This is a genomic window from Williamsia sp. z34 (genome assembly GCF_059553395.1).
The window spans coordinates 1-112,378 of sequence record NZ_JCANWW010000003.1 but is presented as its reverse complement, the minus strand read 5'-3'; the positions used below and the strand labels follow the sequence as shown (position 1 = coordinate 112,378).

General features: G+C 64.8%; 110 protein-coding genes and 2 pseudogenes (1 of these 112 cut by a window edge). 55 read left to right on the top strand and 57 right to left on the bottom strand.

The features are described 5' to 3' along the window. A protein-coding gene (locus AC51GT_RS09190; RefSeq protein WP_496328561.1) for an FUSC family protein crosses the window boundary here: on the bottom strand, positions 1-2,036 show its 5' portion. It extends 142 nt beyond the left edge of the window; only the first 2,036 of its 2,178 coding nucleotides appear in the window; it begins with the start codon at positions 2,034-2,036; its stop codon lies beyond the left edge, outside the window. A gap of 158 nt (positions 2,037-2,194) precedes the next feature. On the opposite strand from AC51GT_RS09190, the gene AC51GT_RS09185 reads away from it, so the two are divergent. Further along, complete coding sequence (locus AC51GT_RS09185; protein ID WP_496324205.1) at positions 2,195-2,404, top strand: dodecin; 210 nt, start codon at positions 2,195-2,197, stop codon at positions 2,402-2,404. 30 nt (positions 2,405-2,434) lie between these two features. Here the strand turns inward: AC51GT_RS09185 and AC51GT_RS09180 are convergent, their stop codons facing one another. The 3 genes from AC51GT_RS09180 to AC51GT_RS09170 all read right to left on the bottom strand — a co-directional run bounded on the left by AC51GT_RS09180 (position 2,435) and on the right by AC51GT_RS09170 (position 6,666). Continuing rightward, the gene (locus AC51GT_RS09180; protein ID WP_496328560.1) at positions 2,435-3,958 is read right to left on the bottom strand and encodes a SulP family inorganic anion transporter; all 1,524 of its coding nucleotides are present in this window, start codon (positions 3,956-3,958) and stop codon (positions 2,435-2,437) included. A gap of 159 nt (positions 3,959-4,117) precedes the next feature. Continuing rightward, complete coding sequence (locus AC51GT_RS09175; RefSeq protein WP_496328559.1) at positions 4,118-5,596, bottom strand: amidohydrolase; 1,479 nt, start codon at positions 5,594-5,596, stop codon at positions 4,118-4,120. A 101-nt stretch (positions 5,597-5,697) separates the two neighbouring features. Beyond that, positions 5,698-6,666 carry a helix-turn-helix transcriptional regulator gene (locus AC51GT_RS09170; RefSeq protein ID WP_496328558.1) on the bottom strand — a complete coding sequence of 323 codons (969 nt, stop codon included), beginning with the start codon at positions 6,664-6,666 and terminating at the stop codon, positions 5,698-5,700. Between the two features lie 98 nt (positions 6,667-6,764). Here AC51GT_RS09170 and AC51GT_RS09165 point away from each other — a divergent pair, with 98 nt between their 5' ends. The 4 genes from AC51GT_RS09165 to AC51GT_RS09150 all read left to right on the top strand — a co-directional run bounded on the left by AC51GT_RS09165 (position 6,765) and on the right by AC51GT_RS09150 (position 10,869). Next, positions 6,765-7,190, top strand: a complete 426-nt coding sequence (locus tag AC51GT_RS09165) for a VOC family protein (RefSeq protein WP_496324201.1) — start codon at positions 6,765-6,767, stop codon at positions 7,188-7,190. 42 nt (positions 7,191-7,232) lie between these two features. Beyond that, positions 7,233-8,756, top strand: coding sequence for an acyl-CoA synthetase (locus AC51GT_RS09160; RefSeq protein WP_496328557.1), 1,524 nt, complete (start codon positions 7,233-7,235; stop codon positions 8,754-8,756). A 179-nt stretch (positions 8,757-8,935) separates the two neighbouring features. Continuing rightward, positions 8,936-10,216, top strand: a complete 1,281-nt coding sequence (locus AC51GT_RS09155) for an HNH endonuclease signature motif containing protein (protein ID WP_496328556.1) — start codon at positions 8,936-8,938, stop codon at positions 10,214-10,216. A gap of 167 nt (positions 10,217-10,383) precedes the next feature. Beyond that, the gene (locus AC51GT_RS09150; protein WP_496328555.1) at positions 10,384-10,869 is read left to right on the top strand and encodes a PPOX class F420-dependent oxidoreductase; all 486 of its coding nucleotides are present in this window, start codon (positions 10,384-10,386) and stop codon (positions 10,867-10,869) included. On the opposite strand, the gene AC51GT_RS09145 is transcribed toward AC51GT_RS09150, so the two are convergent. From AC51GT_RS09145 to AC51GT_RS09135, 3 genes are all read right to left on the bottom strand, one after another. Next, a complete protein-coding gene (locus tag AC51GT_RS09145; RefSeq protein ID WP_496328554.1) occupies positions 10,857-11,612 on the bottom strand; it encodes a DUF429 domain-containing protein in 756 nt (251 codons plus the stop codon). The two genes, AC51GT_RS09150 and AC51GT_RS09145, sit on opposite strands and share 13 nt — an antisense overlap. Before the next feature lie 5 nt (positions 11,613-11,617). After that, complete coding sequence (locus AC51GT_RS09140) at positions 11,618-12,007, bottom strand: carboxymuconolactone decarboxylase family protein (protein ID WP_496324197.1); 390 nt, start codon at positions 12,005-12,007, stop codon at positions 11,618-11,620. A 72-nt stretch (positions 12,008-12,079) separates the two neighbouring features. Beyond that, positions 12,080-13,324 carry a citrate synthase gene (locus AC51GT_RS09135; protein ID WP_496328553.1) on the bottom strand — a complete coding sequence of 415 codons (1,245 nt, stop codon included), beginning with the start codon at positions 13,322-13,324 and terminating at the stop codon, positions 12,080-12,082. A gap of 100 nt (positions 13,325-13,424) precedes the next feature. Here AC51GT_RS09135 and AC51GT_RS09130 point away from each other — a divergent pair, with 100 nt between their 5' ends. Further along, complete coding sequence (locus tag AC51GT_RS09130) at positions 13,425-14,549, top strand: citrate/2-methylcitrate synthase (protein WP_496328552.1); 1,125 nt, start codon at positions 13,425-13,427, stop codon at positions 14,547-14,549. Positions 14,550-14,639: 90 nt separating this feature from the next. Here the strand turns inward: AC51GT_RS09130 and AC51GT_RS09125 are convergent, their stop codons facing one another. The 3 genes from AC51GT_RS09125 to AC51GT_RS09115 form a co-directional block, all read right to left on the bottom strand. After that, positions 14,640-15,071: a DoxX family protein gene (locus AC51GT_RS09125; RefSeq protein ID WP_496324194.1), complete on the bottom strand. Its 432-nt coding sequence runs from the start codon at positions 15,069-15,071 to the stop codon at positions 14,640-14,642. 159 nt (positions 15,072-15,230) lie between these two features. Beyond that, entirely contained in the window at positions 15,231-16,190 is a 960-nt protein-coding gene (locus AC51GT_RS09120) for an esterase/lipase family protein (protein ID WP_496328551.1), read from the bottom strand. A 113-nt stretch (positions 16,191-16,303) separates the two neighbouring features. Continuing rightward, entirely contained in the window at positions 16,304-16,681 is a 378-nt protein-coding gene (locus tag AC51GT_RS09115; protein ID WP_496324192.1) for a winged helix-turn-helix transcriptional regulator, read from the bottom strand. Positions 16,682-16,792: 111 nt separating this feature from the next. Here AC51GT_RS09115 and AC51GT_RS09110 point away from each other — a divergent pair, with 111 nt between their 5' ends. After that, positions 16,793-17,653, top strand: a complete 861-nt coding sequence (locus AC51GT_RS09110; RefSeq protein ID WP_496328550.1) for an SDR family oxidoreductase — start codon at positions 16,793-16,795, stop codon at positions 17,651-17,653. 83 nt (positions 17,654-17,736) lie between these two features. Next, the gene (locus AC51GT_RS09105) at positions 17,737-18,384 is read left to right on the top strand and encodes a dihydrofolate reductase family protein (RefSeq protein ID WP_496328549.1); all 648 of its coding nucleotides are present in this window, start codon (positions 17,737-17,739) and stop codon (positions 18,382-18,384) included. A gap of 28 nt (positions 18,385-18,412) precedes the next feature. Here the strand turns inward: AC51GT_RS09105 and AC51GT_RS09100 are convergent, their stop codons facing one another. After that, the gene (locus AC51GT_RS09100) at positions 18,413-19,156 is read right to left on the bottom strand and encodes an SWIM zinc finger family protein (protein ID WP_496328548.1); all 744 of its coding nucleotides are present in this window, start codon (positions 19,154-19,156) and stop codon (positions 18,413-18,415) included. Beyond that, positions 19,153-22,053, bottom strand: coding sequence for a DEAD/DEAH box helicase (locus AC51GT_RS09095; protein WP_496328547.1), 2,901 nt, complete (start codon positions 22,051-22,053; stop codon positions 19,153-19,155). Before AC51GT_RS09095 ends, AC51GT_RS09100 begins: the two co-directional genes overlap by 4 nt. A 109-nt stretch (positions 22,054-22,162) precedes the next feature. Between AC51GT_RS09095 and AC51GT_RS09090 the strand changes: the two genes are divergently transcribed. Both AC51GT_RS09090 and AC51GT_RS09085 read left to right on the top strand, forming a co-directional pair. Next, positions 22,163-22,915: an isocitrate lyase/PEP mutase family protein gene (locus AC51GT_RS09090; protein ID WP_496324187.1), complete on the top strand. Its 753-nt coding sequence runs from the start codon at positions 22,163-22,165 to the stop codon at positions 22,913-22,915. Positions 22,916-23,029: 114 nt separating this feature from the next. Then, positions 23,030-24,748 carry a cation:proton antiporter gene (locus AC51GT_RS09085; RefSeq protein ID WP_496324186.1) on the top strand — a complete coding sequence of 573 codons (1,719 nt, stop codon included), beginning with the start codon at positions 23,030-23,032 and terminating at the stop codon, positions 24,746-24,748. A gap of 7 nt (positions 24,749-24,755) precedes the next feature. Here the strand turns inward: AC51GT_RS09085 and AC51GT_RS09080 are convergent, their stop codons facing one another. From AC51GT_RS09080 to rnhA, 3 genes are all read right to left on the bottom strand, one after another. After that, complete coding sequence (locus AC51GT_RS09080) at positions 24,756-25,862, bottom strand: PQQ-dependent sugar dehydrogenase (protein ID WP_496328546.1); 1,107 nt, start codon at positions 25,860-25,862, stop codon at positions 24,756-24,758. A gap of 84 nt (positions 25,863-25,946) precedes the next feature. Continuing rightward, positions 25,947-26,870 (bottom strand): D-isomer specific 2-hydroxyacid dehydrogenase family protein, encoded by a 924-nt coding sequence (locus AC51GT_RS09075; RefSeq protein WP_496328545.1) that lies wholly within the window; start codon positions 26,868-26,870, stop codon positions 25,947-25,949. Beyond that, entirely contained in the window at positions 26,867-27,313 is a 447-nt protein-coding gene (rnhA, locus tag AC51GT_RS09070; protein WP_496324183.1) for a ribonuclease HI, read from the bottom strand. Before rnhA ends, AC51GT_RS09075 begins: the two co-directional genes overlap by 4 nt. A 70-nt stretch (positions 27,314-27,383) precedes the next feature. On the opposite strand from rnhA, the gene AC51GT_RS09065 reads away from it, so the two are divergent. After that, entirely contained in the window at positions 27,384-28,403 is a 1,020-nt protein-coding gene (locus tag AC51GT_RS09065; RefSeq protein ID WP_496328544.1) for a nitronate monooxygenase, read from the top strand. Here AC51GT_RS09065 and AC51GT_RS09060 read toward each other — a convergent pair whose 3' ends face one another. The 3 genes from AC51GT_RS09060 to AC51GT_RS09050 form a co-directional block, all read right to left on the bottom strand. Continuing rightward, positions 28,404-28,553: a hypothetical protein gene (locus AC51GT_RS09060; protein WP_482136344.1), complete on the bottom strand. Its 150-nt coding sequence runs from the start codon at positions 28,551-28,553 to the stop codon at positions 28,404-28,406. It lies immediately after the preceding gene. 59 nt (positions 28,554-28,612) lie between these two features. Further along, positions 28,613-29,155 (bottom strand): HutD family protein, encoded by a 543-nt coding sequence (locus AC51GT_RS09055; protein WP_496324181.1) that lies wholly within the window; start codon positions 29,153-29,155, stop codon positions 28,613-28,615. Between the two features lie 71 nt (positions 29,156-29,226). Further along, a complete protein-coding gene (locus AC51GT_RS09050) occupies positions 29,227-29,931 on the bottom strand; it encodes an NUDIX hydrolase (RefSeq protein ID WP_496328543.1) in 705 nt (234 codons plus the stop codon). Between the two features lie 105 nt (positions 29,932-30,036). On the opposite strand from AC51GT_RS09050, the gene AC51GT_RS09045 reads away from it, so the two are divergent. The 5 genes from AC51GT_RS09045 to AC51GT_RS09025 all read left to right on the top strand — a co-directional run bounded on the left by AC51GT_RS09045 (position 30,037) and on the right by AC51GT_RS09025 (position 35,659). Continuing rightward, positions 30,037-31,038 carry an SPFH domain-containing protein gene (locus tag AC51GT_RS09045; RefSeq protein WP_496328542.1) on the top strand — a complete coding sequence of 334 codons (1,002 nt, stop codon included), beginning with the start codon at positions 30,037-30,039 and terminating at the stop codon, positions 31,036-31,038. A gap of 27 nt (positions 31,039-31,065) precedes the next feature. Continuing rightward, the gene (locus AC51GT_RS09040) at positions 31,066-31,950 is read left to right on the top strand and encodes a diacylglycerol kinase catalytic domain-containing protein (RefSeq protein WP_496328541.1); all 885 of its coding nucleotides are present in this window, start codon (positions 31,066-31,068) and stop codon (positions 31,948-31,950) included. Between the two features lie 417 nt (positions 31,951-32,367). After that, a complete protein-coding gene (locus AC51GT_RS09035) occupies positions 32,368-33,093 on the top strand; it encodes a GAF and ANTAR domain-containing protein (protein ID WP_496328540.1) in 726 nt (241 codons plus the stop codon). 293 nt (positions 33,094-33,386) lie between these two features. Further along, on the top strand, positions 33,387-34,904 hold the full coding sequence (locus AC51GT_RS09030; RefSeq protein ID WP_496328539.1) for a mannitol dehydrogenase family protein: 1,518 nt from the start codon (positions 33,387-33,389) through the stop codon (positions 34,902-34,904). Further along, on the top strand, positions 34,901-35,659 hold the full coding sequence (locus AC51GT_RS09025) for an HAD family hydrolase (RefSeq protein ID WP_496328538.1): 759 nt from the start codon (positions 34,901-34,903) through the stop codon (positions 35,657-35,659). The genes AC51GT_RS09030 and AC51GT_RS09025 overlap by 4 nt, the downstream gene beginning before the upstream one ends. Positions 35,660-35,724: 65 nt before the next feature. Here the strand turns inward: AC51GT_RS09025 and AC51GT_RS09020 are convergent, their stop codons facing one another. The 4 genes from AC51GT_RS09020 to AC51GT_RS09005 all read right to left on the bottom strand — a co-directional run bounded on the left by AC51GT_RS09020 (position 35,725) and on the right by AC51GT_RS09005 (position 40,330). Continuing rightward, a complete protein-coding gene (locus AC51GT_RS09020; RefSeq protein ID WP_496328537.1) occupies positions 35,725-36,090 on the bottom strand; it encodes a hypothetical protein in 366 nt (121 codons plus the stop codon). A gap of 131 nt (positions 36,091-36,221) precedes the next feature. Then, on the bottom strand, positions 36,222-37,121 hold the full coding sequence (locus tag AC51GT_RS09015) for a manganese catalase (protein ID WP_496324173.1): 900 nt from the start codon (positions 37,119-37,121) through the stop codon (positions 36,222-36,224). A 616-nt stretch (positions 37,122-37,737) separates the two neighbouring features. Then, positions 37,738-38,187 carry a DUF4383 domain-containing protein gene (locus tag AC51GT_RS09010; RefSeq protein WP_496328536.1) on the bottom strand — a complete coding sequence of 150 codons (450 nt, stop codon included), beginning with the start codon at positions 38,185-38,187 and terminating at the stop codon, positions 37,738-37,740. Between the two features lie 598 nt (positions 38,188-38,785). Next, the gene (locus AC51GT_RS09005) at positions 38,786-40,330 is read right to left on the bottom strand and encodes an ANTAR domain-containing protein (protein WP_496328535.1); all 1,545 of its coding nucleotides are present in this window, start codon (positions 40,328-40,330) and stop codon (positions 38,786-38,788) included. 129 nt (positions 40,331-40,459) lie between these two features. Here AC51GT_RS09005 and AC51GT_RS09000 point away from each other — a divergent pair, with 129 nt between their 5' ends. Further along, positions 40,460-41,434, top strand: coding sequence for a chemotaxis protein CheB (locus tag AC51GT_RS09000; RefSeq protein ID WP_496328534.1), 975 nt, complete (start codon positions 40,460-40,462; stop codon positions 41,432-41,434). Positions 41,435-41,594: 160 nt separating this feature from the next. Then, positions 41,595-43,460 (top strand): CheR family methyltransferase, encoded by a 1,866-nt coding sequence (locus AC51GT_RS08995; RefSeq protein WP_496328533.1) that lies wholly within the window; start codon positions 41,595-41,597, stop codon positions 43,458-43,460. Positions 43,461-43,468: 8 nt separating this feature from the next. Here AC51GT_RS08995 and AC51GT_RS08990 read toward each other — a convergent pair whose 3' ends face one another. Then, positions 43,469-44,236 carry an STAS domain-containing protein gene (locus tag AC51GT_RS08990; protein WP_496324168.1) on the bottom strand — a complete coding sequence of 256 codons (768 nt, stop codon included), beginning with the start codon at positions 44,234-44,236 and terminating at the stop codon, positions 43,469-43,471. 277 nt (positions 44,237-44,513) lie between these two features. Here AC51GT_RS08990 and AC51GT_RS08985 point away from each other — a divergent pair, with 277 nt between their 5' ends. Beyond that, positions 44,514-44,939: a hypothetical protein gene (locus tag AC51GT_RS08985; protein ID WP_496328532.1), complete on the top strand. Its 426-nt coding sequence runs from the start codon at positions 44,514-44,516 to the stop codon at positions 44,937-44,939. Positions 44,940-45,005: 66 nt separating this feature from the next. On the opposite strand, the gene AC51GT_RS08980 is transcribed toward AC51GT_RS08985, so the two are convergent. Further along, positions 45,006-45,986, bottom strand: coding sequence for a bile acid:sodium symporter (locus tag AC51GT_RS08980; protein ID WP_496328531.1), 981 nt, complete (start codon positions 45,984-45,986; stop codon positions 45,006-45,008). A 233-nt stretch (positions 45,987-46,219) separates the two neighbouring features. On the opposite strand from AC51GT_RS08980, the gene AC51GT_RS08975 reads away from it, so the two are divergent. Further along, complete coding sequence (locus tag AC51GT_RS08975) at positions 46,220-46,462, top strand: DUF3263 domain-containing protein (RefSeq protein ID WP_496324166.1); 243 nt, start codon at positions 46,220-46,222, stop codon at positions 46,460-46,462. Between the two features lie 34 nt (positions 46,463-46,496). Here AC51GT_RS08975 and AC51GT_RS08970 read toward each other — a convergent pair whose 3' ends face one another. Then, positions 46,497-47,645: an acyl-CoA dehydrogenase family protein gene (locus AC51GT_RS08970; RefSeq protein ID WP_496324165.1), complete on the bottom strand. Its 1,149-nt coding sequence runs from the start codon at positions 47,643-47,645 to the stop codon at positions 46,497-46,499. Positions 47,646-47,837: 192 nt separating this feature from the next. On the opposite strand from AC51GT_RS08970, the gene AC51GT_RS08965 reads away from it, so the two are divergent. Then, positions 47,838-48,719 carry a sulfurtransferase gene (locus AC51GT_RS08965; protein WP_496324164.1) on the top strand — a complete coding sequence of 294 codons (882 nt, stop codon included), beginning with the start codon at positions 47,838-47,840 and terminating at the stop codon, positions 48,717-48,719. 32 nt (positions 48,720-48,751) lie between these two features. Here AC51GT_RS08965 and AC51GT_RS08960 read toward each other — a convergent pair whose 3' ends face one another. Further along, on the bottom strand, positions 48,752-49,648 hold the full coding sequence (locus tag AC51GT_RS08960; protein WP_496328530.1) for a universal stress protein: 897 nt from the start codon (positions 49,646-49,648) through the stop codon (positions 48,752-48,754). A gap of 169 nt (positions 49,649-49,817) precedes the next feature. On the opposite strand from AC51GT_RS08960, the gene AC51GT_RS08955 reads away from it, so the two are divergent. Together AC51GT_RS08955 and AC51GT_RS08950 are read left to right on the top strand one after the other, a co-directional pair. Next, positions 49,818-50,672 carry a helix-turn-helix transcriptional regulator gene (locus AC51GT_RS08955; protein ID WP_496328529.1) on the top strand — a complete coding sequence of 285 codons (855 nt, stop codon included), beginning with the start codon at positions 49,818-49,820 and terminating at the stop codon, positions 50,670-50,672. A 127-nt stretch (positions 50,673-50,799) separates the two neighbouring features. Beyond that, the gene (locus AC51GT_RS08950; RefSeq protein WP_496328528.1) at positions 50,800-51,522 is read left to right on the top strand and encodes an SDR family oxidoreductase; all 723 of its coding nucleotides are present in this window, start codon (positions 50,800-50,802) and stop codon (positions 51,520-51,522) included. Positions 51,523-51,675: 153 nt separating this feature from the next. On the opposite strand, the gene AC51GT_RS08945 is transcribed toward AC51GT_RS08950, so the two are convergent. From AC51GT_RS08945 to AC51GT_RS08920, 6 genes are all read right to left on the bottom strand, one after another. After that, a complete protein-coding gene (locus AC51GT_RS08945; RefSeq protein ID WP_496328527.1) occupies positions 51,676-52,956 on the bottom strand; it encodes an HNH endonuclease signature motif containing protein in 1,281 nt (426 codons plus the stop codon). A 555-nt stretch (positions 52,957-53,511) separates the two neighbouring features. Next, complete coding sequence (locus AC51GT_RS08940; RefSeq protein WP_496328526.1) at positions 53,512-55,104, bottom strand: SulP family inorganic anion transporter; 1,593 nt, start codon at positions 55,102-55,104, stop codon at positions 53,512-53,514. 14 nt (positions 55,105-55,118) lie between these two features. Beyond that, a complete protein-coding gene (locus tag AC51GT_RS08935) occupies positions 55,119-55,832 on the bottom strand; it encodes a cysteine hydrolase family protein (RefSeq protein ID WP_496328525.1) in 714 nt (237 codons plus the stop codon). Next, positions 55,829-57,262 carry an allophanate hydrolase gene (locus AC51GT_RS08930; protein WP_496328524.1) on the bottom strand — a complete coding sequence of 478 codons (1,434 nt, stop codon included), beginning with the start codon at positions 57,260-57,262 and terminating at the stop codon, positions 55,829-55,831. Before AC51GT_RS08930 ends, AC51GT_RS08935 begins: the two co-directional genes overlap by 4 nt. 56 nt (positions 57,263-57,318) lie before the next feature. After that, a complete protein-coding gene (locus tag AC51GT_RS08925; protein ID WP_496324156.1) occupies positions 57,319-57,999 on the bottom strand; it encodes a GntR family transcriptional regulator in 681 nt (226 codons plus the stop codon). A 105-nt stretch (positions 58,000-58,104) separates the two neighbouring features. Next, positions 58,105-58,254 carry a hypothetical protein gene (locus AC51GT_RS08920; protein WP_496324155.1) on the bottom strand — a complete coding sequence of 50 codons (150 nt, stop codon included), beginning with the start codon at positions 58,252-58,254 and terminating at the stop codon, positions 58,105-58,107. A gap of 137 nt (positions 58,255-58,391) precedes the next feature. On the opposite strand from AC51GT_RS08920, the gene AC51GT_RS08915 reads away from it, so the two are divergent. Next, on the top strand, positions 58,392-58,790 hold the full coding sequence (locus AC51GT_RS08915; protein WP_496328523.1) for a nuclear transport factor 2 family protein: 399 nt from the start codon (positions 58,392-58,394) through the stop codon (positions 58,788-58,790). Here AC51GT_RS08915 and AC51GT_RS08910 read toward each other — a convergent pair. Further along, complete coding sequence (locus tag AC51GT_RS08910; RefSeq protein WP_496328522.1) at positions 58,787-59,548, bottom strand: SDR family NAD(P)-dependent oxidoreductase; 762 nt, start codon at positions 59,546-59,548, stop codon at positions 58,787-58,789. The genes AC51GT_RS08915 and AC51GT_RS08910 overlap by 4 nt on opposite strands. 105 nt (positions 59,549-59,653) lie before the next feature. On the opposite strand from AC51GT_RS08910, the gene AC51GT_RS08905 reads away from it, so the two are divergent. Both AC51GT_RS08905 and AC51GT_RS08900 read left to right on the top strand, forming a co-directional pair. Next, positions 59,654-60,436 carry a helix-turn-helix domain-containing protein gene (locus tag AC51GT_RS08905; protein WP_496328817.1) on the top strand — a complete coding sequence of 261 codons (783 nt, stop codon included), beginning with the start codon at positions 59,654-59,656 and terminating at the stop codon, positions 60,434-60,436. Between the two features lie 78 nt (positions 60,437-60,514). Continuing rightward, positions 60,515-60,883, top strand: a complete 369-nt coding sequence (locus AC51GT_RS08900) for a DUF427 domain-containing protein (protein WP_496324151.1) — start codon at positions 60,515-60,517, stop codon at positions 60,881-60,883. 96 nt (positions 60,884-60,979) lie between these two features. On the opposite strand, the gene AC51GT_RS08895 is transcribed toward AC51GT_RS08900, so the two are convergent. The 9 genes from AC51GT_RS08895 to AC51GT_RS08855 form a co-directional block, all read right to left on the bottom strand. Further along, positions 60,980-61,939 (bottom strand): alpha/beta hydrolase, encoded by a 960-nt coding sequence (locus AC51GT_RS08895; RefSeq protein WP_496328521.1) that lies wholly within the window; start codon positions 61,937-61,939, stop codon positions 60,980-60,982. Positions 61,940-62,174: 235 nt separating this feature from the next. Beyond that, positions 62,175-63,773, bottom strand: a complete 1,599-nt coding sequence (locus AC51GT_RS08890) for an MDR family MFS transporter (RefSeq protein ID WP_496328520.1) — start codon at positions 63,771-63,773, stop codon at positions 62,175-62,177. Next, complete coding sequence (locus AC51GT_RS08885; RefSeq protein WP_496328519.1) at positions 63,774-64,412, bottom strand: TetR/AcrR family transcriptional regulator; 639 nt, start codon at positions 64,410-64,412, stop codon at positions 63,774-63,776. 152 nt (positions 64,413-64,564) lie between these two features. After that, positions 64,565-66,442, bottom strand: coding sequence for a propionyl-CoA synthetase (locus AC51GT_RS08880; RefSeq protein ID WP_496328518.1), 1,878 nt, complete (start codon positions 66,440-66,442; stop codon positions 64,565-64,567). Positions 66,443-66,463: 21 nt separating this feature from the next. After that, positions 66,464-67,342, bottom strand: a complete 879-nt coding sequence (locus AC51GT_RS08875) for a metal ABC transporter permease (RefSeq protein ID WP_496324146.1) — start codon at positions 67,340-67,342, stop codon at positions 66,464-66,466. After that, positions 67,339-68,139: a metal ABC transporter ATP-binding protein gene (locus AC51GT_RS08870; RefSeq protein ID WP_496328517.1), complete on the bottom strand. Its 801-nt coding sequence runs from the start codon at positions 68,137-68,139 to the stop codon at positions 67,339-67,341. Before AC51GT_RS08870 ends, AC51GT_RS08875 begins: the two co-directional genes overlap by 4 nt. Next, a complete protein-coding gene (locus tag AC51GT_RS08865) occupies positions 68,136-69,065 on the bottom strand; it encodes a metal ABC transporter substrate-binding protein (RefSeq protein WP_496328516.1) in 930 nt (309 codons plus the stop codon). The genes AC51GT_RS08870 and AC51GT_RS08865 overlap by 4 nt, the downstream gene beginning before the upstream one ends. A 93-nt stretch (positions 69,066-69,158) precedes the next feature. Then, positions 69,159-69,956: an alpha/beta fold hydrolase gene (locus AC51GT_RS08860; RefSeq protein ID WP_496328515.1), complete on the bottom strand. Its 798-nt coding sequence runs from the start codon at positions 69,954-69,956 to the stop codon at positions 69,159-69,161. Then, positions 69,953-70,882 carry a LysR family transcriptional regulator gene (locus AC51GT_RS08855; protein ID WP_496328514.1) on the bottom strand — a complete coding sequence of 310 codons (930 nt, stop codon included), beginning with the start codon at positions 70,880-70,882 and terminating at the stop codon, positions 69,953-69,955. Before AC51GT_RS08855 ends, AC51GT_RS08860 begins: the two co-directional genes overlap by 4 nt. Positions 70,883-70,965: 83 nt before the next feature. On the opposite strand from AC51GT_RS08855, the gene AC51GT_RS08850 reads away from it, so the two are divergent. Continuing rightward, complete coding sequence (locus AC51GT_RS08850) at positions 70,966-72,093, top strand: TDT family transporter (RefSeq protein WP_496328513.1); 1,128 nt, start codon at positions 70,966-70,968, stop codon at positions 72,091-72,093. Here AC51GT_RS08850 and nadB read toward each other — a convergent pair. From nadB to AC51GT_RS08835, 3 genes are all read right to left on the bottom strand, one after another. After that, the gene (nadB, locus tag AC51GT_RS08845) at positions 72,002-73,519 is read right to left on the bottom strand and encodes an L-aspartate oxidase (RefSeq protein ID WP_496328512.1); all 1,518 of its coding nucleotides are present in this window, start codon (positions 73,517-73,519) and stop codon (positions 72,002-72,004) included. The genes AC51GT_RS08850 and nadB overlap by 92 nt on opposite strands. A gap of 38 nt (positions 73,520-73,557) precedes the next feature. Then, positions 73,558-74,034, bottom strand: coding sequence for a winged helix-turn-helix transcriptional regulator (locus tag AC51GT_RS08840; protein WP_496328511.1), 477 nt, complete (start codon positions 74,032-74,034; stop codon positions 73,558-73,560). A 64-nt stretch (positions 74,035-74,098) separates the two neighbouring features. Continuing rightward, positions 74,099-74,458, bottom strand: coding sequence for a VOC family protein (locus AC51GT_RS08835; RefSeq protein ID WP_496328510.1), 360 nt, complete (start codon positions 74,456-74,458; stop codon positions 74,099-74,101). A 79-nt stretch (positions 74,459-74,537) separates the two neighbouring features. On the opposite strand from AC51GT_RS08835, the gene AC51GT_RS08830 reads away from it, so the two are divergent. The 4 genes from AC51GT_RS08830 (at position 74,538) to AC51GT_RS08815 (ending at position 77,909) form a co-directional block, all read left to right on the top strand. Beyond that, on the top strand, positions 74,538-75,242 hold the full coding sequence (locus AC51GT_RS08830; RefSeq protein WP_496324137.1) for a hypothetical protein: 705 nt from the start codon (positions 74,538-74,540) through the stop codon (positions 75,240-75,242). Positions 75,243-75,338: 96 nt separating this feature from the next. After that, positions 75,339-75,461, top strand: a complete 123-nt coding sequence (locus tag AC51GT_RS08825; protein ID WP_496324136.1) for a hypothetical protein — start codon at positions 75,339-75,341, stop codon at positions 75,459-75,461. A gap of 14 nt (positions 75,462-75,475) precedes the next feature. Continuing rightward, positions 75,476-75,679: a heavy-metal-associated domain-containing protein gene (locus AC51GT_RS08820; protein ID WP_496328509.1), complete on the top strand. Its 204-nt coding sequence runs from the start codon at positions 75,476-75,478 to the stop codon at positions 75,677-75,679. Positions 75,680-75,683: 4 nt separating this feature from the next. Continuing rightward, complete coding sequence (locus tag AC51GT_RS08815; protein ID WP_496328508.1) at positions 75,684-77,909, top strand: heavy metal translocating P-type ATPase; 2,226 nt, start codon at positions 75,684-75,686, stop codon at positions 77,907-77,909. A gap of 34 nt (positions 77,910-77,943) precedes the next feature. On the opposite strand, the gene aqpZ is transcribed toward AC51GT_RS08815, so the two are convergent. Beyond that, positions 77,944-78,726: an aquaporin Z gene (gene aqpZ, locus AC51GT_RS08810; RefSeq protein WP_496324133.1), complete on the bottom strand. Its 783-nt coding sequence runs from the start codon at positions 78,724-78,726 to the stop codon at positions 77,944-77,946. 221 nt (positions 78,727-78,947) lie between these two features. Here aqpZ and AC51GT_RS08805 point away from each other — a divergent pair, with 221 nt between their 5' ends. Together AC51GT_RS08805 and AC51GT_RS08800 are read left to right on the top strand one after the other, a co-directional pair. Beyond that, a complete protein-coding gene (locus AC51GT_RS08805) occupies positions 78,948-79,922 on the top strand; it encodes a pirin family protein (protein ID WP_496328507.1) in 975 nt (324 codons plus the stop codon). A gap of 37 nt (positions 79,923-79,959) precedes the next feature. Then, on the top strand, positions 79,960-80,328 hold the full coding sequence (locus tag AC51GT_RS08800; RefSeq protein ID WP_496328506.1) for a GNAT family N-acetyltransferase: 369 nt from the start codon (positions 79,960-79,962) through the stop codon (positions 80,326-80,328). A 7-nt stretch (positions 80,329-80,335) separates the two neighbouring features. Here the strand turns inward: AC51GT_RS08800 and AC51GT_RS08795 are convergent, their stop codons facing one another. Both AC51GT_RS08795 and AC51GT_RS08790 read right to left on the bottom strand, forming a co-directional pair. After that, positions 80,336-80,662, bottom strand: a complete 327-nt coding sequence (locus AC51GT_RS08795; protein ID WP_496324130.1) for an AzlD domain-containing protein — start codon at positions 80,660-80,662, stop codon at positions 80,336-80,338. Then, positions 80,659-81,351, bottom strand: coding sequence for an AzlC family ABC transporter permease (locus tag AC51GT_RS08790; protein WP_496324129.1), 693 nt, complete (start codon positions 81,349-81,351; stop codon positions 80,659-80,661). The genes AC51GT_RS08795 and AC51GT_RS08790 overlap by 4 nt, the downstream gene beginning before the upstream one ends. A gap of 118 nt (positions 81,352-81,469) precedes the next feature. Here AC51GT_RS08790 and AC51GT_RS08785 point away from each other — a divergent pair, with 118 nt between their 5' ends. Together AC51GT_RS08785 and AC51GT_RS08780 are read left to right on the top strand one after the other, a co-directional pair. Next, complete coding sequence (locus AC51GT_RS08785; protein ID WP_496324128.1) at positions 81,470-82,021, top strand: helix-turn-helix domain-containing protein; 552 nt, start codon at positions 81,470-81,472, stop codon at positions 82,019-82,021. Positions 82,022-82,164: 143 nt separating this feature from the next. Further along, a complete protein-coding gene (locus AC51GT_RS08780; protein WP_496328505.1) occupies positions 82,165-83,616 on the top strand; it encodes an FAD-binding protein in 1,452 nt (483 codons plus the stop codon). A 10-nt stretch (positions 83,617-83,626) separates the two neighbouring features. On the opposite strand, the gene AC51GT_RS08775 is transcribed toward AC51GT_RS08780, so the two are convergent. Continuing rightward, on the bottom strand, positions 83,627-84,031 hold the full coding sequence (locus AC51GT_RS08775; RefSeq protein ID WP_496324126.1) for a GtrA family protein: 405 nt from the start codon (positions 84,029-84,031) through the stop codon (positions 83,627-83,629). A gap of 282 nt (positions 84,032-84,313) precedes the next feature. Continuing rightward, entirely contained in the window at positions 84,314-84,997 is a 684-nt protein-coding gene (locus tag AC51GT_RS08770) for a fasciclin domain-containing protein (protein WP_496324125.1), read from the bottom strand. 228 nt (positions 84,998-85,225) lie between these two features. Between AC51GT_RS08770 and AC51GT_RS08765 the strand changes: the two genes are divergently transcribed. From AC51GT_RS08765 to AC51GT_RS08740, 6 genes are all read left to right on the top strand, one after another. Then, on the top strand, positions 85,226-86,758 hold the full coding sequence (locus AC51GT_RS08765) for a molybdopterin-dependent oxidoreductase (protein WP_496324124.1): 1,533 nt from the start codon (positions 85,226-85,228) through the stop codon (positions 86,756-86,758). Positions 86,759-86,784: 26 nt separating this feature from the next. Beyond that, on the top strand, positions 86,785-87,366 hold the full coding sequence (gene sigK, locus AC51GT_RS08760) for an ECF RNA polymerase sigma factor SigK (protein ID WP_496328816.1): 582 nt from the start codon (positions 86,785-86,787) through the stop codon (positions 87,364-87,366). Then, complete coding sequence (locus tag AC51GT_RS08755; RefSeq protein ID WP_496328504.1) at positions 87,359-88,141, top strand: anti-sigma factor; 783 nt, start codon at positions 87,359-87,361, stop codon at positions 88,139-88,141. The genes sigK and AC51GT_RS08755 overlap by 8 nt, the downstream gene beginning before the upstream one ends. A 255-nt stretch (positions 88,142-88,396) precedes the next feature. Further along, positions 88,397-89,509 carry a Re/Si-specific NAD(P)(+) transhydrogenase subunit alpha gene (locus tag AC51GT_RS08750; protein ID WP_496328503.1) on the top strand — a complete coding sequence of 371 codons (1,113 nt, stop codon included), beginning with the start codon at positions 88,397-88,399 and terminating at the stop codon, positions 89,507-89,509. A gap of 1 nt (position 89,510) precedes the next feature. Continuing rightward, complete coding sequence (locus AC51GT_RS08745) at positions 89,511-89,834, top strand: NAD(P) transhydrogenase subunit alpha part 2 (protein WP_496328502.1); 324 nt, start codon at positions 89,511-89,513, stop codon at positions 89,832-89,834. Then, positions 89,831-91,273 (top strand): NAD(P)(+) transhydrogenase (Re/Si-specific) subunit beta, encoded by a 1,443-nt coding sequence (locus AC51GT_RS08740; protein ID WP_496328501.1) that lies wholly within the window; start codon positions 89,831-89,833, stop codon positions 91,271-91,273. The genes AC51GT_RS08745 and AC51GT_RS08740 overlap by 4 nt, the downstream gene beginning before the upstream one ends. An 88-nt stretch (positions 91,274-91,361) precedes the next feature. Here AC51GT_RS08740 and AC51GT_RS08735 read toward each other — a convergent pair whose 3' ends face one another. Genes AC51GT_RS08735 through AC51GT_RS08725 form a run of 3 tightly spaced genes read right to left on the bottom strand, consistent with a single transcriptional unit; the run spans position 91,362 to position 92,643 of the window. Continuing rightward, complete coding sequence (locus AC51GT_RS08735; protein ID WP_496328500.1) at positions 91,362-91,904, bottom strand: hypothetical protein; 543 nt, start codon at positions 91,902-91,904, stop codon at positions 91,362-91,364. Between the two features lie 36 nt (positions 91,905-91,940). Next, positions 91,941-92,426 (bottom strand): GreA/GreB family elongation factor, encoded by a 486-nt coding sequence (locus tag AC51GT_RS08730; protein ID WP_496327455.1) that lies wholly within the window; start codon positions 92,424-92,426, stop codon positions 91,941-91,943. Positions 92,427-92,439: 13 nt separating this feature from the next. Continuing rightward, positions 92,440-92,643: a hypothetical protein gene (locus tag AC51GT_RS08725; protein ID WP_496327456.1), complete on the bottom strand. Its 204-nt coding sequence runs from the start codon at positions 92,641-92,643 to the stop codon at positions 92,440-92,442. Positions 92,644-93,094: 451 nt separating this feature from the next. Between AC51GT_RS08725 and AC51GT_RS08720 the strand changes: the two genes are divergently transcribed. The 3 genes from AC51GT_RS08720 to AC51GT_RS08710 all read left to right on the top strand — a co-directional run bounded on the left by AC51GT_RS08720 (position 93,095) and on the right by AC51GT_RS08710 (position 94,735). Then, complete coding sequence (locus tag AC51GT_RS08720) at positions 93,095-93,262, top strand: hypothetical protein (protein WP_496328499.1); 168 nt, start codon at positions 93,095-93,097, stop codon at positions 93,260-93,262. Next, positions 93,255-93,653 (top strand): hypothetical protein, encoded by a 399-nt coding sequence (locus AC51GT_RS08715; RefSeq protein ID WP_496328498.1) that lies wholly within the window; start codon positions 93,255-93,257, stop codon positions 93,651-93,653. Before AC51GT_RS08720 ends, AC51GT_RS08715 begins: the two co-directional genes overlap by 8 nt. Before the next feature lie 170 nt (positions 93,654-93,823). Then, positions 93,824-94,735, top strand: a complete 912-nt coding sequence (locus AC51GT_RS08710; RefSeq protein WP_496328497.1) for a YdcF family protein — start codon at positions 93,824-93,826, stop codon at positions 94,733-94,735. A 34-nt stretch (positions 94,736-94,769) separates the two neighbouring features. On the opposite strand, the gene AC51GT_RS08705 is transcribed toward AC51GT_RS08710, so the two are convergent. Both AC51GT_RS08705 and AC51GT_RS08700 read right to left on the bottom strand, forming a co-directional pair. Continuing rightward, positions 94,770-95,522 (bottom strand): metallophosphoesterase, encoded by a 753-nt coding sequence (locus tag AC51GT_RS08705; protein ID WP_496327459.1) that lies wholly within the window; start codon positions 95,520-95,522, stop codon positions 94,770-94,772. A 121-nt stretch (positions 95,523-95,643) separates the two neighbouring features. After that, the gene (locus AC51GT_RS08700) at positions 95,644-97,986 is read right to left on the bottom strand and encodes an ATP-dependent DNA ligase (protein ID WP_496327460.1); all 2,343 of its coding nucleotides are present in this window, start codon (positions 97,984-97,986) and stop codon (positions 95,644-95,646) included. Between the two features lie 62 nt (positions 97,987-98,048). Between AC51GT_RS08700 and ku the strand changes: the two genes are divergently transcribed. The 6 genes and pseudogenes from ku (at position 98,049) to AC51GT_RS08670 (ending at position 105,122) form a co-directional block, all read left to right on the top strand. Then, entirely contained in the window at positions 98,049-98,984 is a 936-nt protein-coding gene (ku, locus tag AC51GT_RS08695; RefSeq protein WP_496327461.1) for a non-homologous end joining protein Ku, read from the top strand. Between the two features lie 86 nt (positions 98,985-99,070). Beyond that, a pseudogene (locus tag AC51GT_RS08690) lies at positions 99,071-100,207 on the top strand (ABC transporter ATP-binding protein); the annotation flags it as partial. 291 nt (positions 100,208-100,498) lie between these two features. Further along, positions 100,499-100,885, top strand: a pseudogene (locus AC51GT_RS08685) (ATP-binding cassette domain-containing protein); the annotation flags it as partial. A 39-nt stretch (positions 100,886-100,924) separates the two neighbouring features. Then, positions 100,925-101,869 (top strand): energy-coupling factor transporter transmembrane component T family protein, encoded by a 945-nt coding sequence (locus tag AC51GT_RS08680; protein ID WP_496328815.1) that lies wholly within the window; start codon positions 100,925-100,927, stop codon positions 101,867-101,869. Positions 101,870-101,930: 61 nt separating this feature from the next. Then, positions 101,931-103,436, top strand: a complete 1,506-nt coding sequence (locus AC51GT_RS08675) for a flavin-containing monooxygenase (protein ID WP_496328496.1) — start codon at positions 101,931-101,933, stop codon at positions 103,434-103,436. A gap of 78 nt (positions 103,437-103,514) precedes the next feature. After that, the gene (locus tag AC51GT_RS08670; protein ID WP_496328495.1) at positions 103,515-105,122 is read left to right on the top strand and encodes an FMN-binding glutamate synthase family protein; all 1,608 of its coding nucleotides are present in this window, start codon (positions 103,515-103,517) and stop codon (positions 105,120-105,122) included. Between the two features lie 30 nt (positions 105,123-105,152). Here AC51GT_RS08670 and AC51GT_RS08665 read toward each other — a convergent pair whose 3' ends face one another. After that, entirely contained in the window at positions 105,153-106,040 is an 888-nt protein-coding gene (locus AC51GT_RS08665) for an enoyl-CoA hydratase/isomerase family protein (protein ID WP_496328814.1), read from the bottom strand. A 272-nt stretch (positions 106,041-106,312) separates the two neighbouring features. Between AC51GT_RS08665 and AC51GT_RS08660 the strand changes: the two genes are divergently transcribed. Beyond that, the gene (locus tag AC51GT_RS08660) at positions 106,313-107,392 is read left to right on the top strand and encodes a ferritin-like domain-containing protein (RefSeq protein ID WP_496328494.1); all 1,080 of its coding nucleotides are present in this window, start codon (positions 106,313-106,315) and stop codon (positions 107,390-107,392) included. Positions 107,393-107,516: 124 nt separating this feature from the next. After that, positions 107,517-108,893 (top strand): MFS transporter, encoded by a 1,377-nt coding sequence (locus tag AC51GT_RS08655; protein WP_496327466.1) that lies wholly within the window; start codon positions 107,517-107,519, stop codon positions 108,891-108,893. On the opposite strand, the gene AC51GT_RS08650 is transcribed toward AC51GT_RS08655, so the two are convergent. Continuing rightward, on the bottom strand, positions 108,831-109,739 hold the full coding sequence (locus AC51GT_RS08650; RefSeq protein WP_496328493.1) for a LysR family transcriptional regulator ArgP: 909 nt from the start codon (positions 109,737-109,739) through the stop codon (positions 108,831-108,833). The two genes, AC51GT_RS08655 and AC51GT_RS08650, sit on opposite strands and share 63 nt — an antisense overlap. A 93-nt stretch (positions 109,740-109,832) precedes the next feature. Here AC51GT_RS08650 and AC51GT_RS08645 point away from each other — a divergent pair, with 93 nt between their 5' ends. The 3 genes from AC51GT_RS08645 (at position 109,833) to AC51GT_RS08635 (ending at position 112,358) form a co-directional block, all read left to right on the top strand. After that, positions 109,833-110,432 (top strand): LysE/ArgO family amino acid transporter, encoded by a 600-nt coding sequence (locus AC51GT_RS08645; protein ID WP_496328813.1) that lies wholly within the window; start codon positions 109,833-109,835, stop codon positions 110,430-110,432. A gap of 105 nt (positions 110,433-110,537) precedes the next feature. After that, positions 110,538-111,005 carry a DUF4334 domain-containing protein gene (locus tag AC51GT_RS08640; RefSeq protein ID WP_496328492.1) on the top strand — a complete coding sequence of 156 codons (468 nt, stop codon included), beginning with the start codon at positions 110,538-110,540 and terminating at the stop codon, positions 111,003-111,005. A 297-nt stretch (positions 111,006-111,302) separates the two neighbouring features. Then, positions 111,303-112,358 (top strand): IS110 family RNA-guided transposase, encoded by a 1,056-nt coding sequence (locus AC51GT_RS08635; RefSeq protein WP_496323328.1) that lies wholly within the window; start codon positions 111,303-111,305, stop codon positions 112,356-112,358. The last annotated feature ends 20 nt before the right edge of the window (positions 112,359-112,378 follow it).

The window sequence follows — 112,378 nt, the reverse complement described above, 5'->3', positions numbered from 1 at the left end:
TTCGGATGGTCCGTGGGTTGCGTGCCAGCCGGCTCACTGTCAGTGGTGTCGACGGTGAGCCGGGCGGCCTGGATGTCGATGACCGTGCAGAGGTTCGGCGCGGTTGCGTTCGGGTGTGGGGTCGGGGTGAGGTCGGCAATCGAATCGGCGACGATGCGCAGCCGGATGGATCGTCCCAGTGCGCCCACCATCGGTGTGCGGCGTTCTGCGGCTGCGCCTGCTTCTGAAAGATATTGCCGCGCTGCATCATCAGAAGCGCGATAGGCCACCTGGCTTTCCATGCGCAGCTCGGTCACAGCGGTTTCGGTGACGCTGGTCGAGCCGGTGGTCATCCTGGTCGTGGCAGCCCTGAGGTAGCGGGCGTGGACGGCCATGGAGTAGTTGATGGTGGCGCGGGCCGCCTCCGCGACGCCACGCGGCCACATCACGATCCCGGCGACGACGGCTACGGCGCAGCCGATTGCGACGTCTTCGACCCTGACCAGTCCGATCTTCCAGCCGCTGGGACCGAGCACGTTGAAGAGGGTCAGGATGAACACCGTGAATGCTGCCTGTCCGGCGGCGAAAGAGATCACCTTGGGGATGTACGCGGCGCCGAACACCGCGATCGGCAACACCGCCCATAGGGCGATCTCATTGGTGCCGATGGCGATGATGATGAGTGCTCCGACAAGAAATCCGACCGCGGTGCCGACCACCGACCGAAGCACATTCGAACCCGTTGCCAGGGCGCTGGTGCGCAGTACCGACAGCGCACCGAGAACGACCCAGAATCCATGCTGTACGGGCAGTATCTGCACGAGGGCAACGGCGGCGGCGAGACCGACACCGGTGCGCAACGCATTTCGTGCGATCACCGAGTTCTCGATCAAGGTCGCGGACACCGAGACCCGGGTCGCCTCATACTCGGAGAGCACCGAATCCGCCGCCCCGGTGGGTGGTAGCTCTCGTCCGAGAATCTTCTGCAGCATCGGTCGCGCGTCGGCTGCCGACGCCCACGCCACGGTACGGCCGATCAGTGCGATGGTGCTGCAGCTGGTGTGGATTTCGAGCAGTCTCAGGCCGTCCGCCTCGGCGTCGGCGTCACTGGGATCGGTGCGGATGAGGTCCAGGTTCGGGCCGAAACTGTTGTGTATCAACGACCGCAGGTGCTCGGCGGCGTTGTCGAGTGCATTGCGATCGACCGATCTGACCTCTCGGGCGTCGGCCGCGAGTATGTCGGCCGCGCGCTGCAGTACTGTCACCGACGGTCCACGCAGGTCATCGGGCAGCTGCACATTGCGCCGGGCCACCTGGGTCGTCAGCCATTCGAGGTCGTCCACCACCCTGATGATGGCCCGGCTTCCTGCGGATAGGCCGGCAGGCCGCGCGTTGGAGCTCAGGTACGTGTGCCGCAACCGGTCCATCAGTGCGATGACGTCGACGGTGGCCGGCTTCGTTGCGGTGGTGTCGGAACTCGGCGTCATGTACTCCGCCAAACCACTGCACACGGCTTGCGCACGGGTGCGCAGTTCGTTGTGGTGGCGCGGCGGTAGCAGGAACAGGGCAGCCGGAACGCTCAATGCGAGGGCAATGGTCCAGCCCAGCAACCGATCTCCCAGCGGCCCCTCGGGGGACGCCACCGGAACGACATAGAGCAGCAGTGCCGATCGCTGCCCGGCCGAGAAACTGGAGCCGAGGATCGCGGCGAATGACACGATCACGCCCACCACCAGCATCGACCCGGTGGCCAGCCATCCCGGCTGACCGAGCACCGTGGCCAAACTGATGAAGGCATAGCCCACCACGGCCAGCCCGCAGTAGCTCGCGGCCCGTCGGCTTCGATTGCCCGGGAAGTCGGCGAGGATGAGGAGCGCAACCGAACCGAAGATCGCGAACAGAGGTGTCTGCGGGCCCCCGTGGTGTACTGCGAACGCCGCAGCTATCGGAACAACCAGTGCCGGTCGGATCGCGCGTCGTAACGCGTCGAAATCAGGATCACGCTTACCGACGGCAGCAACGAACCTCTCGCGGAGCCGGCGGACGGGCATGCCCATTTTCGCATCCTAGCCGGGTGCCCGAGCGGCCGAGGGAAACTGATCACAGCCGATGTCCCGCGAACGGCCCCGCCGTGGCGCTCGATCAGTACCGTTGGCAGTGCGAGGGATTGACGCCATCGAACGAGTTTCACCCACCGACCAATCGAGGACCGCGAATGAGTGAGAATGTCTATCGAGTCACGGAGATCGTCGGAACATCGATGACGAGTTCCGACGACGCCATCAAGAAGGCGATCGCGAGGGCGAACAAATCGCTGCGCAATGTCGACTGGTTCGAGGTGATCGAGACCCGTGGTCACGTGGAAAACGGTGAAATCGCCCATTTTCAAGTGACTTTGAAAGTCGGGTTCAAGATCGAGGACTGAAGAACCCGGTCGAGCATGCGGAAGTCGGCGTCAGTGTCCGGCGCCGAGATTTCCGGAAAGACGTTCGAGGCGCTCGAGACTCGATCCGGTGAGCCCGACGATGGTGGCTTGCTTCCCGCGGTCGCGATACTTCCGCAAGATGGCGTCGAGGGCGGCAACCGTCGAGGCGTCCCAGACGTCGGCCGCGGTGAGATCGATGACGACGGTGTCGGGGTCGCCGGCGTAGTCGAACCGGTACACGAGATCGTTGCTGGAAGCGAAGAACAGCTGGCCGGTGATGCGATACCGCCGGACCTCCACACCGTCGTCGGTGGTCTCCGTGGTCGCCTCGACCCCGGTCAGATGCGCCACCCGGCGGGCGAACAGAACCATCGCCGTCAGCACTCCCAGGACCACACCGATTGCCAGGTTGCTGGTGGCGACGGTGGCCACGACAGTCACCAGCATCACGAGGGTTTCTCCGAACGGCATCAACCGCAGTGTGCGGGGGCGAATGCTGTGCCAGTCGAACGTGCCGACGGACACCATGATCATCACCGCCACCAGCGCGGCCATCGGGATGACGCCCACGATGTCGCCGAGCACGACGACGAGGATCAACAGGAAGACACCGGCCAGGAACGTCGACAACCGGGTGCGGGCCCCCGACTGTTTGACGTTGATCATCGTCTGGCCGATCATCGCGCAACCGCCCATGCCACCGAAGAATCCGGTGACGATGTTCGCCACGCCCTGACCCCAGCTCTCGCGGGTCTTGTCCGAGTGGGTGTCGGTGATGTCATCGACGAGTTTGGCGGTCATCAACGACTCCATCAACCCGACCAGGGCCATGCCCAGCGCGTATGGCGCGATGACCGACAACGTATGCCACGTCCACGGAACGTCGGGGAGCAGGAGCGACGGCAGGGAGTCAGGCAGGGCACCTTCATCTTCGACTGTCGGGACGTCCCAACCGGTTGACGTCACGAGCACCGTCAGAAGGACGATGGCGACGAGGGGGGACGGGATCACCGAGGTCAGGCGCGGTAGGAAGACGATGATCGCCAAACCCACGGCAACCAGCGGGTACACCAGCGGGGGGATGTCGTCGCCGAACAACTGCGGAAGCTGCGCGCTGAAGATCAGGATGGCCAGCGCGTTCACGAAACCGGTCATCACACTGCGCGGGATGAAGCGCATCAACTTGGCGATGCCGATCAGGCTCAGCACGATCTGCAGCAGACCGGCGAGGATGACGGTGGCCAGGAGGTAGTCGAGGCCGTACTCGTCGACGACCGGTGCCACGACCAGCGCCACCGCACCGGTGGCGGCCGAGATCATCGCGGGCCGGCCACCGACCACCGCGATGGTGACGGCCATCGTGAACGAGGCGAACAACCCGACCCGTGGGTCGACGCCGGCGATGATCGAGAAGGAGATCGCCTCGGGTATCAACGCCAGGGCGACCACCAGACCGGCCAGGATCTCTTTGCGCAGCTGCACCGGGGAGCGGAGCAGTGAGCGGACCGTTGCCGGTGGCGTCTGCGAATGGGCTGTCTTCACTGCGCTGGGCACGGGAGTTCACTTTCTGGTCTTCATCGCCTGGTCCTACGGCGCTTGGTCACACGGCGCGACTCCGCGATTGTCACCCGAGGTCAGCGCCTTCGGGACTGTAGGAACGTACCGAGCCGGCCGGTGCGCTGCCAACTCAGAGCGCCCGTGACCTGAGGCACGTCACATCGCCAGATGGGTGATCCGGCCCGCGGTGATCGTTGCCGCGATGCCGAGATCCCGCAGTATCTGCGCCGCCTGCGCGGTGGTGGTGGCCGGTTGCAGCGGGTCCTCGTCGAGCAGCACGATGTCACCCCGGCTGCCCGTGGTGATGGTGGACTGACCGTCGGTGCTGGCCGCCAGCGCTTCTGCGGGTGTGAGTGATTCGGAAGGATTCCAGGGGTCCTGGCCCTCGAGACCGCGATGTACCGCCGCCGCCATGGCCAGCCGCGGATCGAGGACCGAGACCGGGGCGTCGGATCCCAGGACGAGGGCGACGCCACCGTCGAGCATCGACCGCAGGGCAAAACAGCGATCAGCGCGGTCGGGCCAGCAGCGGAGGGCGACGTCGCGGTCGTCGAGGAGGTGCGCGGGCTGCACGCTCGCCCGGACTCCCAGTGTCCTCATCCGGGGGATGTCGCTGAAGCGGATCAACTGCGCGTGCTCGATACCACCGCGAGCGCCGGTGGCCTCGAAAGCGCTCAGCGCCTGGTCCACCGCGGCGTCGCCGATGGCGTGCAGGGCGATGCGGAGTCCGCCGGCAGTGCCTCGGGCCAACAGCTCGGTCAATTCGGCGCTGTCGTAAAACTGTTGTCCGCGCGGATGTTCGAGCTCATCAGCATCGGCGTAGGGCTGGCAACAGTGCGCGGTCCGGGTGTTGAGGGAACCGTCGGAGAAGATCTTCAACGGACCCATGGTCAGCAGGTCCGAACCCTCCATCAACCGATCTCCGGTCCGAAATCCGGCGGCGAGGACCTCGTCGAGGGTGGTGGCGTACGTGACGGGCTGCACCCGCACCCGATCGGTCCCGGCCGCGAAACGTTGTGGCCATTCGCGATGCCCGGCCGTCATCTCGAAGTCGACGATGCCCACCACGCCGCGACCGGCAGCTTCATCGACCGCCGCACGGACAAGCGATTCGACGTCGTTCGAGGCCGCCGACAACTGCGCGAGCGCGGGTTGCAGGGCGAACCACTCGGCCTCGCACAGCTGGGTGTCACGCGGTGGAATTCCCAGCAGTGCAAGCGCTTTGCTGTTGAGCCAGCCGGCGTGAACGTCGCCGCTGGACAGGATCACCGGATGGTGTCCGCTCACGGCGTCGAGCTCGGCGACGGTGGGCTGCGTGGGCCACAGCGCCGTCCGGAAACCGTAACCGAGGAGTGCACGGCCCTGCCACGGTCCGGGTAGTGCTTCGACGTGGTCGGCGATGATCCGGGTGACGTCGGCCGCGCAGGTGGCGGCGGAGACGTCGATCCTCGCTCGGGTCTGCGCCCACATCGACATGTGTACGTGCTGATCCCACAGCCCCGGAATCGCCCACCGGCCATCGGCGTCGACAACGACGTCGTCGCGCCCGGGGCGCAATCCGGGTGCGACCTCGGTGACCACGCCGTCGGTGATCCTGATGTCAACGGGCGAGTCGGTCGCCACGGGCGTGCGCACCGGCACTAGTCGTGCGCGCCGGATGAAAGTCGAAGAGGCCACGAGAGATCACTTTCCAGTAGGAGCATCCGCGGCGCAATGTGGGCTCGGACTCCGTGGTGTCATTCCGCGGCTGCCGCGTACCGGCGTGCCAGCCGCGCACAGGCGTCCGCGAGTTCCGGTGGACCGACAACCCGGAAATCGGCGTCGAATCGGCCGATCCCGGCAGCCAGCGCGGTCCACGACCACGAGCCGATCTGCAGGCGGCAACGATCCGGGCCGAGATCCTCGACGGTCCCGTCCTCGACGAAGGGCGACACCGCGGTCGCCGGGGCGTCGAGGAGTATCTCGCCTTGGCAGGGCCAGGAATTCGCGTTGCCTGATCCCTTGAAGCGGGCCGCGACAAACGCACCCACATCACCCCCGGGTATATCCCGTGGCCGGAAGCGCGGGCCGGTCGGAACGCGGGGTGTCATCCGGTCGATGCGGAACGTCCGCCAGGTGCCGCGGTCGAGATCCCACGCGACCAGATACCACCGCCCGTCGTGACTGACGAGGTGATGGGGCTCGGCCCTTCGTGGTGGCACGAGGTCGCCGCCCGGTTTCTGATCGCTCTGGTAGTCGAACCGCAGGACCTCCCCGGCGCTCACGGCGGCACCGACCGCCAGGAGGGTGTCCGTATCCAGCGGAACGGCCGGCCCGCCGGCCGTTCGGGGGACCGCGGTGACCTCGAGGGTGTCGATGCGCCCCCGTAGTCGGGCCGGCATGACCTGGCGGACGGTGGCCAGGGCCCGCGCTGTCGCTTCTTCCATGCCCGGCGAGGTGGCGGACTGCAGCGTGAGTGCGATGGCGACGGCCTGTTCGTCGTCGAACAGCAACGGCGGGAGTTCGGATCCGGCGCCCAGTCGGTAGCCGCCGGCGGGGCCTTTGATCGCGTCGATGCGGTAGCCCATCTCCCGCAGACTCTCGATATCACGGCGCATCGTCCGGTTGCTGACCCGTAACCGCTCGGTGAGCTGCGGCCCCGCCCACACCCGCCGGGTCTGAAGGAGTGACAGCAGCGACAGGAGTCGAGCCGAGGTTTCCGCCATGGGAATCATCCTGCCGGAAGTAGTGGCCGCTATCTGTCCGCTACTGGCGTGAGTCTGGTGATCGTCAATCGCAGAGCGCACCAACCAAGGAGCAACAAATGTCGATCACGGTCACCAACCACCTGAACTTTCGCGGCGACGCCAAGGCGGCCCTGGAGTTCTACCAGGGCGCATTCGGCGGAGAACTCACCGCGATCAGCTACTCGGACGCCCACAACGTGCAGGAACCGGCGGAGGCCGATCAGATCATGTGGGGCCAGGTGCAGGCGGGCAACGGCTTTCATGTGATGGCCTACGACGTGCCGTCCGCCGTGCCCTACGACGCCGGGGTGAACGCGCATTTCGTGTCCGTACGCGGCCGGGATGCCGAGGAGATCACCACCTACTGGAAGGAGCTCTCCGCGGGGGCGAAGACCATCGTCGATCTGGGCCCGGCGGCGTGGGCTCCGCTGTACGGAATGCTCGTGGACAAGTTCGGCGTCACCTGGGTTCTCGACGTGGCGGTCGACCGTCCCGGCCAGTGAAATCTGCGCCGCCAATACTTGGACGTCCTATAAAGTCGGGGCATGATCGCCAACCCCCGTTTCAGTACCGTTGATGGAGTGCTGCGCCGGACCGCAGCGCGGTTCCCCGACCGGACCGCGCTGCGATTCGCCGACCGCGCCTGGACATACGCCGAGCTCGACAATGCGGTGACCAGGGCTGCGGGTCACCTGCGGTCACTCGGCCTGAACTCCGGCGATCGGGTGGCGGCCTATGGCACCAACTCGGATGCCTATGTCATCGCCTTCCTCGCCTGCGCCCGCGGCGGACTGGTTCACGTGCCGGTGAACTACGCGCTCAAAGAAGGTGAGTTGTCGTATCTCATCGGCCAATCGGGCAGCCGTGCGGTCCTGGTGGATCCGGCGCTGCGCGAGAACCTGACGCCCGTCGTCGACGCCCTCGACATCGCGCAGGTCATCACGCTGCGCGACGAGGACGGTTCACTTCTCGAGCACAGCACGGACGGGGATCTGCCGGAGATTGATTGGGAGGTCGCCGACTCCGATCTCGTGCAGCTTCTCTACACGTCAGGCACCACGTCAAAGCCCAAGGGCGCAATGATGACCCACGGTGCGATGGTCCACGAATACGTGTCGTCGGTGATCGCACTCGACTTCGATCAGTCCGACAACCCGCTCATCGCGATGCCGCTGTACCACTCGGCGGGCATGCACGTGTTCATGCTCCCGCTGCTGTCGGTCGGGGCGACGATCAGTCTGATGGAGACACCGGACATTCCGGAGATCCTGCGCCGCATCGAAGCCGAGAAGATCGGATCGCTGTTCCTCGCGCCGACCGTGTGGGTGCCACTGGCCGGGCATCCCGACCTCGACACCCGCGATCTTTCGTCGTTGCGCAAGGCCCAGTACGGGGCCTCGATCATGCCGGTCACCGTGCTGAACCGTCTGCGTGAGCGATACCCGGACATCAAGTTCTACAACTGTTTCGGGCAATCCGAGATCGGACCGCTCGCTGCGGTCCTGGGACCCGACGACCATGCCGATCGGCCCGCGTCCTGCGGCAAGGCGGTGTTCTTCGTGGAGACGCGGGTTGTCGACGCGGACGGCAATGATGTTCCCGACGGCACCGCCGGAGAGGTGCTCTACCGTTCACCTCAACTGTGCCAAGGTTATTGGGAGAATCCAGAAGCCACCGAAGAGGCGTTCCGCGGCGGCTGGTTCCACTCCGGTGACCTCGTCACCCGGGACGAGCAGGGCTTCCTCACCGTGGTCGACCGCATCAAGGACGTCATCAACACCGGCGGGATCCTGGTGGCCTCACGCGAGGTCGAAGATGCGATCTATACCCATCCCGGCGTCGCCGAGGTCGCGGTGGTCGGCACCCCCGACGAGAAGTGGATCGAGGCGATCACCGCCGTGGTGGTGTTGCGCCCCGATGCCGGCGAGGTGCCGCCCGAGGTGTTGATCGCTCATGTGAAGGATCAGATCGCGCCGTTCAAGGTGCCGAAACGTGTTGTCATCGTGGACGAACTCCCGCGTAACCAGAGTGGCAAGCTGCTCAAGCGCGAGTTGCGGGCGGGTCTGTAGGCGGGCTCTCGGTCCAATGTGTTTCATTGCGGCCTCGAAAAGTTCCCGCGACTTTGCTGTCGGACCCCCGCGATATGCTTCAGGGCTTTTCTTACTGAGCAAACGAAAAAGATTGTGGGACAACAAGATCAACCTCTAGAACACTTGTGCGAATGGAATTCGGCGAGTAATATTGGGCCATGGACTTCGGGGGAATGTTCGCCAGAATCTCAGATCTGGCAGGGGATGCAGCTCTGGTCGCCGGTGATGATGCGCAGGTTTCATCACACACGGTGGCGGTTATACGACTCAATCACGTTGTGGAACAGATACTTTTCCGGCTGGTCGGCGAAGTCGACAAGCGTGGGTTGGCGCAGAAGAAAGGTGCGGGGTCCACAGCCAAGCTGTTACGGGACGCCGGTATGGCACCGACAGTGGCACACCGGTATGTGCGAGTAGGTAAGGCGCTCAGTGAGATTCCGTCGATTGCTGGTTATGGAATCGACGGACAACTATCCGGTGAGCATGTGGATGCGATTGTGAAGGGCCTCCATCACATTGAACGTCGCAATCCAGACCTCCCCGATGCTGACCGATCTGACTGTGAGCGCGGACTACTGACCGAGGCGTTGATGGGCACACCTGCGGCGGTATCGGTGCGGGCACGGCATATGGCGTTGGTGTTATCGCCGCCCGACAAAGAAATCCCCGACGCGGAAAACCACGACCTGAACGAGTTGTCATTCGGGACCGGTGATGACGGCCGCACCCGCGGCACCCTGGATCTGGATAGTCTGCTCGGCGAGAAGCTGGCGGTGGCACTCGATCCACTGTGCACACCAGTGCCTGAACCCGACGGCTCGCCGGATCCACGGAGCACAGGCCAGATCCGGGCTGATGCGCTGGAACGATTGCTGGATTCGTATTTTGATCAGGAAGACCGACCCACCCGGGGCGGGTCGAAACCACATGTCACGGTGACCGTCTCACCCGAACATCTACAACACTTGCAGCTGCGCAGCATCCCGGGTGCCACACCGCCGGCCATGGCGCCGAAGTTCGAATGGACCGGACCAGCCTCAGCACCCACAGCGCAGATGGTGGCGTGTGATTCGGTGATCACCAAAATCCTGCTCGACAACAACTCGGTGCCACTCGATGTCGGCCGCGACCAACGCACCGTCACTCCAGCGATCCGCAAAGCGTTGATCGCCCGCGATCAAGGTTGTGCATTCCCGGGCTGCGGCTGCGCCGCGGTCTATACAGATGCCCATCACATCGACTTCTGGCGCAACGGCGGCACCACCAGCCTGACCAACATGGTGCTGCTCTGCCGGCGACACCACCGCTACATCCACCATCAGGGCTGGACGGTGCTCATCGGCCACGACGGGCATCCCTGGTTCCTCGCACCCGGCAGCGCCACCGAACTGCGGTCTCATGCCCGCCGCACCCTGACTTCCGACCTCACCGCCGCATAAGACCGCGAGAGACTGAACCGCAAGACTGAGCAACACAGCACAACCTGTGTCCTGCAGGATCCTTGACAATTTCACAGTGTGAGCCGCCGGTGCGACTGGACGGTGCCACCTCGATCTCAGACGTTGACGTGAGGTCAGGTTGGCGCGAAAGTCAGTACTCTGGGTGAATGGCCAGAACCATTGCAACCAACAACCACGTAGCGCTTGCTGAACTGCTCGACTTCGTTCGTCCGAGACACAAGATGCTGCTCAGTACGGTTCGTGCAGACGGAACGCCGCAGTTGTCGCCGGTCAGCGGTGGCGTCGATCCGCAGGGCCGCATCGTCATTGCCACCTATCCGGGACGGGCGAAGACGAAGAACATCAAACGGAATCCGGCGGTCAGCGTCTGTGTGTTGTCGGACGAGTGGAATGCGGCGTGGGTGCAGGTCGACGGCACGGCCGAGGTGCTGGACATGCCGGAGGCCGAGGACGCGCTGGTCGACTACTTCCGCAGCATCGCCGGTGAACATTCGGACTGGGACGAATACCGCGCCGCGATGAGGTTGCAGAACAAATCGCTCATCCGGATCACACCTACGCGGTGGGGTCCGGTGGCCACCGGCGGATTCCCCGCTGACATCGCCACGAAACTGGACGCTCAGGACGGTTGAGTGGCCAGCGCCGCGAGTGGCGCGCGCGGCACATGGATCCAGCCCTCACGCTCGGCGATGGCCGCATGCTCGGCATCGGGCAACACGGTCAGGCCGAGGGCTGCGGCCCGGGCGATGAGTGCGGTGATCACCGCGTCGAAAACGTCATCGCTGGTGGTGCACAGCGTTCGATAAGGACCCAGGTCCAGCCATGGCGCCTGGGTTTCGAGCCCCTCGACCAAGGCGGCAAGCGTCTCGAGTTGCGGGCGGCCCTTGTATCGGTTGTGGCGCAATTCCCAGATCTTCAGTGCCGCAGCGGGATAGGCTTCCACGGCGGTGCCGTTGATTCGGCTCGCATCGAAGTCCGGGCCATCGAGTTGTGCGAGCAGCCGAACCGCGCGTAGTGCCACGTAGGCGATGCGATCGGCGGAGACGCTCAGTGGGATCAAACCTGTTGTGGCGCGAACCCATTCGTCGGTTCTCCTGGCGACAAACCGGGTCACGCCGGGTTCGGCGAACAGTGATCGTTGTCGAGGGACATCCCCGCTGTGATGGGCGGACACCACGTCGACAAACGCATCGGGCCAGCCGAACGGGGCATCGATACCCACCTTGTCGGCTACGGGTACGGCCGTGAGGATGTCCGCGTCGGTGACCGGCATTTGTACGGCGGTGAGAACTGCTCCGCCACCGGACCACTCGAGAGTCGCCATCGCCGTCCGAACCGGTTGGGACGCAAGGTCGATTCCCAGTGTCCGCATCATCCGGCTCAGTCGTCGGGTGTGGCGTCGAATACTTCCTGGACCACGGCCATTGCCGACAACGCGGCCGGTGCGCCGCAGTATCCGCTGCAATGGATGACGGCCTCAGTGATCTCGGTGCGGGACAGCCCGTTCTTCAATCCGCCGCGGACGTGGCCGGCCAGCTCGCCGTGCGCTCGCAGTGCGGTGAGCAGTCCGATGTTCAGCAGGCTGCGGTCGCGCCGTTCGAGTCCGGGCCGAGACCAGATGCCGCCCCAGACGAGGTCGGTGACCGCGCTCTGGATCGCCTCGGATTCGGTGCCCTCGGTACGGGCCAGGGCGCGGTCGACGTACTCGTCACCCATCACCTCCCGGCGGATCTGCATGCCCGGTTCGAAACGGGAGTTCTCGGTGGTCATGGTGCTCCTTGCCGGGTCGATCTTTCAAGGTCGAACGGGTGCTCGCGCAGCCAATCCTGCCATGCCGGCGCCTCACGGCCGGATGCCCACGTAGACGCCCTCGGGGCGGAATCGCAGTCGTGGTTCGTTGTACTCCTCGAGCGCGTGCGCCACCCACCCGGCGATCCGGGCCAGGGCGAAGATCGTCTCGGCGGCGTCCGGTGCCATGTCATAGCGCAGAGCCAGTGCGCCCAGTGCCATGTCGGAGTTCATGAATCCGGCACCCGATACGGCCAGCATCGGTCGCAGCTCGGCGATGGTGGGCATGACCTTGCGGTTTCCGCCTGGTGCCGACTCGAGTGCGGTCAGCAGGGTCTCCCCGCGCGGGTCCTGCTCGCGGTAGACCACGTGGCCGCAGCCGGGAACGGTGCCCGATGCCTGCAGTTCCATCGACAGGGCCGTGGCCGCGTCGGCGGTGGCTGCCCGGAGGAACCGGTGGGCCAGCGTGGCGGCTCCGCCGTGCAACGACCCGTCGAGGGCGCCGAGACCCGAGGTGATCACCGAATAGATGCTGGCGCGGGAACTGGCGGCCACCCGGGCGGCCACGGTACTCGAGGTCAGGTCGTGGTCGGCGAGCAACACCAGGGCCATGTTCAGCAGCCGAACCCGCGCTCGGGTGGCCGCGATGGTGGTCAGTCTCGGCCAGAGCCGTGCCGCCAGGGAGTCGTCGATCGGCGGTGTGTCCGTCAATGGCGGGAGCGCGGCAATGCTGTTGGCCAGGATGGCGGCCGCACGTGCGCAGACCGCGTCCGTCGAGATCTGATGGCGTAGCGCATCCCGTGAACCGAGTACGTCGATGACCAGTTTGACGGTGTCGACACCGCGGCCGGTCGGAGTCTGCAACGCGGATATCTGGCGGAAAACCTTGGCGGGCAGGAGCTTCGCGTCCCAGTCAATGTTGTGGTCCCACAGCAGTTCCGCGACGGCCTCGAATCTGGTGTTGTCCGCGAGCATGGCCGCATCCCGGCCCCGGTAGTACAACCGATCGTTGTCGAGAAGTGTTATCTGCGTGCGTATCCGCTCGACGACTCCGGCGGGTGGACGGGTGGCGGACCGGCGGGCGACCGCGTCGACCTCGGCGACGGCGAACACACTCCCACGGACACCGTCGATGCGGGCACTGGTCAAGGTGCCGCGACTGGCGTAGGCGTAGACCGTCTGCGTCTTGACGCCGAGGATGCGGGCCACCTGCACGGTGGTCAGATAGTCGCGGCCGTCGTGACGCAATGGGGTGGGCCAGCGTCGGCGATGTCCGGTGCGCCGGGATTCGGCAGTCATCGTCGGGACCTCCATGTTGATTCGATCAACATTGACACAGATCAATATCGAGCCGAATGTTGCTGTACCAGAAGAACACAAAAGACGATCGGAGGCATCGATGTCCGTCATTGTTGCGCCACCCGGATTGAGTAATGTCGTCGTGACCGACACCCGCGTCGGAGATGTCCGTGGTGACGAGGGCTTTTATCAGTATCGGCAGTACTCGGCCATCGAACTGGCTCGAACCAAATCGTTCGAAGAGGTTTGGTACCTGTTTGTCCATGGCCGGCTTCCGGATTCGTCCGAACTCGCTGAGTTTGTGGTGCTCACCCGATCATTGCGGGCAATACCGGACGAGTTGGGGTCGCTGTTGCGGACCGTTGCACTTGCCGGCACCGAGCGTCAACTCCTCGCCGGGCTCCGGACGGTGCTCTCTGCGCTTGCCGCGACACACCAGATCGCGCCGCTGTGGGACAGCGGTCCCGACCAGCGCATCGCCGACTCGCTGGTGGTCACGGCGGTGACGCCCACGATTCTGGCGGCCCTGTACCGGATTCGGTCCGGTGAGGATCCCGTCGAACCGCGCGGTGATCTGTCGGTGTCGCAGAACTGGTTGTACAGCCTGACCGGTGTGGAGCCGACGCCCAGCGCTGCCCGCGCGGTGGAGCAGTACATGATCGCGACCATCGACCACGGTTTCAATGCGTCGACCTTCACCGGCCGGGTGATCGCTTCCACCGGCGCCGATGTGATCTCGGCCGTGTGCGGTGCGATCGGCGCATTCTCCGGACCGCTACACGGCGGGGCGCCCGATCGTGCGCTCGACGCGCTGGACGAAATCCGCGAGATGGGTGACGCAACAGACTGGGCCCGAACCCAACTCGCGCACCGCAGTCGCATCATGGGTTTCGGACACGCCGTCTACCGGACGGTCGATCCACGGTCGGAGATGTTGCGGGACATCGCGTTGTCGCTCGGTGGTCCGCTGGTCGATTTTGCGGTCCAGGTCGAAAAAGATGTGGTCGCGGTGCTGGCCGATGCGTACCCCGACCGGAACCTCTACGCGAATGTGGAGTTCTATGCCGGGGTCGTGATGGACCGCTGCGGTGTGCCCAGGGAGATGTTCACCCCCACGTTTGCCGTCAGCCGGGTCGTCGGCTGGTGTGCGAATATCCTCGAGCAGGCGCAGGACCGGAAGATCATCCGCCCCATCGCCCGCTATGTCGGGCCCCCGGTCGCCTGACCCGTCGACCGTGCCGAAATCGCCGTCGACCGTGCCGAAATCGCAGGCGCTGTCGCTCAGCGCTGCGATAGTCGGCGGTCGAACGAACGGTCATCGTGGGGTGAAGGGCATGACCGAGCGAACGGTACTGCTACGCAACCAGAGTCCTGCCCAGATGACGACTCCGACGCCAATGGGAACGAAGGCCCCCGCGGCAAACTCTTCCTCGGACACCATCAGCGCGGTGACGGCGCCACCGAGGTAACCGGTCAGCAGAACCGCGCCGAGGATCGAAGTCCTCGGAAATAGGTACAGCGCAACGCATCCGAGCAGGACGAGGCCCATTGTCGTGGCGTCGCCATCGGTGAATCCGAGGTCGTAGGTTGCTTCTTTGACGCTTTCGGGCATCGTCAGGTGCGATACGGCGTCGAAAAGCAGGAGCGCGGAGGCGACTCCGGTGATGACCCAACCGGCGATCTGGGCCCGGCGGCCGGGTGAGGATGTGTTGGGCGTTGCGGTGGTGGGACGCGCGCTGGTGGTCATGGCTACTCCTGGGTTGGTGGGTCGTTGCTAGTGAGACCACCGACGTCGGAAGAAGTAATCGAAATGAGTGAATCGCCTGCTCAGGAGGGTAACTTCGGCACGCTCGACGGTCGTTTCGGCACGCTCGACGGTCGGTTCGGCACGCTCGACGGCGTGGGGTCAGGAGGAGCCGGTGAACGGGGCGGCGAACCAGCAGCCGACGGGTTGCTGGTTCGCCGGGTCGAGCGCGTTGAGGACAAAGGTGGCGGCACGGCGTGACCCGGCGATGCCGGCGTGTTCGGAGTAATCTTGCGAACAACCGTCCTGCACAACGATGTTGGTCGAATTGGCGGCAACGAGGTTTCCGCTTGTGTACGGCACCACCAGTTCGTCGTACCGCGTCATGATGTTGGTGTAGGTGACGTCTGGATCGAGGATGCCGCCGGCCTGGAGTGTGCGCATCATGTCTGAACCCTTGACCATCTGCAGGCAGGCGCCACACAGCGCGCCGATGGTGATCTCCTGAAACCATTCGAGCCCAAGCAATTTGATGTACATGTCCAATTCACTTGCGGCTGCAACGGTGGTCCCGTTCCAGAGCGGGGCCAACGAGACGTATTTGTCGACCTTGCCGGCGCCGCCGAGGAACTTGAGCCAATACGTCGGCATCAGGGTGCCCTGGGAGTGCCCCACGATGTCGATCTTCTCGGCACCGGTCGCCGACAGCACGCGGTCGACGAAGGTGGCCAGCTCGGCGGCGCTGTCCTCGATCCGGTCGAGCCCACCGATGGCGCTGAGCGGCCACGGCACCCCCGCAAGGTTTCCGTAGTTGAGCGCGAATACGCAGTAACCGTTGTTGGCGAGCAGCGGTACGTACGTGCCCCAGTTCGTCTGGGCTCCGCCGCCGGTGCCGTGGACCAGCACGACCGGCCGCGGGTGTTCGGGCGAGGGTTTGCAGTTCCAGTCGTTGCTGCCGGGCAGCGATCCGCCGGGGTTCGCGAACTCCTCGGGGATGCCCGAAAAGAAGTTGTAGGTCACCGGAAGTGGGTCCTGAGCGGCGGCGGGCCCGGATCCGAGCCCGGTGAAGAGCGCGACCATGGCGGCGATGAACATGACCCCGACAACGCGTGCGTACCGCATTCCGACCCCCGCAGGTCAATACATACCGGTTGTTGGGATGAAAGTAGCCCCAGGTTCGTCGTCGGGGAGGGTGTTTTCGGCTCTGATCACAACCCGTGATCGGATCGAGTTGTTCAGCGCCGGTCGTAGTCCCGTTGTGCTTCGAGGACCGTGGGCATGTTCACCTGAACCAGGTCGATGAGCCCCTGCAGTTGGTCGGCGATCTTGCGTCCGAGCGGGGTGAGGTTGTACTCGACCTTGGGCGGAATCGCTTCGAGCACAGTCCGGGTCAGCATCCCGTCGCGCTCGAGGTTCTGTAGCGTCTGCGACAACATCTTTTCGCTGACACCGTCAACGCGTCGTCGCAGCGCGTTGAATCGATAGTTGCCCTCACGTAGCGCGATCAGCACGAGGGTGCCCCAGCGTCCGGTGACGGTCTGCACCGTCTCTCGCGAACTGCAGTCGCGCGCGAACACGTCTGACTCGAGCGAGCGGTTGCCTATTTCGGTCACCCCTCCACGATAACGCACCACTGACCTGGTCGCTTACGGTTCCTATGGCACTAACTATTAGTTAGTGCATACTGGGTGCGAAAGGGGTACGCCGACGAAATGGAGCAGAACATGACCACAGCAGTAACCGGAGCAACGGGGCACCTGGGGGCCCACGTGATCGCTGAACTCCTCGAACGCGGTGTCGCACCGTCCGAGATCGTGGCCGTTGTGCGCAACGCCGGCAAGGCGGCAGACCTCGCGGCCAAGGGTGTGCAGGTGCGGGTTGCCGATTACTCGGATCCGGCCGCACTTCGGGCGGCGTTCGACGGGGTCGACAAGCTGCTACTGATCTCCGGGTCCGAGGTCGGACAGCGGATCGCGCAGCACACCAATGTGATCGAGGCCGCCGAACTCGCCGGGGTACAGCTGATCGCCTATACGAGCATCCTCAAGGCCGATACCAGCGGGACTGCGATGGCACCAGAACACCTGGCCACCGAACAGCGGTTGTCCGCATCGTCGGTGCCGTCGGTCTTCCTGCGCAACGGTTGGTATTGGGAGAACTACTATGCCGCGATTCCCCAGGCCATCGAGTTCGGCAAGCTCTTCGGCGCCGCCGGAGAAGGCCGGGTCGCGGCCGCCACCCGCACCGACTACGCCGCTGCCGCTGCCGCTGTGATCACGTCCGACGAGGATCAGACCGGCAAGATCTACGAACTGGGCGGCAGCGACCGCATCACCTACGCAGAGTTTGCCCAGGTCATCAGTGACGTGTCGGGCAAGCCCGTCGAATATCAGGACCTGTCCGAGGCCGACTACGCTGCCATGTTGGTCGGTGCCGGGATACCCGAGCAGTACGTGGCGATCATCGCCGGCTCGGACGCGGCCATCGCACGCGGTGAACTCGACACCGAATCCGGTGATCTGCAGGCGCTGATCGGCCGTCCGTCCACGCCGGTTGCCGACGCGATCAGACCGGCCCTCGGTTAGTTTCCCGGAACCCGATGAATTCGGTCGGCACCCACGGTCTGTCTTGTGTACGGTTCGCACAGACAGATGAGAGGTCGACGAATATGTCGCAGCTGGTCCGGGTTCAGAACTTCGGCGTGTCCTTGGACGGAATAGGCGCAGGTGAGAACCAGAGCGTCGATCAGCCATTCGGCGACGGTGTCGACCCCAGGGATCTGCACGCGTGGGCCATTGCCACCGCCGGTTTTCCCGGTCGCACCGACCTCGGGGGTACTCGTGGCCTCGACGACTACCTGGTACGTGACTTCGAGCGCAACATCGGCGCCGAGATCATGGGACGCAACAAGTTCGGACCGCAGCGGGGGCCGTGGGAGGACCACGAATGGCAAGGATGGTGGGGCGATACGCCGCCCTTCGGTACCCCGGTGTTCGTTCTGACCCATCACGAGCGTCCGTCGTTCACGCTGGCCGACACCACCTTTCACTTCATCGATGCATCGCCGGCCGAAGCCTTGGCTGAGGCCAAGGCGGCTGCGGACGGCAAGGACGTCCGCATCGGGGGTGGGGTGAGCACCGTCCGCGAGTTCCTCGACGCCGATCTCATCGACACGATGCACGTCGCGGTCTCACCGATCACGATCGGGCAGGGCCTGCGCCTGTGGGACGGCCCGCAAGAACTCGAGGACCGGTTCTTCATCGAATCCGTGCCCAGCGCAAGCGGAGTGACCCACCATCTGCTGTGGCGCCGATAGGCCCATCTGTTCTGGCGCCGGCCGGCGATCAGCGCACGATGCGCGCGTACAGTTCGGCCAGCTCGTCGACGGCCTGGGCCACATCCATGGCCGCCGCCCCTGACCGGCGCAGCGCCGCCGACAGCTCGGTGGTGTCGAGTTCGGACAGCACGTCGATCTGGGGTGGATGTGGCAACGCGGGCATCTGCCTGCCGTCGCCGTAGAAGTCGACCTCGGTCATCGCCGGCGCCGGTTGCGCACTCTCGGCGTCGTCGGCGGGATCATCACGCAGGTGTGCCAGCAGCAGAGCCAGGTCGGAGCCCATCACGGTGAGCAGCGTGGATGGTTCCTTGTCGATGGCCGCGGCCAGTTCGTAGCTCACGGCCAGCAGGTGGATACAGCGATCGGCCGGATCCGGACAGTTGCAATCTACGCGGATGTCGGACGCCTCGGTCGGGATCACCAGTGAGCCAAGGGTTTCGGGTTGCCGCCCGCGCGTGACCGCGACCAGGTCGTCGGTCTTGCCTTGTGCGCGCAGCAATGACAGGACGGTGGCGGGATCTGCCGGTCCGGTGGTGATCGTCACCTCGAACGGGTCGAGCTGGCTACCCTGGACCAATGCCTTCACCTGGCCCGATCGCACCACCAGATCGATGACCACCCGATCACGAAAGTAGGTACGGGCCTTCGTGATCTTGCGTGCCTCGGCAGTTGATTCCACGGTCAGCAGGAAGGCTTTGGACCACGGCGTCAAGCCATAACCACGCTGCGGGGGTTTGGGGGACCGGCTCATTCGCCCACCGCCTCATCGCTCAGCCGCATCAGGTCGTAGAGCTCGTCGTCCGCGGTGTTCGCGAGCCAACTCTCGCCGGTGGACACGGTCAGCTCGGACAGTTCGCGCTTGTCGGCGATGAGTTGGTCGATCCGTTCTTCCAGAGTGCCGACACACACGAACTTGCGCACCTCCACCCGACGCTGTTGACCGATCCGGTAGACGCGATCGGTGGCCTGGTTCTCGACCGCAGGATTCCACCAACGGTCCAGATGCACAACATGATTGGCCGAAGTGAGGTTCAGTCCGGTGCCGCCTGCCTTCAGCGACGCCAGCATGATGGCGGGGCCGTCAGGGTCGGAGAACTCCGCGACCATGGTGTCGCGCGCGGTTCGGCTCAGGCCGCCGTGCAGGAACGAGAACTGTTGGCCGATCCGGTCGGAGAGCCAGGGCTGCAACATCGTCCCGAACGCGGTGAACTGCGTGAACACCAGCGCTCGCTCGCCGTCGGCGACGATGTTCTCGAGGATGTCCGCCAGCAATTCGATCTTGCCGGAACGATGCTCGTTGCGCCGCATGATCGGCGAACCGTCGCCGAGATAGTGGGCTGGATGATTGCAGATCTGCTTGAGCCGGGTCAGTGCCGCGAACACCGTTCTACGACGCTCACTACCGGCCTCCTTGGTCTCGCCTCTGCCCAGCGCTTCCATCAGATCGTCGATGACTGCGCGATACAGCCCGGCCTGTTCGATGGTGAGGTTGGCGCGGACCGTCAGTTCGGCCTTCTCCGGCAGATCGGAGATCACCGTCGGATCCGATTTGACCCGTCGCAGGATGAACGGGGACGTGACGGCGTTCAACCGCTGTACCGCGCGCGGATCACGCTCGCGTTCAATGGCTTCAGCGTATCTGGCCTTGAACATCGAGGCCGTTCCGAGTAGTCCGGGATTGACCAGGTCGATCACCGACCGCAGATCTTCGAGCCGGTTCTCGACCGGGGTACCGGTCAATGCGATGCGATGGCGGGCCTGGATCGAACGCACGGCCTTGGATTGGGCGGTGGCGACATTCTTGATGTGCTGCGCCTCGTCCACCACCAGTCGGTCCCAGGTGTTGGCACTGAGCAACTTTCGATCGCGGGAGGCGATGGCGAACGTGGTGATGACGACATCGGCGGCCAGCGCAGCAGCGGCGAATGGCGCCCCGGTCAGCCGCCCCGGCCCGTGATGGATCAGCACCGACAACTGTGGGGCGAACCGGGCGATTTCCCGTTCCCAGTTGCCGACCACCGACATCGGGCAGATCAGCAGCGTTGTGGCCGGCTGATCTGCCGGGGCGTCAGCGGCCTCACGTTCGCCGCAGATCAACGCCAGGACCTGAATTGTCTTGCCCAGACCCATGTCGTCGGCGAGTACCGCCCCGATACCCAAGGAGCTCAGATGCCGCAGCCATTCCATGCCGCGCTGTTGATACGGCCGGAGTTCGGCGCGCAATGTCTCCGGTGGCGCGAGGAGCGGTGGTGCCATGCGGCCGCGGCGTTTGATCTCGTCGAGCCACGACAAGCCCTCGACCCGGCTGACCGGAACCGGAAGCTTGTCGTCGCCGTCGGTCACGAGGCCGAACAGCTCGCCCATGTCGGCCGGCTGACCCGATTCGGCCAGCGCCTTCTGGGCCTGGATGAAGGCCGCGGTACGAGACAACGCGGCGTTGTCGGCCCGTATCCACTTGCCCCGGACCTTGACGAGGTCGCCTTTCTGGCGGGCCAGGGCGTCCAGCTCGGCAGCGTTCAGCACGTCCTCACCGAGCGCCAATTGCCATTGGAAGTTGCGGATCTCGTCGAACCCGACCACCACTGATCGCTGCGGTGTGCCACCCTCCTGCTTGCCCCGCAAAGTCAGCGTCGGACGGACATGTGCGATGGAACGGGGCAGCAGCACTTCGTATCCGGCGTCGGCGAGTGCTGCGACCCCGGTGTCGAGGAGTTCGAGGACGACATCGGTGGTCAGCAGGAAATCGAGTGAATAGTCGTCGTGGCGAGCGGCCTTCAGGGTCGGGAAAGCCCGGACCGCGCCGGCGACCTCGGTGGTGACCTGATCGATCTCGTGGGCGTCGAGCCGGCGCAGCTCCACGGGTTCGTCGGGGCGGTCGACGGTCCGGCGGCAGACCTGCAGGCGCCACCGCGTCGGGTCGCCCTCGGTCTCCTCATCACCTTCGTCGGGTTCGTTCAGGCGCAACACCAGGGCGGATTCACCGAGCCGCAATCCGTCGGCCCACTGCGCCCACGCCGACGCCGCGGCCGTCGCCTTGTCCGCGGACATCGGCGGTGCGTCGACATCGGGTAAGAGGGTCCGGACGAATGAGGATCGAACGGCGTCGGCTTTGATGTTCCGGCAACTGGTGCGGCACAGGTGGTCGGTCATCTCACCGCAGAAGTCCATGATCGCGTCGGTGTCACCGTTGGCGAGGATCACCGGTGGTGCAGCGGCGATCGCCGTCGACAACCAGGTGCGCCAGGTGGTGGTGGCCAGTGGTGCCCACCGGACAGTCCATTCGCCGGCCACCCGGTGTACTGCCGGCGTGACCGAACCCGACCGGACGAATCGCTCGGTCGAATCCAGCAGGTAGCGGTAGTAGCGCAGTTCGCCGCCGACGATGTCGTCGGGTTTGATGGCCTCGAGCAGCTCACCCGCGGCCGCTGGTCCGAGCGTCACCGAGGCGACATCGCGCCGTTCATCGGCGCCGGGCCCGGACACCGTGATGGTGCGCCGCAGGGACCGGCCGCCGACAACCGCGTCGAGCGCGGGTGGCAAACCGTCGGGCACATGCTCGGTGCATGGCTGCCCTTCGGCGTCGGTGAACCACAGCGACAGTCCGACCCCGCCGCGCCATAACGCGTGGGCCGCCGCTGTCTGAGTCACCCGTCCATGGTGGCACGCTTGTCGGACAGCCCCGCCATCGAGCGATCCCGCACCGGCTGATCCGCCAAGCCCCGGAATGTCGAGGACAACCGGCGTAGTTGTAGAGGGCATGACGGAACTCGCAAGCAAGGCCGCAACTCTGCTCGAACTCCATCAGCCCGGAAATCCGGTGATCCTGCCGACGGTGTGGGACGCGTGGTCGGCCAACCTCGCCGTCTCCGCGGGTTTCACCGCGCTGACCGTGGGGAGCCATCCGGTGTCGGATTCGATCGGTAAACCCGACAACGAGGGCATCACGTTCACCGAGCTGACCACCCGCATCAAACAGATCACCGACGCGGTCGACGTGCCGATCTCGGTGGACATCGAAGCCGGGTACGGAGAGGACCCCAAACGGCTGATCGACGGACTGCTCGCCGCCGGCGCGGTGGGACTCAACATCGAGGACACCGTCCACAGCGAGGGCGGTCGCCTGCGGGAGGCGCAGGAACACGCCGACTTCGTCGGGGCACTGCGCGCCGCATCCGACGCCACCGACGTCCATGTGGTGATCAATGCGCGCACCGACCTGTTCCTCAAACAGGTCGGAGACGAGGCCGACCGGGTGGACCGGGCGATCGCTCGCCTGAAACTGGCCGCTGACGCCGGGGCCGACGTGCTGTATCCGGTGGGATTTCACGAAGATGCGGTGCAGAAACGGCTGGTCGACGAGCTGCCGCTGCCGGTGAACGCCATCGGGCATCCGGTGAACAACAACAAGGCCGCGTTCGCTGCGCTCGGTGTCGCCCGGGTCAGCTTCGGCCCCCTGTTCCAGATGGTCCTGGCCGTCCGGGCCGACGAAGTCCTCGCCCCCTGGAAGTGATTCGGCCCGGCTGATTCCGCCGAGCGGGCCGAACCGACCGTTGACCGTGCCGAAGCTGCACAGCTTCGGCACGGTCGACGGCGATAAAGGCACGGTCGACGGCAAGGTGTGGATGTGGAACTGACACTGGTCTGCGTACTGGCAGTCATCGCGATCGTGGGCGTGGCGGTGTTCTCGGGACGGCTCGGTGTCGCGGCGCCGTTGTTGCTGGTCATCGCGGGTGTGGGGCTCAGTTTCTTGCCTGGGGTGCCGGACGTGGAGATACCACCGGAACTCATCTTGGCGGGTGTACTGCCGCCGTTGCTCTATTCCGCGGCGGTCAACATGCCGGCCCAAGATTTTCGACGGAACTTCAAGCCGATCACCGCGCTCGCGGTCCTGCTCGTTGTAGTCACCACGCTGGGAACGGGCTGGTTCTTCCACGCGCTGATCCCTGACCTGGGGTGGCCCGCGGCCTTTGCGCTCGGAGCGGTGATCAGCCCGACCGACGCCGTCGCAGCGACCTCGATCGGTAAGAAGCTCGGGCTGCCCTCCCGCGTGGTCGCGGTCCTCGAAGGGGAGGGACTGGTCAACGACGCCTCGGCACTGGTCTTGCTGCGGTCCGCGGTCGCCGCGCTCGGCGGTTCGGTATCGCTCTGGGGTGTGGCCGGCGACTTCGTGTTCGCTGTCGTCGTCGCCGTGGCGATCGGTTTGGTCGTCGGTTATGTCAACGTCCGGGTCCGCGGTCTGCTCGACGACCCGGTCCTGACCACCGCCATCTCGCTGGTCGTGCCGTTCATCGCCTACCTGCCCGCCGAGGAGGCCGGGGCCTCGGGTGTGCTGTCCGTCGTGGTCGCGGGTCTGGTGACCGGGCATCAGGCCTCCCAGCATCTGGGGGCCCAGGACCGGATCGCGGAGGCGATCAACTGGCGGACCCTTGCGTTCCTCCTCGAGGGCGCGGTGTTCCTGTTGATGGGACTCGAGCTCAAGAAATCGATCGACGATGTCCGGGAGAGCTCCTTCAGCACCTGGCATGCGGTCGGGCTCGGACTGCTGGCCGCAGCCATCGTGATCCTGCTGCGGATCGTCTTCGTCGCACCGATGGTCGCGCTGTTGCGCCGCGACACCCGACGGGCCCACGAGTCGATCCCGCGTCTGGGCAAGCTGCGGGCCAGGCTCGACGCCCGCGAGCCCGACGACGTACTCACCGAACGACGGCTCCGCCACCTGCAGACCCGGATGACGAGGGCGTCGGCCGACCTCGCCTTCAAACTCAACGAGACCCTCGGCTGGCGCGGCGGTGTGGTGCTCGGCTGGGCGGGCATGCGCGGCGCCATCACCGTGGCTGCCGCACAGACACTGCCGTCGGACACCCCGCACCGACCCCAGCTGATCCTGATCGCCTTTGTGGTGGCCGCGACAACGCTTCTGCTGCAGGGGTTCACACTGCCTGCGGTGATCCGGATGGCGAAGGTCGCACCCGACGATCAAGGCCGTTTGCGTGGCGAATACGAGCAGCTGGTCGCGGAATTGAGGGAGGCCGCAGTCGAGGCATTGCACGACCCCGCAGTGGTCGGCACCGGTCAGACCAGGGTGCCCGAGGCCGTCATCGAGATGGTCCGCAGCGACAGCATCGTCGGACGCGGACGCATACAGAGCGATACCGAGGTCGAACAACACGGACGCGCGGAGTACTTCCGGGTTCGGATGGCGGTGCTCGCCGCCGAACGAAACGCGCTGCTCCGGGTCCGCAAGCTGGGGGTGTTCAGTTCGCAGGCGCTGACCCACGCGCAACACCTGCTCGACCTCGAAGAGGCCCGGCTCGAACAACTCAACATCGACGAGTCGGAATAGCCCGGGCTCAACCGATCACGACGCGCTTGAGCCGATCGTCGCCGGGTCGCGGGATGCCGCGGCCGTCGGTGTTGTTGGTGAGAAACCACAGCGAGCCGTCCGGTGCCACGGCCACATCGCGGAGCCGGCCGAACTCGTCGATGTACCACTCGGCGGCAGTGGTGGGTTCGGCAACCGGAATCGCGCGCAGCCGTTCACCTTTCAGGTTGGCCACGTAGATGGTGTCGCCGGCGATCGTCATACCGCTGGGGCTGGCGTCGTCGGGTCGCCACTGTTGAACGGGATTGATATAGCCGTTGTCGGCCGCATCGCCGATGCCCTCGACCTGCGGCCAGCCGTAATTGCCGCCGGGGCGAATGATGTTGAGCTCGTCCCAGGCATCCTGGCCGTATTCGACCGAGAACATGGTGCCGTCGTCGGACCAGGCCAGTCCCTGCACATTTCGATGACCCAGCGACCAGACCGGACTTCCTGCGGTCGGGTTGTCCGCGGGGACGGTGCCGTCGGGGTTCAGTCGCAGGATCTTGCCCGCCAGGCTCGACGGGTCCTGCGCATTCGGCCGGTCCTGTGCGTCGCCGGTGGTGATGTAGAGCATGTCGTCCGGACCGAACGCGATGCGTCCGCCGTTGTGGGTACGTCCACCGGGGATCCCGACGATGACGTCGGCGGGTTCGCCGAGCCCCAGACCGCCCGCGGACCCGGTCAGTGGGTACTTCACCACGCGGTTGTCGCCGTCGTTGCCGGTGAAATAGACGTACAGGTCGCTGTCGTGGACCGCGAGCCCGAGCAGGCCGCCCTCACCGGCCGGTGCGACGTCGCGGACCGCCCCGACCACGCGGGTGCCGTCGCCGACGATCTCGAGGATGTTGCCGGTGTCGCGCTCGCTGATCAGCGCAGCGCCCTGGGTGAACACGATCGACCACGGCGCATCGAGGCCGGTCACGATGTCTTCGGGTGTGCCCGGGGCCACCGAGAGTCCGACGTCCACGGAGGTCGGGGCGGGCGTCTGCGGCGATGGTCCCGAAGTCTGGGTGGTATTCGAGGCCTCGCTGCTGCACGACGCAATCAACGTCGCCCCGGCGAGGGACAGGAGTACTCGGAGCTGAAAGCGCACGACGGTCTCCCCACGGTGGGTTCGCTGTTGTCCGGTTCACGCTACGTGCCGGGTCGGTCCCGCACGCGCCGAACCGTGCAGCGGTCAGTAACTGGCGTTCGGATCGACCGACGCCAGCATGTTGTCGCCACCGGCCGCGAACCGCCGCAGGTTCTCGGCCACCCAGGGCGCCAGGGTCCGGGTCAGGCCCGACGACGGATTCGCCACGTGCGGGGTGATGATCACGTTCGGCAGATCCCACAGCGGATGGTCGACGGCGGGCGGTTCCGGATCCGTCACGTCGAGGGCCGCGCCGGCGATCTCACCGGCGTTCAGCGCGGTGTACAGCGCAGCTTCGTCGACGAGAGGTCCGCGCGCGACGTTGACGATCCAGGCATGCGACGGCAGCGCCGCGAGGGTGTCCGCGTTGATCATGTGCCGCGTCTCGTCGGTGGCGGGTGCGGCCAGGACGACGTGATCACACCGCGACCACACCTCGCCGCGACGGCTCGACGGCAGCGTGTCGATCGCCCCGTCGACCGGCCGCCCGGAATGGTTGACGGCCAGCACATCTGCGCCGCAGGCCCGAAGACGCGGGATCAGCGACCGGGCGATCCCACCGGCGCCGATGATGGCCACCGTGGACCCGTGCAGCGAACGGACCGCGGTGTCGATCGCCTGTTTGTCCCAGTGGCGTTGCACCGCAACATTGATTTGCCGGAGCCCCGCCAACAGCAGTGCCAGGGCATGTTCGGCGACATTCTCGGCATAGAAACCCGACGCGTTGGTCCAGATGCGTTTGTCGTCGAGAAGCCCTGCGTTCAAGAACGATTCGATCCCCGCGAGCCGGAGCTGAACCCACTCGATGTGGTCCGGCAGAGGCGACGGGAAACCCTCGACGTTGCCGGTCCACACCAGGGCGCGGGCATCGGCGAGGTCGACGATCTCCCCGCCGGCCGAGGTGATCGCCTCGGCCAGGAAGCGATCGTGGTCGGGGATCAGGGCAACCGGAACAGGTGAGGTACTCATTGTCCTTCTTTCAGCTTGCGGGCAGCGCTGGTGGCGAGTTCGTCCGCGATCTCGTTGTAGTGGTCGCCGGAATGTCCTTTGACCCACCTCCATTCGACCTGGTGCCGGGCACATTGCGCGATCAGTTCACGCCACAACTCACTGTTCTTCACCGGCTTCTTGTCCTTGGTCAGCCAACCGTTGGCCTGCCAGCCCGACGCCCACTTCATGATTCCGTTGCGGACGTAAGTGCTGTCGGTGTACAGAATCACCGTCGAGGGTTTCTTGACGGCCTCGAGCCCCTTGATGGCTGCGGTCAGTTCCATCTTGTTGTTGGTGGTGTCGGGCTCGGCGCCGGAGATCTGCTTCTCGTGTTCCTTGTACCGCAGGACGGCACCCCATCCACCCGGCCCGGGATTGCCGAGGCAGGCGCCGTCGGTAGAGATCTCGACGGGTGTGGTCATGGTGTGATCGTCTCTGACATGGCAGAAAGGCTACCGTCGGCGTAGCACCGATTAACGCAGGAGGTTGGCCGTGGCAGTGTTCGACGTTCGCGCTCTCGAAGTGCCCGTCGTGGGGGCTCCGATGGCCGGTGGTCCGAGTACTCCGCAGCTGGCGGCGGCGGTCACCGAGGCGGGTGGACTCGGGTTCCTGGCCGGGGCGTTGCTGTCGGCGGACAGACTCGCCGACGACATCGCGGTGGCCCGCTCACTGACATCGGGTCCGCTCGGGGTGAACCTGTTCGTGCCACAGCCGGACGTCGGGAAGCCCGCGGAGATCGCCGCCTATGCGGAGGAACTCGGGGCGTTGGCCCGGCACTTCGGCGTCGACCTCGGGGAACCGAGATATACCGATGACGACTTCGCACAGAAGGTCGAAATGCTCCTCGACCTGCGGCCCGAGGTGGTCTCGTTCACGTTCGGATGTGCCGATGCCGGCGACATCGAGCGGTTCGGAGGCGTCGGGGTCGCCACGCTCGGGACGGTGACGACCCAGGCCGAGGCGAAGGAGGCCGTCGCCCGGGGTGTCGATGGTCTGGTGGCGCAGGGTCCCGCCGCCGGCGGTCATCGCGGCACCTTCGACCCATTGGCCCGGCCGTCCACCGATTCGCTGGAGACCCTGGTGGTCGCGGCGTGTGCGGTCAGCGATGTGGTGGTCGCGGCCGGTGGGATCAGCACGCCGGAGGCGGTCACGACGATGCTCGGCCTCGGTGCGGTCGCCGCGCAGGTGGGCACCGCATTGCTGCTCAGCGACGAAGCCGGGACAAACCCGGTGTCCCGGGCCGCGCTCACCGATCCGCAGTTCACCGCAACCGCCGTGACCCGCGCTTTCTCCGGGCGTTACGCTCGCGGCCTACGCAATCGGTTCATGCAGAACCATGATCAGACCGCGCCCCTGGCGTATCCCCAGATCCATTATCTGACGGGACCTCTGCGGAAGGCCGCGGTCGCCGCGGGCGATCCACACGCGACCAATCATTGGGCGGGCACCGGTTTCCGGCAGACCCGTCCGGGTTCGGCCGCCGACATCGTCGCAGCTCTGGCCGGTCGTTGACTATTGCCCGTCGATCGAGCCCGCGGTTCCGCCGAGGGCGTGGCCGCGGTTGATCTCGTGGCCGTGCTCGCCGGCTTCGTAGACCGCGGCCTGTTTGCGCAGTTCCTCGGTCTCGCCGATGGGTTCTGCATCTTCGAAGGGGAACGTCATCAAGACCTCGCTCGGATTGGTATCTGACCGGTGCCTCCACGGTACGTCCCCGGCCGGGTTCAGCGTGGCGTGATCTCGATCAGGATGGCCGTACCGTCCACCGACAGGGCCTGTTCACTGTGGTGGATGAGGAGGCAGTCGTCCGGGTATGCGATGAGGTCGTCCGCGGAGATGCTTCCCGAGATGACGAACGTTCCGGTGATGACGTCGGGATCGGTGGTGAACGGCCGTCGGCCGTGGCCGGGCAGTGATGTCACGGAGATGTCGGTGGAGTTGTGCCGCGCCATCACGTTCAGCGCCCGGGTGTGCCCGTGCGGAAGGCACTGCGGCGCGGTGTCGTCGGCGAACCGATAGGGTTTGAGCGGTTCGACCTCTACGGTCGAACCCGAAAAGTCCAGCACCACACCGTGTTCGCCGATGATGGTGAAGATGCGGTCGAATCCGTCGAACGCCGAGAAGGCGGACGGGGCCGCCGGCAGGTCGGCGACGCTGATGCGCCAGATGGGTGCACCTGAAGCGTCGGCCAGGAGTGCGATCTCCTCCGTGATCCCGGCTCCGTTCTCCCAGGGAACCTGGACGCGATCGGTTGACTGAACGAGCATGATTGCCATTGGGGGATACCGGCTTTCTGGTGGTCGGGGTGTGGAGGCGCAGGACTCGTGGCCTCTCCGCGTCAGGTGGGACGCAGCAGTGGTGGGTGGAGCAGGGCGGCGCCGCCGACGGTGTACAGCGCGGCGGGGCGACCGCCGTCGCGGCCGGTCATGGCCCCGGTCGGCCGGACGAAATCCGGGGCGCCGGTCACCTTGCGGTGGAAATTGCGGGGATCCAGCGTTCGGCCCCAGACGGTTTCGTACACCCGGCGCAGTTCGGCGACGGTGAACTCGGGCTCACAGAATGTCGCGGCCAGCGGCGTGTACTCCAGTTTCGATCGGGCACGTTCGACGCCGTCGGCCAGGATCTCGTTGTGGTCGAACGCCAATGACGTTGAACGGCCGGATGTTCCGAGGACGGTTTCGACCGGGTGCAGGGCTGCGGTGGCAGCGTCGGATCCGGCCACCGGAACCGGCGTCCGCGGAGTCAGAGCCAGATATGCGGTGCTGATGACCCGGCCCCGGGGATCGCGACCGGGGCGACCGTAGGTGGCCAGCTGTTCGAGGTGGACGCCGCTGCGCCCCACGCCTGTTTCCTCGAGTAGTTCCCGGTAGGCGGCGTCGGGTAGGTCTTCGTCGTCGTGGACGAATCCGCCGGGTAACGCCCACTCGCCCAGGTGCGGTTCGATGCCGCGGCGGACCAGCAATGCGCACAACTGACCCTCGTGGATGGTCAGCACCACGAGATCGACCGAGGCCGCGGCGTTCAACCAGAAATCGGAAGCCATGGCCCCACTGTAATCGTCATCTTGACGATTAGTGCCGACCAGGATTATCGTCACTTTGACGACAACAACCGAGGTCGTCGAGAACGACAAGAGGAAGGCCGGGTCATGGCTGACATCAAGAAGGCAATGTTCCTGCGGCACATGAGGTGCGCGCCGAACATGTACATCGAGCACACGGCCAAGGCGAAGCTGGTGCACTCGGGCCTGGCCCAGGCGTTTTGGTTCCGGCCGCTGAACGCGTCGGTCAGCGAGGTCCCGGTCGATGACCAGCAGCTCCCCCTGTTGTTCCACGCCCGAACCGTCGACTTCCAGGACCTGACCGTCCAGGCCACCGTCACCTACCGGATCGTCGACCCGCACACCGCGGCCGGCCGGATCGACTTCGGGATCGATCCCGACGAAGGGGTGTGGCGGGCCAGGCCACTGGATCAGCTGGCCGGTCTGCTCACCGAATCGGCACAGCAGCACGCTCTTGACCTGTTGGCGGGCACCCCGCTGCGGCAGGCGCTGGCCGACGGCGTGACGCCGGTGCGGGAACGGGTTGCGGCCGGGTTGCTCGCCGACCGACGACTGGCCGAGACCGGCCTGGAGGTGGTCGATGTCCGGGTGGTTGCGCTGCGGTCGGAGGCGGAGATGGAACGGGCGTTGCAGACCCCGCTGCGCGAACAGGTGCAGCAGGAAGCCGACCGGGCCACCTATGAACGACGTGCGGTGGCGGTCGAACGGGAACGGACGATCACCGAGAACGAGCTGCAGAGCCAGATCGAACTGGCGCGCCGCGAGGAACAGCTGCTCGACCAGCAGGGACGTAATGCGCGGAAGCGGTCGACGGAGGAGGTCGCCGCAGAGAAGATCCGAGCGGAGGCGGACGCGCAGCGTCAGGAACTGCTGGCGCAGACCCAGGCCGAGGCCACCCGGGTGGTCGGGATGGCGCAGGCCGAGGTGGATGCGGCAGCACTGACGCCGTATCGCGACCTGGACCAGGCCATCGTGCTGGGGCTGGCCCTGAAGGAACTGGCCGCGAACCTGCCGGAGATCGGGACGTTGAACCTGACGCCCGATGTGCTGACTCAGGTGCTCGGCCGGCTTGCCGCCGAACGCAATTGACACCACCGACCCGAAAGGACATCGACGATGGCACTGGCACCACGGGCGGTGGTCGTATACCGCCGCACCGAACTCGACGAATTGCTCGCCACACACGGAACTCGTGGCCAGGCCGCGTTCTTCCTGAAGTCCCGTGGACGCCACATCACCGGAGTGCAGGCCCGCCACGATGCGGTCGAGCGGGCCCGCACCCGGGTCGACGCGGCGATTCCGATGGATTGGCGCCGCGGTCAGGTCGAGCGAAGCGACCTGAGCCGCTTCGTCTTCGGTGAGGAGGATGTGGTGGTGGTGGTCGGGCAGGACGGGTTGGTGGCCAACGTCGCAAAGTACCTCGACGGTCAACCGGTGGTCGGGGTGAATGCCGAACCGGCCATGAACCCCGGTGTGCTGGTGAATCATCGGGCCCAGGACGTCGAGGAACTGCTGGGCCGGCCGGAGGCATTCGACCGGGTCACCCGGTGCACGATGGTCGAGGCCGAACTCGACGATGGGCAGGTGCTGCGGGCACTGAACGAGATCTACATCGGACACCCCTCGCACCAGTCGGCCCGCTACCGCATCGACGTCGGTACGGCCCGGGAACGCCAGTCGTCTTCCGGGGTGCTGGTGGGCACCGGGACCGGTGCCACGGGATGGTGTCAATCGGTCTGGCTCGAACGCCGCAGCCGGCTGGTTCTGCCGACGCGTCCGGCCCCGGAACTCTGCTGGTTCGTTCGTGAGGCCTGGCCGTCACCGGCCACCGGCACGGACCTCACCGAGGGGTTGCTCGATGACGGTGACGAACTCGGGATCATCGCCGAATCCGATCTGGTGATATTCGGTGACGGCATCGAATCCGATGCCCTGACGGTCTCCTGGGGGCAGCGGGTCACGGTGCGCCGGGCACGGACGTCGCTGCGGCTGGTGAATTGATCGTCGACTTCGCGGGTGCTCGATGGCTCTCTCTCGACGCGTCTCACGCAAAGCGGCAAACCACGACACTGCGGTTGACCGCTTGACCATGTGCTTGCCTCGTTTCACCGAACGGGACAGTCGCCGCGTGCTGGGGTAAGGTACCGAGTAAGGGTTCGAAACCAGGAGCCCGTCTGAGCGTTCGCTCCAGGCACCGCGATCTTCGATTATTTTCGGAGAAGATGTCGCATGTCTTCAGAACCGGTGGCCGTGAATGCCACGTCAACACTCGTCCATCGAGTTTCCCGTCTTTACTTCTGCAGCGGCGGTTCGGTTTTCTCCTTTCGTGCATGTTTCAGGTTTTGCGTTCAACCGGGTCAAAAGGCCGTGTAAAAACTGCGTGCCGACATATGTCAGAAAAGTTGAAGGGCTCAAGTAATGAGCACAAGTAATGTCGAAGTCTGCAAATTGCTCGCAACCACCGCTCTAGAGATCAGTGAACAGTTACCGGATTCGCCGATCAGCGCGCTCGATGAACTCATCTCGAGATCAGTTCAGCACCTTCCTGAGGTGGACTACGCCGGGGTCGTAGTGATCGAGCGCAGCGAATATGCTGCCACGCTGACAGCCACCCACGAGTATCCGCGAATTTTGGATGCGCTGCAGCAAAAACACCGTGTGGGCCCCGCTTTTGCGGTGGCGAACGGGCGCGAAGATTATTACATCAGCGATTTGGGCGCTGAGCGGCGGTGGCCCTCGTTTTGTGCCGACGCGCTCGTGCAGACACCGATTCGGTCGATCGCCTCGTTCCGATTGCTCACCACCCGGGACACCGTCGGTGCTCTGACCCTGTACGCCGACGCTGTCGGCGGCTTCGATCAGCACACTCTCGATCTGGGATACATCTTTGCCACCCATGTGTCGAGCGTGTGGGGTGCGGTGCAACGCGGTGAACAGTTTCGCCTCGCCCTAGCGCACCGCGACACCATTGGACAGGCCAAAGGCATGATCATGGAACGCTTCGACGTCAACGCCGATCAGGCCTTCGATTTGCTTCGGAAATTGTCTCAGCACAACAACATTCGGCTCTATGACATCGCTTGCAAACTCATCGAGATCGACCATCCGACCAGTCCTGTCCGTACGGCCGAGTCGAACGCCTGAGTGCGCGTTGTCGACCCATTGAGGTTCTCCCCGAGACAGTAGTGGACACCGAGGTGGCGCGATAATCGGTTCCGTTCGGAGGATCTTCACCTGTCGCCGGCCGAGCAGGCCTCCGTCGAGGCCGCTTGCGAACGCGCGTGATCCAGTGCAGCCTTTGTGATCTGACCCACGCTCTGGTTTGGACCCGCGACGAACCGGTTACATCCACGAAAGCGTTGAAGATTAGCGCCCCGTTCACGCGGGGGGTTTGTTCACGCGTCCCCCCAGCATCTGTCTCAACCTGGGGGAGTCTCATGCCCAAAGCAATGCATTTGCTGTCCGCACCCGTTGTCGAACTGACGAACTCAGCTCTCCGAGAGCGCAACAATGCAGTTGCGCTGCCGACCTACACCCGAAGCGACCTCGTGCCATCAATAGTGCACATCGGCGTCGGAGGGTTCCACCGAGCTCATCAAGCGGTGTATCTCGATGAGTTGGCCAGTCGTGGGATCAGCTTGGACTGGGGAATCGTGGGCGCCGGGCTGCACGGAAGAAGCATGAAAGATGCTCTGGCACCGCAGGAGTGGCTCTACACGGTGGTAGAGCGTGGCGCTGACCATGAGCAGGCCAGGGTTGTCGGGTCGATGATCGACTACGTCTACGCTCCGGAAGAGTCACGCAAGCTGCGCGACCGGCTTGCCGATCCCCGTGTACGAATCGTCAGTCTCACCATCACCGGAAACGGGTACCATCTTGATGCGCAAACCGGTGACCTGGACGACAGGTGCCCCGAAGTCATGGGCGATCTCCGCGGTCCGGAACACTTCACCACAGCGATCGCCTATCTGGTTGACGCACTCGATCGCCGCCGCCGCGCGGGAACGCCGCCGTTCACGGTGTTGTCCTGTGACAACATCCCAGACAATGGTTCGGCAGCACGCACAGCTGTGGTCTGCTTCGCGGAGCTGAGAGACCCTGCGCTTGCTGTCTGGATCGCGCGGAACGTGTCGTTTCCGTCCACGATGGTCGATCGCATCACGCCGAAGAGCGCACCGGCTGACAAAGCGATGGTGGAGCGGAATTTCGGGATCGTCGATCGGTGGCCTGTCTTGGCAGAGCCGTTCTCCCAGTGGGTGATCGAGGATGACTTCTGTAACGGCAGGCCGCCTCTGGAAGAGGTGGGTGTCGAGTTCGTCTCCGACGTTTCACCCCACAAACTCGCCAAGACTCGGCTGTTGAACGGAACTCACTGCGCTCTCGGGGTTGTTGGCGCTCTGCTTGGTCATGAGACCACCGACCAGGCGATGAATGACTACCTTGTCAGTGGCTACATCGAGCAGCTACTTCGGATCGAGCTCTCGCCGTTGATTCCCGCTGTCGACGGTTTGGACTTGGACGAGTACTGCGGCACTTTGATGACACGACTCGCGAATCCGAAGATCGGCGACCGCCTTTCGCGATTGCGAGCGCGCGGTTCCACGAAGTTTCCCTCGTATCTCCTTCCGTCGCTGCAGGAGGCCCGCGCAAGGAATTGTCCAAGCGGGCTCCTCATTGTTGCCGTCGCCGCCTGGATGCGGAGTCTGCGGGGCACAGATCTACAGGGGAGAACCTTGGAGATCGAAGACGCGCGCGCTGACGAGTTGCGCTCGCTGGCACCGGCCGGAAGCGATCCGAGGTTGCTCCTGGGGATGAAGGACGTCTTCGGATCGCTCGGAAACGATGTGGCGTTGGTCGAAGACCTCGAGGCCACCATCGAAGCGATTGACCACCACGGACTCCGCAGCGTGCTCCGACGCTCGGCATACCGATACGAGACAGGCGCGTCAGCATGAGTGCAGTGGCAGAGGAATTGATTATTTTCGCCGATTTCGACGTCGCGGCGATCGAAACACTGCTGTGTGACGCCGACGGGAATCTTTTCCCGTCGGAGGAGCCGGCATTCGACGCATCGACCGAGGTCACCAACGATATGTTGGCTTCGTATGGTGTGGTCAGGCGGTATACCTCCACCGAGCTCCGTCTTGCCACGACGGGCAAGAACTTTCGGAGTACGGCACGGGAGCTGTTGAAAGCCGGCGGAGTGGACGCACCGGCAACCGACGATCTCGAGAACTGGGTCCGTATCGAGCGCACCAAGGTCACCGAGCACCTCGCAAAGACGCTGCGCCCGGATGCTGATGTCCGCGAACCGCTGCGGCAGCTCGGTGTGCACTATGGATTGGCTGCGGTGAGCTCAAGTGCCTCGGTACGCCTGGATGCGTGCTTTGAAGCCGCTGAACTCGATCAGCTGTTCCCCTCTGGAGTTCGCTTCAGCGCCGAAGACTCGCTCCCACGGCCGGTGAGCAAACCCGATCCGGCGATCTACAGACATGCAGCCGCAGTTCTCGGAATCGAAGGGCCACAAGGGCTCGCGATCGAAGATTCGATCCCCGGCGCACTGTCAGCCGTGGGTGCGGGATTCGCCACCGTCGGCAACATCATGTTCGTTCCTGAGTCCGAGCGGGAAGAACGGATCGGTGAGCTGCGAGAGGCAGGAGTCAGCGCCGTCATCAACTCGTGGGACCAATTGCTGCGCTATCTGACGTAGGGAAACCCATCGAGTACGTCGATGGGCGCTGCCTGCGCTATCCCGTCTGCTCCCATCGCAACGGATCAGACCGTGCCCACAATCTGAACCGCAGCGCGCAGGGCGCGACGTTCTCGAGTCCATGCCATCCTGCCCGCGGGCGTCACCGCGTAACCACCCCGATCAGTGCAGTGGTTCGGGCGCACGAGACCTTCCATCGCCAGCTCCGTCAAGACCTTGTCGATATCGCTGCGGTGCACACAATATCCACGGGCGACGAGTTCATCGAATATCTGCTCGCGAGTGATCTCGACGTCGACCGGGTGAGTGAGAGTATGCAAGCGCACAACGATCAGATCATATTCATACATGAATGCCTCCCGGGCACACGCGGCATTTGGCTCGATTGATGCTGGGTCTGTGAGGACGGCGAACCAGCAGTGGTCGTCCACGTGATTACCTCGGCGACTGGAGTGGCCACGTCAACCATCGCGATCATCGCGCACTTGGTGAGGTCGTTGGGTCTCGGTTCAGGAGGTGGGCCGGTGGCGGCGGTGTCAACCGCCGCCACCGAAATCTGCACTCAGTCGATGGCGTCTTTGATCTTGCCCATCACGCCCTTTTCGGTACCGAGCGCCGGGCTGGCCGGGGCGCCTTTGGAGCCGTCATAGGTCGCGAACAGCTTGGGGTCGGGCGCCGGCGCTGATGCCTTGTCTCCCAATGGGACAGGGTCGGCGTTGAAGCCCATCTGATGTATTCCGTCCGGAGCCAGACGATTGGCCCAGCCGCCGGTGGCGGCGAACTCACCATCGGACAGATGCCACAGATCAGTGGCGTGTTCCGAATACTCTTCATCGAGCAACGAGTCTGCGACGATGACGTTTTCCAGGCCGTCGGCCTGCAGTTCCTCGATCGCCGCGAGCCACAGATTCTGATGATGGGTATCGCGGGCGAGGTTGAACTTCAGCATTGCCTTGACGCCCGGGTCATCGGTCATGTTGTACAGGCGGGCGGTCTGAACGCGACTCTGGGCTTCAGCGGCCACGTTGGAGCGGAAGTCGGCCAACAGGTTACCGCTGGCCTGCACGTAGCGGCCATTCCACGGGACCCCATTGCTGTCTGCGGGAAGCGCTGCACCGCCGGCGATGATCGCCTGCTGAGGATCCATCCCGCCGAGCACTGCGGCAACCACCGGATCGCCTGCCGCTGCTTTGGCCGTGTCGGTGGCCGGGGCGCCTTCGAGCAGACGCGCAATCATGACCGTCAACATTTCGACATGACCCATCTCCTCGGTGGCGATGTCCATGATCATGTCTTTGTACTTGCCCTCGATCCGGCAATTCCATCCCTGGAACAGGTACTGCATGGTCACCGTCATCTCGCCGGCTGCGCCACCGACAAGTTCCTGGAGTTTACGGGCATATACCGGGTCGGGCTTTTCCGGCTTTACATCGAATTGCATGTAATCGGTGTGCTTGAACATGATGGCTCCATTCGAATTGATCTATTTGGAGGTGATCGATCTGTCTGGGATACCCGCACATCTGGAGGCACCGATGGGACGCAACAGAGACGTGGCGTCGTCACAGACGGCACATCTCCGCTCGCACACAGCACCGCGCCACAAGGAGTCCAGGGCGCCCCATCGGGGACGGTGCTTCAAAGGGATTCCCCCACCTATACGCACTTCAAACATGCACTGCCTGTCTCCATGACCATGGATAGTCCCGGTGGTGGCCAGGTTGAGGTCCTCACCGGTGCCATCCGAGCCAAGACATCGCCGGGCTGCACCACATCGCGTGACGCAGTCGGTGCACGAGCGGGACCAGTTCGAAAGAGATGAAAGTACTTGTCCCACCATGTATCCGGCGATGTCCGCGGATAAGAGGCTAGGTTGCCATGTCGACGATGATCGCCTCGGCAGATGAGTGCCACATGAACTCGGCTGGAGAGTGGACGCAGGGATGGACGCACACGCCGGACATAGAAGTGCGCCGACCTGGGACATCCCAACCATGTTCTGCGGCAACCCGTTCGGCGTCTGTGCGGCCGGACCAGCTGGTCATACCCATCGAACCGGTGGGTAGTGCGTTGTCAATTCACACTGTCCGGTCGATGGTCGCGGTTCGGCGTCCCAGGATCAGGCCCAGAGCGATCATGCCCACTCCCAGGCCGAAGTGCAGCCAATCATCGGCCGAGTTCACCGGGATGAAATTGGCGCCGGAGTCCTTGTCGATGACCAATCCGTATATCCACAGCACGAGGTAGATCGCCCCGCCGACCAGCAGGTACAGGCGGGCGCCCGACGCGGTTCGAGCCAAGATGAGCCCCACGACACCGAAGACCAGGTGTACCAAGTTGTGCAGGATCGATACGTGGAAGATCCCCAGGAGTTTGGCCGTGGAGTGATGTCCCGCGAAGTCGAGAGTGTCGTAATCGGTTGTGATTCCCGGGATGAAACCGAGGATCCCGACCACCACGAACACTGCAGCCACGACGAGCGCGGCGAGCTCAACTGCGGTACGGGACGTTCGTCGAGTAACGGTCATGATTTTGCCTTTCAGAGACTGAACCACCGACAGCGGACGGCCCCCGGGTATCGCATACCGGGGGACCCATCTCGCGCAACGTTGCCTTCTGAACGTTGAAAAACATCAATACTGTTGTTGTGCCAACGATCTGGTCGTCGGATGATCCGACCGGAACAGGCACTCCCGGGAGAGCGCCGATCGCGGCGGGTCCGGGGTAGCGCCCGCATATCTGGAGGCGCCGAGGCTGGTGGGAGAGATGTGGTGTCATCAAAAACGAGACATCCCCCTCGCACACAACACCGCACACCGGAGAGTCCAGCCGCGGACTCCATCGGGTTACGGTGCTGCAGGGGTGAGTCCCCCGCCGACAAACACTTCAAACGTGCATTTGCCGGCGACGGTCGCCATCCGTAGCCACCGTCCTTGGATCGGCGACGGCACACACCTCGCCATGGTCGCGATCGCCCTGTTTTCGGGCGGGATGGCACCCGCGGGGTGCCCTGTGGGTCCGCGGCCTCGGGAGTGTCGGCACACTTTTGACCATGTGGCGGTGCACTTTCCAGATCGCGACGTGGGCATGGTCGGCGACGTTGTGATCACGCCATATCGGCGTCTACTACTCCGGCTGTTGGCCGCGGCGTGCCCGGGCTCGGCCGGCTGCCTCCTCGACGAGGGTGTGGGCGACGTCGTTGAGTTTGCGGTTCTCGTGCTGGCTGATGGTGCGCAGGGCGTGGAACGCTTCGGCGGAGGTGTAGCCGCTGCGGGCGATCAGGATCCCGATTGCATGATCAATGGTCGCGCGGTTGGTCAGTGCCGTTTCGAGGCGCTGGGTCAGCAGTACTGCGGTGTCAAGAGCCCTGGCGTTCGCCGCCGCCACCGCCGCCGGCACCGCGAACAGCTCACCGAGCTGCGCCGAACGCTCGTCGAATGCATCTTCGAGATAGGCGTACACGTTCAGTGCGCCGATGACTCCGGCCGGGGTGACCAGGGGCAGCGCCAGCACACTGTGCACACCGAGGTCGCCCACCCGCGTGGCGAACGCGGGCCAGCGTGATTCTTTGTGCAGCGCCCCGGACCGGACCGTGGCGCCGGAGGTGGCCGCGGTGATGCAGGGCCCCTCCCCGAGGCTGTATTGAATGCTGTCGACCGCACGCACGAAGTCGGCGCTGGCCACCACGGTGTCGGGTCGGTCTTGCTGCAGCAAACTCACCCCGACGCCATCGGCACCTGGGATGGCCTTGACGCCGTACTCGGCGACCGCGGTCAGGGCTTGGGTCAACGTCAACGCGCCGGTACTGAGCTGGGAAAGTCCGGACACCGCCTCGGCCAGATCATCATCTTCATCGACAATGATCTGTTCCTGCGGGGTCAGCGCCATCACGGGTTCGTGGCTGTCCGAGGGGGGCGCCGGCGATGGTGTGGTGGGGGCATCAGTGGTCCGGTGGGCGGGGGGATCGGCGTCGATGAGTCGTTGCGCGACCTCGGCCAATGCGATGTTGGTGTCTTGAGACAGCTTGCGCAGCATGGTGAACGCCTGGACCGCGTCGACGTCATAGCGTTCCATGATGCGGCCTTTGGCCTGTCCGATGATGTCGCGAGAGGCCAGTGCACTGCGGAATTGCTCGCTACGGCGGGACCCGGACAGGGCGATCGCGGCGTGGGTGGCGAGGTTGATCGCGAGGTTTTCGTTTGTGGCATCGAAAGCGTCTGGTGTGTTGGCGTAGAGGTTTAGCGCGCCGAGTTCCAGGCCGTCGATGTAGAGCTGAATCGCCAGCGACGACCTGATCGGCGTCTCAGCTGTCACCGCCGCTGTCAGTGTGCGCCAACGGCTTTCGGAGGTCATGTCGTCTATGCGGATGGTGTTGGCGGTCCAGATCGCTTCGAAACACGGGCCGTCGCCCAGTGTGTGTTGCAGCGCGTCGAAGTGCTCGGCGGCAGGGTCGGTGGCCGCGGTGGACTGTAGATGGATTTTCTTGTTGCGTTTGCGTACCAGGGTGACACTGGCGTAGTCGACCGCGGGGACCAGGTCCACGACGCCCGAGGTCATCTCTTCGAGTACCTGTGCAGGGTCCGGCGCTCCGACGATGGGTGGGCCATGGACGGCGCGGGCCAGCTGCGCGATGTGCCCGTTTATGCCTGCTTCGTTCTTGATCTCGCTCACGGCACCCCTATCGTCAGCCCCGAACAGTTGACCTTGTCCACTTTTTCACACCCCGGTGCCGGTGCCTCGATTGAACACCGCACGGTTGGGGTAAGTACCAGTGTGTCAGTTGCCGAGCGTTCCCCTGTCGTGGCCATCGGTGCATCCGCCGGCGGCGTCGAAGCGTTGATCAATGTCGTCGCGCATCTCCCCGCCGACCTCCCGCACGCAATTCTGGTCAGTTTGCACATGCCACCGGGCGGGCGCAGTGAACTCGCCCGGATCTTGAACCGCTCGGGTCCGTTACCGGCGATATCCGCCGAGCACGGACAGGCCCTCATGCCGGGCACCATTTTCACCGCCCGCCCCGACCACCATCTACTCCTCGACGAGGGACGCGTGCTCCTCACCGATGGGCCCACAGAGAACAGGCACAGGCCTTCGATCAACGCCCTGTTCCGGTCGGTGGCATTGCACGCCGGAACCCGGGCAACCGGCGTGCTCTTGTCGGGGGTGGGTGATGATGGCGTCGACGGCCTCCTCGCGATCGCCGCCCGTGGGGGTGTCACGGCCGCGCAACACCCCGACGACGCCGTCTACCCGACCCTGCCGTCGCATGCCATTGCTGCCCTTCGCCTCGACCATGTGGTTCCCGCGGCTGCTGTCGGCGACGTCTTGGCCGCAGAACGAAGCCGTCCCCGGCAGGTTGATCCGGATGCCCTCTATGACGACACACGCCTCGAACTGGAGAACCGGATCGCTATGGGAAGTCGCTACGACCACCGTCCCTCGACCACCGAACTCGGCTCACATTCGGGGTATGTCTGCCCGGACTGCGGGGGCTCGCTGATCGAGATGAGCCACACTCACAATTATCGATGCCGCATCGGGCATGCCTGGACCGGGCAAGCCCTACTCGATGCGCAAGACGGCGAGCTCGACACCGCTTTGTCGATGGCGCTGCGCACCCTGCACGAACGCATCAGTCTCGCCGAAGCCCTGGCCGCATCAGCCACATCGAAGCCGCTGCGCGAGCGATACCAGCACACTGCGCACCAGGCGCGCACCGCGGCGGACGAACTGGCCGCTCGGCTCGTTGAAGTGCCGCCGCCACCGGAAGACTGACCTCTCTGGCACGCAGTTCGGCAACCGTCGATCGAGGGGTCGCAAATCGCGGTCACCTCGAGCCTGCTCACGTCCCTCGGCCGGGACGATACAGTCAACGTCGCGGAACACCCCGTCTCGGATGTCAATGGGTTCAGTGCCGGAGTAGGAGGAAACTGCGTTGACCGACGATAGGGACGACAACTTCGAGGCGTTGTTGCGGTACCTGCGTGACGCACGCGGTTTCGACTTCACCGGCTACAAACGCACGTCGTTGATGCGGCGGGTGCGTCATCGGATGGAACAGGTCGGCATCAACGAATACTCGGACTATTTGGACCATCTGCAGGCCGGCGCCGATGAGTTCGTGGCGTTGTTCAACACGATCTTGATCAACGTGACCGCGTTTTTTCGTGACCCCGACGCCTGGGATGTCTTGCGCACGGTGGTGATACCGCAATTGCTGGCCCAACGCGGTCCCGAAGATTCCATCCGAGTATGGAGCGCCGGTTGCGCCTCGGGTCAGGAGGCCTATTCGTTGGCGATGTTGCTCGCCGATGCGGTCGGGCCCGAGAGTTTTCGCCAGCGCGTCAAAATTTATGCGACCGACGTCGACGAAGATGCCTTGACCCAGGCGCGGCAGGCGTCCTATGACGCCAAAGCGGTCGAAGGCATTCCTGCCGAGTATCTCGCGCGGTTCTTTGATCAGGACGGTTCGCGGTTCGTGTTCAGCAAGGAATTGCGTCGAGCGGTCATCTTCGGGCGCAACGATCTGGTGCAAGACGCGCCGATCTCGCGGATTGATCTGCTGGTGTGCCGCAACATCCTGATGTATCTCAATGCCGAAACCCAACGTCGCGTTCTCGGGCGTCTGCATTTCGCATTGGCGCCGCACGGCATCCTGTTCCTCGGCCATGCCGAGATGCTCCTCAGTCATACCGACCGGTTCACCCCGTTTGATCTCAAGAACCGGTTGTTCCGCAAAGTACCTGATCACCGCGGTGACCTGCCACGCTCAGCGGCCGACGCCATTGCCATCTCCGGTTTCGAGACCCCGGGGATGTCAGGTTTGCGTGAACTGGCTTTCCGGTACACCCCAGTCGCCCAGGTGGTCGTCACCGGCGATGAAACGGTCGCGTTGGTCAATCAGCAGGCCGAGTCGATGTTCGGGGTCTCCACCCGCGACGTCGGACGGTTGTTGCGTGATCTGGAGTTGTCGTACCGGCCGGTGGAATTGCGCGGTTACATCGAGCAGGCGAAGGTCGAGCGCCGGTCCTCGAGAATCCGCGACGTCGAATGGCTCCAGCACGGTAGCCAGCCGATCTGGCTCGAGATCCACATCAATCCTCTGGTCGATGTGGACAACGGACTGGTCGGCGTGTCCATCGCCTTCTTCGATGTCAGCGCCACCCGTGCACTGCTGGACAAAGTCGAGAACACCAACCTCCAGCTCGAAAACGCCTACGAGGAACTGCAATCGACCAACGAAGAGTTGGAGACCACGAACGAAGAACTCCAGTCGACCGTCGAAGAACTGGAAACCACCAACGAGGAACTGCAATCGACCAACGAAGAGTTGGAGACGATGAATGAAGAATTGCAGTCCACCAACGACGAACTCCAGGAAATCAACGGCGCTTTGGGCGACAAGACCGTCGAACTGATCGAGACCCGCGAATTCTTCGACTCGATCCTCGACTCCGCCGACATGGGCATCATCGTGGTCGACCGCGACATGCGGGTCGCGGTGTGGAATCGGGCCAGTTCCCAACAATGGGGAATCGCATTTGCCGAGGTGCGCGGTCAGCACCTCCTCGACCTGGACATCGGCCTGCCCACCGACCCATTGCGTCCATTGATCGGCAACGCCCTCGTCGACGAAACCTACTCACAATCAGTACATCTGGAGGCCGTCAACCGGCGCGGCCGAACCGTGTCGATTCGTGTGCGCTGCAGTCCTTTTCGTGTTCGCGACAGCGACATTCGGGGCGCCATGCTCCTGGTGTACGACGAATCCGACAACGGCCAAAGCCAGATAGCCCGTTGATCGCAAGATCACGCGCGGTCCAGGGACAGCCACTCGTCCGGTCCCAATACGGCCCATACGGTTTTGCCGTCACCGGTGGGGGTGGTGCCCCACGATTTCGACAGTGCGGCCAGCAAGGCCAACCCCGATAGTTGCAGACCCGAACCGTCAGAGGCTTCTCGCAGTACGGCCGGCGCCGGATCGCCGTCGAACGCGGCGACCGTGAGTACCTCACCCCGCATTTCCAGGCGCAAATCGAGATCGCCGTCAGTATGGGCGGCGGTGTTCTCGACCAAGACGGTCGCAACGATGCTCGCTGCCGACACGCATTCCGGGCGGCCCCAGTTTCTGAGGGTCTCTGCCACCCATTGCCGCATGTGTTTGGGTGACGTCTCGCGTGGGCGCCGCACGCGCGCACGCAAACGGCCGGCATAGGACAGCGTCCCGCTGACGGCGTCGAGTGCCTCGGCGGTGGTGGCAGCAATCGGAAGATACCTGGCTATGCCGTTGGTACGCAGAATTTTCCGGGTGACCGATGAGCTGCACACCACGGCGAGCGGAATGTTCGGCCATTGCCGGAGGTGCCACGCGGCGCTGGTCAGCACTGCCCATGCTGACGGCGCCGGAGCGGCCAGTTGATCGATGTCGACGATCACCGCGGGCGGGTCATCGGTTGCGCACTTGACGATGGCGTTGCGAAGGTCCAGATACGTCGATGCGTCGAGGGTTCCGCTCACCGACACCACCGGGACCTCGTCCCGCCACAGCAGGGTGGTGTCTAACGAAGAAATGGTCATGTACATCAGCCTCACAGCCGAGTCGTCGAAGCCACGGGCTGACGCGCAGCCGAGGTGGGGTCACAGCGTGCCGATTCAACTGTCCCACCGAGTGTACGGCCCTTGAGCCCGGGTCGACACATTCGGCGTTTCGGGCAGCGTGGTCGGCCGGGTCAGGAACGTCGCACAGCCACCGCCCACGAGCAGTACGCTGGTCGCAGCCGATACACAGCGGCGCACGATATCGCTGAGCACTCATCCAGCACGACCGGTGGCGCCGTGCACGATAGGGGAAGCAGTGGCAGATCCCGATCACCCGATTCCGACCCCCGCCGAGCGCGCCGACACCGCCGTCGCACGCGCCCGTGAACTAGGAAAACGGCGCGCCGAACTCGCCGCCGGCGCACCGTCGACACCCAGCACCGTGCAGCACGCCGAGCGACGTGCCGACGACGCCCACGACCGGGCCGCCCGCGCGCACCAGGCCGCCGCGGACCGGCATCATGACGCCGCCGACGCCCACCGACGGGCTGCCGAATTGCATGAACGGGCAATCGCGCAAGGTCTGGGCGACGCGCAGATCCACCGCGCAGCAGCAGCGGCCCACCGGAGCGCCGCCACCGCCGACGACGTCGCTGCGAGCATCGATCAACATGACGCCGACGCCGACATCAAAGCCAAACACAACAGTGGCAGCCCTCAGTTGCCACGCGCGGCCGAATAGCGGCCAGTACGCGTCGTTGACCGTGCGCGGCACGCATTGTCGCCTGCGGCTTGTGTGCGTCAGTACTCAGGAGTTGTGGGCCGGTACCAGTTTCGGGATCAACCGAACGAAGATGACCATCCCGACCACTTCGACGAGGGTCTGGGTGACAACAACAACGGCGGCCACCTCGAATCCGGCGGGCAACGCGAGTGCCAGGGGCATCACCACGAGGGAGTTGCGGGTGGCCCCGCTGAACACCACCGAACGCCGACTGGCCATGTCGAGTGAGAACAGCGCGGCCACCAGCGCCCCGGCGCCGGCCATGACGATCAGGAAGACCACGTAAACCGGAACCACCGCAACAACATCGCGGTGGTTGCCGTCGAGTTTGGGGAGCTGGGAGCCGACCACCGCGAACAACACCACCGCCATCAGCGGGACCATGGTGGCGGTGGCCGCGGACTCGACCTGCCGAATGATCGGTGTGCGTCGCGCCGACCACTGCGTGACCCACGCCAATGCCAACGGGATGACGATCAGGAAGACGAACGCTTCGACAAACGGCCGGAACTCCACCACGTCGGTGAGATCCGGACCCATGAAAAGCCATAGGTACAGCGGGAGCAGCATCATCTGAAGCAACAGTAGAAGGGGCGTGGCGGCGATCAACCGCCGGCGGCTGCCACCGGCCAGGCCCGCGAACACGATGACGTAGTCGACACACGGACACAGCAGAACCAGCAGAACACCCACGCGGACAGCCTGTTCCGAGGGCAAGAAGCTGAACAGGGCACCGACCACGACGGGAGCCACCACAAAATTCACCAGCAGCAGCGCCGCGACGAACCGGTGATCGCCCAGAGCCCGCCCGAGGTCGGCGGCCGGGACCTGAAGGAACGTCACATAGAGCAGGGCCCCCAGGGCCGGGTTGATCACGGCGCCCAGCGCTGAATCGGATCCCGGTGCCGCCCAGGCTGCCACCGCGCCGGCCGCGATGGCACCGAGGTAAATCGTGACCTGACGCCGATCCAGCTGATCGAGAACGCTCGATGATGACTGGGACAACCCGTCGACTCCCGCTGCTCGTAGATGGCGATACCTGGGTGGCCCCGGTATCTCGTGCCATCTTCGCAGACCACTTCAGGTGCGTTCGGCGACGACTGTGCACTCCGGCGCACACCTCTCACACAGTGCGGCGCGCGGTGTGGTTCACCCGGTGTTAACGTCAGCCGCTGTAGTTCGGCCGAATGACCTCGCCGATATGCGAAATGGGCTGTGGCCGAGCGATAATTGGACACATGGCCAATGCACACGACAACCTCGATGACCAGCCCGCGGACATCCTGGGCTTCGCGCGGCGGTGGTACCTGTTCGGCGGCGGATCAGCCGAGGACATCCTCGTGGAGTTCGGCATCACCGAGCACGAGTATTTCCGACGGCTCGGTGCGGTGCTCGAGACCCAGTCGTTCGATCCCGGTGACGACGAGATCGAAGCGATCCGGGAGGTCGTCGCGGCCCGGCAGACCACCGACGACCACTAGCGCCGCACACCGCAGCGCGGTGGTCGCTCCTGGGTCAGAGCGACCGGGCGATGATCGTCTTCATGATCTCGTTGGTACCGCCGTAGATCCGTTGCACGCGTGCGTCCTCGTACATCCGGCCGATCAGGTACTCGCGCATGTAGCCGTAGCCACCGTGGAGTTGCACACAGCGGTCGACAACCTCGCAGTGCCGATCAGTGAGCCAGTACTTGGCCATCGCGGCGGTGGTCGGATCGAGTTCTCCGCGCAGGTGCTGTTCGACGCAATGGTCGAAGAAGACCTGGCTGGTCAGGGCGATCGTCTGGCATTCGGCCAGCTCGAAGGCAGTGTTCTGGAACTCGAAGATGCTGTGACCGAAGGCCTGTCGCTCCTTGGTGTAGCGAACGGTCTCTTCGAGGGCACGCTTCATCGCGCCCGCCGACTGTGCGGCGATGATGAGCCGTTCCTGTCCGAGCTGGGTCATCAGCTGTGCGAAGCCCTGACCTTCCTTGTCGCCCAAGAGGTTTGCCACCGGCACCCGCACATCGGTGAACGACAACTCGGAGGTGTCGGCACCGTGCTGGCCCACCTTGTCCAGGACGCGTCCGACGACGAATCCGTCGCAGTCGCGCGTGTCGACGAGAACCAACGACACGCCCTTGGCGCCGGCCTTGGGATCCGTCTTGACCGCCAGGACGATCACGTCGGCGGTGGAACCGTTGGTGATGAACGTCTTCGAGCCGTTGATCACGTAGCTGTCGCCATCACGGATGGCGGTGGTGGTGATCGCCTTGAGGTCGGAACCGGTACCCGGCTCGGTCATGCCGAGGGCGCCGAGTAGCTCTCCGCGCGCCATCTCGGGCAGCCATTGACGTTTCTGGTCCTCGCTGCCGTATTCGTTGATGTAGTGGGCGACGATCCCACTGTGGATGCTCAACCCCATCGCGAAGTCGCCGGCATATCCCTGGGCCTCGAGTACCGCGAAGTCGTGAGCGAATGTGCCACCACCACCGCCGTACTCCTCCGGGATCGAGCACAGCAGCAGGCCGAGTTCGCCGGCCTTGCGCCACACATCCCGGTCGACGCGGCGCTGGTCGTCCCAACGCGCCGCATGGGCCATGACCTCGCGCTCGAAGAATCCGCGAGCGAGATCGGAGACGGCCTGGACCTCGTCGTCGTACCAGGACGGTGTGTGGTTGATCATCATGTTCTTTCTGCAGGGAAAACGTGCAGGGTATTGCGGCCCCACGGTCGGCAGCGACGACACTACCCGCCGCGCGCGACGACCCCCGATTGCGATCGATGAGGGCGCCGATCGGGCGTCCACGCGGCGGTGAGTATTAGCCTGGCGGTCAGGGGATCGGGTTCGAATCCGTACCAATCGATGAGAGGCCTCATGAGTATCAAGTCAGTTCCAGCCACCGTCGACGTTGCCTGGCTGCGCGCCCATCTCGGTGAACCAGATCTCGTCGTGGTCGATTCCACAACGCATTTGCCGATCCCGAAAGACGGTCCTTACCTGCCGGAGTCGGGTCAGCAGACTTATAACGCCGAGCACATCCCCGGCGCGCTCTTCGCAGATCTGCTGACCACTTTTGCCGACACCGACAGCAACCAGGCATGGACCGTGCCGAGCTCGGAACAGTTCGCGCAGGCCGCCGGAGCGCTCGGCATCGGTACCGGCGCGACGGTGGTCGTCTACGACCAGTCGCAGGGATTCTGGGCCACCCGGTTGTGGTGGCACCTGAGACTCGAGGGGTTCGACGACGTGACCGTGCTCGACGGAGGCCTGGCGGCATGGAAGGCGGCCGGATACGACACCTCCGACGCCCTGTCGATCCCGACCCCGCGCACCTTTGTCCCCAATCGGCGCCCGGAACTGCTTCGTTCGACCGAAGATGTGTTCGCCGCGATCGACGACGAGTCGACCATCATCGTCAACGTCCTCGACGAGGCCACCTACCGCGGTGAGACCACGACCTACGCCCGTAACGGCCACATCCCGGGCAGCATCAACCTGCCCGTCTACAAGGTGCTGGACCTCGAGAATGGTGGCTTCAAACCGGTGGCGGAATTGAACGCCCTCCTCGACGAGGCGGGTGTGCTCGACACCGACAAGAAGGTGATCACCTACTGCGGTGGCGGGATCGCGGCCACCGGGGTCGCGCATGCGTTGGCGCAGGCCGGTCGCTCCGACGTCGCGATTTATGACGGATCGATGACCGCATGGGCGGCAGATCCGGACCTGCCGCTGGTCCAGGGCTCGTCACCGCGCTGATCGAGCCGTCGGGTCTCAGCAGGCGAAGTCGATCAGCGAACGACCAGGACTGGGCACTCGGAGTGGTGGATGAGGCTCTGGCTCACCGAACCGAGGACGGCACCGGTCATCTTGCCGTGACCCCGGCTACCGACAACCACCAACTGTGCCTCTTGTGAGAGCTTCTTGAGGCCCTTGGCCGGCCCCTGGTCGGTGTAGACCTTGTGGATGTGCGCGCCGGGGAACTCCTTGCGCAGAGGCGTGAGGAGTTCGTCCATCTTCTCTTCCTGATTCGACTTCAGCAGGTTCATCAGGTTCCAGTCGACGGGACCCTCGCCGTACCCGAGTCCGAGCGCGGGACCGGTTTCCCACATGTGGGCCACGGTCACCGGCGCGCCCAGGGTGTCCGCGACGTAGAACGCTGCACGCATGGCCCGGATGGAATTCTCGGACTCGTCGACACCGACCACGACCGGCAACGGCTCACCGGTTCGGGTCGCCTTGATCTCGCGCCAGACCACAACCGGACACTTCGCGTGATTGACGATCCGGATGACCTGGCCACCGAGCACGAGGTCGCTCGCGGCGCTGTGCCAGTGCGCCCCGACGACGATCAGGCGCGCGGTCTCCGAGCTCTCGGCGAAGACGGTGGGCACCGAGTCGTTGACGATCCGGCGGTCGATGGTCAGGTCCGGATGGTGTTCACGCACGGCGTGCTCGGCGTCGTCGAGTTTCTTGTTGCCGTCGGCGGCGAGTTCTTCGGCCAGCGACTCCGGGCTGAACACCATCGCGTTTGCGAAATACCATTCGAGCCGGGGGATGGCGTGCAGCAACTGCAGGGGAGACCCGCTACGGGCGGCAAAGTCCGCTGCCCATCGGGCGGCGCCCAAAGAGCCCTCAGAACCGTCGATACCGACAACTACCGGTGCGCTGCTTGCCTCGGCGTTCATCCCACATCCTCGTCTCATCCATCACTGCCGGACCTGGCGTTCGAGTGCCCGGTTCGGTTCGAACTCTATGCGCGCGTGCGCGAGGTATCAACGAACGGTGGGCCGAACAGCTCATCCAGGGAGTGCGACACCCTGGCTCACCATCGTCGCCGCACCTAAGGTGAATGCGGTGAACAAACAGGGAGAACTCGGGGCGTACTTGCAGGCCCGACGCGCAGCGGTGACGCCCGCAGACGTCGGGATGCCGGGCTCGACCGGTCACCGGCGGGTGGCCGGGCTCCGTCGTGAAGAGATCGCCACCCTTGCCGGGGTGAGTGTGGACTACTACGCGCGCCTGGAGCAAGGGCGTGAGCGACATCCGTCCGCTGCGGTGCTGAATGCGCTGGCGCGGGCTCTCCGGCTCGACAGCGGTGGGAGAGAACACCTTTTCCGGCTTGCCGACGTCGCTTTCCATCCCAGCCCGGTGCCCAGACGCGCGCGTCCGTCGCCGAAATTACAGATCATGCTCGATGCCTGGACCGACACCCCGGCGATGATCATCAATGACAGGCTCGATGTTCTGGCCTCGAATGCCCTTGCCGGTGAGCTGTATTCGTCGTTCGAGAGTTTCGACAATGTGGCGCTGATGGTGTTCCTGGACCCGGCGGCGCCGACGTTCTTTGCCCGATGGCATCATTCGGCCGAGACCTGTGCGGCCAACTTGCGAACGGTCATCGGCCGCGACGGGTCTGACGGCGAACTGCGGGATCTGCTGGAGAAACTCCTTACCAGCACCGAGTTCCGCCGGTACTGGAAGCGCCATGAGGTCCGGGGAAAGATGTCGGAGTCCAAACACTTCGTGCACCCGGACGCCGGTGAGTTCGTCTTGGACGTCCAGGTGTTCGATGTTCGGGAAGCGCCTGGGCAGCAGCTGATCGTGTACTCCGCGGAACCCGGTACGCCGGCCCGTGACGCTCTTCGTCTTCTGGGGGCGCTGGCGGCGACCCGTTCGCAGGCGGCCGAACCCGAATCCCGCCGCGGCTGATCTGAGTCCGACTGCTGTCCAAGGCTGGGTGTGTCACTCCTCGGGTCGATAAGTCCTGGTATGCACCTGATTCCGCGACCATCATGGTTATCGGAATCAAAACCCTTACCAGACAAGGACATAACTGATGGCCAAGATTGTTCTCATCACCGGTGCTTCCAGCGGAATCGGCGAAGCAACCGCGCTGCACCTGGCCGAACAGGGCTGCACCGTAGTGCTGGGCGCCCGACGGATCGACCGCCTACAAGCACTCGTCGAGCGGATCAAGGCGTCCGGTGGCCGGGCCACGGCCCATACCCTGGATGTGACGGACAGGGGTGATGTCCAGGCTTTCGTGGAAGCGGCCCGCGCCGAATACGGTCGGGTGGACGTGCTGGTCAACAATGCGGGAGTGATGCCACTGTCTCCCTTGAGCTCCGGAAAGGTCGACGAGTGGGAACGCATGATCGATGTGAATGTCCGCGGGCTGCTGTACGGGATCAACGCCGTGCTACCGGTTTTCGGCGACCAGCGCAGCGGGCATGTGGTGACCATCGCTTCGGTTGGCGCTCACCAGGTCTCGCCCACGGCGGCGGTCTACTGCGGGACCAAGTACGCCGCCTGGGCGATCACCGAAGGTTTGCGGCAGGAGAGTGAGCCGTGGCTCCGTGTCTCCACGATCACACCGGGCGTGGTCGAATCAGAGCTGGCCTCGACAATCACCGACAAGGGCGCACAAGAGGCGATGGCGATATACCGGGCCAACACCATTGCGCCTTCGGCCATCGCCCGCGCGATCGGATTTGTCCTTGACCAGCCGAGTGATGTCGACGTCAACGAAATCGTGGTGCGGCCTGCGGCTCAACGCTAGTGTGCATCGGCGCCATGAGGGGACCGGTCGGAGGGGACGAGCACTCCGACCGACCGGTCGGCCTCATGGGGTTCACTATTCAGTTCTCAAAGGTCTTGCAGTACACAGGGTTCACCTGTGTTGCTCGGTCCGTCAGTTGGGTGTCTCGTCGCGTTATGCGGCGGCGAGTTCGGTGGTCAGGGTGCGGCGGGCATGAGATCGTAGTTCGGTGGTGCTGCCGGGTGTGAGGAACCAGGGATGCCCGTCGTGGCCGATGAACACCTTCCACCCGCGGTGGTGGATGTAGCGGTGGTGTCGGCGGCAGAGTAGGACCATGTTGCTCAGGCTGGTGGTGCCGCCGTTGCGCCAGAAGTCGATGTGATGGGCATCGGTGTACACCGACGGGCAGCCGCATCCCGGGAATGCGCAGCCCTGGTCGCGGGCGATCAGCGCTTTGCGGATCGCGGGGGTGACGGTGCGTTGGTCGCGTCCGACATCGAGTGGCACCGAGTTGTTGTCGAGCAGGATTCTTGTGATCACCGAATCACACGCCACCATCTGCGCGGTGGGCGCCGACGCCGGTCCGGTCCATTCGAACTTCGGCGCCATGGCCGGCGGTGTGGCACCCGGGATGCCGCGCAGCTGTAAGTGTTGCAGATGTTCGGGTGAGACGGTCACCGTCACATGTGGTTTCGCCCCACCCCGGGTGGGTCGGTCTTCCTGATCGAAATACGAATCCAGCAACCGTTCCAGCGCATCAGCCCGGATCTGGCCTGCACTCCGCGGATCCGGCGAGCCATCGGGTTCAGGTACTGGTGTGCACAGCGGATCGAGTGCCACCGCCAACTTCTCGCCGAGCAGACTGTCCAAGTCCAGGGTGCCGTGGGTGCGGCCGTCATCACCGGTCCCGAATGACAACTCGTTCAGATCATGATTTTCCGCGTCCGGCACTTCTTTGTCGGGTGGCGATAACACCAACGCCATATGCCGTGCCCGCACCGACACCGCCGCCGGTGTGCCCATCAACGCTTCGGTCAGTAGTCCGCGCACGCAATCGGACCGGTCAACATCGGGGAGGTCTGGATTGCGACGCTCAATATGATTGAGGCCCTTGATGATCGAGTCCACATGCTCACCCGACAGGCTCCCGTCCACGCCGTAGGCTGATACCGACGGAATGTCACCGAGTGCCCTGCCTACTCGCACGTACCGGTGCGCAACCGCCGGCGCCATACCGGCGTCCCGTAACAGCTTGGCTGTGGACCCCACGCCTTTCTTCTGCGCGATCCGGCGCCGATCGACCTCGCCGACCAAACGAAAAAGGACCTGCTCCACAACATGATTGAGACGTATCACCGCCACAACCCGCGACGACAACTCGGTGTCATCACCCGCGACCAAAGCCGCATCCCCTGCCAGATCTGAAATTCTGGCGAACATCTCCCCGAGGTCCATGGCCCAACTTTACTCGCCCGATCGCATTCGCACAAGTGTTCGAATGAACATATATGTTGAGCTGCAGCATCTTTCACTAATCCAGCGTGCGTCCCCGCTTAGTCTATCTGAACGGTCTGACACTGATAGCGGGCGTGGATTCCGACGGCCTCGGCTATGTCGACTCCGCCGAACCGCGCCACACTAGATGGCTTGCTGAATCGGTCTGGTGACTCCGAGGAAGTTGAACCATCGGTCGCGACTATCAACGAGGGCCCGTGGGCGGAAGAGGTGGGTAGACCCAATCATTAACGGAGCGGACAGGTGTACGCAATTGCAGCGGCCGTGGCCACCAGCTGAATATCATCTACGACGATGGCGTGGATGCTGGACCCTTGCTCACGGTGGCCGCTCTCCAGTTCCGACCCACCGTCTTCCGGTCGTCCCGGAGTGAACCCACGATATCGGAAGTGCGCCGTTGGCGTTGGCGGGTGGGTCTTTCGGTGGTTCGATGCCATCCCGAGCCAGCGCCCCGACCATCAGGCCGGGGCGCTGCGGGACGGCGAAAGGTGAACACTACGCGGCCATCACGTCGGACTCGTCGTGGACCACCTCCTCCTTCGCTCCGGGAAGGAACGAGTATGCGAGGCAGACGATTCCGAAGAACAGGTAACCCAACGCGACTTCCGGGGCGGCATTCCACGCGATCTCCGGTGCGTGGATGAGACCGATGAACGACAGCACGGCGCCGACTGCGGAAGCGATGGCGGCGTACAGGAACTTCTTGTCGATGATGAAGGTGACCATGGTGCCGAGCACCAGGCCGACCAGGACTGCGCCTTCGCCGAGGACCTTGAGGCCTTCGTAGACAACCCCGGCCTCGTTCATGGCGCCCATGCCGACCTCCCCGGCGGTGGTGCCGGCGGCGGCCAGGGAGTTGTCGATCAGGCCGTGAGCCCACTGCGCGAGGTTGGGCAGGATCGCCGCGACCACCGCGATCGCATGGATACGTGGAACCGCCTGGAAGGCTTGCGCTCCGATCAACAAGCCGATGTACAGCAGGATCGGTACGATCGCCGGAACCGGTAGCAGCGCTTCGAGAATCCCGAACAAGCCGAGGAAGCAGAGCAGGCCGATCGCCAGGCCGCTCGCCAGTGAGTAACTGGCCCGTCCACCGGCGTCCTTCCAACCCGGATGGCCGATGTAGACCGCCGGTGGGAACGGTGAACCGAAGCCGGCGCCGATGCACGCTCCGGCACCGTCGGCGAGCAGAACGCTGCGCAGGTTGTAGTTGTCACCTGCCGCAGCGGCGCTCTCCACGTTGCTCATCGCTTCGGTGAAGTTGTAGATGCCCAGAGGGATGGCGGTGCCGAGCAGTGGTGCGAGGTCGGTCAGACCGTCGAACAGCATGTCGAAACGTTGATCGGGAATGCCCAGTGCGATGTTCTCGACGGCATCACCGACGGCCGGGGCGTCCATGAACCCGCCGGCCCAGCCGATCGCCGTACCGACGAGGAGTGCCGCCAAACCGACCGGAACATTGCCGGGCAGACGAACATTGGTGAAGAATCCGATCAGGATGATCGCCAGCACCGGCAGGCCGATCCAGGCGGCCTCCCACATCTGGGCGGCCGGCCGCATCGAGATGAAGGTGATCGAGATGCCCGCCAGGGTGCCGAGCATCGCCGCGCGCGGCGTGATCTTGCGGATGTGCGGGCCCACGAACGCGCCGATCATCACGATCACACCGATCATGAATGCCCATGCCAGGCCCGCTTGCCAGGCGGCGACGGCATCGTCGGTGTTCAGGTAGACCGGCAACATCACCACGAACACGACGATGAACATGTGAGGAACACTGGGACCGTAGGGCAAAGCGGTGACGTCGGTGCGATTCTCCTTGCGGCCCAGACGCCGTGCGAGCCAGGTGTAGTAGAGGTTGCCCAGGATCAGAGCCACACCGAGGGCGGGCAGCACGGTCCCGAAGACGTCACCTTCGTTGAAGCCGACGACGTAGATCAGGAGCCCGGTCAGGGTCAGGACATTGACGAGGATGTTGAATCCGAGGCCGAAGAAGGCGTTGGTGTCACCTCGGGTCCACCAGGGGATGGTCACCGGTCCGTCCGGTGCGGCGGGGACAGGGGTCTTTTCGTTGATTTCTGTGGTCATGACTTCTGGTTCCTTCAGCCTCGGGAGACAGGTGCGGGTTCCGGCGTGACGGGTAGATCGGCAATGGCGGGGATGACCGCCGCGGAATCGGCAACCCAGCCGAAGATTCCACCTTGCGCGCAGATCATTTCCAGCCCGATGCGCTGGAAGTCCGGGAAATATGAACCAACACAGTCGGATACGACCAGACACTCGTACCCTCGGTCATTCGCCTCCCGGGTCGTGGTGTGTACGCACACCTCGGTGGTGACCCCGGTGACCAGTAGTTGGGTGATGCCCGCGTCGGTGAGGATCTGCTGGAGTTCGGTGGCGTAGAAAGCACCTTTGCCGGGTTTGTCGATGACGACCTCACCGCTGATCGGGGCGAGTTCGTCGATGATGTCGTGGCCGTACTCGCCGCGGATGAGGATCCGTCCGTACTTGCCGGGGTCGCCGATTCGCTTGGACGGCGCCCCACGGTTGAGTTTCGCAGGCGGGCAGTCGGATAGGTCGGGTTCATGCCCCTCCCGGGTGTGGACCACCATCAAGCCGGCGGCGCGCGCGGCGGTGAGGAGTTCGGCCAACGGTGGAACCACTTTCAGGAGCATGTCCACGTTGTTGCCGAGGCTCTCGCCGAAACCGCCGGGCAGGATGAAGTCGCGCTGCATGTCGATCACGATCAGTGCGGTCTTCTCGGGTATCAGGGTGAACGGTCCCGGTGAGGCGGTCTCGACAGTGGATGCGGTCATGGATTCTCCCTGGTGGATGTGGTTGTTGCGGAGGGGGTTCGCTGCGCATCCGCGGGCAGTTCACCGGTGTCACGGGGTTCGTCGAGCAGGCGGGCGGCCAGGGCCAACACGGTGTCGTCGGACAACGCCGGGCCCAGGATCATCACGCTGAGCGGCCGTCCATCGGCGACGGTTCCGACCGGTACTGCCACCCCGGTGAGGTCGAGCAGGTTGCCGAAGTGGGTGTAATGCCCGAGGGCGGTGTTGCATTCGATGGGCCGCGCCAGGACTTCGTCGACGGTGAACGTTGTCCCGATCGTCGGCACGATCATCACATCCATGTGTTCCCACAGGCGGGCGACCTGGGCCTTGAGTTCCTGCAACTGCTGTTGCGCGGCGAATGCGTCCACGGCGGTGTACTTTTCGCCGCTGCGCAGGATGTCACGGACCACCGGGTGGATCGAGTCCGGTTGCGCGGTGAGGAAGTCAGCGAACTCGACCAGTCGCTCGGCGACCCAGGGCCCGGCATAGAGTAGGGCGCCTGCGGCCAGGAAGGGCGCCAATGGCGGCGCAACCACACGCTCGCTCGAGGTGATTCGTTCGCGGAATGCCAGATGGGCGTCCCGCATGTCGGTGTCGCCGAAGAACTCGAGTTCCTCGGGGCCGGGCAGACCCACCCGGATCGTGGCGCCGTCGTATCGCGGGCCGCGATCGCGGGACCAGGAGTCGTTGTCGTCGCGGCCGATCATCACATCGAGGACCCGATCGGTGTCGTCGATCGATCCGGCCATGACGGTGATGCAGTCCAACGATTTACAGGCCGGGACCAGGCCGACCGTACTGATCAGTCCACGCGACGGCTTGAACCCGACCACGCCGTTGAGGGCGGCCGGCACTCGTCCCGAACCGGCGGTGTCGGTGGCCACCGCAAACGGGACCTGTCCGAGCGCCACGGCGAGCGCCGAACCCGAACTCGAACCTCCGGAGATCATGTTGCGGCCGTAGACGCTGCGCGGCACCGTGTGTGGAGTACGGGTGCCGTTGAGTCCGGTGGCGAACTGATCGAGATTGGTCTTGCCGACATACAGGGCACCGGCATCGAGGAGTCGCTGCACCGCGGGTGCGGTGGCGTCGGCGATGTACGCGTAGTCAGGGCAGGCGAGCGTCGTGGGGACACCGGCGACGTCGATGCTGTCCTTGACGCCGAAGGGCACGCCGTAGAGCGGAAGCGTGCGGGCGCCGGGTCGCTGTTCGATTTCTTCGGCGGCGGCGAGGAGTTGGTCGCGCGGCACCGTCGACAACCAGGTGCCGTCGTCGCCGCGGGCCGCGATCGCGTCGGCGACTCTCGCAGCGGTTTTGGTGGGTGAACCGGTGCCGCCGGCGTGTGATTGCAGGATCTCCGCCACCGAGGGGCCGATGGAGGGTCCGGTTGCCGTGAAATCGAAAGTCATAATGTCGATTGTCGACAGAATGGTGCCAACCGTGGAACGGCTGCGTTTCGATCGTGTTAGCTGTTGCTCTCCAGGTCCAGATAGTCGAGTTGACCGTGGTTCTTCGCCGCGGCGACCGCTATCTGCGGATCATTCGTTTCGAGCGCCTCGAGCACGTGCTGATGCCGCCGGATCCCGTCGGCGGAATCATGCGCACGGGCTTCGCTTCGCAGGTTGATGGCCATCGGGAGCTGGAGCTTGAGCAGGATGGGCTCCATCGCGATGTCGAGTTGGCGATTGCCTGCCAGCCCGACCACGGAGGCGTGGAAGCGGCGATGTGCGTCGTCCTTCTCGAGGTCATCATCGCGCTCGGCGGCCATGCGCATGTCCTCCAACGCTTCACGGACCGGGTCCAGGTCTTCCCTGACGTCGGCCAGCGGTAGTGCGGATTCGATGGCGTGCCGCTCCAGGACGTGCCGCAACTCGAACAGTTGCAGGATGTCCTGCGGTGACCACGCGGCGACCCGGGATCCGCGCCGCGGCAGGTGTTCGACCAGCCCCTGTTGTCCCAGCAGGCGCAGCGCCTCGCGCAAGGGCGCCCGGCTGATGCCGAGACTGGCACACAGTTGTTCTTCGACGATCTTGTCGCCGGGCTTCAGCGCCCCGGACAGGATCGATTCCCGGATACGGCGGCCCGCGACATCGACAAGGCTGACCGGAAGTCCGTGTTCATCGAATGACCTGCTTGGCACAGCCACAAGTGAGCCTCACCCTTCCGCCCCGGGGATCTATCGGGATTTTGTCGACAATCCTAAACGCGCCAACCCCGACCGCGCATGGTTAGCGGATGTAAAGACGGTGGATCACTGACCGTCGGTGGTTCCGTCGGTACCGCCGACGGCGTGATCGCGTTCGTCGTCGGCCTCGTGTTGCGCGGCCTCGTATGCCGCCTTCTCTGCGGCTGTCCGCTCGGTCTCTCCGACGGGCTCTTCGTTCTCGTGGGGGAAGGTCATGTCCGGAGCATGCCCGCTGCAGCGGACTCACAAACCTGCCGAAAATACTTACCTCACACGTCATCGCCGGGAGCCACCCGCCGGCGGCAGCATGGATTTCACCCAACCAGCAACACCCTGACGTGAAGGAGAAAGCCATGACCGAGACCGTCCACAACGCACACGAGACCGCTGCGGCAACGCTGATCGACCGCTACCTCGATGCCTGGAACGAGACCGACGCCGCCGCGCGGCGAAACCTGCTCGACGCACTCTGGGCCGATGATGGTGTCTACACGGATCCACTCGCGTCGGTCAGTGGTTCCGATGCGATGGATGCGGTGATCGCCGGAGCCCAGGAGCAATTCGCCGGACTGCTGTTCGTCCGCGGCGACGTCCTCGACACCCACCACAACATCGCCCGCTTCACCTGGGAACTGGTTCCCGAGGTGGGCGCCGAACCGCTGGTGGTCGGGTTCGACGTCGCCGCCGTCGACAGTAACAACAAGATCACCAGTGTCTACGGATTCATCGACAAGATGCCCGGTGCGAGCTAAGTGATGCTGACACCACCATCGACGACGATGGTCTGGCCGGTGACATAGCCGCCGGCCGGAGAGGCCAGCCAGATCGCGGTGGCGGCGAGTTCTTCGGGATCGCCGGTGCGGCCCAGGATCATCCGCGGGGCCATGGATTCGAGATAGCCGTCTGCGTACGAGTCGGTCATCTCCGATTCGAAGAAGCCGGGTGCGATGGCGTTGACCCGGATGCCTTTTCGACTACCCCATTGCTGGGCGAGGTCACGGGTCAAACCCGAGATGGCGGCCTTGCTGGCCGAGTATGCAGCCTGGGGGAGTCCGGCGGTGGTGATGCCGAGGACGCTCGAGATGTTGATGATCGAGCTTCCCGGCGTCATCACCCGGCCACAGGCCTGCGCAGCCCAGTACGAACCGTTCAGATTGATGTCGATGACCGAGCGGAACTGCTCGGGTGTCTCCCGGGTGGCGGGGAAGGCGGTGCCGACCCCGGCGTTGTTGATCAGTACGTCGACCTGCCTGAATTCGTTCATCGCCGCGTCGACAAGCGCACCGGCCTGGTCGGGGTCGGCGATGTCGGTGCTCACGGTCAACGCGGTGCCACCCACCGATTCGACCAGGGCGGCGGTGTTCTGGAGTTTGTCGGCGCGACGGGCCGCAAGCACCACTCGGGCGCCGGCTTCGGCGAACGCCTTGGCGAACGCGACACCCAATCCGGATGAGGCGCCGGTGACGATCACGACTTTGTCGTCGATCCGGAAACGGTCGAGCACGCTCATGGTTTCACTCCTGTGACATCGGTGGTCCGGGCTGATCATAGGTGTCAACGCCTGACCCAGGGTTGATAATGCTCCACAGACGGCCACGTGAGGGATGTGAGAATCATGGGTGAGCAGCGCTATCTGTTCGGGGAATTGTTGCGGCAGTGGCGAATCAGCCGAAAGGTGCCGCAGTTGGAACTCGCGTCGGTGGCCGAGGTGTCGGCGCGACATCTGAGCTTCCTGGAAACCGGACGTTCGGCACCGAGCCGGACGATGGTGTTGCGCCTCGCCGAGCATCTCGATGTGCCCTTGCGTGAGCGGAACCAATTGTTGCTGGCAGCCGGCTTTGCACCTTCCTACGGGGAGTCGTCGCTCGATGGCGAACGAATGATGATGGTACGCGGCGCTTTACGTCAGGTCCTGACCGCAACCGAACCCTATCCGGCGCTCGCGATCGACCGGCACTGGAACATGGTCGATGCGAATGCGGCGGTCGCGCTCTTCACGCGGGACGCGCCCGACGACCTCCTCGAGGCGCCGTTCAACGTTCTCAGATACAGCCTCGACCCTCGGGGGCTCGGCAGCCGGATCGTCAACATCGGCCAGTGGCGGAGCCACCTGCTCGACCGCTTGGATCGCCAGATCAAGGTCACCGGCGACCCCGTTCTGATCGAGTTGCTCGCCGAGTTGCAGAGCTATCCGTTCACCGATGACAGCGACGAGGATCCGGCGTTGTCCGGCGATGTCGCGGTGTATCTGCGGCTGCGCATCGACGGCAAGGAGCTCCTGTTCTTCAGCACGGTGACCACCTTCGGAACCCCGCTCGACGTGACCGTCGACGAACTGAGTGTCGAGAGTTTCTATCCGGCCGACGACAAGACGGCGCAATATCTCCGGCGCCTGTAAATCTGGTCCGCTTGGGGTTTGGGCCGGAATGCATCCGCGTACGGTGGCGTTGAGGGACAAAGATGAGAGGTGGATCACATGACCAAAACTCGACTGATACCCGACGACACCCATCCGATCACCGTGGAGCCCAGCGCGGGACAGGTCCGGGTCCGGGCAGGTGACACGATCGTCGCCGACACCGCCAGGGCGCTGATACTCCAGGAAGCGGGCTATCCGCCGGTCGCATACGTTCCACTGGAGGCAGTGGACCAGTCACTGCTGCGGCGTAGCCGCACGAAGTCGCACTGCCCCTACAAAGGCGACGCGTCCTACTACGACCTGGTCACGCCGGACGGCGTGATCGAGGATGCCGCCTGGTCTTACGAAGAGCCCTATAACGCGGTCTCCGAGATCGCCGGTCACCTGGCCTTCTACCCCGACAAGGTGGTCATCACCGTCTCCTGAACTGTCGACAGGGACCTGGCGACAAAACAAATCGGCCGCGATTCGGAAGGTTCCGAATCGCGGCCGATTGCTGGAGGTACTGATCTGGCGGAAGTGTCAGACCCCGAGTGCCGGAGCCAACGTGCCGTACCAGGATTCCTTGAGGCGGTCCTCCCAGAAGGTCCACCAGTGCACACCATCGGGGGTGATGTGGGTCTGCGGATTGACGCCCGCCGCCCGCAGGCTGGTGACGTAGAGCGAGCTGCTGATCGACGCAGCGGTCTCCAGTGGCACCATCTGCGAGAACTTGACCGGGTCGAACGAGGTGCTGGTCGGATTGAAGACCGGATCGGTGCTCAGCGCCCCCGATCCCGACGAGACGTAGACGCGCTTGCCGCGCAGGCTGGCGGGGTTCAGGGAGGGATCATTCTGGATCCATCCCGCACCGGGCCACGTGCCCCACATGTTGACGGGGTTGCCGCCCATCTCGATCACCGAGGCGGCGATCCCCTGGGCGAAGCCGGGGATACTGACGGTCGGGTAACCGCTGTACGAGGCAACCCCCTGGTAGAAGTTCGGGTGCTTGCTGGCCAGGTTGAGCGCCGAGGTACCGCTCATCGACAGGCCGGCGATCGCGTTGCGGCGATTGTCGCTGCCGAAGTTCGACGCCATGTACGCCGGCAGTTCCCGGGTCAGGAAGGTCTCCCACTTCTGGCGACCCAGGTTCGGGTCGTCCTGCTGCCAGTCGGTGTAGAAGCTGCCACCGCCGCCGAAGGGGATCGCGACGTTGACGTTCTTTCCGGAGAAGAAACGTTCGACATCGGTCTCGATGAGCCAGCCGTTGTTGTTGTCCGGCGCCCGCAGGCCGTCGAGCAGGTACAGCGTGGCGTGGCTGCCGCCGCCGTCGGCCGAGATGACCTTCACCGGGATCGTCTTGTTCATCGAGGCGGAGTAGACCCGAACGGTCTGTGAAGCAGCAGCGGCAGTGCCGGGATTGGCGGCCACGGAGACCGCCACTCCGGCAACTAGGGCAAGGGAGCCGGCAACAATCTTCCGCCAGGCAGTCTTTGCTCGCATCAGGTTCCTTTTGTACGTCGTTGTCGAGGGAGTCCGAACAGCACACCGATCGCGACCGCCTCAGGGGCGGCCAGGCAAGATAACAGCAAGATAACAGGACCGCCCGTGGTATGCACATCACTCAAAACGGACCCGACCTCGATGAATCTAACCACCGATGTGCCGGTCGAGTGGGGTGTATTCGATCATCGAGATCAACGGAGAAGGTCGAAACGGGTGTCGTCGGGCCGCTGGTCTATCGGTCGGCGGCGGTCTGGGTGGCCGGTGGCTGTTCGGCGGTCGACGTCACCGGTTCATCGTGGGCGACGGTCGTGGCCAAGGGCTTCTCGATCACAAAGCACAGCAGGATGGCGCCCACCACGCACAGTGGGCTGATGAAGAGGAAGACCGGCATCAGGGCATCGTTGTACGCGTGGACAATCGGCTCCCGCACCGAGTCCGGAAGGCCGTGGACGATCGCCGGCGTCAGTGATTTCGCACCGTCACCGGTCCCGGTGGCATCGGCGGGGATCCGGCCGACCAGCAGGTCGGCCAGACGGGACGCGAAGACACTGCCGACCAGGGCAGCTCCGAGGGAGGCGCCGATCTGGCGAAAGTAATTGTTGGCGGCCGTTGCGGTCCCGACGAGGCTGTACGGGAAGGTGTTCTGCACGATCAGGATGATGATCTGGAAGCTGATACCCAGTCCGCCGCCGAGGATGCCGAGGCAGACGCAGATCATCCAGGTCGGGGTCGACAAGGCCACCTGCGACATCAGGAACAGGCTCAGCGCGATCAGCAGTGAACCGGCGATCGGCATGGCCTTGTACCGGCCGGTGCGGGATACGAATCGCCCGCAGACAATGGAACAGACCGTCATCGTTGCCATCATCGGAACCATCAGGAGTCCGGCATGGGTGGAGCTGACGCCCAGTGCCATCTGCAGGTAGGTCGGGAGATATGAGATCACTCCGAACATCCCGATTCCGCCGAACAAACCGCCGATGGTGGTCAGGTTGAAGTTCCGCTGCCGGAACAGCGCCAGTGGCAATACCGGTTCCGCGACCCGGCTTTCGATCACGATGACGGCGATCCACGCCAGGACGGTGCCGATCAGCAGGCCGATGATGGTCGGTGACGTCCACGCGTACTGCGAGCCACCCCAACTCGCGATCAGCACGACGCCGGTCGTCGCGATGGCCAGGACGGACATGCCGAGGATGTCGATCTTGCGTTTGACGCGCGTCACCTTCGGTGGGTGCAGGAATGCGATCGCCGCGATGATCGCGAGCGCGCCGAGCGGCAGATTCATCCACAGGGTCCAGCGCCAGCCCGGACCCTCGGTGAGCCATCCGCCGAGAAGGGGTCCGGCGACGGAGGAGAGCGCGAAGACGCCGCCCATGATCCCCGCATAGCGACCACGGTCGCGGGCCGGGACCACATCGGCGATCGTCGCCTGGGCGAGCACCATCAGGCCGCCGGCCCCCAGGCCCTGGATGGTGCGGGCGATGATGAGCGTCAACATGTTCGGGGCCAGTGCGCCGATGATCGACGCCCCGGTGAAGATGCTGATCGCGATGATCAGCAACGGCTTTCGTCCGAACTGATCACCTAGCTTGCCGTAGATCGGCATCCCCACCGTCGACGCCAGGATGTACGAGGTGATGACCCACGACATCTGGTTGGTGCCGTGCAATTCGCCGACGATGGTCGGCAGCGCCGCGCTCATCACGGTTGTGTTCAGCGACGCGAGCAGCATCGCCACCAGCAGACCGGCGAACATCAACAGCACATTGCGGTGCGTGGCCTGTGACTGATCGGTTTTCGGTGTCCGGCCCGGGGCATCGACTGCCATCTATGCCTCCTCGAGAATGGTGGTGAACGATTTGGCGGCTCGGTGGACGAGTTCGTCGAGGGGGATGTCCGCCTCGGGCTCTTTCAGCAGCCAGTCGATGGCGATGCGGACGACGGATTGTCCGGCGGTCACCAGGATGTGCGCGGTCGACTCGATGTCGACCGAATGACTGCGGCGTTGCCAGCGACCGGATTCCGCGAGCCGGATCTCGACGAGGGCCCTGGCGAGGTGGCGGATCTGATCTGTGTGCGCGAGTCGCATCCGGGCGAGGTCGGGGTGGCGGTGCATCAGTTCGACGCGCACCTTGCGTCCACCGGCACCGCCTGCTGTCTTCTCGAAGACATCGAACAGGAGCAGGGCGACCTTCTCGAGCAGGTTGTCGTCGTCGCCGATGACAAAGGCGGCGGCGGCAGCGTCGTCGATGAAGGGGGTGCGCAGGCCGAGGATCGCGTCCTCTTTGGTGGGGAAGTAGTTGAAGAAGGTGCGCGGCGAGATGTTGGCCTCGGCGGCGATCTCTTCGATGGTCACCTTCGACAGATCGGTCTGCTCCAGGGCGGCCGCGGCGGCCGCCTGGTGGATCGATGCCCAGGTGGCAGCACGCTTCCGATCCCGGAGCGACTCCTTGTGTGCTGGAACCATCTAAATAACTTAGCCAAAAGTTGCACGACTGCAAAGTTGCAGACGTGCAAACATTGCCCCGACCCCGCTCCCGCCCCCCGATGATGTGCCCTTTTGGCGGTGCTCACCTGGGCTTTTGCTCGCCAAAAGGGCACATCATCGGGGTGGGAGGGTCAACCGAGTTGCTTCTTCAGGGCGTCAAGGACAGCCGTGTCTTCGATGGTGGACGGCACGACATAGTCCTCATGGTCGGCGATCTGACGCATCGTCTTACGCAGGATCTTACCCGAGCGGGTCTTGGGCAGACCGTTGACGACGGTGACATCACGGAAGGTGGCCACCGCGCCGATCTCGTCGCGCACCATCTTGACCAGTTCCGACCGCAGGACGTCGTCGTCGATGTCGGCGCCCTCTTTGAGGACGACGTATCCGCTGGGCCGCTGGCCCTTGAGGTCGTCGTGGATCCCGATCACCGCGCACTCAGCCACTGCGGGATGTGAGGCCACCACGGCCTCGATGCTGCCGGTGGACAGCCGGTGTCCGGCCACGTTGATGACGTCGTCGGAGCGGCCGAGCACGAAGACGTATCCGTCGGCATCGATGAAGCCGGAGTCGCCGGTGAGGTAGTGGCCGGGGAAGGTCTTCAGGTACGAATTGTGGTAGCGCTCTTCGTCATTCCACAAACCCGCCAACGTGCCGGGCGGCAGCGGCAGGGCGATGACGATGTTGCCTTCGCCGCCGGCCTCCACCGCTTTGCCCTCGGCGTCGACGATCTCGACGCGGAAACCGGGAACCGGCACCGTCGGTGAGCCGGCCTTGATCGGCATCGGTTCGAGCCCACGGAGATTGGCGGCGATGGCCCAGCCGGTTTCGGTCTGCCACCAGTGGTCGACCACCGGGACGCCGAGGACCTTGGTGGCCCACTCGTAGGTGTCCGGGTCGAGGCGTTCGCCGGCGGCAAACAGTGTCTGCAGTGTCGAGACATCGTGATCGGCAAGCAATTTGGCATCCGGATCCTGCTTGCGGATCGCCCGGATGGCGGTGGGCGCGGTGAACAGCGCCTTGACCTTGTAGTCGTCGATCACGCGCCAGAACGCACCGGCGTCGGGTGTGCCGACGGGCTTGCCCTCGTACATCACGGTGGTCGCGCCGACCAGCAAGGGCGCGTAGACGATATAGGAATGCCCGACGACCCAGCCGACGTCGGAGGCGGTCCACCACACATCGCCGGGCCCGATGTCGTAGATGTTGGCCATCGACCACGTCAACGCGACGGCGTGGCCACCGTTGTCGCGGACCACGCCCTTGGGCTTTCCGGTGGTGCCCGAGGTGTAGAGGATGTACAGCGGATCGGTGGCCGCGACGGGAACCGGTTCTGCCGGAGTCGCTTTCGCGGTGAGTTCGTCCCAGTCGTACCAGCCGTCGTGGTCGGCCGCGCTGCCGTCGATCTGGTCGCGGTTCTTGACGATGATGGTGGCCGGGGGCTCCGCGGACAGGCTCAGGGCCTTGTGGACCATCGGCAGATACTCGATGGTGCGGCCGGGTTCCAGACCGCCCGAGCTGGTGATCAGCGCAACGGGCCGCGCGTCGTCGATCCGGGTGGCGAGCTCGGGGCCGGCGAATCCGCCGAACACCACCGAGTGCACGGCACCGATGCGAGCGCAGGCCAGCATCGCGATGGCCGCCTCCGGGATCATGGGCATGTACACGATGACCCGGTCACCGGACTTCACGCCGCGTTCGGTGAGCACGCCCGCGAAGGTGGCGACCTCGTCGCGCAGTTCGGAATAGGTGTACGAGCGGGTCTCGCCGACCATGGCCGAATCCCAGATCAGGGCCGTTCGATCACCGTTGCCCGCCAGCACGTGCCGGTCGAGGGCATTGAAGCTGGTGTTGAGGGTGGCGCCGGGGAACCAGCGGTAGCCGCCGTCCGGCCGGGTTTCGAGGGCGGCGGTGGGGGCCTGGTACCAATCGACTGCTTCGGCAGCTTCCAGCCAGAACCCTTCGGGGTCATCCGCACTGCGCGCAAACGTCTCCGCATACGAAACCATCGCCGCCTCACCTCTCCCGCGTCAGGGCGTAGCGAGAGCCGAGGAGCGTCGTCGCTGTGCCCGGTTGATCACCTTGACCAACACACCCTGGCGTGGCGCGAACAGGTAGATGGCCGCAAACGCCAGGCCCTGAGCCAATACCACCATCGCACCCGGTGCCACGTCCAGGTAGTACGCATAGTAGATCCCGAGCACTGCGCACACGCACGCGAGGACCGGGGCGATGACGAGCATCCGGTTGAAGCGGTCGGTGAGCAGGTATGCCGAGGCGCCCGGGATGATGAGCATTGCGACCACCAGCACCACGCCGACAATCTGCAGTGCGACAACACAAGTCAGGGCCAGCAGGCCGAGCAGCAGGGCGCCCAAGCGGCGAGGGGAGAGTCCGATGGCGTGGGCGTGGGTGGGATCGAAGGCGAACAGTGTCAGGTCGCGTCGTTTGAGGGTCAGGATGATGACGGTGACGATGGCCAGTCCGACGATCTGCCACAGATCGGACTGCGAAACGCCGAGCACGTTGCCGAACAGGATGTGATTGAGGTCGGTCTGACTGGGCGTGACGGAGATCAGTACCAGGCCGAACGCGAAGAGTGTGGTGAAGACGATGCCGATCGCCGCGTCCTCCTTGACCCGGCTGGTGTCCCGGACGACCCCGATCAGCATCACCGCCCCCAGGCCGAAGATCAAAGCGCCCACCGCGAACGGGGCTCCGACGATGTATGCGAGCACCACGCCGGGCAACACCGCATGTGAGACCGCATCCCCCATCAGGGACCAGCCGATCAGCACGATCCAGCAGCTGATCATCGCGCAGACGGCCGCCGCGACCGTGGTGGCCAAGAGCATGTTGACCATGAAGTCTTCGGCGAGCGGGTCGAGCCACCAGTCGACGATCATCATGGCGCGACCTTTCCGTCGATGATGTCCATCCCGAATGCCCGGGCGAGGATCCGGGGCCGCAGGACGATGTCGGGTGAATCCTGGACGAGGACCGTTTTGTTGAGCAGGACGGCTTCGTCGCAGAACGTCCCGAGTGAGCCGAGGTCGTGGGTCGAGACGAGGATCGTCTTGCCCTCGGCGGCCAGTTTGGTGAGCAGGGTGATGATCGTGGCCTCGGACTTCTTGTCGACACCGGCGAACGGCTCATCGAGGAGCAGGACATCGGCTTCCTGGGCGATGCCGCGGGCCACGAATGCGCGCTTGCGCTGCCCGCCGGAGAGCCGTCCGATCTGTCGATCGGCCAGCTCGGTCAACTCCACCTGTTCGAGCGCGTGCGCCACCGCTTCCTTGTCGGCCCGGCTCGCGCGTCGGATGAAGTTCTGATGGCCGTAGCGGCCGGTCATCGCGACGTCACGGACGGACACCGGGAACGACCAGTCGACGTCCTCGGACTGCGGGACGTACGAGACCAGGCCCTTTCTTCGGGCCTGCGCCGGCGTCCCACCGGAGATCGACACGCTGCCGGAGTCCGGCTTGACCAGGCCCATGATCGTTTTGAACAGGGTCGACTTGCCAGACCCGTTCATCCCGATCAGTCCGCAGATCCGACCCGGTGCGATGGTGATGTTGACGTCCTCGAGGGCGTGTACCTCGCCGTAGTAGACGCTGACCCCGGCGATCGACAGCGCCGGCGTGACCTGGGGTTCGTCGCGTCGGGGCGCCAGCAACCCTTCGGCTGTCGGGGGGATGGCCGTCATTGGCTTCCACTTTCGGTCAGGGCGCCGAGGATCGTGTCGGCATCGTGGCGGATCAGGTCGAGGTACGTCGGCACCGGTCCATCGGCTTCGGACAGAGAGTCGACATAAAGCGTGCCGCCGAAACGCGCGTTGGTGGCTCGTTCGACCTGGCGCATCACGGCGTCGCTCACGGTCGACTCGCAGAAGACGGCCTCGATGTCGTTGTCGCGGACGAACTCGATCGTCGACTGCAGTTGTTTGGACGTGCCCTGCTGCTCGGCGTTGACCGGCCAGACGAATCTCTCGCGCAACCCGGTGTCGCGGGCCAGGTAGGAGAAGGCGCCCTCGCAGGTGACCAGCGCGCGGCGCATCGGGGGGACGTCGTCGAGGCGATCGACCATCTCGTCGTGGATCTGCTGCAACTGCACCTTGTACCGCTCGGCGTTGGCCCGGTACTCCGCGGCGTTGCCGGGGTCGAGATCGACAAGGGCGTCGGCGATGTTGTCGGCGTAGATCTGTACGTTCAGCGGCGACATCCACGCGTGCGGGTTCGGTTTGCCCGCGCCGGCGTCCGCGGTGATCGGAATGGCGGCGACACCCTCGCTGGCGACCACGTGGGGGGCGTCGAGCCGATCGACGAACCGCTCGAACCAGGCCTCGAGGTGCAGTCCGTTGTCGATGATGAGGTCGGCCCGGGTGGCGCGGCGCATGTCGCCGGGTGTGGGTTCGTAACCGTGGATCTCGGTGCCGGCTTTGGTGACCGACTCGACCCGGAAATTGTCGCCGGCGACGTTGGCCACGATGTCCTGCAGGACGGTGAATGTGGTCAACACCGTCAATCGATCATCGTGACGTTCGACCTTGCCCACGCACGCGCTCAGCGTCACCACGGCTGCCGCTGCCAGCAGGAGGCCGGTCGCGCGGGCGAACCCGGCGTGAATTCGCATCTTCCCATCGTAGAGTTCGGCTCTCCGAACTTTCAAGTTCAGTGTTGCGAAAGGGCGGGCTGACCGGGGTCGATCAGGCCGGCTCGGGGGGATTCACCGCAAGAACGCGGCTGTCGTCTGTGGCCATTGCCGCAACTGCATGGGCGTATCGGCGATGACCACCTCGGCGTCGGGGATCCTCTCGGCCAGGTGCCGCGCCGTCGACAGGGGATGGCCGGCGTCGCCCGACCAGGCCAGGATCAGCACCGGTAGGTGCAACGCGGCCAGGGCGTCGTCATCGGGTAGATCGGAGCGGGCGGCGCCGCGCAGAACCGATGGGAGCAGGGACTCCGGCACCTGGGGCGCGGGTGGTGTCCGGACCAGTCCGGAGTAGATGTGCGGCATCGGCTCGGATGCGAAGGCCTGCGCATAGGCGGCCAGACCGGACCGCTCGATCCACGCGGCGTCGTCGAGGTACCCGCGCACATGAGCGGCCCGTACCGCACCCATGGTGGGCGGGGTGGTCAGCACCAGGCGCCGGAATCGGCCCGGATCCGTGGTCGCGGCGTAGAGCAGTGTGGCGGTGCCCATCGACGAACCGAGCCCGTCGACCGTCTCGCCTTCGGCAACCTGGTCCAGCAACCCCAGCAGGTCCAGGCCCAGGTTCGGCCAGGTGTAGTGCTCGGGCTCGGGGTCGCCGGTCGAACTGCCGTGGGCGCGGGCGTCATATCGGATCAGCCGATGTTCGGCGCTCACGGGCGACCAGTCGAACATCCCGGACCGTTCCTGGCCCAGACCGCTCGAGGTGAGGCCGTGTGCCCAGATCGCGACGGGACCATCCCCCGACTCGGTCCAGGCGATCTCGACTCCGCGGACCTCTGCGCGGTGGTCGGTACCCGATTCAAATGTCATGGCTGCCCCGATGTCTCGAATGCTGTGGCCTGCTGATCGTGTGTCGCCAAGGACACCAGTTCGCGGGCCGGCCCACCGAGTCGGGATCCCCGTGGCCAGATCGCGCGTAGGTCCCGCGGCATCACCACGTCCTCGACCTCGATCCGGGCCAGCCGGCCGTCGAGGAGTTCTTGTGCGACAGACAAACTCGACAACACCGCGGGGGCGTCCGAGCCGAGGACCGCGGCCTTGACGGCGGCGACGGAGTTGAGCTCCAGCAGCGGATCGACGACCTCGCCCAGTGCCGACTCGAAGGTCACGCGCGTCCCCGAACCCGGCTCACGTTGCACCAGTGGGGTGGTGCGCAACTCCGCCGCCGAGATGGGCCGGCCGCTAGCAGCCCACGGGTGGTCGGGTCGCGTGATGACCACCAGTTCGTCGCGCGTGACGGTCAACGCCTCGAGCCGGTTGTCGGTCTCGGGCCCCTCGATGAATCCCACGTCCACCGAGCCGGCCAGGACCTCGCGCGTGACATCGGCCGAATTCATGGGCCGCACCCGAATTCGGGTGTTCGGATGTGTCCGGCGCAGGGTCAGCGCCCACCGTGGGATGAGGTATTCGGCCACGGTCATCGACGCGGCAACGGACAGTGACGCACGTTTGCTCCCGAGCAGTGAATCGACGCCGGCCGAGAATCGTTCGGCCGCATCCAGCAACCCTGACGCCCACTCCAGGACGGCAACACCCTCGGCCGTGAGCTCGGTTCCGGCCGGGGACCGACGGAACAGGACGACGCCCAGTTCGCGTTCCACCGAGTGCACCCGGGCGCTGATCGCCTGCTGGCTCAGGTTCTGCTCCCGCGCCGCCGCGCTCATGCTGCCCCCACGGGCCACCGAGACGACCACATCCAACGCGGACAGATCCGGGACGCGCGCGGGCAACACCATCGGTCGAGGGTACAACTGCCGGTTGTACCGGGACAAGGGCAAGCCATCTACCGGGCGGGTGGCCATCAACGCACGCTTGATCCATGACACCGAACTGGTTTGCCGCAATCATGGGCACGGGCATCGTCGCGACCGCCGGCGTCGCGTTGGACTCGAGTCTGCCCGGACTCGGTGCGCTGACCACGGTGTTCTGGTTGCTGGCGGCAGTCGGCCTGGCGATCGCCTCGGTCCTGTTCCTACGGGGTGGTCCCTCGCGGCACGCCGCCGACCCGGCGATGGCCCACTTCTACGGTGCCCCTGCCATGGCCCTGCTGACCGTGGGCGCCGGCACCATCGAGCTCGGACCGCAGTTCATCGGTGCGGATGCAGCGGTCTGGATCGGCGGCCTGCTGTGGACGGCGGGCACGGTCGCCGGTGTCTTCACAGCCGTCTGGATTCCCTTCCGGATGATCACCGGAACCCAGAGCGCACAGTCGGGGGCGATGCCCAGTTGGTTGCTGCCGGTGGTGCCGCCGATGGTCTCGGCGGCCGGCGGATCGCTTCTCATCGAGCATGTTCCGGCCGGTCAGTTGCGGATGGGTCTGATCGTCGTCTGCTACGGGCTGTTCGGGCTGAGTCTGCTTGTCGGACTGCTGACCATGGGGATGGTGTATTCACGATTGATCCACCGGGGACTCCCCTCGACGCTCGTGGCCCCGACGGTGTGGATCATGCTCGGGCTGATCGGCCAGTCCGTGACTGCCGCAGTGCTTCTGGGAGAGCGTGCATCGCTGGTGTTCGTCGGTGACCAGGCATCGACGGCGGCCGGGCTCCGGCTCCTCGGGATCGGCTATGGATTGGTGATGGGTGGATTCGCGGTCTTCGTCTTCATCCTGGCGGTCTCCCTCACGGTCCACAATGTCCGACGTGGGATGGGCTTCACCCCGGCCTGGTGGAGCTTCACCTTCCCGGTCGGAACCTGTGTGACCGGGTCGTCGGCCCTCGGGTTCGCCACCGGTTCTGTTCTGCTCCAGGGGGTTTCGATATTCCTGTACGTTCTCCTGCTGGCTGCCTGGGGCACCGTCGCCTGTCGGAGTGTTGCGATGGTCGCCGGTGCGCGGGCGGTGGGGTCGGCGCCGGTCAGATGGCCGGATCGTCCGTCCGATGATGGCATCCGCGAGACTCTTTGCGTGCCAATGCCGAGGCGACCACGAGTTGCGCGGTCAGGGTGAGTGCGGCGTCTTCGTGGTCGGTGACGCCGCGGGGGCGCCGCACCGGTGCCGAATCGAGTCGATCGGCGAGCGCGGTCAGGCCCGTCTGATCCCTGCTCAGGGCGGCGTGTGCGGACATCTGGTCCTGGAGTTCGGTGCGGTTTGCGATTCGAACCGCACCGGCCGGACCCGGATCCGGGGCCGGGATCGTGGTGCCGGTGCGCCCGGCGGCGGCCCGGGCGACACGCCTGCCCATCACCAGGCCCTCCAGTAAGCTGTTGGAAGCCAGTCGATTTGCGCCATGCAGGCCGGTGCGTGCGACTTCTCCGGCGGCGTACAGGCCGGGCACCGTGGTGGCCCCCTCGGTGTCGGTGACCACGCCACCACACAGGTAGTGGGCGCCGGGCACCACCGGGATCAGATCGGTCGCGGGGTTGATGCCGATCTCGGCAATCCCGGCGGTGACGGTCGGGAACCGCCGTGCGACGTCGGCGAGATGCCGGGCATCGAGGTAGACGTGGTCGGCGCCGGTGCGGATCATCGCGGCGCTCACCGCGTCCGCCACCACGTCCCGCGGCGCGAGGTCGCCGAGTGGATGAACACCCGCGGTCACCGAATTGCCTTGGACATCAACGAGTATCGCACCCTCACCGCGCAACGCCTCGCTGATCAGGGTTCGGCGGCCCCGGACTCCGGGCCGGTACAGCATCGTCGGATGGAATTGGATGAACTCCATGTCGGCGACCGCCGCGCCGGCCAGATGGGCCAGCGCGACGCCGTCACCGGTCGCACCGAGGGGATTGGTGGTGGCCCGGTACATGTGCCCGACGCCGCCGGTGGCCAACACGACGGTCGGTGAGTACACCTCGGTGCGGACGCCATCGCCCGAACCGATGGCCAGGCCGACGGCCGTTCCGTGGGTGCTGAGCAGGATCTGCTGGGCATGCGTGTCATCGAGGACCCGGATGTTGGGGTGTGTGAGCGCCTTCTGTGTCAGGGCCCGCTGCACCTGGGCGCCGGTGGCATCCCCGCCCGCATGGATGATGCGGCGAACGCTGTGCCCACCTTCGCGGGTCCGCAGAAAGCGGCCATCGGAACCGGTGTCGAACTCGGCACCCCAGTCGACCAGCGCGGAAACCGCCGCGAAACCGTCGCTGACGATCGATTCGGTGGCGGCGGGATCGGCGAGACCGGCCCCGGCCACGATGGTGTCGCGGGTGTGGAGTGCGATCGAATCCTCGGTGTTGTGGGGCTCGACGACGGCGATGCCACCCTGGGCGAAATAGGTGGCGGTACCGGGTTCGCTGTCACCGGGATGCCAGCGGAGGCCCTTGTTGACAACCAGGACATCCAGGCCGGTTTCGGCCGCGGTCACCGCTGCGGTCAGGCCCGCGACACCGGCCCCGACCACGACCAGATCAGTGCGCAGCGCCGCGTCGGAAACCATGAGGGAAAAGTCTATCCGTCGAGGTCATCGCCAACCGATCAGGGCTTGACCAGCGATATCCGCAGCTCGTCCAACGGCACCTCGGTGCCGTCCGGCGTGGTCAATGCGGCTTTCACTGGTTCGCCGGTGACGTCGGAGATCAGGTCGAGGGGGTGGCCCTCGGGCTGCAGGTATTTGTCGCCCCACTGCATCAACCCGAAGACGACGGGCATCAGATCGGCGCCCATCTCGGTGAGGTGGTACTCGTACCGGGTGCGCTGTCCCGGCTCCCGGTACGGGGCCTTCTCCAGGAGTCCGGCATCGACGAGCCCCTTGAGGCGGGCAGAGGCCACCGCATCACTGACCCCGACCCGACGCGCGAACCCGTCGAACCTGGTGGTGCCGTACATCGCCTCGCGCAGGATCAGCATCGCCGTCCTGGTGCCGACCACATCGAGGGCGCGCGTGATCGAACATCGATCACCGGGAACCCAGCGATCGAGGTCGGCCAACGTGTCATCCAGAACGGCTGCCATGGCCCCGAATATACGCCGCCTGACTAGGGGTTATCACAGTCAGGCGATGTCGTCCGGACCCCGGTCAGCTCAGTACCAGGCAGAACGGGTGGCCGACGGGGTCCAGATAGACCCGGAAGTCGTCGTGTTCCTGCCCCTCGACCTTGGTGGCCCCGGCCTCGAGGACCTTGGGTTCGGCGGTGTCGAAGTCGGAGACCTGGACGTCCAGGTGGATCTGCTGACTCCCGTTCGGATCGGGAAACCTCGGCGGCACGTAGCTCGTCGACTGTTGAAATGTGAGCTTCGCCTTGCCGAGACCACAGTCCAATTCGACCCATTCCGGATCGCTGGTGTCGAGGGCTCCGCCGAGCACTCGCTGGTAGAAACCGGCCAGTTCCACCGGATTCGGACCGTCAAGTGCAATTGCTTTCACGAAACCGATCATCAGTACTCCCAACTCGTGTGTCGAACTCGCCACCACTACCACTTGAGGACAAGATGGACATGTGGCGGAGGAATTTGACGTGTGTTGGTCAACGGTAATTGCTGCCGCCGACACGCACGGCGCCTTCGGGGACGCCCCGGACAACGGATGGGTCCAGCGGTGCCGTCTGGGTTCGGGTCATCCCGGAATCCACGCCTCGGATGCGGGCGCCGGACCCCGCGACGGCTTTCGGCTGTGGCTGCAGTGGTCCGATGACGACGACACCCATCGATTGACCGAACTCGAACCCTGTCCGGTCCTCGACAGCACGGATCTGGCATGTGTGTTCTTCGCCGGCCACGGCGGACCCCACCGGTATATCCCGACGACATCGACGCCGCGGTTCGGTTCGCACTATCGGCCCGACGCCACCGTGAGTGTGAACGGGGTGAACCGATCCGGGTCGGTGGCGACCGCTGACGATGCGGCAGCGACCACGCCCGACGTTCCGGAGTCCCCGAGTGCGCCGGAACCCGAGCCCGCCGCCCCGGCAGCACTTCCACTTCCCGAGACCGAGGCGCAAAGTCCCCGGCACGAATCGTCCGACCCGGCTCCGGAGGCGGACGAGGTCCCCGTCGGTACCGGTCGCCGATCACGTCACTCCGGTGAACCTGCTGATGAGGCTGCGCAATGGATGGCCGGACCCGCCGTCGGCCGCGTTCGTTCGGTTGACGAGGTGCTGCTCGACCTGGTCGATCTGCTCTCGGAGTTGGCGACGTCCATCAAGCAGCAGCGCGAGACCTGACCGGTCGCGATCCCCTGTTCGGCCGGGTGGAGCTTGTCGACTGGAATACCCTAGGGGGGTACAGTGGTTCCTGTTGTCAGGCGACAGGGGGCAACCATGACCGACGAGCCCGGCCACATGTCCCATTGCGTCATCGATCCCGCCCGTGAGAGTGACGAGCAGGGGCAGGCGAAAGTCAAAGAGGCCACCGAGGCAATCGCCCGGCTGGTCCGTTCGTAGAAGGGAATCTCCAGATGAATGTCGAGACCTACCAGGTGATCGGGATGACCTGCGAGCACTGCGTGGCATCGGTCACCGAAGAAGTGGGCGAGATCCCCGGCGTGGACCGCGTCGAGGTCGATCTGGATACGGGGGCATTGAATGTGCATGCCGCAGCGCCGGTAGCTCGCGAAGCGATCGAAGAGGCGGTTGTCGAAGCCGGATACCGGCTGGGCTGACCGCATGACCACCACATCACCCGCGCATATCGATCTCGAGATCGGTGGCATGACGTGCGCGTCGTGCGCCAATCGGATCGAGCGCAAACTCAACAAACTCGAGGGTGTGGCCGCCACGGTCAACTACGCCACCGAGAAGGCAAGCGTCAGTTACCCCGAGTCGGTGGACACCGCCGAACTCATAGCCGCTGTCGAAGCTGCCGGCTATCACGCAAAGGTGCCCGAACCGGCCGGCGTGGGCCGCGGCGACGACGACAGATCAGACCCGGAACTGCACACGCTCCGGCACAAGACCCTGGTCAGTGCGGCCCTGTCCATACCGGTCATCGCCATGGCGATGATTCCGCAACTCCAATTCGACAACTGGATGTGGCTGTCGCTGACATTGGCCGCGCCCGTTGTCGTCTGGGGCGGCTGGCAATTCCACCGAGCGGCCGCGATCAACGCCCGCCACGGCACCGCCACGATGGACACACTCGTCTCCGTCGGGACACTGGCGGCCCTGGGCTGGTCGCTGTATGCGCTGTTCTTCGGCGCCGCCGGTGATCCCGCGCTCACGCATGGGGGCATGGACATGGCCTCCTCCGACGGCACGGCCAACATCTACCTGGAAGCCGCCGCCGGTGTGACCACCTTCATCCTGGCGGGGCGGTACTTCGAGATGCGCGCGAAGCGGCGGGCCGGCAGCGCGCTGCGGAGCCTGCTCGAACTCGGCGCCAAAAGCGTCACCGTCCTCGTCGGGGGACGTGAGAAGCTGGTCCCCATCGAGCAACTCGGGGTCGGGGACCTGTTCGTGGTGCGCCCGGGCGAACGCATCGCCACCGACGGCGAGGTCGAAAGTGGTTCGTCCGCAGTCGATGCCTCCATGCTCACCGGTGAATCGGTGCCGGTCGAAGTCGAGCCCGGCGACCCGGTTGTCGGTGCAACGGTCAACGCCGGTGGACGGATCATCGTGCGTGCCAAGCGAATTGGAAGTGACACCCAACTTGCGCAGATGGCACGGCTGGTGGAGCAGGCGCAAACCGGAAAGGCGCAGGTTCAGCGGCTGGCCGATCGGATCTCGGGTGTGTTCGTCCCGATCGTCATCGTCCTGGCCCTGGGTACCCTGGCCGTCTGGCTCGGTCTGGGTTATGACACGACCGATGCGTTCACCGCTGCGGTCGCGGTACTCATCATCGCCTGCCCGTGCGCGCTCGGACTGGCGACCCCGACGGCACTGATGGTCGGCACCGGACGTGGTGCCTCGATGGGCATCCTGATCAAGGGCCCGCAGATCCTGGAATCGACCAGGCGGGTCGACACGATCGTGCTCGACAAGACGGGCACCGTCACCACCGGCCAGATGACGCTGACCGAGGTGCTGGCCGCCGACGGCGAAGACGTCCGGCAGGTGACACGTCGGGCAGGCTCGGTCGAGAACGCCTCAGAGCACCCGATCGCCAGGGCGGTGGCCGTCGGCGCCGAGGAACGGGTCGGTGACCTGGCCGTGGTGTCGGACTTCGCCAACAGCGCGGGACTCGGCGTCACCGGCGTCGTCGACGAGGTGTCGGTATCGGTTGGGCGCCCGCAGTGGCTGGTCGAGCGAGGCCTCGACCTCCCCGATGAGCTGACGGCGGCCGTCGACGCGGCGGCCCGCTCCGGTCACACCGCGATTGCGGTGGGATGGGAAGGCCGGGTTCGCGGTGTGCTGGTGGTCTCCGACGTTCTCAAACCGACGTCCGCGCAGGCGGTTGCCGAACTCGTCGATCTCGGCCTGACTCCGGTCCTGCTCACCGGCGATCACGAGGCCGTGGCGAAAACCGTTGCTGCGCAGGTGGGCATCGACGCCGTCATCGCGGGTGTGCTGCCGGCGGCGAAGGTCGACGCGATCAAAGACCTGCAGGCGCAGGGGAAGGTCGTTGCGATGGTCGGCGACGGCGTCAATGATGCTGCGGCTCTTGCGCAGTCCGATCTCGGGCTCGCAATGGGGACCGGGACCGATGCTGCGATAGAGGCCAGTGACATCACTTTGGTGCGCGGCGACCTGCGGGCTGCCGCGGATGCGATCCGGTTGTCGCGGGCGACATTGCGCACGATCAAGGGGAACCTCTTCTGGGCCTTCGGCTACAACGTCGCAGCGATTCCACTCGCCGCGCTCGGGCTGCTGAGTCCGATGATCGCGGGTGCGGCGATGGCCCTGTCGTCGGTGTTCGTGGTGGGCAACAGCCTGCGGTTGCGCCGATTCCGGTAGCCGCGTTCGGTTTCAGGTGGGGCTCTTGGCGATGTCAGCGTCCTTGAGCCGGATTGGGGATCTGGTCCAGCTCCGGTTCTTCTGCACCCTTGTCGAAGACCAACGGATAAAGAACGCCCGCGATGATCGCGCCCACGATCGGTGCCACCCAGAACAGCCACAACTGACCCGGCGCACCGTTCCCGTTGAAGAACGCCACACCGGTGGATCGGGCCGGATTCACCGAGGTGTTCGTGATCGGGATGCTGATCAGGTGGATCAGGGTCAGGGTCAGGCCGATCGCGACGCCGGCCAAACCCGCCGGTGCCCGCTTGTCGGTGGCGCCCAGGACGACGATGACAAAGAACGCGGTCAGCACGACCTCGGCGATCAATGCGGCCCAGAGCGCGTAACCGGCCGGGGAATGATCCCCGAATCCGTTGGCGGCCATATTTCCTTCGGCTTCAAAACCATCTCGTCCGCTGGCTATCGCCAGGATGATCGCACCTGCGGCGATACCTCCGATCACCTGGACGATGATGTATCCCGGGACGTCTTTCCATTCGAAGCGTTTGGCCAGGGCCGCACCAATGGTCACCGCCGGATTGAAGTGGCCACCCGAGATGTGTCCGAGAGCGTAGATGCCGGTCAGGACGGTCAGACCGAATGCGATCGAGACACCGAGAAAACCGACACCGACCTGGAACATGGTTCCGGTGTCCTCATCCTCGGCGATGGATTTGGCTGCGAAGACCGCGGTTCCACAACCGCCGAGCACGAGCCAGAAAGTGCCGAGCGCCTCGGCGGCAAGTTTTTGAACTGTGGTCGGAGTGGCCATTGGATCAAACCTCCAGAAATGGTTGGTGATCTTCGGGGTGACTCGCACCGGGTGCAACGGCTCGGCGTCCACAATCGGCTTTACGGGCGAACATCGCCGTTACTATCGGCAATTATTACCCCAGTGGCATGAAACATCTGCTGTGTTGAATATTCGATGCGTTTTTCGACCCGGAGAAGGCCGATCTCGGGGATCATGATGCAAATGGGAAGAAGCGGACAATGAGCAACCTCGTCGACGGTCCTGAAATCAACTGTCACCCAGAACCGTCATCCGATCGCGCTGTGCAGATCCTGACCTCACGTGAGGTGCCACTCGGTGGACCTCGGGCGATGACGGTCCATCGGACGCTCCCGCAACGGGCGCGATCCCTCATCGGTGCATGGTGTTTTGCCGACCACTACGGTCCGGCGGACGTGCGGGAGACGGGCGGGATGAACATGCCGCCGCATCCGCACACCGGCCTTCAGACCGTCAGCTGGTTGTTCACCGGGGAGGTCGAGCACCGCGACAGTTTCGGTGTCCATGCGATGGTCCGGCCCGGTGAGGTCAATCTGATGACGGCAGGTCACGGGATCTGTCATTCGGAGGTGGCCACGCCGGAGACGACCGAGCTGCATGGTGTCCAGCTGTGGGTGGCACTGCCTGCCGACGCGCGGGACACCGAGCGGCGATTCGACCATTTCGTGCCCGAGCCGATGTATGTCGACGCCGGTCGCATCAACGTGTTCATCGGGACGTTGATGGGCAGCACCTCACCGGTCAAGACCTTCAGTCCACTGCTGGGCGCTCAGATCGAGCTGGATACCGGAGCCACGCTGACGATTCCGGTCGATCCGGATTTCGAGCACGGGGTGCTCGTCGATCAGGGCATGGTCAGCGTCGACGGCGCGGAGGTGGCGCGCACGGAGATGGCCTACGTCGGAACCGGCCGAACCCATCTGACACTGCAGAGTTCCGATGATCAGCCGTCGCGGGTGATACTCCTCGGTGGCACACCGTTTGCCGAAGAACTCGTGATGTGGTGGAACTTCGTCGGCCGCAGCCATGAGGACATCGTGACCTACCGCGAGCAGTGGGAGCAGCAGTCCGACCGCTTCGGCGAGGTTTCCGGATATGAGGGGCCGGTCACCCGCCTGCCGGCACCTGCCCTGCCCAACGCGAGGATCAGGCCACGCCGGGAGCCCTCGCGATGAGCGGAATATCCGGGTGGCACAGGGGTGTTGAGCGGACATGACCAACAACAGCGGGACCCTGCAGGACAAGACCGGCGCACCGGTGACGGTGACCGACGACCCGGCCGAACGCCGGTACATCGTCACCGTCGACGGTGAGCGCGCCGGTCTGGCGGCCTACGCGGACCGGACCGACAAAGACGGTGTGGCGCAACGGGTTTTCTATCACACGGAGGTGTCCGAGGCTTTTGGTGGCCGCGGGCTGGCCACCATCCTGGTGAAGGAAGCCCTCGATGATGCCCGCGCGCAGGGCAAGAAGATCGTCGGTGTGTGCCCGCTGGTGGCGGCATTCCTGAAGAAGCATCCCGAATACTCGGATGCGACGAACAGGGTCACCAAGGAGATCTTGGATTGGCTGGGTGCCTGAGCCGGGCTCAGGACAATCCGGCCAACCTCAGCAGCGCGGTCGATCCGGCGGCGGCCACCACCACGGCCACAAAGGGAACCCGCCGCCAGGCCAGCACGCCACCGACGGCCACCCCGATGATCCTTGCCGGACTGGAGATCTCGCCGCCGTCGATGAAGGTGGCCGTGGCGACCAATGCGGCCAACAGGACCACGGTGCCGACGGTGGTGAGCTGTTCGAATCGTTCGGGTATCGTCCACCGCCCGGCCAGGACGGGCCCGGCGAACCGGAATGCGAAGGTGCCCACGGCCAGTGCGGCGATCCCGAACAGCAGTGCCGGTGTGCTCACGCTCATTTCGCCACCGCCCGCTGTGGCCGCCGGACCGGGACGGCCAGGACAACTGCGCTCAGCGCCAACAGGATCGGTATCCCGGCCGGGGTGAACGGTGATGCGGCGACCGCGATGACGGCGCCCACACAGGCAGCCTTGCCGGTGGCGCGGTCCCGGAGGCTGGGCAAGATCAATGCCAGCAACACCGCGGGAAACGCGGCATCGAGCCCGAAGGCGTTGGTATCGCTGATCATGCTGCCACCGATCGCGCCGATGACTGCGCCGATGTTCCAGGAGACGAACAGGCCGGTGCCGCAGGCCCAGTAGACCGCCCGTCGTCGCTCCGGATCACGTTGCGCGATGGTGAAGGCCACGGATTCGTCGATCATGAGGTGCGAGCCGACCAGTCGTGAGGCCATTGACGTGCCGAGTACGTCTCCGAGGGAAAACCCGAACAGGATGTGGCGCGCGTTGGTCAGCAGACCGGCCGCCACCCCGGCGAAAATGCTTCCGCCTGCCGCGATGATCGCCACGAAGGCGAACTGTGCGGCACCGGCGAACACCACGACCGACATCAGCAGCGGTACCCAGATCTCGAAGCCGCTGCCGACGGTGATCGCGCCGCAGGACAACCCCACCAGTGCGATGGCGGCACAGACGAGTGTCACGTCGCGGGCCACCGCGGGGTCGAGTGTTCGCCATATCGAACGCATGGCTTTTATGGTGGACCTTGTTCAAGGTGTTCGTCAACCCGAACGACCGGTAGTGTCAGGCGAACGAAGCCGCCGGCACGGAGTCGGATCGCGGCCGAACAGTTCGAGGAGACCGAAGATGACCGGTGCACCCCTGGCGGCCATTGCGGCCGCGCTACAGCGGGAACGGAAAAGGACGGGACTCTCGCTGGCCGAGGTCGCCCGCCGGGCCGGGGTGGCGAAGTCGACGTTGTCGCAGCTCGAGGCGGGTAACGGTAATCCCAGTGTGGAAACGCTGTGGGCATTGAGCACTGCCCTCGAGGTGCCGTTCGCGCTGTTGGTGCAGCCACCGTCACCGCGCGTGCAGGTGATCCGCTCCGGTGAGGGCCCGGCTCTGTCGTCCGAGCGCTCGGATTATGTGGCCACGCTGCTCTCTGCCTGTCCCAACTACGCCCGCCGGGATCTCTACCTGGTCACCGCGCAGCCGGGAGAACCCCGGGATTCCGACCCCCACATGTCCGGCGTCGTTGAACACGTGGTGCTCGTCTCCGGGCGCGCGCTGGCCGGCCTGATCGATGAGCCGGTCGAACTCGGTCCGGGGGACTACATCAACTACCCGGGCGATGTCCGGCACACCTTTTCGGCACTGGAGCCGAACACGGTCGCGGCGCTGATTTCCGAACACGCCTGAAGGTGTGTCCCCGGCCGCGCGATTGACCTAAAGTAGAACAAGTTCTAATTTGGCTGAACACGGTGAGTTCTGGTTGGGACTGAAGGGTCGAATCGCGGGGTGCCCACCTCGGCGTCGCCCGCGGGAAGAGTGAGGATGCGCTGATGAAGGCCGAATTGCCCGAGGTGGTTGCCGTATCGACGGTCAACGAGTGGTCCGATGAGGTCGACGTGCTCGTCGTCGGATGCGGGATCTCCGGCGGCAGTGCTGCGGTCGAGGCGGCAACCGCGGGGGCTCGGGTGCTGGTCCTGGAGCGGGCTGCAGTCGCCGGCGGCACCTCGGCGATGGCCGGTGGGCACTTCTATCTCGGTGGCGGCACCGCGGTGCAGCAGGCGACCGGGCACGAGGATTCGGCCGAGGAGATGGAGAAGTACCTGCTCGCTGTTTCACGTGAACCCGAGCTGGACAAGATCCGCGCCTACTGCCAGGGGAGCGTCGAGCACTTCGACTGGCTCGAGTCACTCGGCTTCGAGTTCGAGCGCAGCTACTACCCGGAGAAGGCCGTGATCCAGCCCGGCACCCAGGGCCTGATGTACACCGGCAACGAGAAGGTCTGGCCTTTCTGTGAACAGGCCGTGCCGGCGCCGCGCGGTCACAAGGTCCCGGTCAAAGGTGACCTGGGTGGGGCCGGCATGGTCACAGACCTGCTGGTGAAGCGGCTGGCCGAGATCGGTGCGGAGATCCGCTACGAGACCGGTGCGCGCAACCTCGTGGTCGACGAGAGCGGCCAGGTCGTCGGGGTGCGATGGAAGCGTCTGCAGGACACCGGGTTCATCAAGGCCAAGGCCGTGATCATCGCCGCGGGCGGGTTTGTGATGAACGAGTCGATGGTCTCGGAGTTCGTCCCCCAGATGTCCGAGAAGCCCTACACGCTGGGCAGTACCTACGACGACGGGTTGGGCATCCGGCTCGGGGCGTCGGTCGGCGGCGGACTCAAGCACATGGATCAGCCGTTTGTGACCGCCCCGGTCTACCCGCCGTCGATTCTGCTGACCGGGCTCGCGGTCAACAAAGACGGTCACCGGTTCGTATGCGAGGACTCCTATCACTCGCGGACCTCGGCATTTGTGATGGAGCAGCCGGACGCGGTGGCATATCTCATCGTTGACGAGGCACACATGGAACGGCCCGAGTTCCCGCTGGTGCCGTTCATCGACGGGTGGGAGAGCATCGCGGAGATGGAATCGGCGCTCGGGATACCCGAAGGGAACCTGCAGGCGTCCATGGCCCGGTACAACGACCATGCCGCCCGCGGGGAGGATCCCGATTTCGGCAAGCGTCCCGAGTGGCTGGCGCCGCAGGACCAAGGTCCGTGGGCGGCGTTCGACATGTCACTGGGCAAGGCGATGTACGCCGGATTCACCATGGGTGGGCTGGCCACCTCGGTCGACGGGGAGGTTCTCCACGAGTCGGGTGCGGTGATCCCGGGGCTCTACGCGGCCGGTGCCGGGGCCGCCAACCTCGCTCAGGACGGCAAGGGCTACGCCAGCGGGACGCAGCTCGGCGAGGGATCGTTCTTCGGCCGTCGGGCCGGCCGACACGCGGCAGCCCGCTAGCGGGGTGGCGTCAGGAGGCGGTGGCGAGCTGTTTGCGCAGCGCCCGGGCGAACATCTGCCGGAAAGTGACGAACCGGACACCGGTCGCGATCAGGTTCACGGTCATCAGGATGACCAGCTCGAGCCGGCTCGATGGGTGCTCGGAGATCTCGTGCAGGACGAACAGTGAGAACGCGGTCAGCGCCCAGCCGAAGGCGAAGACGGCCACCCCCTGGATGTGGTGGCTGAGAAGGTGCGATGAGCCCCGTAGGCGGAAGGTGAAAGCACGATTGGCGGCGGTGTTGAGCACGGCCGCGACAAGCATGGCGATGAAGTTCGCGGCCTGTGCACCGACGAGTCCGTGCAGCGTGAGGTACATCAGCGCGTACGCGGTCGTGCACATGATCCCGACCGCAGAAAAACGCAGGACCTGCATTGGCAGGGGCCTGCGTACGAACTCGACAAGAGTTTCTCGCCGGGGAGGATCTGTTTCCGCCGCAGCGGTTTCGATCTGATCTCCAGGGACCGGGCCTATCGTCACAACGAACACGATATGGGAGGACATCGGAATTCGTGGTATCGGCGGGCGAAGTTGTCGGGCGAACCATGGAAATTTGTTGTATGGAGTTGTCAGGCCCGGGCCGGAGCGGCCGGTCGGGGGTATAGCCGCCCCGGCCCGAGGTCTTGATCTACCTCACGTGGTGATGCTGGTCGCAGGTCAGGCGGCCGGCGGCATCAGCACCGTGTCGACGAGGTAGACGGTTGCGTTGGCGGTTTCCACACCGCCACAGATCACGGAGGCGTCCTGGACTGTGAGGGTGTCGACCGGGCCGGTCACGGTGACCACCTGGCCTTCGACGGTCTCGTGTTCGCCGACGATCTCATCGGGCGACAACTGTCCGGGCACGACGTGGTAGGTCAGGATCTTGGTCAGCGTTTCGCTGTCGGTCTTCAGGGATTCGATGGTCGCCGGATCGATCTTGGCGAAGGCGTCGTCGGTGGGTGCGAAGACGGTGAACTCGCCCCCGTTGAGGGTGTCCACCAGGTTGACATCGGGGTTGAGCTGGCCGGAGACCGCGGCGGTCAGGGTGGTGAGCAACGGGTTGTTGGCGGCCGCGGTGGCGACCGGTTCTGCGGCCATGCCGTCAACCGAGGCTGCGCCGGTCGGGTTGGCTTCGGCGTAGGCTGCGCAGCCCGGGCCGACCAGTGTGGCGGCTTCTGCCATGGTGCCTGATTCGCTGGGCATTGCGGACGTGGTCATCGGTGCGGAGGTCATCGCCGAGGCGGTGGTGCTGTCCGACGAGGAGTCGGAACTGTCGTCCGAACAACCTGCCACGAGGCCGATTGCCAAGCCAACGCTCGCCACGGTCACTGCCAGTCGCTGAATTCGTTTGAGAGCCATCTTCGCTGTCCTTATCCATTACATCGGTCATGTATGCGACGCCGGCGACGCAGGGGAGCATCTGTGGCGCCGATCATTTGTCGGTCACGGCAGGTTCGGAGCTGCTGCGGGGGCGGATGGGTGCGGATGAAGGAATCTTGTGATCGGGCCCTGGGCCATCCGAAACCTCGGTGGATACGAATCACCTCCCGACATGAGAACCTTGAAATCTCCTGAGAGGGTGCGGAATTGCGTATAGCAGCAACGGCGCGTCACGGGCTCGCGGGCCTGGTGGCGGCAGGTGCCGGACTTGCTGCCGGGGAGCTGACAGCTGCCTTTGTCTCGTCCTACGCCTCGCCTTTCTATGCGGTGGGTTCGTTTCTCGTCGATCGCGCCCCCGCCTCGATGCGTGAGTTCGCCATCGAGACGTTCGGGACCAATGACAAGCCGGTGTTGTTGTGGGGCATCGCGATTGCGGTGGCGCTTCTGTCCGTGGTGGCCGGGATCGCCGAAAGGCGCGCTGTCCCTGTCGGTTCGGCGATGATCGCGGCGTTCGGCATCTTCGGGGTGGTGGCGGCGCTGCATCGGCCCACGTCGGACGGTTGGTACGCTGTACCTTCCCTGGTTGCGATCGTGGTCGGTGTATTGGTGCTGCGATACCTTCGTGGTTTTCTGGTCGGCGGGTCATCTGCCGAGCCCGCTGCGACGCGGAATGGTATGTCACGGAGAAGTTTTGCGATCTCTGCGGGTCTGATCGTGGTGATCTCAGGCGCCGGTGCATTCGTCGGCAGGCAGATCTCGACGATGGGTGACGTCGTCGCCGATCGCAAACGCGTGCGGCTGCCGCGGCCGACCAGTGTGGCCACCCCGATTCCGGAAGGTGCGGACGTCGCGGTCGAGGGTGTGACCCCGTTCGTCACCGCCAACGATGACTTCTACCGCATCGACACCGCCTTGCAGGTGCCGGCGCTGACCACCGGGGATTGGCGGCTACGGGTGCACGGGATGGTCGAGCGTGAGTTCGTCCTCACCTGGGACGACCTGATGGACATGCAGTCGACCGAACGGATCGTGACACTGACATGCGTCTCCAACGAGGTCGGTGGCGAGCTGGCCGGTACGGCCTCCTGGGTGGGGTATCCGATGAAGGCGATTCTGGAGCGGGCGGGTGTGCGCGACGACGCAGACATGCTGTTCTCGACGAGTGTCGACGGATGGACGTCGGGCACACCCCTCGATGCGGTGATGGACGGCCGCGACGCGATGTTGGCGATCGGGATGAACGGCGAGCCGTTGCCGCTCGAACACGGATTTCCGGTCCGTCAGGTGGTGCCCGGACTGTATGGCTATGTCTCGGCGTGCAAGTGGGTCGTCGATTGGGAGGTCACCCGCTTCGACAAGGCGCAGGCGTACTGGACCAAGCGTGACTGGGCGCCGGAGGGCCCGATCAAGACCGCCTCACGCATCGACCGGCCCGCCGCATTGTCACGGCATCCGGTGGGTGACGTGGTGATCGCCGGCACCGCGTGGGCACAGCATCGGGGGGTCGCCAAGGTCGAGGTCCGGGTCGATGACGGTCCGTGGAACACCGCATCGCTGGCGACGGAGTATTCCGACGACACCTGGCGGCAGTGGTATTGGACCTGGCCGGCCACCGCGGGACAACACACCGTCTACTGCCGCGCGACAGACAAGGACGGACAGGTCCAACCCGAGGAACGGGTCGCGCCGATTCCTGACGGTGCCACCGGTTGGCACAACCGAGTGCTGCGGATTGAGTAGGTGTTTTGATGACTATCGCTAGTGTCATGGATGTGACCGACCGAATTCCCGAAGCGCGGGTGGACCTCGCCGATCTGTTGATCCGGACGGCCGGCCACGATCGAGCGGCTTTTGCCGACCTGTACGACGCGACGAGCGCCCGGGTGTTCGGGTTGATCCTTCGAGTTCTACGAGATCGTGGTTATGCCGAAGAAACCCTGCAGGAGGTGTACCTGCAGGTGTGGCAGAAGGCCGAGGGCTTCGATCCCGCTGCCGGATCTGCGCTGAGCTGGATGATGACCATCGCGCACCGGCGGGCAGTCGACCGGGTTCGCAGCGAGGAAGCAGCCAGCAGGCGATCCACCGACTACTCGGTGTCGAACCTGGAACTGCCCAGTGACAGCGTGGCCGACTCCGTCGTGTCCCGGGAGGAACGTGACGACGTCGTGTTCTGCCTGGGCAGCCTGACCTCGACGCAACGCCAGAGCATTGAGCTCTCCTACTATGGGGGCCTGACATATCGGCAGGTGGCAGAGCGCCTCGACGCAGCTCTCCCGACTGTCAAGTCCCGTATCCGCGACGGCCTCCGTCGACTGAAGCAGTGTCTGGAGGCGAGTCCGCATGGCTGAGCACAGTTGGCTCGACGAGCACATCGAACTGTTTGCCGTGGGAGCGCTGGAGGCCGAAGAGGTTGACCGGGTCGAGCGTGAGATCGGACAGGCGCCGCTCGCCGAGCGGCAGCGGTACCGCAGCGAGATCAGCCGTACCCGCGAAGCCCTGGCCTCGCTGTCGGCCGAGTACGCCACCGCGCCGCCGCCACAGATCCGTGGACTGTTGCTGGCCGAGTTACCCGCGCCGCCTGCCACATCCGAACCGGAGCGGCCACAGTCCGAGGTCGCCACTCCGCCGGCGTCGAATGTGGTTGATTTCACATCGCGTCGTCGTCGGGCGAGCATCGCCGTCGGAGCGGTTGCGGCCGCGCTGATCCTGATCGTCGGTGGCGTACTGGTGGGTCGGGTCACCGCGCCGGACAACACCGGTCCGGTCGCGCAGGATGACCTGGACAGGCAGATCAGTCAGGTGCTCTCGGCGCCGGATCTGAAGCTGCAGCAGGCCGCCGTCGGCGACGGTGCCAGTGTCACCGTCGTGGCTTCACGCGACGAGAACAAGGCGGTCGTCCTAGCCGACGGGTTGCCCCCGGTTCCAGCAGGCCAGACGTATCAGATGTGGCTGATGGGTGAGGATCACGAGCCGTTGTCGGTCGGGCTGATGCAGGGTTCGCCGGGTCGTCAGGCCGTCGCCGTCGACGGTGTCGCCGGTTCGGACGAATTCGGTGTCACGGTCGAACCCGAGGGCGGGTCTGCGCAGCCGACGGGCGCTCCGGTCGTCGCTGTCACGTTCTGATCACGCCGCGAGACGGCATGCCACACCGCAGATCGGTTAATTGCGGATAACTCGCTGTTCAAAAGCTTTTGGCGGGTACGAGTTCAGTTCTTGAACTGTGTTCAGTTGCATACCACCCCTGTCCTTTTGAGCATGCTATGTTCCAACGCAGTGATGTGGCGCACGTGAGTCGTGCGCCACATCGGCCATTTGTGGGCAGGCGTCGGACCGAGGTTCACCGACGAACCGCCCAACCCCATGACAAGGGAGCTTGAAATGAGTGTGGGTGTTGTGCGCGAAACGGCGGCGGGGGAACGCCGAGTCGCGCTGGTTCCGAAGGTCGCGGCCGCTTTGGTGAACAAGGGTGTGCCGGTGATCGTGGAGTCGGGCGCGGGTTTGGGTGCGTTGATTCCTGATGAGTTGTATGTCGAGGCCGGTGCGTCGATCGGCGATCCGTGGTCGGCTGAGGTGGTTGTGAAGGTTGCGCCGCCCACTGATGCCGAGATCGGCAGGTTGTCGTCGGGTTCGTCGTTGATCGGTTTTCTGAATCCGCGTGATGCCGAGAATCAGATCGGCGCTTTGAAGTCGGCGGGTGTGCAGGCCTTCGCTGTCGAGGCGATTCCACGTATCTCGCGGGCTCAGTCGATGGATGCGTTGTCCTCGCAGGCCAACGTCGCCGGCTATAAGGCGGTGATCTTGGCGGCTGAACGCTCGACCCGGTTTTTCCCGATGTTGACCACTGCTGCCGGGACGGTGAAGCCGGCCACGGTCCTGGTGCTCGGTGTGGGTGTGGCCGGGTTGCAGGCGCTGGCCACGGCCAAGCGTCTGGGTGCGCGGACCACCGGTTACGACGTGCGTCCGGAGGTGGCCGAGCAGGTCAAGTCCGTCGGCGGGCAGTGGCTCGATCTGGGGATCGACGCCGCCGGTGAGGGTGGATACGCCCGTGAGTTGACCGAAGACGAACGCGCACAACAACAGCAGGCTCTGGAAAACGCGATCAAGGGTTTTGACGTGGTCATCACGACCGCGTTGGTGCCGGGTCGCCCGGCGCCGCGTCTGGTGACCGCGGCGGCGGTGCAGGGCATGAAGCCGGGCAGTGTGGTGGTCGATCTGGCCGGTGAGACCGGTGGTAACTGTGAGTTGACCGAGCCGGGCCAGGAAGTCATCCGTCATGACGTGATGATCTGCTCGCCGTTGAATCTTCCGGCGGGTATGCCCGAGCATGCCTCGGAGCTGTATTCGAAGAACGTTCTTGCGTTGATCGAGTTGATGCTCGATGAGGGCGGCAAGATCGTCCCGGATTTCGATGATGAAATCCTCGCCGCGGCCTGTGTCACCCGCGAACCAGTGACAACCAATTCGGCTGGAGCCGGGAAGGCAGGTGCCTGATATGTATTCGGGTCTTCTCGCGAATATCGCGATTCTTGTACTGGCCGGCTTTGTTGGCTTCGCCGTCATCTCCAAGGTGCCCAACACCCTGCACACGCCGTTGATGTCGGGTACCAACGCCATTCACGGTGTGGTGGTGCTCGGTGCGTTGGTCGTGTTGGGCCGTTTGCCCGATGATGCCCCGTGGGGTGTGCGGATCATCGCGTTCATCGCGTTGATCTTCGGCACCCTCAACGTCGTCGGTGGGTTCTTGGTCACCGACCGGATGCTGGGAATGTTCAAAGGCAAAAAGGCGCCGGTCGCATCGCAGGGAGCTGACAAGTGAACAACCTGGTCAACATTCTTTATATCGTCGCGTTCTCGCTGTTCATTCTGGGTTTGTCGGGTCTGACCGGACCCAAGACCGCGGTGCGGGGCAACTGGATTGCTGCTGCCGGTATGGGTTTGGCGGTGATCGCCACGCTGATCGAGATCCGTGACACCTATGCGATCAACTGGATTTTGATCGTGGCCGGTCTGGCGATCGGTGTGATCTTGGGTGTGCCGCCGGCCAAGCGCACCAAGATGACCGCGATGCCGCAGCTGGTCGCGTTGTTCAACGGTGTCGGTGGCGGCACGGTCGCGTTGATCGCGTGGGCCGAGTTCATCGAGACGGCAGGGTTTTCCGAGTTCAAGCACGGTGAGTCCCCGACCATCCACATCGTGATCGGGTCGCTGTTCGCGGCGATCATCGGTTCGGTCTCGTTCTGGGGTTCGCTGATCGCGTTCCTCAAGCTGCAAGAGCTGATGAACAAGAACGTGGAGAAGGCATTCGTCCGCAACGCCAAGGTGTTCCAGGTTGCGAACATCGTGTTGTTGGTGGTGGCGATCGCGGCGTGTGTGTTCATCGGTGTCAACGCCAGCCCGGGTGAGGGTTCCTCGCAGTGGTGGATCGTGCTGGTGCTCGTCGCCGCCGGGATAATGGGCTTGTTTGTGGTGTTGCCGATCGGTGGCGCGGATATGCCGGTGGTCATCTCACTGCTCAACGCGTTGACCGGCCTGTCCGCTGCGGCAGCGGGTTTGGCGCTCAACAACACCGCGATGATCGTGGCCGGCATGATCGTCGGCGCCTCGGGTTCGATCCTGACCAACCTGATGGCCACCGCGATGAACCGGTCGATCCCGGCGATCGTGTTCGGATCGTTCGGTGGCGGCGGTGCGGCCGGGGCTGCGGGCCCGGCCGGCGAGCAGGGCACCGTCAAGGCCACCAGTGCCGCTGATGCCGCGATTCAGATGGCCTATGCCTCGCAGGTGATCGTGGTCCCCGGTTACGGGTTGGCGGTCGCGCAGGCTCAGCATGCGGTCAAGGACATGGCGAGCATCTTGGAGGAGAAGGGCGTCGAGGTGAAGTACGCCATTCACCCGGTCGCCGGCCGGATGCCCGGACACATGAATGTGCTGCTGGCCGAGGCTGATGTCGAGTACGACGCTATGAAGGAAATGGACGACATCAACGGCGAGTTCGCCCGTACCGATGTCACCCTGGTCATCGGCGCCAACGACGTCACCAACCCCGCCGCGCGTAACGATCCGTCGTCCCCGATCCACGGGATGCCGATCCTCAACGTCGATCAGTCCCGTTCGGTGATCGTCCTCAAACGCGGTATGGCCTCCGGGTATGCCGGCATCGACAACCCGTTGTTCACCGCACCGGGTACCTCGATGCTCTTCGGCGATGCCAAGAAGTCGGTCGGCCTGGTCATCGAGGAACTCAAGGCACTCTGAACCGCGGGGCCTGTGGTCCCACGCTCCACCCGAATTAGCACCGCCCACCTGAAATATCAGGTGGGCGGTGCAAATTCGGCCGGCGGAGTCACTCGTGGCGCACACCCTGGTGGGTGAAGTACCACGTCACCGCGGCGTTGACGGCCGTGGTGGCCGGGGTCGCAGCATCGACCACCATGTAGGTGATGGAGTTGATGGGCGCACCGTTCACGGCGCATTCGTACGCCATTCGGCGGCCGAGTTGCCTGGTCGCCCGAACCGCGGTTCGGGACGACGTCGGCCCCGACGTGTCGCAGAGCAGGAGCACGCGAAAACCGGGCACATCGCCGGCCGCGTCGATCACCGTCTCGGTGAGGCGGTCTTCCCATGCCTGGCGGGCTGCGTGCTCGCGCCAGCCGCGGAGCCAGCGCACTGATGGTGGTGGAGAGTCGATCGTGACCACGACGAGCGCATCGTCGTGCTCTGGGGTTCGCAGCTCACGAGGGTCCGAGGTGGAAGCCACGTCATGGCCGGACAACGCCGAACGCAGTGCGTCGCACAAGCGGCCGGGACGTCCCAACAGCAGAATCGGATCGTGCTTCCGCCGTTGTGCTCGGTTGACGTCGTGGTGGATCGGGGCCAAGGCCTGCATGGTGTGCCTCTTCGGGGTCGTGCTGATCTGGTCGGTTCAACCGGTGTACGGCGTGATCGCCAGAACTGTTGCGGTGCAGCGCTTGCCGTTGGGCAAGACATAGTGACAGTCGTCCTCGCGACGAGCGTTGTGGACGGCCCGTCCGAGCGGTGATTCGGGTGAACACACCTGCATCTTCCCGGTCTCGTGTTCTTCGGGCATCCCGAGGAGGAAGGTGTCGGTATCGGAGGAGTCGTGGTCGAACATGACTGTGACGATGGATCCGGGTTGCGCAGTCCCGTCGTCGACGGTGATGGTGGTGGCGGTGGCCAGCACGGTGTGTGTCCGTTCGATTCGGGTGTTGACCTGATCGAGCGTCGCGACCGCGCGGTGATAGGCGTCATTGTTGTCCAGATCGCCAAGGCGGCGTTGCTCGATCATCTCGGCGGAAGCCGCATCGCGTTCTCGATACAATTGTGCCACTTCATTTTCCAGACGCTCCCGGGTGGCAGCGCTGATCCAGTTCGGATCGGTGATGGTCATGTTTGGTTCTTTCTCACTCGTATGTGTTGCCGCGGCCGGAGGCCGCGGTCACCGGATGCCGAGGCGCTGGGCGAGCAGTGCTCAGGGCGCTGTACTGTTCGGCGATCGCGGCGCATGAGGCCTGGTCGATCCCGACGTTCAGGGTCAGGATCCAGGGAACGGACTCCTCGGTGGAGTCTCCGGTCGGTATCAGATCGACCAGGACCGTGTTGGCCATGCTCTCCAGCTTGTGGGTGGTCAACCGGCCGGCCGGGTCGTGAAACCCGAACCCGATGTCCAATGTCTGCGGATCTTCGGGTGGTGATTCGCCGTTCGATAGCGCCCATTGGTGGCGTAAAAGAACGGAATCAGCCGGTTGAAGAATCCGGTCGCGCTCGACTCGTGCGGGTAGCGCGGCCGCAACGATGTGGGCAGCGTGGTCAGAAAAGCGCGAAGCCCGCCGGGGTGTGGCACACACCCGGAATCGAACTTCCATCACTACCGCTTTCACGGCGCATCCTCACTCCTTCTGGAGATCTCCCTCGGTCCAATGGACTCTAGCCCATAAAAAAATAAAAGCCAGTCCGCCGGATCGTCGTGCGACCGAATCGCGAAATATGTTGCGTTGCAGTGCCTGAAGTCTCTCGGACGAACTTGACCTTTCCGGGTTCTGGGCTATGGTCTCGATTGTGAGCGACCCCCTGTGGGTCGTTGATGTGCGATGGACAAAGGAGATGTCGATGGCAACAGAAAAGAAGACCACGGCCAAGAAGAAACGCCTTGCAATGAAGGCGCAGCGCGAAAACAAAAGGACGATGGAAAGTGGCTCGACCATCCGGAAGCGTAAAAATGCCTGATGCCCCCGACCGTGAAAGAACGCTCACCCAGATGCTGACCGGACTGCACGAACACTTCTCTGCCACTGCTTGTGGGCCAGGGGAGTCGGAGGAGTATCGCCGCGGGCATGCGGCCGGGATGGGGTTTGTCCGACTGTGTGTGCTCGATCAACTCGCGGGCGCGTCGATAACCTCAGGCGCAGAACAGAACTCGGCCCGGCGTCACCGGCGGGAACTGGCGGCGCTGCGGGCCATCCGGGACCGTCTGGGTGAGGAATGCGGCGGCGCTGCACCGGCAGGTGTCGATGCCCACGGCGCGGGATACCGGGCCGGGATATCAACCGCCCGGGCATACATCGACCTCGCGCTCGACGCGATCGAGCTTCGCCGAGAGGGTATCGCGGTGGGTTGAACGGCCCCGCGTCAGCCGGGTGCGACCCCGCACCCGGCGTTTCGGGATTCGCCCCGGGTCACCAGCAGGTCAGGGGCGCATCCCCGGCGGTGTTATCGAGCTGAGACCGCTTGAATGTGGTGCCGTGGCAAAGACGGCCTATTGTGGCCAGTGTGACAAGTGGTGCGCGTGTGGCGCGAGTGAATAGAGCGCTGGTGGCTGCGGCCGCCGCGATCGGCGTGTCCACCGGAGCCGTCGCGCTGATCCCGACCGTCTTGAACCCACCGACCACGGTGTCACCGGTGATGGCCGGCATGGACACGGCGAATCTGTACAACACCGCCCAACTCCAATTTCGCCGCGGTGAGGTGCCGCTGGGACTCAACGCGCTCCGTCAGCTTCTGGTGGCCGCCCCGTCTGACACCGATGCGCTTGCATTGCAGGCGATCTGGTCGGATTACAGCGGTGATGCCCAGGCGACCCAGTCGGCGCTGGCCGTCTTGGCGACCTACGATCGGGCGCTGCAGGCACGTGTTCGCGAAGTGCTCTCGGGCATCGGCCGCGGGGTGCTCGTGGCGCCGAACCCGGTGCCGGGCCTGCACACCAAGGCGACCGGGATCGTGGTTCTCGGTGCCGGCCTGAACGCCGACGGAACCCCCACCGCTGAGACATCCGCGCGGCTGTTCGCCGCGTGGACGCAGGCGATCGTGGCCTACGAATCGCCGGTCATCATCTCCGGGGGTGCCAATGCCCGCGGGCAACGCGAGGCCGACGCGATGCGCACCTGGCTCGTCGACCGCGGAATCCCGGCCGCCCGTATCCATGTCGATTCGGCCGCCCATTCGCCGGCGCAGAGCGCGGTGGCCGGTGCGGCGATCGCCCGGCAGTTGGGCCTGGTGAACGTGGTGGTGGTGACCTCGCCGGATCAGGTACGTCGGGCTGCGGCCGGCCTCGTCGTCGCCGGGGTGCCGGTGGTGGCGGCGACCACGTCGACCCGGCACCTGGTCGGCAGCCTGTCGGTGCCCTCCAAGGTCGATCAGCGGAACATCTACGTGGACGCCACCGACATCCTCGGCCTGCCGTCGGACCGCATCAGGGCTTGAGGCCACAGTGCCGCGCGATCGTCGCGGCCAGGGACTACACGGAACGGAAGTGGCTGATCACACGGCCGTCGGCGTACGTGTGGAAGGCCAGGCCTGCGGGCTGTGTCTCATTGACCACGTCCGACCCCTCGAAGGGCAGATTGAGGGTGGAGGAGACTCCAGGGGCCACGCACAGCGGCCGTCCGGCAAAGGTGGTCACCGCGCCGGTGTGTGCGTGTCCGCACATGAACATGGTGATGTTCGGATGCCGTTCGACCAATGCGGCCAGCCGCTCTTCCCCGGTCTGCCGAATGGCGTCCATCATCGGCATCTGCAGGACGACCGGCGGATGGTGGAAGGCGACGAACACCGGAGTCCGTGGTCCGGCGGCGGATATCTGGTCGTCCATCCAGGCGAGGGTCTCGTCGGTCAGGTAGCCCCCGTTCTCGCCGGGGATGGAGCTGTCACAGACCAGGAACAACGTGTCGGCGATCGTCCGCGCGTAATTGAGCGGAGTGCCGGGGTCGGTACCGCGCAGGGCGGGTTCATCGATCAGGAAGGTCTGGTTGAAGTCGTCCCGGGAGTCGTGATTTCCCGGGCAGATCAGGGTCGGCAGGGGGCTGTGCAACGTCGCGCCTGCCTCTTTGTATTCGGAGGACAGGCCGTTGTCGGTGATGTCACCGGTGACCAGTAGTGCGTCGATGCCGCCGGCTCTGCAATTGATGTAATCGAGCACACCTTGGATCCGGTCGCGCTTTGCGGCGGTTCCGTTGAAGTGAAGATCGCTGATGTGCGCGACTACGAGCACGTGGACTCCTTTTGGTGCGGCCGTGGGTTCTCGCGGGGACGCAGGCGGCCATCCGAACCCGTAAATACCGTAGCTCGCTCGTCGATTACGGGCACGTGCAGCCGGGTCGACTTTCGTGCTCTCAGAGGTCCCCGGGTAGCTTGTCCCGGCGGATTCCACGCCAGGAGGGGTGACGTAGATGACCCGTGCTCGTCCAATCCATGAACCTCACATCGGCAACGAGTTTGGGCAGAACCCACACCGCGTCCCTCTCGACGGGTCGGTCGAGGTTGCCGATGAATGGTGAAGTCTTGCGGCGCAAGGGCTCCAGCTCGGCGAGGAGGGCGTCGAGCTGGGTATCGCTGAATCCGGTCCCGACCCGGCCGACATAACGCAGCCCGGTTTCCTCGGGCAGCCCCAACAGCAGGGAGCCGATCCGGTTGCTGCGGGCACCCTTGCCGGGCCGCCAGCCGCCGATCACGACCTCGATGTCGGTCCAGTTCTTCTGCTTGAGCCACGTTTTCGAACGACGGCCCTGCTGATAGGTGGAGTCCCGGCGTTTGGCGACAACACCTTCCCAGCCGCGATCCCGGCTCAGTTCGACGGCGTGCGAGCCCGGTCCGGGCAGCAGCGGGGGCAGTTGCACCGGTGCGCCGGACGAGAAGGCCTTCGCGATTTCTTCCAGGAGTTCGCGGCGATCCTCCCATTTGAGCTTCAGGAGCGAGGTGCCGTTGAGGTACAGGATGTCGAACAGGAGGAGTCTGATGTCGAGGTCCTCGGAGTTCTTGCGGCCGGCGAGTTGGGTGAAGTTGGTGCGTCCCTGCTCGTCGAACACCACCACCTCACCGTCGAGCACCACATCGAGTAGCCCCAGATCGTCGGCGACCGTGTGGATCTGGGGGAAGTCGGCGGTCATGTCGATGCCCGAGCGCGACGTCAATTGGAGCTTTCCGTCGATGTAGCGCAGCAGTATTCGGTAGCCATCCCATTTTCCCTCGAAAGCCCACTTGTCGTCGGTGAGGTGTTCGATGGTCTCATCGGTGGCGAGCATCGGCCGCGGATCACGCAGGCTGTCGGGCAGGATGGGGCGGGGTTCGTCGGACATCAGGTGCGCCAACCAGTTCTTGTCACCGGTCTTGATCAGCGCGTACCGGCCCTGGATGCGATCACCGTGCAGGCGGACGATGATCTCCTTGTCCCGCCACTTCTCGGTCTCGTAGGTACCGCGATCCCAGATCTCGACGTGCCCGCCGCCGTACTCCCCGGACGGGATGTCGCCGGCGAAGTCGGCGTAGTCGATCGGGTGATCCTCGGTCTGGACCGCGAGCCGATTCTTGTCACCTTCCAGCGGAAGGTTTTTCGGCACCGCCCAGGACACCAGGACACCGTCACGCTCGAGGCGGAAGTCGTAGTGCAGGCGGCGGGCGTGGTGTTCCTGGATCACGAACATGGGTTCTGCTCTGCGATCGGTATCGGAACGACTGTCCCCGAACGGCTCCGGTGTCTTGCGCTCGTCACGTTTGCGCCGGTACGCGCCGAGGTCCACCACCGGTGTGGCCGCCGGGGTCGGCGATGTCGGCAGCGGCTGTGCCGCCGACGTGTTCTCGAGTTCGGCCAGCAGGTCACCGTACTCATCGATGCGGTCGGCCATCTCGTCGAACAGGATGTGCCGGATGTCTTTGTCCTCCAGCTCTTCCCATAATCGCGGCGCAGCCACGCAGGGTTGATCGCGGCCACGCATCGAGTACGGGGCCAGGGTCGTCTTCGAGGCGCTGTTCTGGCTCCAATCGACGAACACCCGGCCGCCGCGTACCGATTTCGTCATCTGGGCGGTCACCCGATCGGGGCTCTCTGCCTGCAATCCGGTGGCGATCTGTTTGGCCACCTTGCGGGCGGAATCGGAGGAGATCGCCGACTCCAGGGTGAAATACACATGGATCCCCTTGGATCCGCTGGTCACCGGGAAACACGGCAGGCCGATGGCATCGAGCATCTCCCTGACCCGCAACGCCACCTTGGAGCAGTCGAACAGCGACACATCGGGTCCGGGGTCGAGGTCCAGGACAACACGATTGGTCATCCGATTGGCCTTGTAGGACGCGTCGGCACTGTCCGGGGGCAGGGTCCACTGGGGCACGTGCAATTCGAGGGCGGCCTGCTGTGCCAGCCAGACCAATTCGGCCCGGGACGACAGCACCGGGTACACCACGTCCCGGTCACTGTGCCCGAGCCGGGCCCGGCCGATCCATTTCGGGGCATGATCGGGCAGGTTCTTTTCGAAGAACGGTGTCGATTCGACGCCGTCGGGCCACCGTTTCCGGGTCACCGGACGGTCGCGGATGTGCGGCAGCATCACGTCGGCGATCATGCTGTAATACTCGATGACCTGGGCTTTGATGGTGCCGGTCGCAGGATAGATGACCTTGTCGAGGTGCGTGACCGCAATGTTGTGTCCGTCGACCTCGAGTGTCTCGCGCCTGGGCATGCCACGACTTTTCATCCCCCGAGGGGGCTGCGTCAACTGGTCGATACCGGCACAATGGCGGTATGCGTTCGATTTGGAAGGGTGATCTCAGCTTTGGCCTGGTGAATGTGCCGGTCAAGGTGTACTCCGCGACGGAGAGTCACGACCGGAAGTCCCACCAGGTCGACTCGAAGGACGGCACCCGCATCCGGTATCGCAAGGTCCGGGAGGGCACCGATGACGAGGTGGAGTTCTCGCAGATAGCCAACGCGTACGAGAGCGATGCCGGCGCGACCGTGGTCCTGACGAAGGACGACCTGTCGGAACTGCCGGTGCAGCGAAGTCCGGAGATCGCGATCACCGACTTCGTCCCGATCGACCAGGTCGACCCGATCTATTTCGACAAGCCCTACTATCTGGAGCCGGCGAGCAAGTCGCCCAAGGCCTACGCACTCATGCGGGAGGCACTCAAGGACACCGACCGGCTCGCCATCGCCACGTTCACACTGCGTAATCGCACCCGGCTGGCCGCGCTTCGGGTCGTCGGAAACGTCTTGACCCTGCAAACGCTGCTGTGGCCGGATGAAGTGCGCGAAGCATCATTTCCCTCGCTCGACGAATCGCCGGACCTCAAGCCGCAAGAACTCAAGATGGCCGCCTCGCTCATCGAGTCGATGTCGGGTGATTTCGACCCCACCCAATACGAGGACACCTATCAAGACGAGTTGAGCAAGCTCATCGAGGCGAAGGCCGAAGGGACCGAGGCATTCGTCTCGACCGAGACCTCGGACGAGGAGGAGGGCGACGACTCGGAGGTCGCCGATCTGCTCGCCGCATTGCGGGCGTCGGTGAAGGACCGCGGTGGTTCCGACGACGACGAGGACGGCGACTCCGAGAAGAAGGCGCCCGCCAAGAAAACCGCGGCCAAGAAGGCTCCGGCGAAGAAGGCCCCCGCCAAGAAAACTGCGGCCAAGAAGGCGCCCGCGAAGAAGACCGCCGCCAAGCGTAAGGCCAGTTGAGCCGAACGTCACGCGCTGCTTTCGGCCGCATCTGGCAATCTGGACGGATCGACCAACACGAACCGATCCCCGAACGCGGCGCCACCGTGCGTGCGCGTAAGAACGCGCGAACCGGACGCCGGGTCACCGCGGTGGAAATCGCGGAGGCCGCCGCCCTGGCCGACGTCGCCGCAGCCATCTGTGTGCTGAGCCGCGTCGTGCCGATCGGCGGGGCCGCCGTCCTGGTCGCGTCGGTACCGTTTGCCATCCTCTCCGGTCGCCGGCGGCTGCGGGTGAGTCTGCTCGGCGCGATGACGGGCTGGATCGTCGCGTTCCTCTTCGGCGGGGTGGCCGCGGCGAACCTGGTCGGATCGGCGGCGGTCTTCGGCATCCTGTCCGGGACGGCGCTGCGCCGCGGATGGAATTCGCCTCAAGTCGCGCTGAACACCTTTGTCTTCATCGCGATTCCGTCCGCCGCGATCGCCACCGGGATAATCGCCGCACTCAGTGACTACCGCGAGTTCATGTTCACCCAGATCCGCAACGGCTGGCGCGGCGCCGAACGGGTCATGAACAACGCCGGACTCGACGGCCTGACCGACGTCATCGGCCCGGTGATCTACTGGTGCATCGACTACTGGTGGATCGCGATTCCGGCTGTCGGCATGGCCGGGGTGACGGTGTCCGGGCTGGCGGTCTACGTCGTTCACCGGCACCCGTTGCCGCCGATGATCGCCCGGCTCGGTGCCCCGCATGTCGAGGAGAAACTCGACGAGTCCGGACCCGTCGCGCCGCTTCCGATGCGCCTGGACGGTGTGGGGGTCCAGTATCCGGGCGCACCGGTTCCGGCGATCTGGGACGTCTCGCTGCAGCTCGACGCCGGTGAGGTCGTGGCGGTCACCGGACCCAACGGCGTCGGCAAGTCGACGCTGGCGAAAGTGGTCGCCGGACGGGCACCCACCACCGGAACCGTCAGTCGCCCTGGTGCGGTCGGTCTGGGCAAGCCCGGTGGCACGGCTGTCATCAGCCAGCGGCCCGAGACCCAGGTGCTGGGCATGGTGGTCGCCGACGACCTGGCCTGGGGCAATCACGACCTCACCGAGGCGCAGATGAACAAGCTGCTCGACCGGGTGGGTCTGAGCGGGATGCTCTACCGCGAGACCAGCACCCTGTCGGGCGGACAGTTGCAACGCCTGGCGATCGCCGCCGCGTTGTCGCGGGAGCCGGCCGTTCTCATCAGCGACGAGTCGACCGCGATGATCGACCAGGAAGGCCGCACGTCGGTGATCGAGGTCTTCCGGGAACTGGCCGACGGCGGGGACACCGCCGTCCTGCAGATCACGCACGACGTCGACGAGGCCGCGCTGGCCGATCGTGAGATCGTGCTCGATTCGTCCCACCGCGAGGTATCCACCGAACTGCTCAACCCCAGCCGTCCGGTGGGTCACATCAACGGCGCCAACGTTGCGCTCTATGACGTCGGGTTCGCGCATGACGCGGGGACACCCTGGCACAACCAGATCTTCAGCGGCTTGAGCCTGCAGATCGCCGCGGGTTCGGCGGTATTGATCACCGGACCCAACGGGGCCGGGAAGTCCACGCTGGCAAGGGTTCTCACCGGGCTGCAGAAGCCGACGTCGGGCCAGGTGATGCTCGACGGTGAGCCGGTCCGCAACGGCCGCGAACATGCGCTGCTCGGATTCCAGTACTCGAGACTGCAACTCGTGCGGTCGCGGGTGCGGGCGGACATCAAAGATGCTGCAGGTGTCGACGATCTGGCAGTGAACGTCGCACTGATCGAGCTGGGACTCAATCCCGCGGTACTCGGTGACGCACTCATCGATCAGCTTTCGGTGGGCCAGCAGCGCCGGGTCGCACTCGCCGGGTTGCTGGCCTGCAAGCCGCGGCTGCTGGTGCTCGACGAGCCGCTGGCCGGCCTCGATACACCGGCCCGCGCGGCGATGGTCCGGGCATTGCGCCGGGTGAAGGCCTCGGGCACCACGTTGGTCGTCATCTCGCACGACATCGGCGAACTCGCCGACCTCGTCGACCGCACCGTGGTTGTCGACGAAGGCACGGTCGACGGAGCGCCGGTCAAGCCGGCGCCCGCCCCGGCGGAGGTGAAATCGACCGCCAATCTTGCCAATGTTGTTCGCGCGCTGCCACATTCCTCGCCGGCGCGGAAACTGTGGGTTGGTACGAAGTTGCTGACGCTGGCGGCCGTCGCGGTGATGTTCATGCTCGAACCGACCTGGCTCAGTGTCGGGGTCGGGGCGGGCATCGCTCTCGGTTGGACGCTGCTCGGCAAGGTTCCGCGCGCCGCACTGCCACGGTTGCCGAAGTGGCTGATCGGCATCACCCTGTTCGGAGGATGGATAACGGCCCTGGGCGGCGACGAACCGTACGTCACGGTCGGCGGGGTCGAGTTCGGGCTCGGCGGGGCGATCTACTGGGGCATCCTCATCTGCATGACGGTGCTGTCGCTCTACTGCGCACTGCTGTTCTGCTGGACGACACCGATGGTCGAAATACCTTCGTTTGCGCAACGATTGGTCGGTTGGGCGGCGCGCATCGGTATCCCGGCCCAGTCCGCCGCCATGTCGGTGGCCCTCGCGCTGCGATTGTGTCCGTTCATGATCAGTGACTTCCGGACTCTGTTGCAGACGATGTCGCAACGCAAACCCGACCATCGCCAGAGCCTGGGAGAGCAGATCAACGGCTGGATCGCCTGCCTGACGGTGGTCTGTTCGCTGGCGGTGCAGAACGGCCGGGAACTCGCGGCGGCCGTCGAAGCCCGTGGTGGAATCGGATCGGTGGCCCGATCTGATCGGAGTCCGAGACTTATCGACCTTCTGGTGCTTATCGTGGTGTTCGGATCGGTAGGCATGGTCGTCGCACTGGGTTGACCCCTCGGGTGAGCGGTGACGAGGATCGATCCGAAGTCGACGACGACTGGGAGATTTCCGTATGACCGCACAGTCAGCATCGGGCGTGCCCGACGAGGATGCCTTGTTCACCGACGTTCTGATCATCGGCGCGGGTTTGTCGGGTATCGGAGCCGCGTACCGCATCAAGGAACGAAACCCGGGACTGAGCTACGCAATTCTGGAGCAACGCAGCCGCATCGGTGGCACCTGGGACCTGTTCCGGTACCCGGGCATCCGTTCGGACAGTGACATCTTCACCCTCAGTTACCCCTTCGAGCCCTGGACGCGGCCGGAGGCCATCGCGGACGGTGAGCACATCCGCGACTACCTCACCGAGACCGCGCGGCGGCATCGGATCGACCAGCACATCACTTTCGACACCCGCGTCCGGTCGGCGGACTGGGACTCACAGACCGACACCTGGACCGTGCTCGCCGAACAGGACGGCGTCGACGTGACGTACAGCTGCCGCTTCCTGTTCTTCGGGACGGGCTACTACGACTACGACGAGGGGTACCGGCCGGTCTTTCCCGGTGAGGAGGAGTTCCGGGGCCGGATGATCCACCCGCAGTTCTGGCCGGACGACCTCGACCACGCGGGCAAGAAGGTGGTTGTCATCGGAAGTGGGGCCACGGCCATGACCCTGGTCCCGGCGCTGGCGGAAACGGCGGAGTCGGTGACGATGCTGCAACGTTCACCTACTTACGTCATCTCCGGACCAAGGGTGAACAGAGCTGCCAATGTCATTCGTAAAGTGCTGCCGCGCAAGGTGTCACATGCTCTCATCCGCTACTACTACGCCCTGTTCGCCTGGTTGCTCTTCCGGTTCTCGCGCCTCGCGCCGGGCACGATGGCAAAATTCCTGCGCAAGATGGCCGTCCGGAACCTGCCGGCCGGCTACGACGTCGACACCCATTTCAAGCCCAGCTACAACCCGTGGGATCAGCGGATGTGCTTGGTCCCTGAAGCCGATCTGTTCACGATGATCGCCGATGACCGGGCAAAAATGGTCACCGATCAGATCGCCTCGTTCGATGCCGACGGCATTGCACTTGTTTCGGGTGGACACCTCGACGCAGACATCATCGTGACGGCCACCGGACTTCAGCTGCAAGCACTCGGGGGCGTCCGGATCGGCGTCGACGGCGCAGAGGTCAAACTCAACGACAGGTTCGTCTACAAGGGCCATCTCATCGAAGACGTACCCAATCTCGGCTGGAGTGTCGGTTACACCAACGCGTCGTGGACCCTGCGCTCCGACATGACCGCACAGTCGGTGGCCAAGTTGTTGGCGCACATGGGCGCGAACGGCTACACGCACGCCTATCCCCACCGTGGTGATGAAGCGCTCAGCGAGATCCCGGCGTTCAATCTGCAAGCCGGATATGTCCTGCGGGCACGCCATGTGCTGCCCAAATCAGGAACCAGCCGGCCCTGGCATGTCCGCCACAACTATGTCCTGGACGCGATCGATCACCGGTTCGACCGGATCGAAGAAGCGATGGTGTTCGGCAGGGTCGGCGCGGAAGAGGCGATCGAGGCCTGACGGGGACGGGTTATTGCGTTCCTGGTGGCGAACGTGAGGTGGTCAAACCTGCTGGCACACCACGGCTAAGCTCCACCCATGGTGAAGTTCAATGTGCTCCTGGGGTTGGTGGCTGCGGCTGGTGTGCTCACGCTGGCGGCCGCGGTCAACCGGCACACCGTGTGGTGGTTTGCGGTTGCGATCGTGGTCATCGTTTTGCTGGTTGCCGTCTATGACGTTCTTCAGAAGCAGCATTCGATACTTCGCAATTATCCGGTGATCGGGCACATGCGATTCATGCTCGAATCGATCCGACCCGAGTTGCAGCAGTATTTCATCGAACGGAACTATGACGGCCGTCCATACGACCGCAATGTCAGGTCGTTGATCTACCAGCGTGCCAAGGGATTACACGCCGAGGCGGCATTCGGTACCGAACGCGAGATCACTGAACCGGGCTACGACTACTTGCTGCACTCGATGGCGCCGGTGCCGATGGCCCAGACCATCCCGACCGTGCGTCTCGGCGGACCGCAGTGCACCCAGCCTTATGACGCACCGCTTTTCAACATTTCGTCGATGAGTTTTGGCGCGCTGTCGGCCAATGCCGTTCGAGCGATGAACAAGGGCGCGGCGCTCGGTGGCTTCCTCCACGAGACCGGCGAGGGCGGATTGACGACGCACCATCTCGAATACGGTGCACCACTGGTCTGGGAGATCGGTTCGGGATACTTCGGTTGCCGCACCCCGGAAGGCAGGTTCGACCCAAAACGCTTTGCCGAGAAGGCATCTCTGCCCACCGTGAAGGCAATCCTGATCAAACTGAGTCAGGGTGCCAAGCCCGGACTCGGCGGGGTGTTGCCGGGCGCGAAGGTCACCGCGGCGATCGCCGAGGCGCGCGGTGTCCAGCCGGGTGTCACCGTGATCAGTCCGCCGGCACACAGCGAGTTCTCCAATCCGATCGAATTGATGCACTTCGTGGCGGAGCTTCGCCGGCTCTCCGGTGGAAAGCCGGTGGGGTTCAAGCTCTGCGTGGGCACCCGGACCGATGTGCTCGCGCTGTGCAAGGCGATGCTGCGCACCGGGATCCTGCCCGACTTCATCACAATCGACGGGGCCGAGGGCGGTACCGGTGCGGCGCCCCCGGAGTTCGCCGATCATGTCGGTACCCCGCTGAATCTGGGCCTGATGATGATGCACAACGCGTTGGTGGGCACCGGGTTGCGGGGGCAGGTCAAGATCGGCGCGGCAGGCAAGATCGCGGGCGGCACCGACATCGTGAAAGCTCTCGCGCTCGGCGCCGACTTCACCAACGCCGCACGCGCCATGATGATGGCGGTCGGTTGTATCCAGGCGCAGGCGTGTCACACCAACCAGTGCCCGGTGGGAGTGGCCACCCAGGACGCCCGCCGAGCGCGGGCGCTCGATGTCGAGGACAAGGGCGATCGGGTCTTCAATTACCAACGCGCAACGGTCGAGTCGGCGAAGCAGTTGCTGGCCGCGATGGGTTTGACCAGCTTCGATGATCTCGGGCCTGCCGTGGTGATGCGGCGGGTCGGTCACTCGACGGCGGAGTCGTTCGAGGATCTGTTCGAGTGGCTGGACGAAGGGGAGCTGATCCGCGGCACCGAGCGTGCCGAATGGGAACGCGACTGGCAGCGCGCCGACCCGGAATCCTTTGCGGTGCCGAAGATCAGGACGGCTTAGAGCCTGGGCTCGATGCGGATTCGGTGGCAGCTAGGCGCTGATCTCGTCGATCAGGCCCCAGTCCAAAGCCGTTGTGGCACTGATCTGGTGGCCACTCAGCACCAGGTATGCGGTTCGCCAGCGGCCGATGCGTCGTGGGATGCTGACCGTACCGCCGGCGCCGGGTATCAGCCCGAGGGTGAGTTCCGGGAGTCCGAACACGGTGTCGGGATGCGCGGTCACGTGCCCACAGACCGCCGCCATCTCCAGTCCGCTGCCCATCGTGGCGCCGTGGGTGTAGGCGCGCAGGTTCACCCCGAGCCGATCGCGCAGCGTGTTGAGCAACAGCGCCGGACTGAAACGGGTGCGGGCCAGGTGGGCCGCCGCCGGGTCGGAGAAGGTGCCGAACTCCGTGAGATCTCCTCCGCTACAAAATGATTTACCGTTCCCGCGGAACTCGACCGCGGTGACCGTCGGATCGCTCAGGGCGACGGTGAGGCCGTCGATCAGGCCGGCGCGCAGGGTGTTGCTGAACGCGTTGTGCCGCTTGGGCTGATTGAGGGTGACGACGACGACGTCGCCGATCCGGTCGACGACGACGGGCTGCGGTGGATCGGCCAGACTGCGTGGTCCCTGCTCGGCCAGCCAACCGCCGAACTCACCTCCGGCCTGCAGCGTCGAGTAGGCCAGCGACTCGGTCATCAACCCGGCGAAGGTACTGATGCCCGTCTCACCGGCCCGCAACACATCGTCACAGACCGCCGCCGAGACCGGCCGGTCGGTCAGTCGTTGTGTCAATGCGGCGATCGTCGCCGGTATCGAGTCGACCGTGACGAACCGGCGATCGCGGGCCGCCGCCTCGGTGAGGGTGAAGGTCGAGCGCCCGACCAGCCGTTCGGCCTCATCGGAGAGTGAGCCGCCGGTCGAATCGACGGCTATCAGGCATCCGGGGACGGGTTCCTCGGTCGATGTGCGCGGATCGGCCAGATCGACGAAGACCGGGCCCCAGTGTTCCGACGCTGCGGGCCCCGATACCTCGTACAATTCGGACACGCAATCTCCTTGTCTGGCGGCCATCTGATCGGTCTCACCGTACTGCGAGGTCAGAAGCGGTATGTGATCTGGCTCTCGCATCGTTTATCCGACGGGGTTACGGGTACGCCTGTCCCGGACGCTCAATATCGATGACCATCCAATCAGAGGAGACGGATATGAGCCTTTCCACGAGCACTCTGCGCAACCAGCTGCGGACGTTGTTGACCCTGACCAATACCGAGATCCAGGTGGCAGAAACCCGAATCGGGCAGGCTCGTACAGAAGCCGTGCGCCGGGAGCTGTCCCAGAACGCCGCGAATGCCCGAGTTCGCGCCGTCGCCATCGAGAAGGCAATCCGCGAACTCGGCGGACTCCCCGACCTGCTGCGTCCGGTTCTGGGCCGGTTGACGGCCACTGCCAAGGCCGTTGCCGAACAGGTCCAGCCTCTTGATGAGGCATTGCTCGGCGACCTCGCCCTCGAGCATCAGCTGCTCGACCGGGCGAAGTATGTGAAGGCGCTGGCCACCTCGGAGAGTCAGCCCGAGATCGTTTCACTCGCCGAGCGGCTGATCGTCGCCCACCAGGCAACCGTCGACTGGATCACCACACTGCTTGCCGAAGAGGCCATCGGCGGTCCGGTGGCATTGCGCCGGGGCCCGTTGCAGGCCGCAAGTGGAACAGCGCTACGAGTCGCCGGTATCCCCGCCACACTCACCGCGCGTGGCGCCGAACGCGTTGTCGACGTGCTTCGCAGTGCGCCAACCCGATTCGGGGGATTTGTCGACAGGACTCAGGAGTCCGGTGAGGCCGTACTCAAGCTGGCCACGGAAGCCGGCCAGGGTGCCGTCGGCCGGCTGAGCTCCACCGGTGATGCGGCCGCCAAACAGGTGACCGAGGCCGCCGAGCGCGCCGCCGACATCGGAAAGACCGCCCGCAAGACCGCTCGGGCAAGCCGGGATGCGGCGCTCGATGCCGCCGAGGACACTGCCCGGGCACAGGGCGCCGTCAACGCAGCAGAGGCGGTGCACGCGGTCCGCGAGGCCGCCGGGGTGGTCGATCCGGCCGACCTGCCGATCGACGACTACGACTCACTGAACGTCAACGCTGTGCTCGTCCAGCTCCGGGAACTCACCGAACCTGCTGACATCCGGACGGTCCTGGCCTATGAAGAAGCGCACAAGAACCGTCAGGGCGTCGTGTCCGCAGCCCAGACCCGCCTTGCTGCCATCGCGCAGGAAGTCATCGGTGTGAACTGACCTGATCGGTAGGGCACATCCGGCCACACCTCGCCGTCACCGTCATCCGGTGGCGGCGAGTTCGTGTGTCGGCCGCGAGGAAAACATTGGCGTACGACGTACCCGATCGGGCACAGTTGGTGCGGTGACCGCACCATCTGGCCTGCCTCGGGCGCTCAAGCCCTTCGCGCATCCGCAGTATCGTCTGCTGTGCGCGGGTCTGGTGCTGGCGATGTTCGCGGACGGGATCTGGACGGTCGGGGTCGTCTGGCAGGTCATCGGGATGGGCGGTGGCCCGGGTCAGTTGTCGCTTGTCACCGCGGTGGCCGCCGTCGGCATGGTCGCCTCGACACTGCTCGGTGGTGTGCTGGCCGACCGGATGTCCAAGCGCACCATCCTGGTCGCGCTGGAGGTGGTCAAACTCATCGCCATCGGCGGGGTGGGTGTACTCGCACTGACCGGCACGATCGCGCTGTGGCACCTGGTGCTGGTGTCGCTGATCGGCGGTATCACCACCGGAATCTATTACCCGACATACTCGGCAATGATCCCGTCGTTGGTTCCGCGAGAAGAGCTGATGGCGGCCAACGGGATCGAAGGCGTGTTGCGGCCCACCATCTTCCAGGCAGCCGGACCGGCCCTGGCCGGTGGACTCATCGCGGTGTCCTCGCCCGGGGCGGCCATAGTCGGCTCGGCGGTGGCATCGGCGCTGTCGGGCGGTTTCTACCTTCTGATGCGTCCCACACCGGCGACTCACGAACCTCGCGCGAAAGCCGACCTGGTGCGCGGGACCGTCACCGACATCGCCGAGGGCTTCGGCTACATGTGGCGCACACCCTGGCTGCTGGCGACACTGTTGTACTCGCTGGTCCTGGTGCTGATGGTGATGGGACCGATCGAGGTGCTCGTGCCGTTCGCCATCAAGGACCGCGCGGGTGGGGATGCCGGTGACCATGCGATCGTGTTGGCGGCCTTCGGATTCGGCGCCGGACTGGGTGCGATCATCCTGGCCTCCATGCCGATGCCCCGGCGGTATCTGTCGGTGATGTTCGTGATCTGGGGGCTGTGTTCGGTGCCGTTGGTCGCGATCGGGCTCGCCACCGAACTCTGGGTCTTCGTTGTCGCCGCCTTCGTTCTCGGCATGGCGTTCGATGGGCCGATGGTCTTGTGGGGCACGCTGTTACAGCGGCGGGTTCCCCCACATATGCTCGGCCGGATCTCCAGTCTGGATTTCTTCGTCTCGATAGCGCTGATGCCGGTGTCGATGGCCATTGCCGCGCCGGTCAGTGAGTGGATCGGACTGACGGCGACGTTTGTCATCGCCGGTCTGGTGCCGGTCCCACTGGCCGCGATCGCGTTCTTTGCCTTCCGTCTGCGCGACGACGAGATCGCGAACCCGCTGCGTGACACCCCGAGCATCGAAGAGCTGGTGCCGGCGGGTGCCGGGCCCGGGACGCCCTCAGATCAGGAAACGGCGGGCGCTCGCCTGGATCAACCGGGTCAGATCGTTGATGATCGGTGATCCCAATTTCCAGTACTGCCAGAACAACTGGATGTCGACATGGTGATTGCCCAGCTTCTTGACGGTCCCGGCGGCGAGCGCGGGCTCGATCTGCGCGGCGGGCACCGCGCCCCAACCGGCCCCCAGCTCGACCGCGCGGTGGTATTCGACCGAGGCGGGCACGTAGGTCACCGGTGGGTCGACATGCTTGCGGGTGAGTCGATGGAGGAGATCGAGCTGGATGGTGTCCTTGCGGTCGAAGGAGACCATCGGTGCCCGGGCCAGGTCGGCGGCCCGCAGACCGTTCGGTAGCCAGGTGGCGATGAACTCGGTGGTGGCGACCGGCAGGTAACGCATGGTGCCCAGCGGCAGCACCGTGCACCCGCGGACGGGTCGAGGATCCGACGTGATCGCCCCGACCGCCTGACCGGCCCGCAGGAATCCGGTGGAGTGGCTCTCGTCGTCGCGCAGCACCTCGACGGCCACCGGATGTGTCTGCTGGATCTGCGCGACGACGGGTAGCAGCCAGACGGAGATCGAGTCGGCGTTGGCGGCGATGGGCAGATGTATCCGCGGTACATCGCGCCAGTCTTTGTGGCCTGCTTCTGGTTTTCCTTCGAGGCCGGCGGCCGCCTCTTGCCGGAGCAGTTCCCATTGCGCGGCCAGACGCAGCAGGATCTCGCCGTCCGGCGTGGCCCGGACCGGTTTGGTGCGCTGGACCAGGACGACTCCGGCGGCGTTCTCGAGTGCCTTCATCCGCTGGCTCACCGCGGAGGGCGTCAGATGTAAGGCCGCCGCCGCGGCGTCGAAGGTGCCCTCGCGAACCACCGCGGCCAGTGTCTGGAGGCCCTCACTGCTGATGTCCATCATCAGTCATTCTAATGGTTCTTGAAAAACATTCGCTGGATTCAACTAGGTCGGCGACCTAGCGTTGGTCGGGTGAGTGTTGTGGTGCCCGCGATGGCGGGCTTGTTGACCGGCGCCGGCCTGATCATCGCGATCGGTGCGCAGAACGTCTTTGTGCTGCGTCAGGGGATCAGACGGGAGCACGTGATGTCGGTGGTGGCGATCTGCACCGTGTCGGACGTGGTGCTGATCCTCGCGGGCGTGGCCGGACTCGGTGCCGTGGTCGCGGCGTATCCCCAGGTCGTCGACATTGCGACGGTGGCAGGCGGTGCCTACCTGCTGGCGTTGGCGGCGCTGGCTGCGCGCCGGGTGATGCGCCCCGGTGCGATGGAGGTTGCCGGTGGCGCTGCGGCTGCGGGGCGGTGGGCGGCGGTGGGCACCGCGCTCGCATTGACCTGGCTCAATCCACACGTCTACCTCGACACCGTCATCACGTTGGGTGCCGTGGCCAACAGCCACGGTTCGCAGAGCAAATGGGTGTTCGCCGCCGGCGCCTGCGTGGCGTCGTTGCTCTGGTTCGCAGCGTTGGGATTCGGATCGTCGCGCCTGGCACCGCTGTTTGCCAGGCCCCGCGCGTGGCAACTGCTCGACGTGGTGGTCGCGGCGGTGATGGGAACGCTCGGGACGGTGCTGATACTCAGCGCGGCATTCTGAGATGGCCATGGATACGGCCAAATATTTCGTGGCCGGCGAGTCTCTGATTACTGTCGTTCTCAGAGTCCGCCGGATCCGGGATCGTCGACGTGTAGTGAGGTGCAGATGAACAACGACAAAGCTGTCGCCACGTTCTTTGAACTCAAGGAGAGCCAGGCGGTCAGTGATCCCGCGCTGCTCGACGACCTGTGGGCCGGTCTGGAACCGATCGGTCGGGATTTCATGCTCGGTGCCTGGTCGGGCGGCGAACTGCCCAGTGGCCACGCCATGGACGGCCAACTCGAACTGGTCAATTGGCATGGAAAGACGTTCGACAGCTACCACGACGTGAAGCCGTTGGTCTGCCGCGACGAGGACGGGAATCTGTACTCGAACAAAGAACTCGGAAAGGGCGAGGCCAGCCTGTGGGTGGTGGAATTCCGCGGTGAGACCACGGCGTCGATGGTCTACGACGGTCAACCCGTCATCGACCACTTCAAAAAGGTCGACGACACCCACGTCATGGGCATCATGAATGGCAAGACCAGCCTCGTGCGGGACAAGCACTTCTACTTCTACCTCGTCCGCGAGTGACGGCTGGGCGACGGACCGGGGCAGCACCCCCACCCCGATGATGTGCCCTCAGTGTGACTCTTGTGTTGCCGCCTGAGCGGTGGTTGGGTCCTGGTCACCTGGTGTTTGGCTCTTGATGTGCCTGCCGGCATCGCATTGATGCGCATGTCTGGTCTTGCAAAAGTTATGCCAACACCAGGTGGGAAGGACCGGCCGATGTGGCTTGATAGGAGCGTGGCAACGCCCCCAACTGAGGATTGCCCACCGACCGGCCCAACCGTCCCTGGTCCCTGTTTCTGAAATCAGGAGGCAACCACCATGGTTGTAGTTGGAGTCGATGTACACAAGAGCTCACACACATTTGTTGCCGTCGATCCCGTCGGCAAAAAGCTAGGCCAACTCACCGCCCCGGCCACCACCGCCGGCCATCATGCCGCGATGCGATGGGCCCACACCCAGTTCGGTACCGACCTGCTCTGGGGCATCGAAGACTGCCGACAGATGTCGACCCGCCTCGAACGCGACCTACTCACCGCCGGCCAGACCGCCGTGCGGGTACCCACCAAAATGATGGCCCACACCCGTGCCTCGGCACGTACCCGCGGCAAATCAGATCCCATCGACGCTCTGGCCGTCGCGCGGGCAGTGCTGCGCGAACCGAACCTGCCCGCCGCCGGCGCCGACCCCCGATCCCGCGAGATACGTCTACTAGTCGATCGACGCGAAGTGTTTGTCGCACAACGCACCTCAACAATCAACCGACTGCTGTGGCGAGTCCATGAAATCAACCCCGCCTACGCCCCCAAACCACGCTCGCTGAGCATGCACAAACACCAACAGATCCTCGCCGCACAGCTGGCCACCGAGACCGGACTGCTGGCCGACATCGCCCGCGAAGAACTCGACGAGATCATCTCCCTGACCACCCGGATCAACACCACGGCCACCGAGATCGGCAAACGAGTCCGCGAACTGGTTCCCTCGCTACTACAGCTACCCGGCTGCGGGGAACTCACCGCAGCCAAAATCGTCGGCGAAACCGCCGGCATCGCCCGCTTCCACTCGGCCGACGCCTACGCCAACTACGCCGGCACCGCCCCCATCCCGGTCTGGTCCGGCAACACCGCCGGCCGCGTCCGGCTACCGCGCTGCGGCAACCGACAACTCACCACCGCCCTGCACCGCATCGCCCTGACCCAAACCCGACTCGAAGACAGCGACGGCTACACCTACTACCGCAAACGCCGCGCCGCCGGCGACTCCACCACCGCAGCCCTCCGAGCACTCCGACGCCGCCTGGTCCGCACCGTCTATCAACGCCTGATCACCGACACTGCGCCCCAACCACGAGCCATTCAGACCGCCGCCGCTTGACATAGGAGCAACTTTTGGCG

Excerpts from the sequence above, each read along its gene's own strand:
- AC51GT_RS08660 (WP_496328494.1), top strand. The coding sequence starts at position 106,313 with ATGAGCCTTTCCACGAGCACTCTGCGCAACCAGCTGCGGACGTTGTTG.
- AC51GT_RS09185 (WP_496324205.1), top strand. The coding sequence starts at position 2,195 with ATGAGTGAGAATGTCTATCGAGTCACGGAGATCGTCGGAACATCGATG.
- AC51GT_RS09135 (WP_496328553.1), bottom strand. The coding sequence starts at position 13,324 with ATGACTGCCGAATCCCGGCGCACCGGACATCGCCGACGCTGGCCCACC.
- AC51GT_RS08900 (WP_496324151.1), top strand. The coding sequence starts at position 60,515 with ATGACCAAAACTCGACTGATACCCGACGACACCCATCCGATCACCGTG.
- AC51GT_RS09130 (WP_496328552.1), top strand. The coding sequence starts at position 13,425 with ATGTCCGTCATTGTTGCGCCACCCGGATTGAGTAATGTCGTCGTGACC.
- AC51GT_RS08635 (WP_496323328.1), top strand. The coding sequence starts at position 111,303 with ATGGTTGTAGTTGGAGTCGATGTACACAAGAGCTCACACACATTTGTT.
- sigK (WP_496328816.1), top strand. The coding sequence starts at position 86,785 with ATGGATGTGACCGACCGAATTCCCGAAGCGCGGGTGGACCTCGCCGAT.
- AC51GT_RS08990 (WP_496324168.1), bottom strand. The coding sequence starts at position 44,236 with ATGACCATTTCTTCGTTAGACACCACCCTGCTGTGGCGGGACGAGGTC.
- AC51GT_RS08975 (WP_496324166.1), top strand. The coding sequence starts at position 46,220 with ATGGCCAATGCACACGACAACCTCGATGACCAGCCCGCGGACATCCTG.
- AC51GT_RS09075 (WP_496328545.1), bottom strand. The coding sequence starts at position 26,870 with ATGAGTACCTCACCTGTTCCGGTTGCCCTGATCCCCGACCACGATCGC.
- AC51GT_RS09010 (WP_496328536.1), bottom strand. The coding sequence starts at position 38,187 with ATGACCGTTACTCGACGAACGTCCCGTACCGCAGTTGAGCTCGCCGCG.
- AC51GT_RS08950 (WP_496328528.1), top strand. The coding sequence starts at position 50,800 with ATGGCCAAGATTGTTCTCATCACCGGTGCTTCCAGCGGAATCGGCGAA.
- AC51GT_RS08770 (WP_496324125.1), bottom strand. The coding sequence starts at position 84,997 with ATGGCTCTCAAACGAATTCAGCGACTGGCAGTGACCGTGGCGAGCGTT.
- AC51GT_RS08800 (WP_496328506.1), top strand. The coding sequence starts at position 79,960 with ATGACCAACAACAGCGGGACCCTGCAGGACAAGACCGGCGCACCGGTG.
- AC51GT_RS09140 (WP_496324197.1), bottom strand. The coding sequence starts at position 12,007 with ATGACCACCGAGAACTCCCGTTTCGAACCGGGCATGCAGATCCGCCGG.
- AC51GT_RS08870 (WP_496328517.1), bottom strand. The coding sequence starts at position 68,139 with ATGACGGCCATCCCCCCGACAGCCGAAGGGTTGCTGGCGCCCCGACGC.
- AC51GT_RS08875 (WP_496324146.1), bottom strand. The coding sequence starts at position 67,342 with ATGATGATCGTCGACTGGTGGCTCGACCCGCTCGCCGAAGACTTCATG.
- AC51GT_RS08790 (WP_496324129.1), bottom strand. The coding sequence starts at position 81,351 with ATGCGTTCGATATGGCGAACACTCGACCCCGCGGTGGCCCGCGACGTG.
- AC51GT_RS08930 (WP_496328524.1), bottom strand. The coding sequence starts at position 57,262 with ATGACTTTCGATTTCACGGCAACCGGACCCTCCATCGGCCCCTCGGTG.
- AC51GT_RS08855 (WP_496328514.1), bottom strand. The coding sequence starts at position 70,882 with ATGGTGTTGCCCGCGCGCGTCCCGGATCTGTCCGCGTTGGATGTGGTC.
- AC51GT_RS08700 (WP_496327460.1), bottom strand. The coding sequence starts at position 97,986 with ATGCCCAGGCGCGAGACACTCGAGGTCGACGGACACAACATTGCGGTC.
- AC51GT_RS09035 (WP_496328540.1), top strand. The coding sequence starts at position 32,368 with ATGAGCACAAGTAATGTCGAAGTCTGCAAATTGCTCGCAACCACCGCT.
- AC51GT_RS09055 (WP_496324181.1), bottom strand. The coding sequence starts at position 29,155 with ATGCTCGTTCAGTCAACCGATCGCGTCCAGGTTCCCTGGGAGAACGGA.
- AC51GT_RS09015 (WP_496324173.1), bottom strand. The coding sequence starts at position 37,121 with ATGTTCAAGCACACCGATTACATGCAATTCGATGTAAAGCCGGAAAAG.
- AC51GT_RS08895 (WP_496328521.1), bottom strand. The coding sequence starts at position 61,939 with ATGCGAGCAAAGACTGCCTGGCGGAAGATTGTTGCCGGCTCCCTTGCC.
- AC51GT_RS09170 (WP_496328558.1), bottom strand. The coding sequence starts at position 6,666 with ATGGCGGAAACCTCGGCTCGACTCCTGTCGCTGCTGTCACTCCTTCAG.
- AC51GT_RS08745 (WP_496328502.1), top strand. The coding sequence starts at position 89,511 with ATGTATTCGGGTCTTCTCGCGAATATCGCGATTCTTGTACTGGCCGGC.
- AC51GT_RS09165 (WP_496324201.1), top strand. The coding sequence starts at position 6,765 with ATGTCGATCACGGTCACCAACCACCTGAACTTTCGCGGCGACGCCAAG.
- rnhA (WP_496324183.1), bottom strand. The coding sequence starts at position 27,313 with ATGACCACACCCGTCGAGATCTCTACCGACGGCGCCTGCCTCGGCAAT.
- AC51GT_RS08945 (WP_496328527.1), bottom strand. The coding sequence starts at position 52,956 with ATGGACCTCGGGGAGATGTTCGCCAGAATTTCAGATCTGGCAGGGGAT.
- AC51GT_RS09025 (WP_496328538.1), top strand. The coding sequence starts at position 34,901 with ATGAGTGCAGTGGCAGAGGAATTGATTATTTTCGCCGATTTCGACGTC.
- AC51GT_RS08715 (WP_496328498.1), top strand. The coding sequence starts at position 93,255 with ATGCCTGATGCCCCCGACCGTGAAAGAACGCTCACCCAGATGCTGACC.
- AC51GT_RS08780 (WP_496328505.1), top strand. The coding sequence starts at position 82,165 with ATGAAGGCCGAATTGCCCGAGGTGGTTGCCGTATCGACGGTCAACGAG.
- AC51GT_RS08835 (WP_496328510.1), bottom strand. The coding sequence starts at position 74,458 with ATGATCGGTTTCGTGAAAGCAATTGCACTTGACGGTCCGAATCCGGTG.
- AC51GT_RS08920 (WP_496324155.1), bottom strand. The coding sequence starts at position 58,254 with ATGACCTTCCCCCACGAGAACGAAGAGCCCGTCGGAGAGACCGAGCGG.
- AC51GT_RS08825 (WP_496324136.1), top strand. The coding sequence starts at position 75,339 with ATGACCGACGAGCCCGGCCACATGTCCCATTGCGTCATCGATCCCGCC.
- aqpZ (WP_496324133.1), bottom strand. The coding sequence starts at position 78,726 with ATGGCCACTCCGACCACAGTTCAAAAACTTGCCGCCGAGGCGCTCGGC.
- AC51GT_RS09155 (WP_496328556.1), top strand. The coding sequence starts at position 8,936 with ATGGACTTCGGGGGAATGTTCGCCAGAATCTCAGATCTGGCAGGGGAT.
- AC51GT_RS09145 (WP_496328554.1), bottom strand. The coding sequence starts at position 11,612 with ATGATGCGGACACTGGGAATCGACCTTGCGTCCCAACCGGTTCGGACG.
- AC51GT_RS08735 (WP_496328500.1), bottom strand. The coding sequence starts at position 91,904 with ATGCAGGCCTTGGCCCCGATCCACCACGACGTCAACCGAGCACAACGG.
- AC51GT_RS08890 (WP_496328520.1), bottom strand. The coding sequence starts at position 63,773 with ATGGCAGTCGATGCCCCGGGCCGGACACCGAAAACCGATCAGTCACAG.
- AC51GT_RS08915 (WP_496328523.1), top strand. The coding sequence starts at position 58,392 with ATGACCGAGACCGTCCACAACGCACACGAGACCGCTGCGGCAACGCTG.
- AC51GT_RS08880 (WP_496328518.1), bottom strand. The coding sequence starts at position 66,442 with ATGGTTTCGTATGCGGAGACGTTTGCGCGCAGTGCGGATGACCCCGAA.
- AC51GT_RS09090 (WP_496324187.1), top strand. The coding sequence starts at position 22,163 with ATGACGGAACTCGCAAGCAAGGCCGCAACTCTGCTCGAACTCCATCAG.
- AC51GT_RS09045 (WP_496328542.1), top strand. The coding sequence starts at position 30,037 with ATGGCTGACATCAAGAAGGCAATGTTCCTGCGGCACATGAGGTGCGCG.
- AC51GT_RS09050 (WP_496328543.1), bottom strand. The coding sequence starts at position 29,931 with ATGGCTTCCGATTTCTGGTTGAACGCCGCGGCCTCGGTCGATCTCGTG.
- AC51GT_RS08725 (WP_496327456.1), bottom strand. The coding sequence starts at position 92,643 with ATGGCCAACACGGTCCTGGTCGATCTGATACCGACCGGAGACTCCACC.
- AC51GT_RS09150 (WP_496328555.1), top strand. The coding sequence starts at position 10,384 with ATGGCCAGAACCATTGCAACCAACAACCACGTAGCGCTTGCTGAACTG.
- AC51GT_RS09160 (WP_496328557.1), top strand. The coding sequence starts at position 7,233 with ATGATCGCCAACCCCCGTTTCAGTACCGTTGATGGAGTGCTGCGCCGG.
- AC51GT_RS08960 (WP_496328530.1), bottom strand. The coding sequence starts at position 49,648 with ATGAACGCCGAGGCAAGCAGCGCACCGGTAGTTGTCGGTATCGACGGT.
- AC51GT_RS08730 (WP_496327455.1), bottom strand. The coding sequence starts at position 92,426 with ATGACCATCACCGATCCGAACTGGATCAGCGCTGCCACCCGGGAGCGT.
- AC51GT_RS08670 (WP_496328495.1), top strand. The coding sequence starts at position 103,515 with ATGGTGAAGTTCAATGTGCTCCTGGGGTTGGTGGCTGCGGCTGGTGTG.
- AC51GT_RS08935 (WP_496328525.1), bottom strand. The coding sequence starts at position 55,832 with ATGACCGCATCCACTGTCGAGACCGCCTCACCGGGACCGTTCACCCTG.
- AC51GT_RS09060 (WP_482136344.1), bottom strand. The coding sequence starts at position 28,553 with ATGACGTTCCCCTTCGAAGATGCAGAACCCATCGGCGAGACCGAGGAA.
- AC51GT_RS08965 (WP_496324164.1), top strand. The coding sequence starts at position 47,838 with ATGAGTATCAAGTCAGTTCCAGCCACCGTCGACGTTGCCTGGCTGCGC.
- AC51GT_RS09125 (WP_496324194.1), bottom strand. The coding sequence starts at position 15,071 with ATGACCACCAGCGCGCGTCCCACCACCGCAACGCCCAACACATCCTCA.
- AC51GT_RS08680 (WP_496328815.1), top strand. The coding sequence starts at position 100,925 with ATGGTCCGGGCATTGCGCCGGGTGAAGGCCTCGGGCACCACGTTGGTC.
- AC51GT_RS09030 (WP_496328539.1), top strand. The coding sequence starts at position 33,387 with ATGCCCAAAGCAATGCATTTGCTGTCCGCACCCGTTGTCGAACTGACG.
- AC51GT_RS08910 (WP_496328522.1), bottom strand. The coding sequence starts at position 59,548 with ATGAGCGTGCTCGACCGTTTCCGGATCGACGACAAAGTCGTGATCGTC.
- AC51GT_RS08805 (WP_496328507.1), top strand. The coding sequence starts at position 78,948 with ATGAGCAACCTCGTCGACGGTCCTGAAATCAACTGTCACCCAGAACCG.
- AC51GT_RS08940 (WP_496328526.1), bottom strand. The coding sequence starts at position 55,104 with ATGACCACAGAAATCAACGAAAAGACCCCTGTCCCCGCCGCACCGGAC.
- AC51GT_RS09110 (WP_496328550.1), top strand. The coding sequence starts at position 16,793 with ATGACCACAGCAGTAACCGGAGCAACGGGGCACCTGGGGGCCCACGTG.
- AC51GT_RS08905 (WP_496328817.1), top strand. The coding sequence starts at position 59,654 with ATGGGTGAGCAGCGCTATCTGTTCGGGGAATTGTTGCGGCAGTGGCGA.
- AC51GT_RS08640 (WP_496328492.1), top strand. The coding sequence starts at position 110,538 with ATGAACAACGACAAAGCTGTCGCCACGTTCTTTGAACTCAAGGAGAGC.
- AC51GT_RS08820 (WP_496328509.1), top strand. The coding sequence starts at position 75,476 with ATGAATGTCGAGACCTACCAGGTGATCGGGATGACCTGCGAGCACTGC.
- AC51GT_RS08785 (WP_496324128.1), top strand. The coding sequence starts at position 81,470 with ATGACCGGTGCACCCCTGGCGGCCATTGCGGCCGCGCTACAGCGGGAA.
- AC51GT_RS08645 (WP_496328813.1), top strand. The coding sequence starts at position 109,833 with ATGGCGGGCTTGTTGACCGGCGCCGGCCTGATCATCGCGATCGGTGCG.
- AC51GT_RS08840 (WP_496328511.1), bottom strand. The coding sequence starts at position 74,034 with ATGGCAGCCGTTCTGGATGACACGTTGGCCGACCTCGATCGCTGGGTT.
- AC51GT_RS08775 (WP_496324126.1), bottom strand. The coding sequence starts at position 84,031 with ATGCAGGTCCTGCGTTTTTCTGCGGTCGGGATCATGTGCACGACCGCG.
- AC51GT_RS08850 (WP_496328513.1), top strand. The coding sequence starts at position 70,966 with ATGACACCGAACTGGTTTGCCGCAATCATGGGCACGGGCATCGTCGCG.
- AC51GT_RS08860 (WP_496328515.1), bottom strand. The coding sequence starts at position 69,956 with ATGACATTTGAATCGGGTACCGACCACCGCGCAGAGGTCCGCGGAGTC.
- AC51GT_RS08815 (WP_496328508.1), top strand. The coding sequence starts at position 75,684 with ATGACCACCACATCACCCGCGCATATCGATCTCGAGATCGGTGGCATG.
- ku (WP_496327461.1), top strand. The coding sequence starts at position 98,049 with ATGCGTTCGATTTGGAAGGGTGATCTCAGCTTTGGCCTGGTGAATGTG.
- AC51GT_RS08970 (WP_496324165.1), bottom strand. The coding sequence starts at position 47,645 with ATGATCAACCACACACCGTCCTGGTACGACGACGAGGTCCAGGCCGTC.
- AC51GT_RS08885 (WP_496328519.1), bottom strand. The coding sequence starts at position 64,412 with ATGGTTCCAGCACACAAGGAGTCGCTCCGGGATCGGAAGCGTGCTGCC.
- AC51GT_RS09120 (WP_496328551.1), bottom strand. The coding sequence starts at position 16,190 with ATGCGGTACGCACGCGTTGTCGGGGTCATGTTCATCGCCGCCATGGTC.
- AC51GT_RS08750 (WP_496328503.1), top strand. The coding sequence starts at position 88,397 with ATGAGTGTGGGTGTTGTGCGCGAAACGGCGGCGGGGGAACGCCGAGTC.
- AC51GT_RS08675 (WP_496328496.1), top strand. The coding sequence starts at position 101,931 with ATGACCGCACAGTCAGCATCGGGCGTGCCCGACGAGGATGCCTTGTTC.
- AC51GT_RS09040 (WP_496328541.1), top strand. The coding sequence starts at position 31,066 with ATGGCACTGGCACCACGGGCGGTGGTCGTATACCGCCGCACCGAACTC.
- AC51GT_RS09100 (WP_496328548.1), bottom strand. The coding sequence starts at position 19,156 with ATGAGCCGGTCCCCCAAACCCCCGCAGCGTGGTTATGGCTTGACGCCG.
- AC51GT_RS08755 (WP_496328504.1), top strand. The coding sequence starts at position 87,359 with ATGGCTGAGCACAGTTGGCTCGACGAGCACATCGAACTGTTTGCCGTG.
- AC51GT_RS08795 (WP_496324130.1), bottom strand. The coding sequence starts at position 80,662 with ATGAGCGTGAGCACACCGGCACTGCTGTTCGGGATCGCCGCACTGGCC.
- AC51GT_RS09105 (WP_496328549.1), top strand. The coding sequence starts at position 17,737 with ATGTCGCAGCTGGTCCGGGTTCAGAACTTCGGCGTGTCCTTGGACGGA.
- AC51GT_RS08865 (WP_496328516.1), bottom strand. The coding sequence starts at position 69,065 with ATGCGAATTCACGCCGGGTTCGCCCGCGCGACCGGCCTCCTGCTGGCA.
- nadB (WP_496328512.1), bottom strand. The coding sequence starts at position 73,519 with ATGGTTTCCGACGCGGCGCTGCGCACTGATCTGGTCGTGGTCGGGGCC.
- AC51GT_RS08650 (WP_496328493.1), bottom strand. The coding sequence starts at position 109,739 with ATGGACATCAGCAGTGAGGGCCTCCAGACACTGGCCGCGGTGGTTCGC.